This window comes from Escherichia sp. MOD1-EC5433 (assembly GCF_002966005.1).
Lineage (GTDB): Bacteria > Pseudomonadota > Gammaproteobacteria > Enterobacterales > Enterobacteriaceae > Escherichia > Escherichia ruysiae.
This window is the reverse complement of sequence record NZ_PTRL01000001.1, coordinates 748944-864286: the sequence shown is the minus strand read 5'-3', so window position 1 is coordinate 864286 and position 115343 is coordinate 748944. Positions and strand designations below refer to the sequence as shown.

At 51.6% G+C, this 115343-nt stretch carries 107 protein-coding genes, 5 tRNA genes, 4 pseudogenes and 1 CRISPR repeat array (2 of these 117 cut by a window edge); of the genes and pseudogenes, 50 read left to right on the top strand and 66 right to left on the bottom strand.

Annotated features, from left to right (window positions below; genetic code table 11):
• A protein-coding gene (gene csiR / locus C3D30_RS04330; RefSeq protein ID WP_000156830.1) for a DNA-binding transcriptional regulator CsiR crosses the window boundary here: on the top strand, positions 1 to 431 show its 3' portion. 232 nt of this gene lie to the left of the window's left edge; only the last 431 of its 663 coding nucleotides appear in the window; its start codon lies beyond the left edge, outside the window; it ends in the stop codon at positions 429 to 431.
• Here the strand turns inward: csiR and kbp are convergent, their stop codons facing one another.
• Positions 432 to 881: a potassium binding protein Kbp gene (gene kbp / locus C3D30_RS04325; RefSeq protein WP_000522418.1), complete on the bottom strand. Its 450-nt coding sequence runs from the start codon at positions 879 to 881 to the stop codon at positions 432 to 434. It abuts the gene before it with no gap.
• A gap of 82 nt (positions 882 to 963) precedes the next feature.
• Complete coding sequence (locus tag C3D30_RS04320) at positions 964 to 1122, bottom strand: YqaE/Pmp3 family membrane protein (protein ID WP_000508177.1); 159 nt, start codon at positions 1120 to 1122, stop codon at positions 964 to 966.
• 182 nt (positions 1123 to 1304) lie between these two features.
• On the opposite strand from C3D30_RS04320, the gene C3D30_RS04315 reads away from it, so the two are divergent.
• Positions 1305 to 1604 (top strand): ArsR/SmtB family transcription factor, encoded by a 300-nt coding sequence (locus C3D30_RS04315; RefSeq protein WP_105286513.1) that lies wholly within the window; start codon positions 1305 to 1307, stop codon positions 1602 to 1604.
• 9 nt (positions 1605 to 1613) lie between these two features.
• Positions 1614 to 2138 (top strand): rhodanese family protein, encoded by a 525-nt coding sequence (locus C3D30_RS04310; RefSeq protein WP_001229481.1) that lies wholly within the window; start codon positions 1614 to 1616, stop codon positions 2136 to 2138.
• Between the two features lie 46 nt (positions 2139 to 2184).
• On the opposite strand, the gene stpA is transcribed toward C3D30_RS04310, so the two are convergent.
• The gene (gene stpA / locus C3D30_RS04305) at positions 2185 to 2586 is read right to left on the bottom strand and encodes a DNA-binding protein StpA (protein WP_000115375.1); all 402 of its coding nucleotides are present in this window, start codon (positions 2584 to 2586) and stop codon (positions 2185 to 2187) included.
• 668 nt (positions 2587 to 3254) lie between these two features.
• Here stpA and alaE point away from each other — a divergent pair.
• Positions 3255 to 3704 (top strand): L-alanine exporter AlaE, encoded by a 450-nt coding sequence (alaE, locus tag C3D30_RS04300; RefSeq protein WP_000492675.1) that lies wholly within the window; start codon positions 3255 to 3257, stop codon positions 3702 to 3704.
• A 36-nt stretch (positions 3705 to 3740) separates the two neighbouring features.
• On the opposite strand, the gene C3D30_RS04295 is transcribed toward alaE, so the two are convergent.
• Positions 3741 to 4085, bottom strand: a complete 345-nt coding sequence (locus C3D30_RS04295) for a DUF2002 family protein (RefSeq protein WP_105286512.1) — start codon at positions 4083 to 4085, stop codon at positions 3741 to 3743.
• Between the two features lie 151 nt (positions 4086 to 4236).
• Here C3D30_RS04295 and C3D30_RS04290 point away from each other — a divergent pair, with 151 nt between their 5' ends.
• Entirely contained in the window at positions 4237 to 4566 is a 330-nt protein-coding gene (locus tag C3D30_RS04290) for an ElaB/YgaM/YqjD family protein (protein ID WP_010352475.1), read from the top strand.
• A 55-nt stretch (positions 4567 to 4621) separates the two neighbouring features.
• Here the strand turns inward: C3D30_RS04290 and pdxR are convergent, their stop codons facing one another.
• Positions 4622 to 5956 (bottom strand): MocR-like pyridoxine biosynthesis transcription factor PdxR, encoded by a 1335-nt coding sequence (gene pdxR / locus C3D30_RS04285; RefSeq protein WP_001138443.1) that lies wholly within the window; start codon positions 5954 to 5956, stop codon positions 4622 to 4624.
• Positions 5957 to 6043: 87 nt separating this feature from the next.
• Between pdxR and C3D30_RS04280 the strand changes: the two genes are divergently transcribed.
• From C3D30_RS04280 to C3D30_RS04190, 17 genes are all read left to right on the top strand, one after another.
• Positions 6044 to 6475: a carboxymuconolactone decarboxylase family protein gene (locus tag C3D30_RS04280; protein ID WP_000209799.1), complete on the top strand. Its 432-nt coding sequence runs from the start codon at positions 6044 to 6046 to the stop codon at positions 6473 to 6475.
• A 208-nt stretch (positions 6476 to 6683) separates the two neighbouring features.
• Positions 6684 to 6929, top strand: a complete 246-nt coding sequence (nrdH, locus tag C3D30_RS04270) for a glutaredoxin-like protein NrdH (protein ID WP_001223227.1) — start codon at positions 6684 to 6686, stop codon at positions 6927 to 6929.
• Positions 6926 to 7336, top strand: a complete 411-nt coding sequence (gene nrdI / locus C3D30_RS04265) for a class Ib ribonucleoside-diphosphate reductase assembly flavoprotein NrdI (RefSeq protein WP_000080953.1) — start codon at positions 6926 to 6928, stop codon at positions 7334 to 7336. The genes nrdH and nrdI overlap by 4 nt, the downstream gene beginning before the upstream one ends.
• Positions 7309 to 9453, top strand: coding sequence for a class 1b ribonucleoside-diphosphate reductase subunit alpha (nrdE, locus tag C3D30_RS04260; protein WP_105286511.1), 2145 nt, complete (start codon positions 7309 to 7311; stop codon positions 9451 to 9453). The genes nrdI and nrdE overlap by 28 nt, the downstream gene beginning before the upstream one ends.
• A gap of 9 nt (positions 9454 to 9462) precedes the next feature.
• Positions 9463 to 10422, top strand: coding sequence for a class 1b ribonucleoside-diphosphate reductase subunit beta (nrdF, locus tag C3D30_RS04255; protein WP_105286510.1), 960 nt, complete (start codon positions 9463 to 9465; stop codon positions 10420 to 10422).
• Positions 10423 to 10777: 355 nt separating this feature from the next.
• Positions 10778 to 11980: a glycine betaine/L-proline ABC transporter ATP-binding protein ProV gene (gene proV / locus C3D30_RS04245; protein ID WP_000985481.1), complete on the top strand. Its 1203-nt coding sequence runs from the start codon at positions 10778 to 10780 to the stop codon at positions 11978 to 11980.
• On the top strand, positions 11973 to 13037 hold the full coding sequence (gene proW / locus C3D30_RS04240) for a glycine betaine/L-proline ABC transporter permease ProW (protein ID WP_105286509.1): 1065 nt from the start codon (positions 11973 to 11975) through the stop codon (positions 13035 to 13037). Before proV ends, proW begins: the two co-directional genes overlap by 8 nt.
• A 57-nt stretch (positions 13038 to 13094) precedes the next feature.
• The gene (proX, locus tag C3D30_RS04235) at positions 13095 to 14087 is read left to right on the top strand and encodes a glycine betaine/L-proline ABC transporter substrate-binding protein ProX (protein ID WP_001216525.1); all 993 of its coding nucleotides are present in this window, start codon (positions 13095 to 13097) and stop codon (positions 14085 to 14087) included.
• A 191-nt stretch (positions 14088 to 14278) separates the two neighbouring features.
• Positions 14279 to 15463, top strand: coding sequence for an MFS transporter (locus C3D30_RS04230; protein ID WP_105286508.1), 1185 nt, complete (start codon positions 14279 to 14281; stop codon positions 15461 to 15463).
• 123 nt (positions 15464 to 15586) lie between these two features.
• Positions 15587 to 16324 carry an L-valine exporter subunit YgaZ gene (ygaZ, locus tag C3D30_RS04225; protein ID WP_105286507.1) on the top strand — a complete coding sequence of 246 codons (738 nt, stop codon included), beginning with the start codon at positions 15587 to 15589 and terminating at the stop codon, positions 16322 to 16324.
• Positions 16314 to 16649, top strand: coding sequence for an L-valine transporter subunit YgaH (ygaH, locus tag C3D30_RS04220; RefSeq protein ID WP_000119757.1), 336 nt, complete (start codon positions 16314 to 16316; stop codon positions 16647 to 16649). The genes ygaZ and ygaH overlap by 11 nt, the downstream gene beginning before the upstream one ends.
• Positions 16650 to 16739: 90 nt before the next feature.
• Complete coding sequence (gene emrR, locus C3D30_RS04215; RefSeq protein WP_105286506.1) at positions 16740 to 17270, top strand: multidrug efflux transporter EmrAB transcriptional repressor EmrR; 531 nt, start codon at positions 16740 to 16742, stop codon at positions 17268 to 17270.
• A 126-nt stretch (positions 17271 to 17396) separates the two neighbouring features.
• Entirely contained in the window at positions 17397 to 18569 is a 1173-nt protein-coding gene (gene emrA, locus C3D30_RS04210; RefSeq protein ID WP_010356273.1) for a multidrug efflux MFS transporter periplasmic adaptor subunit EmrA, read from the top strand.
• A 16-nt stretch (positions 18570 to 18585) separates the two neighbouring features.
• Positions 18586 to 20124: a multidrug efflux MFS transporter permease subunit EmrB gene (gene emrB / locus C3D30_RS04205; protein WP_010350384.1), complete on the top strand. Its 1539-nt coding sequence runs from the start codon at positions 18586 to 18588 to the stop codon at positions 20122 to 20124.
• 257 nt (positions 20125 to 20381) lie between these two features.
• Positions 20382 to 21089 carry an RNA ligase family protein gene (locus C3D30_RS04200; protein ID WP_105280766.1) on the top strand — a complete coding sequence of 236 codons (708 nt, stop codon included), beginning with the start codon at positions 20382 to 20384 and terminating at the stop codon, positions 21087 to 21089.
• Positions 21086 to 22198, top strand: a complete 1113-nt coding sequence (locus C3D30_RS04195) for an AAA family ATPase (protein WP_105286505.1) — start codon at positions 21086 to 21088, stop codon at positions 22196 to 22198. Before C3D30_RS04200 ends, C3D30_RS04195 begins: the two co-directional genes overlap by 4 nt.
• Before the next feature lie 559 nt (positions 22199 to 22757).
• Positions 22758 to 25349 (top strand): autotransporter outer membrane beta-barrel domain-containing protein, encoded by a 2592-nt coding sequence (locus C3D30_RS04190; protein WP_105286528.1) that lies wholly within the window; start codon positions 22758 to 22760, stop codon positions 25347 to 25349.
• Positions 25350 to 25467: 118 nt separating this feature from the next.
• Here C3D30_RS04190 and luxS read toward each other — a convergent pair whose 3' ends face one another.
• The 14 genes from luxS to pncC all read right to left on the bottom strand — a co-directional run bounded on the left by luxS (position 25468) and on the right by pncC (position 35495).
• On the bottom strand, positions 25468 to 25983 hold the full coding sequence (gene luxS / locus C3D30_RS04185) for an S-ribosylhomocysteine lyase (protein ID WP_105286504.1): 516 nt from the start codon (positions 25981 to 25983) through the stop codon (positions 25468 to 25470).
• A gap of 149 nt (positions 25984 to 26132) precedes the next feature.
• Positions 26133 to 27689, bottom strand: coding sequence for a glutamate--cysteine ligase (gene gshA / locus C3D30_RS04180; RefSeq protein WP_105285682.1), 1557 nt, complete (start codon positions 27687 to 27689; stop codon positions 26133 to 26135).
• Positions 27690 to 27761: 72 nt separating this feature from the next.
• Positions 27762 to 28190, bottom strand: a complete 429-nt coding sequence (locus tag C3D30_RS04175; RefSeq protein ID WP_105286503.1) for a YqaA family protein — start codon at positions 28188 to 28190, stop codon at positions 27762 to 27764.
• Positions 28187 to 28753, bottom strand: a complete 567-nt coding sequence (yqaB, locus tag C3D30_RS04170; RefSeq protein WP_000273322.1) for a fructose-1-phosphate/6-phosphogluconate phosphatase — start codon at positions 28751 to 28753, stop codon at positions 28187 to 28189. Before yqaB ends, C3D30_RS04175 begins: the two co-directional genes overlap by 4 nt.
• A 278-nt stretch (positions 28754 to 29031) precedes the next feature.
• Positions 29032 to 29108: transfer RNA gene (locus C3D30_RS04165), tRNA-Arg, on the bottom strand.
• Positions 29109 to 29171: 63 nt separating this feature from the next.
• Positions 29172 to 29248, bottom strand: a tRNA-Arg gene (locus tag C3D30_RS04160).
• 62 nt (positions 29249 to 29310) lie between these two features.
• Positions 29311 to 29387 (bottom strand) — tRNA-Arg (locus C3D30_RS04155).
• Between the two features lie 64 nt (positions 29388 to 29451).
• A tRNA-Arg gene (locus C3D30_RS04150) sits at positions 29452 to 29528 on the bottom strand.
• Positions 29529 to 29531: 3 nt separating this feature from the next.
• Positions 29532 to 29624: transfer RNA gene (locus C3D30_RS04145), tRNA-Ser, on the bottom strand.
• 315 nt (positions 29625 to 29939) lie between these two features.
• The gene (csrA, locus tag C3D30_RS04140) at positions 29940 to 30125 is read right to left on the bottom strand and encodes a carbon storage regulator CsrA (protein ID WP_000906486.1); all 186 of its coding nucleotides are present in this window, start codon (positions 30123 to 30125) and stop codon (positions 29940 to 29942) included.
• Between the two features lie 234 nt (positions 30126 to 30359).
• Entirely contained in the window at positions 30360 to 32990 is a 2631-nt protein-coding gene (gene alaS / locus C3D30_RS04135) for an alanine--tRNA ligase (RefSeq protein WP_016159593.1), read from the bottom strand.
• Between the two features lie 128 nt (positions 32991 to 33118).
• The gene (gene recX, locus C3D30_RS04130) at positions 33119 to 33619 is read right to left on the bottom strand and encodes a recombination regulator RecX (protein ID WP_000140512.1); all 501 of its coding nucleotides are present in this window, start codon (positions 33617 to 33619) and stop codon (positions 33119 to 33121) included.
• 237 nt (positions 33620 to 33856) lie between these two features.
• A complete protein-coding gene (gene recA / locus C3D30_RS04125) occupies positions 33857 to 34918 on the bottom strand; it encodes a recombinase RecA (RefSeq protein ID WP_000963153.1) in 1062 nt (353 codons plus the stop codon).
• 79 nt (positions 34919 to 34997) lie between these two features.
• Positions 34998 to 35495: a nicotinamide-nucleotide amidase gene (pncC, locus tag C3D30_RS04120; RefSeq protein WP_010352020.1), complete on the bottom strand. Its 498-nt coding sequence runs from the start codon at positions 35493 to 35495 to the stop codon at positions 34998 to 35000.
• A gap of 181 nt (positions 35496 to 35676) precedes the next feature.
• Between pncC and C3D30_RS04115 the strand changes: the two genes are divergently transcribed.
• Complete coding sequence (locus C3D30_RS04115) at positions 35677 to 35925, top strand: hypothetical protein (protein ID WP_000201681.1); 249 nt, start codon at positions 35677 to 35679, stop codon at positions 35923 to 35925.
• Between the two features lie 38 nt (positions 35926 to 35963).
• On the opposite strand, the gene mltB is transcribed toward C3D30_RS04115, so the two are convergent.
• Complete coding sequence (gene mltB / locus C3D30_RS04110) at positions 35964 to 37049, bottom strand: lytic murein transglycosylase B (protein WP_012311623.1); 1086 nt, start codon at positions 37047 to 37049, stop codon at positions 35964 to 35966.
• A 255-nt stretch (positions 37050 to 37304) separates the two neighbouring features.
• Between mltB and srlA the strand changes: the two genes are divergently transcribed.
• From srlA to gutQ, 7 genes are all read left to right on the top strand, one after another.
• On the top strand, positions 37305 to 37868 hold the full coding sequence (gene srlA / locus C3D30_RS04105) for a PTS glucitol/sorbitol transporter subunit IIC (protein ID WP_000573315.1): 564 nt from the start codon (positions 37305 to 37307) through the stop codon (positions 37866 to 37868).
• Positions 37865 to 38824 (top strand): PTS glucitol/sorbitol transporter subunit IIB, encoded by a 960-nt coding sequence (srlE, locus tag C3D30_RS04100; protein ID WP_000196923.1) that lies wholly within the window; start codon positions 37865 to 37867, stop codon positions 38822 to 38824. The genes srlA and srlE overlap by 4 nt, the downstream gene beginning before the upstream one ends.
• Positions 38825 to 38834: 10 nt before the next feature.
• Positions 38835 to 39206 (top strand): PTS glucitol/sorbitol transporter subunit IIA, encoded by a 372-nt coding sequence (gene srlB, locus C3D30_RS04095; RefSeq protein ID WP_000216197.1) that lies wholly within the window; start codon positions 38835 to 38837, stop codon positions 39204 to 39206.
• A 3-nt stretch (positions 39207 to 39209) separates the two neighbouring features.
• Complete coding sequence (gene srlD, locus C3D30_RS04090; protein ID WP_001077345.1) at positions 39210 to 39989, top strand: sorbitol-6-phosphate dehydrogenase; 780 nt, start codon at positions 39210 to 39212, stop codon at positions 39987 to 39989.
• Between the two features lie 118 nt (positions 39990 to 40107).
• Positions 40108 to 40467: a transcriptional regulator GutM gene (gene gutM / locus C3D30_RS04085; RefSeq protein ID WP_000252898.1), complete on the top strand. Its 360-nt coding sequence runs from the start codon at positions 40108 to 40110 to the stop codon at positions 40465 to 40467.
• A 66-nt stretch (positions 40468 to 40533) separates the two neighbouring features.
• A complete protein-coding gene (srlR, locus tag C3D30_RS04080) occupies positions 40534 to 41307 on the top strand; it encodes a glucitol operon DNA-binding transcriptional repressor SrlR (protein ID WP_000804555.1) in 774 nt (257 codons plus the stop codon).
• Positions 41300 to 42265 (top strand): arabinose-5-phosphate isomerase GutQ, encoded by a 966-nt coding sequence (gutQ, locus tag C3D30_RS04075; RefSeq protein WP_001287396.1) that lies wholly within the window; start codon positions 41300 to 41302, stop codon positions 42263 to 42265. Before srlR ends, gutQ begins: the two co-directional genes overlap by 8 nt.
• Here the strand turns inward: gutQ and norR are convergent.
• Complete coding sequence (gene norR, locus C3D30_RS04070; protein ID WP_000010718.1) at positions 42262 to 43776, bottom strand: nitric oxide reductase transcriptional regulator NorR; 1515 nt, start codon at positions 43774 to 43776, stop codon at positions 42262 to 42264. The two genes, gutQ and norR, sit on opposite strands and share 4 nt — an antisense overlap.
• Positions 43777 to 43962: 186 nt before the next feature.
• Between norR and norV the strand changes: the two genes are divergently transcribed.
• Positions 43963 to 45402: an anaerobic nitric oxide reductase flavorubredoxin gene (norV, locus tag C3D30_RS04065; protein WP_000029630.1), complete on the top strand. Its 1440-nt coding sequence runs from the start codon at positions 43963 to 43965 to the stop codon at positions 45400 to 45402.
• Positions 45399 to 46532: an NADH:flavorubredoxin reductase NorW gene (gene norW / locus C3D30_RS04060; RefSeq protein WP_105286502.1), complete on the top strand. Its 1134-nt coding sequence runs from the start codon at positions 45399 to 45401 to the stop codon at positions 46530 to 46532. Before norV ends, norW begins: the two co-directional genes overlap by 4 nt.
• Positions 46533 to 46660: 128 nt before the next feature.
• Here norW and hypF read toward each other — a convergent pair whose 3' ends face one another.
• The 3 genes from hypF to ascG all read right to left on the bottom strand — a co-directional run bounded on the left by hypF (position 46661) and on the right by ascG (position 50758).
• A complete protein-coding gene (gene hypF, locus C3D30_RS04055) occupies positions 46661 to 48919 on the bottom strand; it encodes a carbamoyltransferase HypF (RefSeq protein ID WP_105286501.1) in 2259 nt (752 codons plus the stop codon).
• A 152-nt stretch (positions 48920 to 49071) separates the two neighbouring features.
• Positions 49072 to 49599, bottom strand: a complete 528-nt coding sequence (hydN, locus tag C3D30_RS04050) for an electron transport protein HydN (protein WP_001078777.1) — start codon at positions 49597 to 49599, stop codon at positions 49072 to 49074.
• Positions 49600 to 49747: 148 nt separating this feature from the next.
• Complete coding sequence (gene ascG, locus C3D30_RS04045) at positions 49748 to 50758, bottom strand: DNA-binding transcriptional regulator AscG (protein ID WP_105286500.1); 1011 nt, start codon at positions 50756 to 50758, stop codon at positions 49748 to 49750.
• 259 nt (positions 50759 to 51017) lie between these two features.
• Here ascG and ascF point away from each other — a divergent pair, with 259 nt between their 5' ends.
• Positions 51018 to 52475, top strand: a complete 1458-nt coding sequence (gene ascF, locus C3D30_RS04040) for a PTS cellobiose/arbutin/salicin transporter subunit IIBC (protein ID WP_105286499.1) — start codon at positions 51018 to 51020, stop codon at positions 52473 to 52475.
• A gap of 8 nt (positions 52476 to 52483) precedes the next feature.
• A complete protein-coding gene (ascB, locus tag C3D30_RS04035) occupies positions 52484 to 53908 on the top strand; it encodes a 6-phospho-beta-glucosidase AscB (RefSeq protein ID WP_105286527.1) in 1425 nt (474 codons plus the stop codon).
• Positions 53909 to 54011: 103 nt separating this feature from the next.
• On the opposite strand, the pseudogene C3D30_RS04030 reads toward ascB, so the two are convergent.
• The 10 genes and pseudogenes from C3D30_RS04030 to hycA all read right to left on the bottom strand — a co-directional run bounded on the left by C3D30_RS04030 (position 54012) and on the right by hycA (position 62671).
• Positions 54012 to 54766, bottom strand: a pseudogene (locus tag C3D30_RS04030) (hypothetical protein).
• A gap of 42 nt (positions 54767 to 54808) precedes the next feature.
• Entirely contained in the window at positions 54809 to 55279 is a 471-nt protein-coding gene (gene hycI, locus C3D30_RS04025) for a hydrogenase maturation peptidase HycI (protein WP_000132961.1), read from the bottom strand.
• Positions 55272 to 55682: a formate hydrogenlyase assembly protein HycH gene (gene hycH, locus C3D30_RS04020; protein ID WP_021551280.1), complete on the bottom strand. Its 411-nt coding sequence runs from the start codon at positions 55680 to 55682 to the stop codon at positions 55272 to 55274. The genes hycI and hycH overlap by 8 nt, the downstream gene beginning before the upstream one ends.
• Positions 55679 to 56446: a formate hydrogenlyase subunit HycG gene (hycG, locus tag C3D30_RS04015; RefSeq protein ID WP_000067387.1), complete on the bottom strand. Its 768-nt coding sequence runs from the start codon at positions 56444 to 56446 to the stop codon at positions 55679 to 55681. Before hycG ends, hycH begins: the two co-directional genes overlap by 4 nt.
• Positions 56446 to 56988, bottom strand: coding sequence for a formate hydrogenlyase subunit HycF (hycF, locus tag C3D30_RS04010; protein ID WP_000493799.1), 543 nt, complete (start codon positions 56986 to 56988; stop codon positions 56446 to 56448). Before hycF ends, hycG begins: the two co-directional genes overlap by 1 nt.
• 9 nt (positions 56989 to 56997) lie before the next feature.
• The gene (hycE, locus tag C3D30_RS04005) at positions 56998 to 58707 is read right to left on the bottom strand and encodes a formate hydrogenlyase subunit HycE (protein WP_001288118.1); all 1710 of its coding nucleotides are present in this window, start codon (positions 58705 to 58707) and stop codon (positions 56998 to 57000) included.
• Positions 58708 to 58724: 17 nt separating this feature from the next.
• Complete coding sequence (hycD, locus tag C3D30_RS04000; RefSeq protein ID WP_105285688.1) at positions 58725 to 59648, bottom strand: formate hydrogenlyase subunit HycD; 924 nt, start codon at positions 59646 to 59648, stop codon at positions 58725 to 58727.
• 2 nt (positions 59649 to 59650) lie between these two features.
• Positions 59651 to 61477, bottom strand: coding sequence for a formate hydrogenlyase subunit 3 (gene hycC / locus C3D30_RS03995; protein ID WP_016159606.1), 1827 nt, complete (start codon positions 61475 to 61477; stop codon positions 59651 to 59653).
• Positions 61474 to 62085, bottom strand: a complete 612-nt coding sequence (gene hycB, locus C3D30_RS03990) for a formate hydrogenlyase subunit HycB (protein WP_105286497.1) — start codon at positions 62083 to 62085, stop codon at positions 61474 to 61476. The genes hycC and hycB overlap by 4 nt, the downstream gene beginning before the upstream one ends.
• 124 nt (positions 62086 to 62209) lie before the next feature.
• Positions 62210 to 62671, bottom strand: a complete 462-nt coding sequence (hycA, locus tag C3D30_RS03985) for a formate hydrogenlyase regulator HycA (RefSeq protein WP_000158052.1) — start codon at positions 62669 to 62671, stop codon at positions 62210 to 62212.
• 212 nt (positions 62672 to 62883) lie between these two features.
• Here hycA and hypA point away from each other — a divergent pair, with 212 nt between their 5' ends.
• The 6 genes from hypA (at position 62884) to flhA (ending at position 68653) form a co-directional block, all read left to right on the top strand.
• Complete coding sequence (gene hypA / locus C3D30_RS03980; RefSeq protein ID WP_001516945.1) at positions 62884 to 63234, top strand: hydrogenase maturation nickel metallochaperone HypA; 351 nt, start codon at positions 62884 to 62886, stop codon at positions 63232 to 63234.
• 3 nt (positions 63235 to 63237) lie between these two features.
• Positions 63238 to 64110: a hydrogenase nickel incorporation protein HypB gene (gene hypB / locus C3D30_RS03975; protein ID WP_000337678.1), complete on the top strand. Its 873-nt coding sequence runs from the start codon at positions 63238 to 63240 to the stop codon at positions 64108 to 64110.
• Positions 64101 to 64373, top strand: coding sequence for a hydrogenase 3 maturation protein HypC (gene hypC / locus C3D30_RS03970; RefSeq protein WP_000334881.1), 273 nt, complete (start codon positions 64101 to 64103; stop codon positions 64371 to 64373). Before hypB ends, hypC begins: the two co-directional genes overlap by 10 nt.
• On the top strand, positions 64373 to 65494 hold the full coding sequence (gene hypD, locus C3D30_RS03965) for a hydrogenase formation protein HypD (RefSeq protein ID WP_001212986.1): 1122 nt from the start codon (positions 64373 to 64375) through the stop codon (positions 65492 to 65494). The genes hypC and hypD overlap by 1 nt, the downstream gene beginning before the upstream one ends.
• Complete coding sequence (gene hypE, locus C3D30_RS03960) at positions 65491 to 66501, top strand: hydrogenase maturation carbamoyl dehydratase HypE (protein ID WP_021551282.1); 1011 nt, start codon at positions 65491 to 65493, stop codon at positions 66499 to 66501. The genes hypD and hypE overlap by 4 nt, the downstream gene beginning before the upstream one ends.
• Positions 66502 to 66574: 73 nt before the next feature.
• Complete coding sequence (gene flhA, locus C3D30_RS03955) at positions 66575 to 68653, top strand: formate hydrogenlyase transcriptional activator FlhA (protein WP_016159610.1); 2079 nt, start codon at positions 66575 to 66577, stop codon at positions 68651 to 68653.
• Positions 68654 to 68691: 38 nt separating this feature from the next.
• Here the strand turns inward: flhA and C3D30_RS03950 are convergent, their stop codons facing one another.
• The gene (locus tag C3D30_RS03950) at positions 68692 to 69045 is read right to left on the bottom strand and encodes a nitrous oxide-stimulated promoter family protein (protein WP_000015504.1); all 354 of its coding nucleotides are present in this window, start codon (positions 69043 to 69045) and stop codon (positions 68692 to 68694) included.
• Positions 69046 to 69330: 285 nt separating this feature from the next.
• Here C3D30_RS03950 and mutS point away from each other — a divergent pair, with 285 nt between their 5' ends.
• Positions 69331 to 71892 carry a DNA mismatch repair protein MutS gene (gene mutS, locus C3D30_RS03945; protein ID WP_000110912.1) on the top strand — a complete coding sequence of 854 codons (2562 nt, stop codon included), beginning with the start codon at positions 69331 to 69333 and terminating at the stop codon, positions 71890 to 71892.
• 105 nt (positions 71893 to 71997) lie between these two features.
• Positions 71998 to 72654, top strand: coding sequence for a protein-serine/threonine phosphatase (gene pphB / locus C3D30_RS03940; RefSeq protein ID WP_105286496.1), 657 nt, complete (start codon positions 71998 to 72000; stop codon positions 72652 to 72654).
• Positions 72655 to 72856: 202 nt separating this feature from the next.
• Here pphB and rpoS read toward each other — a convergent pair whose 3' ends face one another.
• The 12 genes from rpoS to cysD form a co-directional block, all read right to left on the bottom strand.
• Positions 72857 to 73753 carry an RNA polymerase sigma factor RpoS gene (rpoS, locus tag C3D30_RS03935; RefSeq protein ID WP_000081585.1) on the bottom strand — a complete coding sequence of 299 codons (897 nt, stop codon included), beginning with the start codon at positions 73751 to 73753 and terminating at the stop codon, positions 72857 to 72859.
• Between the two features lie 62 nt (positions 73754 to 73815).
• Entirely contained in the window at positions 73816 to 74955 is a 1140-nt protein-coding gene (gene nlpD / locus C3D30_RS03930; protein ID WP_001272603.1) for a murein hydrolase activator NlpD, read from the bottom strand.
• Between the two features lie 139 nt (positions 74956 to 75094).
• Positions 75095 to 75721 (bottom strand): protein-L-isoaspartate O-methyltransferase, encoded by a 627-nt coding sequence (gene pcm, locus C3D30_RS03925; protein WP_000254704.1) that lies wholly within the window; start codon positions 75719 to 75721, stop codon positions 75095 to 75097.
• A complete protein-coding gene (gene surE / locus C3D30_RS03920) occupies positions 75715 to 76476 on the bottom strand; it encodes a 5'/3'-nucleotidase SurE (protein ID WP_001295182.1) in 762 nt (253 codons plus the stop codon). Before surE ends, pcm begins: the two co-directional genes overlap by 7 nt.
• Positions 76457 to 77506, bottom strand: a complete 1050-nt coding sequence (gene truD, locus C3D30_RS03915; protein ID WP_000568938.1) for a tRNA pseudouridine(13) synthase TruD — start codon at positions 77504 to 77506, stop codon at positions 76457 to 76459. The genes surE and truD overlap by 20 nt, the downstream gene beginning before the upstream one ends.
• The gene (ispF, locus tag C3D30_RS03910) at positions 77503 to 77982 is read right to left on the bottom strand and encodes a 2-C-methyl-D-erythritol 2,4-cyclodiphosphate synthase (protein WP_001219242.1); all 480 of its coding nucleotides are present in this window, start codon (positions 77980 to 77982) and stop codon (positions 77503 to 77505) included. The genes truD and ispF overlap by 4 nt, the downstream gene beginning before the upstream one ends.
• The gene (ispD, locus tag C3D30_RS03905) at positions 77982 to 78692 is read right to left on the bottom strand and encodes a 2-C-methyl-D-erythritol 4-phosphate cytidylyltransferase (protein ID WP_021551285.1); all 711 of its coding nucleotides are present in this window, start codon (positions 78690 to 78692) and stop codon (positions 77982 to 77984) included. Before ispD ends, ispF begins: the two co-directional genes overlap by 1 nt.
• 18 nt (positions 78693 to 78710) lie before the next feature.
• Positions 78711 to 79022, bottom strand: a complete 312-nt coding sequence (ftsB, locus tag C3D30_RS03900; protein ID WP_000517479.1) for a cell division protein FtsB — start codon at positions 79020 to 79022, stop codon at positions 78711 to 78713.
• Positions 79023 to 79215: 193 nt separating this feature from the next.
• Positions 79216 to 79539, bottom strand: a complete 324-nt coding sequence (locus C3D30_RS03895; RefSeq protein ID WP_001246115.1) for a DUF3561 family protein — start codon at positions 79537 to 79539, stop codon at positions 79216 to 79218.
• A gap of 49 nt (positions 79540 to 79588) precedes the next feature.
• Positions 79589 to 80194, bottom strand: a complete 606-nt coding sequence (gene cysC / locus C3D30_RS03890; protein ID WP_105286495.1) for an adenylyl-sulfate kinase — start codon at positions 80192 to 80194, stop codon at positions 79589 to 79591.
• Entirely contained in the window at positions 80194 to 81621 is a 1428-nt protein-coding gene (gene cysN, locus C3D30_RS03885; protein WP_105286494.1) for a sulfate adenylyltransferase subunit CysN, read from the bottom strand. Before cysN ends, cysC begins: the two co-directional genes overlap by 1 nt.
• A gap of 1 nt (position 81622) precedes the next feature.
• On the bottom strand, positions 81623 to 82531 hold the full coding sequence (gene cysD / locus C3D30_RS03880; RefSeq protein ID WP_000372392.1) for a sulfate adenylyltransferase subunit CysD: 909 nt from the start codon (positions 82529 to 82531) through the stop codon (positions 81623 to 81625).
• A 251-nt stretch (positions 82532 to 82782) separates the two neighbouring features.
• Here cysD and iap point away from each other — a divergent pair, with 251 nt between their 5' ends.
• Positions 82783 to 83820, top strand: coding sequence for an alkaline phosphatase isozyme conversion aminopeptidase (gene iap, locus C3D30_RS03875; RefSeq protein WP_105286493.1), 1038 nt, complete (start codon positions 82783 to 82785; stop codon positions 83818 to 83820).
• Between the two features lie 79 nt (positions 83821 to 83899).
• Positions 83900 to 84173: direct repeats of the CRISPR family, unit length 30 nt; unit sequence ACGGTTTATCCCCGCTGACGCGGGGAACAC.
• Positions 84174 to 84269: 96 nt separating this feature from the next.
• Here iap and cas2e read toward each other — a convergent pair.
• From cas2e to cysJ, 12 genes and pseudogenes are all read right to left on the bottom strand, one after another.
• Complete coding sequence (gene cas2e, locus C3D30_RS03870) at positions 84270 to 84563, bottom strand: type I-E CRISPR-associated endoribonuclease Cas2e (protein ID WP_105286492.1); 294 nt, start codon at positions 84561 to 84563, stop codon at positions 84270 to 84272.
• Positions 84560 to 85483, bottom strand: a complete 924-nt coding sequence (gene cas1e / locus C3D30_RS03865) for a type I-E CRISPR-associated endonuclease Cas1e (RefSeq protein ID WP_089574349.1) — start codon at positions 85481 to 85483, stop codon at positions 84560 to 84562. Before cas1e ends, cas2e begins: the two co-directional genes overlap by 4 nt.
• Complete coding sequence (cas6e, locus tag C3D30_RS03860) at positions 85480 to 86130, bottom strand: type I-E CRISPR-associated protein Cas6/Cse3/CasE (RefSeq protein ID WP_105286491.1); 651 nt, start codon at positions 86128 to 86130, stop codon at positions 85480 to 85482. Before cas6e ends, cas1e begins: the two co-directional genes overlap by 4 nt.
• Positions 86112 to 86865: pseudogene (gene cas5e / locus C3D30_RS03855) on the bottom strand (type I-E CRISPR-associated protein Cas5/CasD). Before cas5e ends, cas6e begins: the two are co-directional and overlap by 19 nt.
• Before the next feature lie 10 nt (positions 86866 to 86875).
• Positions 86876 to 87931 carry a type I-E CRISPR-associated protein Cas7/Cse4/CasC gene (gene cas7e, locus C3D30_RS03850; protein ID WP_105286490.1) on the bottom strand — a complete coding sequence of 352 codons (1056 nt, stop codon included), beginning with the start codon at positions 87929 to 87931 and terminating at the stop codon, positions 86876 to 86878.
• Between the two features lie 11 nt (positions 87932 to 87942).
• Positions 87943 to 88482: a type I-E CRISPR-associated protein Cse2/CasB gene (casB, locus tag C3D30_RS03845; RefSeq protein ID WP_105286489.1), complete on the bottom strand. Its 540-nt coding sequence runs from the start codon at positions 88480 to 88482 to the stop codon at positions 87943 to 87945.
• A complete protein-coding gene (casA, locus tag C3D30_RS03840) occupies positions 88479 to 90041 on the bottom strand; it encodes a type I-E CRISPR-associated protein Cse1/CasA (protein WP_105286488.1) in 1563 nt (520 codons plus the stop codon). Before casA ends, casB begins: the two co-directional genes overlap by 4 nt.
• 97 nt (positions 90042 to 90138) lie before the next feature.
• On the bottom strand, positions 90139 to 92838 hold the full coding sequence (locus C3D30_RS03835; RefSeq protein WP_105286487.1) for a CRISPR-associated helicase/endonuclease Cas3: 2700 nt from the start codon (positions 92836 to 92838) through the stop codon (positions 90139 to 90141).
• Between the two features lie 193 nt (positions 92839 to 93031).
• Positions 93032 to 93184: a Hok/Gef family protein gene (locus tag C3D30_RS03830; RefSeq protein ID WP_000956460.1), complete on the bottom strand. Its 153-nt coding sequence runs from the start codon at positions 93182 to 93184 to the stop codon at positions 93032 to 93034.
• 264 nt (positions 93185 to 93448) lie between these two features.
• On the bottom strand, positions 93449 to 94183 hold the full coding sequence (gene cysH, locus C3D30_RS03820) for a phosphoadenosine phosphosulfate reductase (RefSeq protein WP_000088608.1): 735 nt from the start codon (positions 94181 to 94183) through the stop codon (positions 93449 to 93451).
• Between the two features lie 69 nt (positions 94184 to 94252).
• Complete coding sequence (cysI, locus tag C3D30_RS03815) at positions 94253 to 95965, bottom strand: assimilatory sulfite reductase (NADPH) hemoprotein subunit (RefSeq protein ID WP_105286486.1); 1713 nt, start codon at positions 95963 to 95965, stop codon at positions 94253 to 94255.
• Positions 95965 to 97764, bottom strand: coding sequence for an NADPH-dependent assimilatory sulfite reductase flavoprotein subunit (cysJ, locus tag C3D30_RS03810; protein ID WP_105286485.1), 1800 nt, complete (start codon positions 97762 to 97764; stop codon positions 95965 to 95967). Before cysJ ends, cysI begins: the two co-directional genes overlap by 1 nt.
• Before the next feature lie 315 nt (positions 97765 to 98079).
• On the opposite strand from cysJ, the gene queD reads away from it, so the two are divergent.
• Positions 98080 to 98445: a 6-carboxytetrahydropterin synthase QueD gene (queD, locus tag C3D30_RS03805; RefSeq protein WP_016159619.1), complete on the top strand. Its 366-nt coding sequence runs from the start codon at positions 98080 to 98082 to the stop codon at positions 98443 to 98445.
• 70 nt (positions 98446 to 98515) lie between these two features.
• Positions 98516 to 98800 (top strand): annotated as a pseudogene (locus C3D30_RS03800) (FGGY-family carbohydrate kinase); the annotation flags it as partial.
• Between the two features lie 535 nt (positions 98801 to 99335).
• Here C3D30_RS03800 and queE read toward each other — a convergent pair.
• A complete protein-coding gene (gene queE / locus C3D30_RS03795; RefSeq protein WP_001199968.1) occupies positions 99336 to 100007 on the bottom strand; it encodes a 7-carboxy-7-deazaguanine synthase QueE in 672 nt (223 codons plus the stop codon).
• Positions 100008 to 100180: 173 nt separating this feature from the next.
• Here queE and C3D30_RS03790 point away from each other — a divergent pair, with 173 nt between their 5' ends.
• From C3D30_RS03790 to C3D30_RS03775, 4 genes and pseudogenes are all read left to right on the top strand, one after another.
• On the top strand, positions 100181 to 100783 hold the full coding sequence (locus C3D30_RS03790) for a LemA family protein (RefSeq protein ID WP_000944220.1): 603 nt from the start codon (positions 100181 to 100183) through the stop codon (positions 100781 to 100783).
• A 13-nt stretch (positions 100784 to 100796) separates the two neighbouring features.
• A pseudogene (locus C3D30_RS03785) lies at positions 100797 to 101694 on the top strand (TPM domain-containing protein).
• 14 nt (positions 101695 to 101708) lie between these two features.
• Positions 101709 to 102857, top strand: coding sequence for a TPM domain-containing protein (locus tag C3D30_RS03780; protein ID WP_105286484.1), 1149 nt, complete (start codon positions 101709 to 101711; stop codon positions 102855 to 102857).
• Positions 102854 to 103756: a TPM domain-containing protein gene (locus tag C3D30_RS03775; RefSeq protein WP_123058513.1), complete on the top strand. Its 903-nt coding sequence runs from the start codon at positions 102854 to 102856 to the stop codon at positions 103754 to 103756. The genes C3D30_RS03780 and C3D30_RS03775 overlap by 4 nt, the downstream gene beginning before the upstream one ends.
• Before the next feature lie 59 nt (positions 103757 to 103815).
• Here the strand turns inward: C3D30_RS03775 and eno are convergent, their stop codons facing one another.
• From eno to rlmD, 5 genes are all read right to left on the bottom strand, one after another.
• A complete protein-coding gene (gene eno / locus C3D30_RS03770) occupies positions 103816 to 105114 on the bottom strand; it encodes a phosphopyruvate hydratase (RefSeq protein ID WP_000036723.1) in 1299 nt (432 codons plus the stop codon).
• An 87-nt stretch (positions 105115 to 105201) separates the two neighbouring features.
• Positions 105202 to 106839: a glutamine hydrolyzing CTP synthase gene (pyrG, locus tag C3D30_RS03765; protein ID WP_000210857.1), complete on the bottom strand. Its 1638-nt coding sequence runs from the start codon at positions 106837 to 106839 to the stop codon at positions 105202 to 105204.
• 227 nt (positions 106840 to 107066) lie between these two features.
• Positions 107067 to 107858, bottom strand: a complete 792-nt coding sequence (mazG, locus tag C3D30_RS03760) for a nucleoside triphosphate pyrophosphohydrolase (RefSeq protein WP_001071627.1) — start codon at positions 107856 to 107858, stop codon at positions 107067 to 107069.
• 95 nt (positions 107859 to 107953) lie between these two features.
• A complete protein-coding gene (relA, locus tag C3D30_RS03755; protein WP_105285700.1) occupies positions 107954 to 110188 on the bottom strand; it encodes a GTP diphosphokinase in 2235 nt (744 codons plus the stop codon).
• 47 nt (positions 110189 to 110235) lie between these two features.
• Entirely contained in the window at positions 110236 to 111537 is a 1302-nt protein-coding gene (rlmD, locus tag C3D30_RS03750) for a 23S rRNA (uracil(1939)-C(5))-methyltransferase RlmD (protein ID WP_016159624.1), read from the bottom strand.
• A 56-nt stretch (positions 111538 to 111593) separates the two neighbouring features.
• On the opposite strand from rlmD, the gene barA reads away from it, so the two are divergent.
• Complete coding sequence (gene barA / locus C3D30_RS03745) at positions 111594 to 114350, top strand: two-component sensor histidine kinase BarA (protein ID WP_000186460.1); 2757 nt, start codon at positions 111594 to 111596, stop codon at positions 114348 to 114350.
• 57 nt (positions 114351 to 114407) lie between these two features.
• Here the strand turns inward: barA and gudD are convergent, their stop codons facing one another.
• A protein-coding gene (gene gudD, locus C3D30_RS03740; protein ID WP_105286482.1) for a glucarate dehydratase crosses the window boundary here: on the bottom strand, positions 114408 to 115343 show its 3' portion. It continues 405 nt past the right edge of the window; the window shows 936 of its 1341 coding nt (coding positions 406-1341); its start codon lies off the right edge, out of view — the gene reads right to left on this strand; its stop codon occupies positions 114408 to 114410.

Sequence of the window (115343 nt, the reverse complement as noted above, 5' to 3'; positions counted from 1 at the left end):
TCGACGCCCGCGCCAATATGGAAGCGATGCTGGTGAGTCTGGCAATTGCCCGTGGCAGCGATGAGTGGGAGGCTGACGTTCTCGCGAAGGCACACTTGCTCGGTAAACTTGAAGCCTCTGACGCCAGCGAGAAAATGCTTGATGAGTGGGATCAGCGCCATCAGGCATTTCATACTGCGATTGTGGCGGGCTGCGGTTCCCACTATTTACTGCAAATGCGCGAGCGTTTGTTTGATCTGGCGGCGCGCTATCGGTTCATCTGGCTGCGGCAAACGGTGCTTTCTGTAGAAATGCTGGAAGATAAACACGATCAGCACCAGACCCTGACTGCGGCGGTGCTGGCGCGAGATACGGCGCGCGCCAGTGAGTTAATGCGCCAGCATTTACTGACGCCAATTCCGATTATCCAGCAGGCGATGGCTGGCAATTAACTACTCTTCAGGAATACGCAACACCTGCCCCGGATAAATTTTATCCGGGCTTTTCAGCATCGGTTTATTCGCTTCGAAGATTTTATTGTAGAGATTGGCGTTACCGTAGACCTGTTTGGAAATGGCACTCAGGGTGTCGCCAGACTTAACAGTATAAAACTGGCTGGCAGTGGCTGGCGTCGCCGTTTTTACCTGATCATCAACACTGGCAATACCGGAAATATTCCCCACTGCAACAAGGATTTTTTCCTTCGCTTCCTGACTTAAGCCGTCACCTGTAACCGTCGCTTTACCATCGACAATCTGAATATTCACTTTATCGGCATCAGGTATACCGGTTTTGTTCAGATGTTCCTGCACCTTCTTCGCCTGATCGTCTTTATCATGCTGACCAGTAACCGCGTCCCAGAGCTTTTCTCCGGCATCTTTCACAAAATTGAACAGACCCATAATTACCTCATTCGTTAACGGAAACACTCAGAAAGTGTAGCAGAGGAACGCGGCGCGTTAACGCCGCAGGATGAGCACAGGATCAATCGCGGGTTTGCACCCAGAAAGCGTGAATTAAACCAGGGATATAGCCAAGAAGTGTCAGCAAAATATTAATAATAAATGCCCAACCAAATCCTTTCCCCAGCAGCACGCCGAGCGGTGGCAAAATGATGGTGATGACGATTCTCCAGAACCCCATATTTCCTCCCTATAAGAAAATTAATCATTGTTTAAAAAGAGATTTTATCTCTTAAGCATAGTAATTTTAGCGGAGTCTGCCCGTTTCAGCCTATGCTTTTACCCTCATTTACGCTGCTGACGCTGGTATACGTTGCATTTTTAGTTTAGAGTTTACTTAATTTAGAAAACACTTAAATAAATATGACTGAACTAGCCCAACTACAGGCCAGCGCCGAACAGGCTGCGGCCTTACTGAAAGCAATGAGTCACCCCAAACGGTTGCTGATTCTGTGCATGATTTGCGGTTCCCCCGGCACCAGCGCCGGTGAACTGGCGCGTATTACCGGACTGAGTGCCTCTGCAACGTCACAGCATCTGGCACGGATGCGTGACGAAGGGCTTATCGACAGCCAACGGGATGCCCAACGCATTCTTTATTTCATTAAAAATGAGGCGGTAAATGCCATTATCGCCACCCTGAAAAACGTCTATTATCCGTAAGGAGTAGCAATGGCTTTAACAACAATTTCACCGCATGATGCACAAGAATTAATCTCACGCGGTGCAAAGTTAATCGATATTCGCGATGCCGATGAATATCTTCGTGAACATATTCCTGAAGCGGATCTGGCACCATTATCCGTGCTGGAACAGGCTGGTCTTCCGGAAAAATTACGTAGAGAACAAATTATATTCCACTGTCAGGCTGGAAAACGCACCAGTAATAATGCACAAAAATTAGCAGCGATTGCCGCCCCCGCAGAGATATTTTTACTGGAAGGCGGAATTGATAGCTGGAAAAAAGCGGGATTGCCGGTAGCCGAAAATAAATCACAGCCTTTACCATTAATGCGTCAGGTACAGATCACAGCTGGTGGCTTAATATTAATCGGCGTCGTATTGGGTTATGCCGTGAATAGCGCGTTCTTTTTATTAAGCGGCTTTGTCGGTGCGGGATTAATATTTGCGGGTATCAGCGGTTTTTGCGGGATGGCAAGGTTGTTAGATAAGATGCCGTGGAATCAGCGAACGTAAGAAGCGACGCCGGACGCGCCATAGTGGCGGCATCCGGCAGCAGTCATTAGATCAGGAAATCGTCGAGAGATTTACCTTCAGCCAGTGCCTGAGCGATCGGTTTCGGTGTACGACCCTGACCGGTCCAGGTTTTGACTTCACCATTAAAATCGGTGAATTGATATTTCGCCGGACGCGGCTGGCGTTTTTTACCTGCACGCGGTGCAGCAGAATTATTACCGAATAACTCTTCCGGGTTAATTCCGTCAGCCTTCATCAGCTCCAGCCAGGTGCTAATTTTCTCCTGGCGCTCTGCCAGTTCACGCTGCTGCTGTTCTTCTTCTTCACGTCTTTCTTTAGTGACAACCCTGAATTTTTCGAGCATTTCTTCAAGAACGTCAATGGAGAATTCGCGAGCCATCGCACGGAGGGTGCGAATGTTATTTAAACTTTGTAACATTACGGACATAATAAAGAAAACCTTTTAACGCCAAAACAAAAAAAGTATTTCGTCGCGTAGTGTAAGCGATCACTTATTATATTTCCACAAAATTTAATCTATTTACAGTCGCGTGCGATATTATTTCAACCGTTATTTCCAGACAAATTAATAATTATTTTCAGTTTATATATTAGCCATTTGGCTTATCATTCCAGACATTTGCGAATAATCGGGTGCTCTCTGCGCCATCATCACCGAATGTAGATTAAAGACAAGTGAATAAAAATGCATAAACAAAGAATAAAACAAATTTTCAGCAACTGAAGTTTTATGCTGACATTAGTGGCTTCAGGTCATTAAAAATGCTAAATGAGCTCAACCCCCTACTTAAGCCGGATTGTCTACGCTTTATAGCGTTAACATCTCTTAACCTCCCCACCAGCACAGTTCAAAATAACCACGTAATGATATGATTTTAAATAAAATTATTCATGGAGGCATTTAAAAATCCATAATGTATAAAAAATACGCCATTGCGGAACATTTTATCTACAAAAACAAAATAAATAAAAATTTTTCACTAATTGATTACTGACAACCAGCAATATACGCTATGCAAAAATGAAACAGGCAGTCTAAAGCACTGCTTCCATTTCCATTCATATCCGATTTCGCTTTTATTAAGGAGCATTAACATGTTCTCACCGCAGTCACGCTTGCGTCATGCAGTTGCAGACACGTTCGCGATGGTTGTTTATTGTACTGTCGTGAACATGTGTATTGAAGTTTTCCTCTCCGGGATGAGCTTCGAACAGTCTTTTTATTCCAGGCTGGTGGCCGTTCCGGTGAATATCTTAATTGCATGGCCATATGGCATGTACCGCGATCTGTTTATGCGCGCGGCACGCAAAATTAGCCACTCTGGTTGGACAAAAAATCTGGCTGATATTCTGGCTTATGTGACGTTCCAGTCACCGGTGTATATGGCGATCTTATTAGTGGTAGGCGCAGACTGGCACCAGATTATGGCTGCGGTCAGTTCAAACATCGTTGTTTCGATGCTGATGGGGGCGGTCTATGGCTACTTCCTTGATTACTGTCGCCGCTTGTTCAAAGTGAGCAGCTACCAGCAGGTAAAAGCCTGACCCTTCTTTTCGCGACTGGCATCGCCAGTCGCGTCTTTAACTGGCTTCGCCAAATAAGCCATGCAAATAACGTTCAAGCGCAACACGCGAACTAAAGCCATGCGGGATACCGTAATGCTCATGACGTTCACCCGCTAAATAGAGCGGAAATTGCTGGTAATGATCGCAAGTTTTAATATCGGAAGCAGGTTCAGCCAGTGTGGAACTACGTTCTTTTAATGTTGGATGAATTATCAGTGCGGTACGTCCCATTCTCGCTTCGCGGTTAACATAGACATAATGTTCCCCACGGAGGTAACCGTATGCTTTCTGGGTTACTACATCGACAGTAAAACCGACTTTCTCAAGTACGCGCGCCACCTCGTCTGGTCGTAAATACATATTTTATCCTCGTTATTATCTACTGCGCGCCTACCTTACCTGATTGCGCATTCCCAACGCTTTCAGAAAAGTCCATAAAGCCGCGATGAATCTCTGTTAAGAAAATTATGGTCTACACTGAAAATTACATCGAATTCTAATGGGGGATCATATGTTTAACAGACCGAACCGCAACGACGTCGATGATGGCGTGCAGGATATTCAGAATGATGTCAATCAATTAGCCGACAGTCTCGAATCTGTATTGAGGTCCTGGGGCAGCGACGCAAAAGGTGAAGCCGAAGCCGCACGCAGTAAAGCTCAGGCTCTACTGAAAGAAACCAGAGCGCGGATGCATGGTCGTACTCGCGTCCAGCAAGCCGCGCGCGATGCAGTTGGCTGCGCAGATTCTTTTGTTCGTGAAAGACCCTGGTGTAGCGTGGGTACAGCAGCTGCGGTAGGTATTTTTATCGGCGCGCTGTTAAGCATACGCAAATCGTAATGCAACAATGATAATAAATACGCGTCTTTGACCCCGAAGCCTGACTTCGGGGTTTTTAACTTAAGGCACCGCGTAATTGTTGTGCCACCTGCTGCGCCATGCTTTCGCTAACGATATTGGTAAACGAGAGAAGCAATCCTCCTTCCCCACTTGAGCAGATACGCCAGTCGCTAAGTGCCTGTACCGCAAGGCCAGCAGCATTGGCTTTACGCGCGTGGACAATATCGTCGCCCACCATGCTGATAACCATCTGGATGCCCCCTTTTTGTGGCACAACCTGGAATCCTTGTTGCGTAAGCGCCTGCTCAATCCACTGCCTACGCTGAGCATAGTGCTGACGCATTTTCTTCAGATGCCGCCAGAAATGCCCCTCGCGAAGAAAGTCTGCCAGTGTGTTCTGCCATAGAACAGGCACTGCACATGGCTCCCGTGACGCCTGTTGGCGGAATTGTGCAATCTGCTCCACCGGCACCACCAGCCACGCACAGCGCAATGCAGGAAATAGCGATTTGCTGAATGTTCCGGCATAAATCACCCGCTGCGGCGCGTCGAGGCTTTTCAGTGCCGGTAATGGCTTACCGTGATAACGGAATTCACTGTCGTAATCGTCTTCAATAATCCACGCCTGCGCACGCTCTGCCCACGCCAACACCTGATGCCTGCGCGCCAGAGAGAGCGCAACACCGAGCGGGCTTTGATGCGCAGGAGTTATCAGAGCAAAACGTGCATCAGGATAATTTTGCATTCCGCTTGCGACATCCAGTCCGTTGTCATCAACAGGCACAGGTAAAATTTCCACACCGTGGCGATTAACAATCGGGCGAATCAGCGGAAAACCAGGATCTTCCATCCACATCCCGTCTCCCGGTTTCGCCAGCGCGTACAGAATTAAGGCCATTGAGGCTGCATAACCGTGAGTGATAAAGATCTGTTCTGGCTGGCATTCAATCCCGCGTGAGACGCGTAAATAATCAACAATTGCCTCGCGCAACACCACTTCACCACAGACATCGCCTAACGCCAAATCAAAGCGCGTCTGGGTACGAAGGCGACGCCCCATCACCCGCGCCCACAGCTCACGCGGAAAGAGATCGAGTGCGGGTAATCCCATCTGGAATGGCAGCGGTTGCTGGCTTTCACCGGCAAAGGCAAGCACATCCACAGCGGATTGTTGGGGATGTATCTGCTCACTGACAAAGGTGCCTGCCTGCCCTCGTCGAACCAGCCATCCCTGCGCCACCAGCTCAGCATAAGCATTTTCGACAGTGGATCGGGACACGCCCAGCTCCTGTGACCAGGTACGACTGGAAGGTAGCCTTGCGCCGGGTTTCAGTTCCCCTTGCTCAATAGCCGTTTTTAACTGACGTGCGATATCCTGATAGCGCGGCATATGGTCTGCTTTTTTAGGTAATTTATGGCTCTCTTTAGCAGTCCATTATAGTGCTACATTGCGGGCGTTAATAAGAGGAGAAACTGTATGACTACATTACGTCAGCCTTACTACGAACTTAGCCCGGCAGTGTATAGCGCGCTGGTGCAGGCCAAAACGGCGCTGGAAAATAGTGCGCTGGATACCACACTGATGGAGTTAGTTTATTTGCGCGTCTCGCAAATCAACGGCTGCGCATTTTGTCTGGAGATGCACAGTAAAGCATTACGTAAATCCGGTGTGCCACAGCACAAGCTGGACGCTCTTGCAGGCTGGCGGGTGAGCCATCATTTTGACGATCGCGAGCGGGCGGCGCTGGCATGGGCGGAATCGGTGACCGATATTGCCCGAAGCCATGCAGAAGACGACGTTTATCAACCTTTGCTTGAATATTTCAGCGCAGCAGAAATCAGCGACCTGACTTTTGCCATCGGACTGATGAATTGCTTTAACCGCCTGGCCGTTTCCATGCGGATGTAATTTCCTGATGCCGGGTAATCACCCGGCTATAGAACACAAAACCCCCTACCCCGTTGAGCCACTCAACGGTGGTGAGATTTATCGAAATTTCCCATATCTTGTATGGTTGAATCTTTTTTCAACTACATCTAGTATCCCTGTATCAACAGAGAGACAACCCGACGCGTATCATCGCGCCGTATCTTCATTTTAAGCGGAAATACGAATCATGCGCATTACTATTTACACTCGTAACGATTGCGTTCAGTGCCACGCCACCAAACGGGCGATGGAAAACCGGGGCTTTGATTTTGAAATGATTAATGTCGATCGCGTTCCTGAAGCGGCGGAAGCGTTGCGTGCTCAGGGCTTTCGTCAGTTGCCGGTTGTGATTGCAGGCGATCTTAGCTGGTCTGGTTTTCGCCCGGACATGATCAATCGTCTGCATCCAGCGCCACACGCGGCCAGTGCATGAGCCAGCTCGTCTACTTCTCCAGCAGCTCCGAAAATACGCAGCGTTTTATCGAACGTTTAGGGCTGCCCGCCGTGCGCATTCCACTCAATGAGCGGGAACGGATTCAGGTAGACGAGCCTTACATCCTGATCGTGCCCTCTTACGGCGGTGGCGGTACGGCTGGCGCTGTGCCACGACAGGTGATTCGCTTTTTAAACGACGAGCATAACCGGGCGTTGCTTCGCGGCGTTATTGCTTCGGGTAATCGCAACTTTAGTGAGGCATATGGTCGCGCCGGAGATGTAATTGCCCGGAAATGCGGTGTGCCGTGGCTGTACCGCTTTGAACTCATGGGTACGCAAAGCGATATCGAAAACGTTCGTAAAGGAGTAACAGAATTTTGGCAACGACAACCGCAGAATGCCTGACGCAGGAAACGATGGATTACCACGCTCTGAATGCGATGCTTAACCTTTACGATAGCGCAGGCCGCATTCAGTTCGATAAAGACAGCCAGGCCGTTGACGCCTTTATAGCGACGCATGTGCGTCCGAACAGTGTGACCTTCAGTAGCCAGCAGCAGCGCCTGAACTGGCTGATCAACGAAGGTTACTATGATGAAAGCGTCCTTAATCGCTACTCTCGCGACTTTATCATTACGCTGTTTGCCCACGCGCACGCCAGCGGTTTTCGTTTCCAGACATTCCTCGGGGCATGGAAGTTTTACACCAGCTATACGTTGAAGACATTCGATGGCAAGCGTTATCTGGAAGATTTTGCCGATCGAGTAACGATGGTGGCGCTGACACTGGCACAAGGCGATGAAACACTGGCGACGCAACTGACTGATGAGATGCTGTCTGGACGTTTTCAGCCTGCCACGCCAACATTCCTCAACTGCGGTAAACAGCAGCGCGGCGAACTGGTTTCCTGTTTTCTGCTGCGTATTGAAGACAATATGGAGTCGATTGGTCGGGCGGTAAATTCCGCACTGCAACTGTCAAAACGCGGCGGCGGTGTGGCTTTTTTGCTGTCGAATCTGCGGGAAGCGGGCGCGCCAATTAAACGTATTGAAAATCAATCTTCTGGCGTGATTCCGGTGATGAAAATGCTGGAAGACGCATTTTCCTATGCCAATCAGCTCGGCGCTCGTCAGGGAGCTGGGGCTGTATATCTGCACGCGCATCATCCCGATATTCTGCGTTTTCTCGACACGAAACGGGAAAATGCCGACGAGAAAATCCGCATTAAAACGCTGTCGCTGGGCGTGGTGATCCCGGATATCACCTTCCATCTGGCGAAAGAGAATGCGCAGATGGCACTGTTTTCGCCTTATGACGTTGAGCGGGTTTACGGCAAGCCGTTTGCCGATATTGCCATCAGCGAACACTATGACGAACTGGTTGCCGACGAACGCATCCGCAAAAAATATATCAATGCGCGTGATTTCTTCCTGCGGCTGGCGGAGATCCAGTTTGAATCCGGCTATCCCTACATCATGTATGAAGACACGGTTAACCGTGCTAACCCTATTGCCGGACGCATAAATATGAGCAATCTTTGCTCAGAGATTTTGCAGGTTAACAGCGCCTCAGAGTATGACGAGAATCTCGACTATGCGCGCACAGGCCATGATATTTCCTGCAATTTAGGTTCGTTGAATATTGCCCACACCATGGATTCCCCCGACTTTGCCCGCACGGTAGAAACAGCCGTGCGCGGTCTGACGGCGGTGTCAGATATGAGTCATATCCGCAGCGTGCCGTCTATTGAGGCCGGAAATGCCGCCTCACACGCCATCGGGCTGGGGCAGATGAATTTACACGGTTATCTGGCGCGGGAAGGCATCGCCTATGGTTCACCGGAAGCTCTGGATTTCACCAATCTCTATTTCTACACCATCACCTGGCACGCCCTGCGTACTTCAATGTTGCTGGCGCGCGAACGCGGTGAAACCTTCGCCGGGTTCAAACAGTCACGCTATGCTAGTGGTGAATATTTTAGCCAATATCTGCAAGGGAACTGGCAGCCGAAAACGGCGAAAGTTGGCGAACTGTTTACCCGTAGCGGTATTACGCTACCTACCCGTGAGATGTGGGCGCAGCTGCGCGACGACGTGATGCGCTACGGCATCTACAACCAGAACCTCCAGGCGGTGCCACCAACCGGTTCTATCTCTTATATCAACCATGCCACATCGAGTATTCATCCGATTGTGGCGAAAGTAGAGATCCGCAAAGAGGGCAAAACAGGACGCGTTTACTACCCTGCCCCGTTTATGACTAACGAGAATCTGGCGCTGTATCAGGACGCTTACGAAATCGGCGCGGAAAAGATTATCGACACCTACGCCGAAGCGACACGCCATGTCGATCAGGGGCTGTCGCTGACGCTGTTTTTCCCCGATACCGCCACAACCCGCGATATCAACAAAGCGCAGATTTACGCCTGGCGTAAGGGAATCAAAACGCTCTATTACATTCGCCTGCGTCAGATGGCGCTGGAAGGTACTGAAATTGAAGGCTGCGTCTCCTGCGCGCTCTAAGGATTGCTTATGAAACTCTCACGTATCAGCGCCATCAACTGGAACAAGATTACTGATGATAAAGATCTGGAGGTGTGGAATCGCCTGACCAGTAATTTCTGGCTACCGGAAAAAGTGCCGCTGTCGAACGATATCCCCGCCTGGCAGACATTAAGCGCCGTAGAGCAACAACTGACGATGCGTGTTTTTACTGGCCTGACGCTGCTCGACACGCTGCAAAATGTTATCGGCGCACCCTCGCTGATGCCCGATGCGCTCACGCCCCATGAAGAGGCGGTATTATCGAATATCAGCTTTATGGAAGCGGTTCATGCCCGTTCTTACAGTTCGATTTTCTCGACGCTGTGCCAGACAAAAGATGTCGATGCCGCCTACGCCTGGAGTGAAGAAAACGCGCCGTTGCAGCGAAAAGCACAGATTATTCAGCAACATTATCGCGGCGATAATCCGCTGAAAAAGAAAATCGCCAGTGTCTTTCTGGAATCATTTTTGTTCTACTCCGGCTTCTGGCTGCCGATGTATTTTTCCAGTCGCGGTAAGCTGACCAATACCGCCGACCTGATCCGTCTGATTATCCGCGATGAAGCAGTGCACGGTTATTACATCGGTTATAAATATCAGAAAAGCCTGGAAAAGATCTCCCAGGCACAATGCGAAGAGTTAAAGAGTTTTGCCTTCGATTTGTTGCTGGAACTCTACGACAACGAACTGCAATACACCGATGAGCTGTACGCCGAAACCCCGTGGGCTGACGATGTAAAAGCGTTTCTCTGCTACAACGCTAATAAAGCATTAATGAATCTGGGGTACGAACCGCTTTTCCCGGCAGAAATGGCGGAAGTGAATCCGGCAATCCTCGCCGCGCTTTCGCCGAATGCCGATGAAAATCACGATTTCTTTTCCGGTTCTGGCTCCTCTTATGTGATGGGAAAAGCGGTCGAAACAGAAGACGAAGACTGGAATTTCTGACACGGTTATTTTAAAAAATATCATCAACCACAGCAGGGAAATAATTTCCATTAAGTAGCTTTTTATCACACAAATATTTTGTGGTGATCTACACTGAGACTCTGTTGCATTATTCGCCTGAAACTACAATATTCAGGCGTTTTTCCGCTATCTATAACAAAAAATATCAACTTTTCTCGATTTGCTCTCAGCCCTTATATCACGGGAAATTCCGGCAATTTGCTCACGTCAATATTCATGCCACATTTGCCCTCAGGGGTTGCCTCAGATTCTCAGTATGTTAGGGTAGAAAAAAGTGACTATTTCCATCGGGTAATATATCGACATAAACAAATAACAGGAATCTTTCTATTGCATGGCAATTAAATTAGAAATTAAAAATCTTTATAAAATATTTGGGGAGCATCCACAGAGAGCTTTCAAATATATCGAACAAGGACTTTCAAAAGAACAAATTCTGGAAAAAACAGGGCTATCGCTTGGCGTAAAAGACGCCAGTCTGGCCATTGAAGAAGGCGAGATATTTGTCATCATGGGATTATCCGGTTCGGGTAAATCCACAATGGTACGCCTTCTCAATCGCCTGATTGAACCCACCCGTGGACAAGTACTGATTGACGGTGTGGATATTGCCAAAATATCCGACGCCGAACTCCGTGAGGTGCGCAGAAAAAAGATTGCGATGGTCTTCCAGTCCTTTGCCTTAATGCCACATATGACCGTGCTGGACAATACTGCATTCGGTATGGAATTGGCCGGAATTAACGCCGAAGAACGCCGGGAAAAAGCCATTGATGCACTGCGTCAGGTCGGGCTGGAAAATTATGCCCACAGCTACCCGGACGAACTCTCTGGCGGGATGCGTCAACGTGTCGGATTAGCTCGCGCATTAGCCATCAATCCGGATATTTTATTAATGGACGAAGCCTTCTCGGCGCTCGACCCACTAATTCGCACCGAGATGCAGGATGAGCTGGTAAAATTACAGGCGAAACATCAGCGCACCATTGTATTTATTTCTCACGATCTCGACGAAGCTATGCGTATTGGCGACAGAATTGCCATTATGCAAAATGGTGAAGTCGTTCAGGTCGGAACACCGGATGAAATTCTCAATAATCCGGCGAATGATTATGTCCGTACCTTCTTCCGTGGTGTTGATATTAGCCAGGTGTTCAGCGCAAAAGATATTGCCCGCCGCAGCCCTAATGGCTTAATTCGTAAAACACCCGGCTTCGGCCCGCGTTCGGCACTGAAATTATTGCAGGATGAAGACCGCGAATATGGTTACGTCATCGAACGCGGTAATAAGTTTGTCGGCGCAGTGTCTATCGACTCGTTAAAAGCAGCATTAACACAGCAGCAAGGTCTTGATGCGGCGCTGATTGATGCGCCGTTAGCGGTCGATGCGCAAACGCCTCTTAGCGAATTGCTCTCTCATGTCGGACAGGCGCCCTGTGCGGTGCCCGTGGTCGACGAGGACCAACAGTATGTCGGCATCATTTCGAAAGGAATGTTGCTGCGCGCTTTAGATCGTGAGGGGGTAAATAATGGCTGATCAAAATAATCCGTGGGATACCACGCCAGCGGCAGACAGCGCCGCACAATCCGCAGATGCCTGGGGTACACCGGCTGCGGCACCGACTGACGGCGGCGGCGCTGACTGGCTGACCAGTACGCCTGCGCCAAACGTCGAGCATTTTAATATTCTCGATCCGTTCCATAAGACGCTGATCCCGCTCGACAGTTGGGTAACCGAAGGGATCGACTGGGTGGTTACCCATTTCCGTCCCCTTTTCCAGGGCGTGCGTGTTCCGGTGGATTACATCCTCAACGGTTTCCAGCAACTGCTGCTGGGTATGCCCGCACCTGTGGCGATTATCGTTTTCGCTCTCATCGCCTGGCAGATTTCCGGCGTCGGTATGGGCGTTGCGGCATTAGTTTCACTGATTGCTATCGGCGCGATTGGCGCATGGTCGCAAGCAATGGTCACCCTGGCGCTGGTATTAACTGCCCTGCTGTTCTGTATCGTCATTGGTCTGCCGCTGGGGATCTGGCTGGCGAGAAGTCCGCGAGCAGCGAAAATAATCCGTCCACTGCTTGATGCCATGCAGACCACGCCAGCGTTTGTTTATCTGGTGCCAATCGTCATGCTGTTTGGTATCGGTAACGTGCCGGGCGTGGTGGTGACGATCATCTTTGCTCTGCCGCCGATTATCCGTCTGACCATTCTGGGGATTAACCAGGTTCCGGCGGATCTGATTGAAGCCTCGCGCTCATTCGGTGCCAGCCCGCGCCAGATGCTGTTCAAAGTTCAGTTACCGCTGGCGATGCCGACCATTATGGCGGGCGTTAACCAGACGCTGATGCTGGCCCTTTCTATGGTGGTCATTGCCTCGATGATTGCCGTCGGCGGGCTGGGTCAGATGGTACTTCGCGGTATCGGTCGTCTGGATATGGGGCTTGCCACCGTTGGCGGCGTCGGGATTGTGATCCTCGCCATTATCCTCGATCGCCTGACGCAGGCCGTTGGGCGCGACTCACGCAGTCGCGGCAACCGACGCTGGTACACCACTGGCCCTGTTGGTCTGCTGACCCGCCCATTCATTAAGTAACTCTGCACTTGCCCGGTGACGCCGGGCATTATCACCCTGCCAAAAAAAGGAATAACAATGCGACATAGCGTACTTTTTGCGACAGCGTTTGCCACGCTTATCTCTACACAAACTTTTGCTGCCGATCTGCCGGGCAAAGGCATTACCGTTAATCCGGTTCAGAGCACCATCACAGAAGAAACTTTCCAGACGTTATTGGTCAGCCGTGCACTGGAGAAATTAGGTTATACCGTCAATAAACCCAGCGAAGTGGATTACAACGTTGGCTACACCTCGCTTGCTTCCGGCGATGCGACCTTTACCGCAGTGAACTGGACGCCGCTGCATGACAACATGTACGAAGCTGCCGGTGGCGATAAGAAATTTTATCGTGAAGGGGTATTTGTTAACGGCGCGGCGCAGGGTTACCTGATCGATAAGAAAACCGCCGACCAGTACAAAATCACCAACATCGCACAATTGAAAGATCCGAAGATCGCCAAACTGTTTGATACCAACGGCGATGGCAAAGCGGATTTAACCGGTTGTAACCCCGGCTGGGGCTGCGAAGGTGCCATTAATCACCAGCTTGCTGCGTATGAACTGACCAACACCGTAACGCATAATCAGGGTAACTATGCGGCGATGATGGCCGACACCATCAGTCGTTACAAAGAGGGCAAGCCGGTGTTTTACTACACCTGGACGCCGTACTGGGTGAGTAACGAACTGAAGCCGGGCAAAGATGTCGTCTGGTTGCAGGTGCCGTTCTCCGCACTGCCGGGCGATAAAAACGCCGATACCAAACTGCCGAATGGCGCGAATTACGGCTTCCCGGTCAGCACCATGCATATCGTTGCCAACAAAGCCTGGGCTGAGAAAAACCCGGCGGCAGCGAAACTGTTTGCCATTATGCAGTTACCGGTTGCGGACATTAACGCCCAGAACGCCATTATGCATGACGGCAAGGCCTCAGAAGGCGATATTCAGGGTCACGTTGATGGCTGGATCAAAGCCCACCAGCAGCAGTTCGATGGCTGGGTAAATGAGGCGCTGGCAGCGCAGAAGTAATTTTTATTCGGGCGGATAAGGCGTTTTCGCCGCATCCGCCTTCTGTGCACAATGCCTGATGCGACGCTGGCGTCGTCTTATCATGCCTACAAATCACACCGCACATTTCAACAATCAATCTTTCACCCCACATCCATAAACATCCGCTATTATTGCTTTTCAGACTAATCATCACCTGATAAACAACAATAATGACTAAACCCAATCACGAGCTTAGCCCGGCGCTGATCGTGCTGATGTCGATCGCCACCGGTCTGGCGGTCGCCAGCAACTATTACGCCCAGCCATTGCTCGACACCATCGCGCGTAACTTTTCCCTTTCTGCCAGTTTGGCGGGCTTTATTGTCACCGCCGCGCAGCTAGGTTATGCCGCCGGTCTGCTATTTCTAGTTCCACTGGGTGATATGTTTGAACGCCGCAGGCTGATCGTCTCAATGACCTTACTGGCAGCCGGTGGCATGTTAATCACTGCCAGCAGTCAGTCACTGGCGATGATGATCCTCGGTACGGCATTAACCGGTTTATTCTCGGTCGTGGCACAAATTCTGGTTCCGCTGGCGGCAACACTGGCCTCACCGGAAAAACGCGGCAAGGTGGTTGGCACTATTATGAGCGGCCTGCTACTGGGCATTTTGCTGGCGCGTACCGTTGCCGGGTTGCTGGCAAATCTCGGCGGCTGGCGCACCGTTTTCTGGGTCGCAGCAGTATTAATGGCGCTAATGGCGCTGGCGTTGTGGCGCGGCCTGCCGCAGATGAAATCTGAGACGCACCTCAACTACCCACAGTTGCTTGGTTCCGTTTTCAGCATGTTTATCAGCGATAAGATCCTGCGCACCCGCGCGGTGCTGGGCTGCCTGACCTTTGCTAACTTCAGCATTCTGTGGACATCAATGGCCTTTTTGCTTGCCGCACCGCCTTTTAACTACAGCGATGGAACGATTGGTCTGTTTGGCCTTGCAGGAGCCGCTGGGGCGCTGGGCGCACGTCCGGCAGGTGGTTTTGCCGATAAGGGTCAATCGCACCTGACAACAACTTTCGGCCTACTGCTGCTGTTGCTCTCATGGCTGGCGATCTGGTTTGGTCACACTTCCGTGCTGGCGCTGATTATCGGCATCCTGGTGCTGGATCTCACCGTACAGGGCGTGCATATCACCAATCAAACCGTGATTTATCGTATTTATCCTGATGCACGTAATCGTCTGACCGCAGGCTATATGACCAGTTACTTTATTGGCGGTGCCGCCGGTTCACTGATTTCGGCCTCTGCCTGGCAACATGCCGGTTGGGCTGGCGTTTGCCTGGCTGGTGCGACGATTGCCCTGGTTAATCTGTTAGTCTGGTGGCGAGGTTTTCATCGTCAGGAAGCCGCTATTTAGACAATCAGCAACCGTTTTCGTGGCTTTACACTTATAAGGGTGTTAAGAAGCCCATCAGTCTGATAAGGTTAAGATATTCATTCAGTCTATTTATAATTTTAACAGTCGTTAAGCGTACACTCTATGGTAAGCCCTACTCCTCTGCCTGCTTCTGGTTCGGCGACCTTCATGGAAGGATGCAAAGACAGTTTACCGATTGTTATTAGTTATATTCCGGTGGCCTTTGCTTTCGGTCTGAATGCGACCCGTCTGGGATTTTCTCCTCTCGAAAGCGTTTTTTTCTCCTGCATCATTTATGCAGGCGCGAGTCAGTTCGTCATTACCACGATGCTGGCAGCCGGGAGTAGTTTGTGGGTCGCGGCGCTGACCGTCATGGCAATGGATGTTCGCCATATCCTGTATGGTCCATTGTTGCGTAGCCGCATTGTTCAGCGTCTGCAAAAATCGAAAACTGCATTGTGGGCGTTTGGCCTGACGGATGAAGTTTTTGCCGCAGCAACGGCAAAGCTGGTACGCAATAATCGCCGCTGGAGCGAGAACTGGATGATTGGCATTGCCTTCAGTTCATGGTCATCGTGGGTATTTGGTACGGTTATAGGGGCATTCTCCGGCAGCGGTTTGCTGCAAGGTTATCCAGCCGTTGAAGCAGCATTAGGCTTTATGCTACCGGCGCTCTTTATGAGTTTTCTGCTCGCCTCTTTCCAGCGCAAACAATCCCTTTGCGTTACCGCAGCGTTAATCGGCGCCCTTGCGGGCGTAACGCTATTTTCTATCCCCGTCGCCATTCTGGCAGGCATTGTCTGTGGCTGCCTCACTGCGCTAATTCAGGCATTCTGGCAAGGAGCGCCCGATGAGCTATGAGGTTCTGCTGCTTGGGTTACTGGTTGGCGCGGTTAATTACTGCTTTCGCTATTTGCCGCTCCGCCTGCGTGTGGGTAATGCCCGCCCAACCAAACGTGGTGCGGTGGGTATTTTGCTCGACACCATTGGCATAGCCTCGATTTGTGCTCTGCTGGTTGTCTCTACCGCACCAGAAGTGATGCACGATACACGCCGTTTCGTGCCCACGCTGGTCGGCTTTGCGGTACTGGGTGCCAGTTTCTATAAAACACGCAGCATTATCGTCCCGACACTGCTAAGTGCGCTGGCCTACGGGCTCGCCTGGAAAGTGATGGCGATTATATAACCCACAAGAATCATTTTTCTAAAACAATACATTTACTTTATTTGTCACTGTCGTTACTATATCGGCTGAAATTAATGAGGTCATACCCAAATGGATAGTTCGTTTACGCCCATTGAACAAATGCTAAAATTTCGCGCCAGCCGCCACGAAGATTTTCCTTACCAGGAAATCCTTCTGACCCGTCTTTGTATGCATATGCAGAGCAAGCTGCTGGAGAACCGCAATAAAATGCTGAAGGCTCAGGGGATTAACGAGACGTTGTTTATGGCGTTGATTACGCTGGAGTCTCAGGAAAACCACAGTATTCAGCCTTCTGAATTAAGTTGTGCTCTTGGATCATCCCGTACCAATGCGACGCGTATTGCCGATGAACTGGAAAAACGCGGTTGGATCGAGCGTCGTGAAAGCGATAACGATCGCCGCTGTCTGCATCTGCAATTAACGGAAAAAGGTCACGAGTTTTTGCGCGAGGTTTTACCGCCGCAGCATAACTGCCTGCATCAACTCTGGTCCGCGCTCAGCACTAGCGAAAAAGATCAGCTTGAGCAAATCACCCGCAAGTTGCTCTCCCGTCTCGACCAGATGGAACAAGACGGCATGGTCCTCGAAGCGACGAGCTAACGCGTCATCTCGCTCAAAAATCCAGATTTATAAAAGAAAAACTGACCGGCCAGCATCGCAACGTGCTGGCCTTTTTGGCAAGCAGGTCGGCTCAGCCGATGAGTTAAGAAGATCGTGGAGAACAATATGAGCGCAAATGCGGAGACTCAAAACCCGCAGCAACCGGTAAAGAAGAGCGGCAAACGTAAGCGTCTGCTCCTCCTTCTCACCTTGCTCTTTATCATTATTGCCGTAGCGATAGGAATTTATTGGTTTTTGGTACTGCGTCATTTTGAAGAGACCGATGACGCATACGTGGCAGGGAATCAGATTCAAATTATGTCTCAGGTGTCAGGCAGCGTGACGAAAGTCTGGGCCGATAACACCGATTTTGTAAAAGAAGGCGATGTGCTGGTCACTCTCGACCCGACTGATGCTCGCCAGGCGTTTGAAAAAGCCAAAACTGCACTGGCTTCCAGCGTTCGTCAAACCCACCAGCTGATGATTAACAGCAAGCAGTTGCAGGCAAATATTGAGGTGCAGAAAATCGCCCTCGCTAAAGCACAGAGCGACTACAACCGCCGTGTGCCGCTGGGCAATGCCAACCTGATTGGTCGCGAAGAACTGCAACACGCCCGCGACGCCGTCACCAGCGCCCAGGCGCAACTGGATGTCGCCATTCAACAATACAATGCCAATCAGGCGATGATTCTGGGAACTAAACTGGAAGATCAGCCTGCCGTGCAACAGGCCGCAACTGAAGTACGTAATGCTTGGCTGGCGCTGGAACGTACCCGTATTGTCAGTCCGATGACCGGTTATGTCTCCCGCCGAGCCGTACAGCCTGGTGCGCAAATTAGCCCAACAACGCCGCTGATGGCGGTCGTTCCGGCGACCAATATGTGGGTGGATGCCAACTTTAAAGAGACGCAGATTGCCAATATGCGCATCGGTCAGCCGGTCACTATTACCACTGATATTTACGGCGATGATGTGAAATACACCGGTAAAGTGGTCGGTCTGGATATGGGTACGGGTAGCGCGTTCTCGCTGCTTCCGGCGCAAAACGCCACCGGTAACTGGATCAAAGTCGTTCAGCGTCTGCCTGTTCGTATTGAACTGGATCAGAAACAGCTGGAGCAATACCCGCTGCGTATCGGTTTGTCCACGCTGGTGAGCGTCAATACCACTAACCGTGACGGTCAGGTACTGGCAAACAAAGTACGTTCTACGCCGGTAGCGGTAAGCACTGCGCGTGAAATCAGCCTGGCACCTGTCAATAAACTGATCGACGACATCGTAAAAGCTAACGCTGGCTAATCCAGAGGTGCGTGTGATGCAACAGCAAAAACCGCTGGAAGGCGCGCAACTGGTCATTATGACCATTGCGCTGTCACTGGCGACATTCATGCAGGTGCTGGACTCCACCATTGCTAACGTGGCGATCCCTACTATCGCCGGAAACCTGGGCTCATCGCTCAGCCAGGGAACGTGGGTGATCACCTCCTTCGGGGTGGCAAACGCCATCTCGATCCCCCTTACCGGCTGGCTGGCAAAGCGCGTCGGGGAAGTGAAGCTGTTCCTCTGGTCAACCATCGCCTTTGCTATTGCTTCGTGGGCGTGTGGTGTCTCCAGCAGCCTGAATATGCTGATCTTCTTCCGCGTGATTCAGGGGATTGTCGCCGGGCCGTTAATCCCGCTTTCGCAAAGTCTATTACTGAATAACTACCCGCCTGCCAAACGCTCGATCGCGCTGGCGTTGTGGTCGATGACGGTAATTGTCGCGCCAATTTGCGGCCCAATCCTCGGCGGTTATATCAGTGACAATTACCACTGGGGCTGGATATTCTTCATCAACGTGCCAATTGGCGTGGCGGTGGTGTTGATGACACTGCAAACCCTGCGCGGACGCGAAACCCGCACAGAAAGGCGGCGAATTGATGCTGTGGGGCTGGCACTGCTGGTGATTGGTATCGGCAGTCTGCAGATTATGCTCGACCGGGGTAAAGAGCTGGACTGGTTCTCATCACAGGAAATTATCGTCCTCACCGTGGTGGCAGTGGTGGCTATCAGCTTCCTCATTGTCTGGGAGCTGACCGACGATAACCCGATAGTCGATCTCTCGCTGTTTAAGTCGCGCAACTTCACCATCGGCTGCTTGTGTATCAGCCTCGCGTATATGCTCTACTTCGGCGCTATTGTTCTGTTGCCGCAGTTGTTGCAGGAGGTATACGGCTACACGGCAACCTGGGCAGGGCTGGCGTCTGCGCCGGTAGGGATTATTCCGGTGATCCTGTCGCCGATTATTGGTCGTTTTGCGCATAAACTGGATATGCGTCGGCTGGTAACCTTCAGCTTTATTATGTATGCCGTTTGCTTTTACTGGCGTGCTTATACTTTTGAACCGGGTATGGATTTTGGTGCGTCGGCCTGGCCGCAGTTTATCCAGGGCTTCGCGGTGGCCTGCTTCTTTATGCCGCTGACCACCATTACGCTCTCTGGTTTGCCACCGGAACGACTGGCAGCGGCGTCGAGTCTCTCCAACTTTACGCGAACGCTGGCGGGTTCTATCGGCACGTCCATTACGACGACTATGTGGACTAACCGCGAGTCGCTGCACCATGCGCAGTTGACCGAATCAGTGAACCCATATAATCCGAACGCCCAGGCGATGTACCATCAACTGGAAGGACTGGGAATGACGCAACAGCAGGCTTCCGGCTGGATTGCCCAGCAGATCACTAATCAGGGGCTGATTATTTCCGCCAATGAGATCTTCTGGATGTCAGCCGGAATATTCCTCGTCCTGCTGGGGCTGGTGTGGTTTGCCAGGCCGCCATTTGGTGCAGGTGGTGGCGGAGGCGGTGCGCACTGATGTTGTCAAAGGGAGCTGCGGCTCCCTTTTTATTTGCTCATTCTGCAAACGGTTGTTTTATCCACTCAATCGGTGTATCTTCTCGCCGCCTCACACTCTTCCATTCACCATTAACCGGTTCTGAACATTCGTTCAGGTTGTTAATTCTCTTTTCCCTTCGCCCTCGCTTTCGCGGGTGATACTTACATTTTTCTTTTAACCCCAAAACTCGCACCCTCGCGGGCGTACATTTATTACACACCAAATAATGGATTATTATGAATACCCAACGTAAATACGGGAGAACCTGGCACTACCCTTTCTCCCCTGGCACCACCAGCGATGACCGCATTAACGCCAGTTACTGGCAAGATATGCAGGCAATTTCGCAACTGGTACATACTGAAAAACTCGACGGCGAAAATAACTGTCTTAATCGCTTCGGCGTGTTTGCCCGTTCCCATGCAGCCCCTACGGAATCGGCATGGAGCTATAAGATTCGCCAACGCTGGCAACTACTGAAAAACGATCTCGGCGATCTGGAGTTGTTTGGCGAAAATCTTTATGCCGTTCACTCCATTGAATACCGGGCACTGGAGCAGGATTTTTATCTGTTTGCCGTTCGCTGTCAGGACATGTGGTTAAGCTGGGAAGAAGTTCAGTTTTACGCCGCCTTGTTTGATTTTCCCTGCGTCCCGGAAATTTCCGGCCCGCAGCCGGGAAAAGATGAAAAAAGCTGGCAACATGATTTTCTGGCGCTGACCTGTGAGCGCGGCGCGTTCGATCCCTGGGATACGCAAACCGGGCAACCCTGTACGCTGGAAGGCATTGTCAGCCGAAATCGCGACGCATTTTCCGTTGCCGATTTTCCCCATAATGTATTCAAGTACGTGCGCAAAAATCATGTCAAAACCAGCGAACACTGGAAGCGCCACTGGCGTCGGGCGCGGATGGCCCATGAGTTCGCTTATGGAGAACAGTCATGATTTGGCGACTTACCGACGATAAACGCTGGTCGACACTTCGCCAGCGTTTTAGCTGGGTTGAGGAGATGCATCACACGCCGCAAGACCCGGAGCATCATGGCGAAGGTGACGTTGGCGTGCATACCGAAATGGTGCTTAACGCGCTCGTTGCTCTGCCAGAATTCCAGCAACTCCCCGCTCAACAGCAGGAAGTTTTATGGGCGGCGGCGTTATTGCATGATGTTGAAAAGCGCAGCACTACCGTTCAGGAAAACGGACGTATTCAGTCGCCTGGTCATGCTCGTCGGGGCGAACTGACGGCCCGACAAATTTTATGGCGCGATATCCCCACGCCATTTGTGCTGCGCGAGCAAATCGTTGCACTGGTGCGTCTGCATGGGTTACCGCTATGGTTACTGGAACGTCCGGAACCGGAGCGTTTACTGCTCACTGCTGCGATGCGCGTCGACACGCGTCTGCTCGCCCTGCTTGCCCGTGCCGATCTGCTTGGTCGTCATTGCCCTGATAAGCAGTCAATGCTGGAACGCATCGATCTGTTCGAGCTGTTTTGCCATGAGCAACAATGCTGGGGAAAAGCGCGCCCATTCGTTTCTGATTCCGCACGCTGGCATTACCTGACCCATGAACAAAGTTCTCCCGATTTTGTTCCCTGGGAGGCTGAACATTTTGAAGTTACTTTGCTGTGTGGCTTACCGGGAATGGGCAAAGATCGCTATATCAGTGAACAGTGCCAGGGAATGGATGTTATCAGCCTTGATGACATGCGGCGGCGAATCAATGCCAGCCCGGACGACAAAACCGCCACCGGGCGTATTGTGCAACAGGCAAAAGAAGAGGCGCGCGTTTTTTTACGCCAGAAAAAGCCGTTCATCTGGAATGCGACGAACATTACCCGCCAGCTGCGTAGCCAGCTTATCAGTCTGTTTACGGATTACGATGCGAGAGTCAGGATTGTCTATCTGGAAGTGCCGTGGTCGCAATGGAAGCAGCAAAATGCCAGACGCGAGTATGCCGTTCCTGAAGCGGTGGTGATGCGGATGGCCTCAAGGCTGGAAGTTCCACAACCTGATGAAGCGCATAGCGTGGAATATCGGGTGACTGACAGGTAGAAAGCCGGAGAATTAAACACCTGCCCGATACGTTTATCGTATCGGGCAGATTTACATTGCCTGAGAAGAGAATACTTTTGCACTTTTCTTAATGAGGAAATGTTTAATCTTATTATTTACGTGCATATAACCTATGCTTGGAAACCAGACTTACATTATTTTTTGATAATAATCCTGGTGTTTTTTATATCTAAAAAGATGTGCAAACAATAAACATGCAATTAATCAGTTACTGTTACTAACCCCGCAAAATTCCGAAAAAACATCTTATTGATTTCCTTTGCTTTTTCTTTGCTCATTTTTTATGCCTTAAGACATTTAAAAATTTCCGCTAAGTAAAATTATGCACCTTATTTTCACCCTAATGCCTAAACCATCAAAACAAATTAATATCAAATTAATCACAAATTAAACTGATTTATAATTATTGGCCTCACACACTACCCTTCATTTACAGAACAGCAACCTGATTCAGCGGCCTTAAAATCTAATTTTTTACGTAGTTACTGTGGATTCGCTATTTATCTTAAAATAAATCATAAGGATGAAAATTAACTTTATGAATATCAGACAGCATCCCTTGTCCACGCTGGCAATAGCTATTTCAACTGTGCTATCAATACCAATTTCTCAGGCATGGACACCACCAACCACTATCAACAGCGATGTGACAATCAATAATAATGATGTCGTAACCTTATCTTCATCAGAAAATAACTCACCAGTATGGGATCAATTTCGTTATCTTAATGTTGGAACAACAAGTGAAGGAACGTTGAATATAGATGGGCGGGATCTGACTACTTCTAAAATCGTCATAGGTAATGCGACGTCAGGGACAATAAAATTAGAAAATAACTCTCATCTGACACTTAGCCATGCGTCGCCTAACCAACGTGATATTTATTTAGGAACCAATGGCGGCTCAGGAACCTTAATGGTCCTTAGCGGCAGTACTATCACTGATTTAAATGAATTCAGAATTGGTGAATTTAATTACCAGGCGCAGGGACAGGTCGTTATTGACGGTGAGGGTTCATCCGTTGCCGCACGGTATGTGATGGTAGGCGATCAGGGGACGGGTAAACTCGAAATCACTCATGGCGGTCATCTTACCTCATCGGTTGATATGATCATTGGCTTTAATGGAAATATGGAGAATTTTCAGGGAACGGGATACGGCGAAACCCTGGTTGATGGTGACAATTCTTCATTAGCCGTGAATGAGTTTATCTCCCTTGGGGGATTGGGCTCATTGCTGAACGATGCAAAAGGTATTCTTACCGTTAGTAATAATGCCACGGTCAGCGCGAATCAATTTATCTGGCTTGGAATGGACGAAACCAGCACCGGTATTCTAAACATTGGTGGAGCGCAGGGAGAAGCCGAACAGAAAGCGGGAACAATCAAGACACCGATTATCCATATGGGAAGCGATGTCGGGGATAGTACCGCCCAGATTAATTTCAACCATTCCAGCGAAGATTTTATCCTGGCGGCAGATATCGTTGGCAAAGGCGAGGTTAACCAGGCGGGTTCCGGAGTCACTACTTTAACTGGCGCAAATACTTATTCTGGTCAAACAAATATTAGTAAAGGCACCCTGCGCGCCGGTATCAACGATACCTTTAGCCCGAACTCCAGTTATGCCGTCTCCAGTGGAGGAAATATCGATTTAGACGGTTTTTCACAAACCTTAAATGCGCTGGATTTGGCAGGTACGGCAACGCTATCGTCCTCAAAAAATGGCAACAATTTGACGCCTGCCACACTCACCATCAATGGCAATTACACCGCTAATAACGGTTTATTAGTTATGCGTACCGAACTCGGCGATGATAATTCCGCGACCGATAAATTAATTGTAAAAGGCAACACGTCTGGTCATACCCGTGTGAGTGTTCACAATGCCGGTGGTCAGGGCGCCGATACGCTTGAAGGTATCCGCATTGTTGAAATAACGGGGGCATCAGAGGGTACGTTTAGTAAAGAAGGCCGTATTGTTGCCGGAGCCTATGATTATAACGTGACGAAAAGTGACGATCAGAACTGGTACTTAACCAGTGAAACCCCACTTATACCACCTGTTGACCCTGTAATTCCCGATACACCTTCACCTTACACGCCTTCGCCTTACACACCCGCTTCACCTGAACCGCAGCCGGAAAGAAAGCATCAGTATCGCCCGGAGATTGGCAGCTATGTGGCCAATATTCAGGCGGCAAATACCCTGTTTAATACCCGACTGCATGACCGTCTGGGAGAAACACAATACACCGACCTGCTGACCGGCGAGCAGAAAGTGACCAGTCTGTGGTTACGTAACATTGGCGGACATAACCGCTTTAAAGATCGCTCGGATGAACTGAACACCCAGAGCAACCGTTATGTTCTGCAACTTGGCGGCGATATTGCGCAATGGAGCAGTAATGCTCTCGATCGCTGGCATCTCGGCCTGATGGCTGGCTATGCCAACAGTAAGAGTCACACACATTCCAACCTGACCGGGTACAACTCACGCGGGCAAATCGACGGCTACAGTGTTGGCGTGTATGGCACCTGGTACGCTAACGAAGCAGATAAAACAGGGACTTATGTTGATAGCTGGTTGCTCTATAACTGGTTTGATAACACCGTCTCCGGCGAGTATCTGCCCAGTGAAAAATATCACTCTGACGGTATCACCGCCGCTATTGAAGCGGGTTATACCTTCCGTCTTGGTGAAAGCGCAGATACCCGCACCAGCTACTGGTTGCAGCCCAAAATGCAACTGACGTGGATGGATGTGAAAGCAGACAATCATACTGAAGACAATGGCACTCTGGTTGAGGACAGCACCGAAGGTAACCTGCAAACGCGTCTGGGGGTGAAAGCGTACCTGCAAGGTCATAATGCTATTGATGATCATAAAGCGCGTTCCTTCCAGCCTTTCGTGGAAACCAACTGGATTTATAACTCCCGCAATTACAGCGTGAAGATGGATGGCATCAGCGATGAAATCATCGGCACGCGTAACATCGGCGAGTTAAAAGTTGGGGTGGAAGGTCAGCTTAATCCGCGTCTGCAACTGTGGGGCAACGTCGCCCAGCAGTTGGGGGACAATGGTTACAGCGATACCCAGGGAATGCTGGGCATGAAATATCTCTTTTAATGCCACTTTGCCGCCCGTCACGTACGGGTGGCGCACTCCCCGCATCAACCTGATAAGCGTAGCACATCAGGCAAGCCGGACAGTGATATCACCGCCCGGCTTCTTCTGCTTAAACGGACTAGATGTGCAGTTCCTGCAACTTCTCTTTCGGCAGCGCCAGCTCCTCGTTGCTGTTGATACGCACATCGCGTTCCAGAATTTTACGTGCAATATCTTGAGCTTCCTGCAACGAGTGCATCTGGAAAGTACCGCACTGGTAGACATTCAGTTCCGGGATCTGATTTTGATCCTTCACTTTCAGCACATCTTCCATTGCCGACTTCCAGGCATCAGCAACACGTTGCTCATCTGGCGTACCAATCAGACTCATATAGAAACCGGTGCGGCAACCCATTGGTGAGATATCAATAATCTCAACGCCGTTGCCGTTAAGATGGTTGCGCATAAAACCAGCAAACAGATGCTCCAGGGTATGGATACCTTTTTCCGGCATTACTTCTTTGTTCGGCACGCAGAAACGCAGATCGAACACGGTGATTGCATCGCCATGCGGGGTGTTCATTGTTTTCGCCACCCGAACTGCAGGCGCTTCCATCCGGGTATGATCGACTGTGAAGCTATCTAACAACGGCATTTAGCCACCTCCGGTAATTTTTTTTAAAATATTCTGAACTCTTTGTTCCCAGGCGAGTCTGAGTATATGAAAGACGCGCATTTGTTATCATCATCCCTGAATTCAGAGATGAAATTTTGGCCACTCACGAGTGGCCTTTTTCTTTTCTGTCAGCTGTGTTTTTCCAGCCACACCTTGAACGACTCGGTATCTGCGGCTTCCATTTCCTGCTGACGGCGTTTAGACGCTTCGCGCTCGGCAATAAAATCGTCTTCACGCAGAATTTCCAGCGGCTCTTCACGTAACAAATTGCGATAAGCCTCACCGAACGCTTTGCCAGTTCCGCCAATGCCAGTATCAATCATAGACCGTAAGATACGGGCGGAGAAAGTCAGATCGGGATTATCAAAGCAGGCCACCAGTTCATCACACACTTTCTGATACGCTTCGCCGCCGTTAATGCTGTCCAGCGTTTGCGCGACGCGCTTCAGATCGCGGAACAGATCTTTGCCCACCTGCGGCAACGGGAATTGCGCAGTTTCACAGCCAATTCCCAGCGTCAGCCCCGGCTTACGTCCTTCGAGGATCACCCGGTTCCAGTTGACGCGTGTACAGGCAAGTTCACTACTGCTCATTTCCGGCGCATCAGCCAGCGCACACCAGACCATAAACAGGTCGAGGAAACGCACCTGCTGTTCATCAACACCAATCGGCGAGAATGGGTTGATATCCAGCGAACGCACTTCGATATATTCAATGCCGCCGCGTAACAGCGCATCAGAAGGCGACTCGCCGCTGCGAGTAACGCGTTTCGGACGAATCGGCGCATACAGCTCGTTTTCAATCTGCAGCACGTTGCTGTTGATTTGCAGCCGCTTGCCGTCTTTCTCAAGACCAATCTTCGCGTACTCTTCCGACGGCGTTTTAATTGCCCGCTTCAGACCCGCTACATACTCGTAGAGATCATTAAAAGTAATACCAAGATTACTTTGCGATTTATTGGTATAGCCCAGATCGCTCAAGCGTAGCGATGTCGCATACGGCAGGTAATACATGCCGCATTCGGTTTTCTCAAACGGCAGCGACGTCGGTTTACCTTGCAGGAAAGAAGAACAAATTGCCGGAGAAGCACCAAACAGGTACGGGATCACCCAACCGAAGCGATAGTAGTTACGAATAGCGCGGAAGTAGCCCGCAGAGATTTTCTCTTTGGCGTCAGCGCCCGAGATATCACCACACTGCGCCTGCCAGAATGCCATTGGTAACGAGAAGTTGTAGTGTACGCCGGAGATGGTTTGCATCAGCGCGCCATAGCGATTTTTCAGCCCTTCACGGTACAGCGTTTTAAAGCGCCCTGTATTGGACGTTCCATACTGCGCCAGTTCGATATCCTGACCTTCCGCGATGTAACATGGCATACTTAACGGCCACATCCGCTCATCGCCAATATTACGCGCGGTATAGCGATGCAAATCGCGCATAAAGGTCAACATATGCTCAATATCGCCATCGACCGGCGTAATGAACTCCAGCAACGCTTCGGCAAAATCGGTGGTGATCCATTTATGCGTCAGTGCGGAACCTAATGCTTCAGGATGACCGGTTGTTGCCAGAGTGCCATCTGGGTTAACACGCAAAGTTTCGCGCTCAAGACCACGCTGTATCCCCTTTAATGCCTGAGGATGTTTTTCCAGCCAGGCCAGCGCCTGTGATACGTCCGGGATCAAATTGACCTCCCGCCTGTCAAAATCGTTTTAATTAGCATAACTGTAATGGTGGCCATGTGTGCAGGCCTACAATTAGTGCCACCACATCATGCCCTGAACGGTGGCTGCTGCAACCGCAACATAGCGCAACGCTTTACCAAGGCACAAAAAAAAGATTACTGGTCCCCACGAGATGCGCATCCATCCCGCTAACAGACACAGTAAGTCGCCAATCACTGGCATCCAGCTTAATAAGAGTGTGACTGCGCCATAGCGTTTCAGCCAGCCAATGGCTTTTTCTTGCCAGCGCGATGTTTTGCGCGATGGAAAGAAACGCCCAAGGATAACGTTAGTTAACCCTCCAAGGCTATTACCCATTGTTGCTGTTAATACTAAAACCCAGGGATGACTCACCCCAGAAAGTAACATTGCGACCAGCATAACTTCCGAATTGCCGGGTAATAGTGTAGCGCTGAGAAAACTACTGGCAAACAACGAGAAGAGCGACAGCGACTCACTCACAGCAAGCGAACATCCACGGCGTCCATCCCTGCGGCGCGAGCGGCCTGTATACCAAAATCGGCATCTTCAAAGACAACGCAATGCGTTGGTTGCACGCCCATACGCTGCGCACACAGCAAAAACGTGTCTGGTGCAGGTTTATGGTGTTTGACGTGATCGGCAGCAATGACTACATCGAAATAACGACGTAATCCGAGGTGCGTTAGCAGCGCCTCAGCGATGGCGCTTTCACTCCCCGTACCGACAGCCATTGGGCGACGACCGTGCCAGCTTTTCACCACTTCAACAAGGGGAAGCGGTTCGACGCTATCGAGCAACATGCTTCTTACGGCATCGGTTTTCTCGCGGGCTAATGCATGGGGATCGAGATCGGCCTGATTCAGCTCAATGATCGCCTGGGCTATACGCCAGGTGGGCGAGCCATTAAGCGCAATCATGGCCTGTACATCGTACTGAAGACCGTAGCGTCCTAATACTTCACGCCACGCTTTACGGTGCGTGGGTTCTGTATCCAGGATTGTGCCATCCATATCAAAAATTAAACCTGCATAACGCTCGTACATTGTCTTCTCGCAAGTCGAAAAATATGACGCTACTTTAGCGTAATTGCTTGATTTTGTCGCCGATGCGAAGGGGAAGATTATTCAGGATATGGATAAAATAGTTATTTAGAAATGAGATGTTTTTGGAGGAAATTTTTGGAGAAGATGGTGCATCCGGGAGGATGACTCACTGACGTTCGCCCTTCGGGCCGTTGCTGGCGCAACGTTATCCTCCCTGCTGCCTGCGGTTAATACCGCTATCTCTTCGATACCTTCATTGCTGAAGGTTACGGAGAATATGGTGCATCCGGGAGGATTCGAACCTCCGACCGCTCGGTTCGTAGCCGAGTACTCTATCCAGCTGAGCTACGGATGCATCGGGAAAATTTATTTTACTGCTGATATTGATACCGCTGCTAAAGCCATATCAAATAAGAAATGGTGCATCCGGGAGGATTCGAACCTCCGACCGCTCGGTTCGTAGCCGAGTACTCTATCCAGCTGAGCTACGGATGCATCGGGAAATTTATTTTACTGCTGATATTGATATCGCTACGAAAGCTATATCAAGTAAGAGATGGTGCATCCGGGAGGATTCGAACCTCCGACCGCTCGGTTCGTAGCCGAGTACTCTATCCAGCTGAGCTACGGATGCATCGGGAAACTTACTTTACTGCAGATTTTTTGATATCGCTACTAAAGCCATATCAAGTAAGAGATGGTGCATCCGGGAGGATTCGAACCTCCGACCGCTCGGTTCGTAGCCGAGTACTCTATCCAGCTGAGCTACGGATGCAAATGGCGGTGAGGCGGGGATTCGAACCCCGGATGCAGCTTTTGACCGCATACTCCCTTAGCAGGGGAGCGCCTTCAGCCTCTCGGCCACCTCACCACACGCCTCTTACGAGTGCTTCGAAGAACTTGTTTATCGCTCATCGTCGCTGCGTGGCGCACATATTACTTTCTGAGACTTATAAGTCAAACAATTTTTCCCACACTTTTATCGTTTGCACACTTCACGCTCAATTAGACTGTAAAAACGTCAAAAAGAGTGTTTTATCAACAGAAAAAATGGCCTATGACAGGCAGGCGTGATGCAGAAAAATGGATGTTAACGTTGAATGAACGGGAGTAACGCGAAAAGAAAATGAAGTGAAGGAGAGATTTTGAGGGTGCGTCTCACCGTTAAAGATGAGACGCGGAAAGATTAGTAACTGGACTGCTGGGATTTTTCAGCCTGGATACGCTGGTAGATCTCTTCACGGTGAACAGAAACTTCCTTCGGGGCATTTACGCCAATACGTACCTGGTTGCCCTTTACCCCTAAAACTGTCACGGTGACCTCATCCCCAATCATGAGGGTCTCACCAACTCGACGAGTCAGAATCAGCATTCTTTGCTCCTTGAAAGATTAAAAGAGTCGGGTCTCTCTGTATCCCGGCATTATCCATCATATAACGCCAAAAAGTAAGCAATGACAAACACATTACATGTAAGCAGTCATGGCATTACATTCTGTTAAACCTAAGTTTAGCCGATATACACAACTTCAACCTGACTTTATCGTTGTCGATAGCGTTGATGCGAATGCCGTGGAGCAAGTCCACGGCATTGCCTGACGCTAATATTATTGCAATTTCGCGCTGACCCAGCCTTTCACACTGGCTAACGCTGCAGGTAAGGCCGCAGCATCCGTACCACCGGCTTGCGCCATGTCAGGACGTCCACCACCCTTGCCGCCCACCTGCTGAGCGACCATACCAATCAGTTCCCCTGCTTTCACACGATCTGTGACGTCCTTAGATACGCCTGCAATCAGAGAAACCTTACCTTCGGCTATCGTTGCCAGCACGATAATTGTCGACCCCAGCTGATTTTTTAAATCGTCAACCATGGTACGCAACATCTTCGGCTCAACACCGTTAAGCTCGCTAACCAACAGCTTAACACCATTAACATCAATTGCCTTACTGGAAAGATTTGCACTCTCCTGCGCGGCAGCCTGTTCTTTAAGCTGTTGTAGCTCTTTTTCCAACTGACGCGTACGTTCCAGTACTGAACGAACTTTATCAGCCAGATTATTGCTATCGCCTTTCAGCAGATGCGCAACTTCGCTTAAGCGATCGCTGTCTGCATGAACGGTGGCAATAGCACCTTCTCCGGTTACAGCTTCGATACGACGAACGCCCGCAGCAGTACCCGATTCAGAGATAATACGGAACAGACCGATATCACCGGTGCGGCTGGCGTGAGTACCGCCACACAGCTCTGTGGAGAAATCGCCCATGCTCAGTACACGTACACGTTCATCATACTTCTCGCCAAATAGCGCCATCGCGCCTTTCGCTTTCGCAGCCTCGAGATCCATGATGTTGGTTTCGATCGGCAAGTTACGACGAATTTGTGCGTTAACCAGATCCTCAACGGCACGAATTTCCTCTGGTTTCATCGCTTCATTATGTGAGAAGTCGAAACGCAGCACTTTGTCGTTAACCAGAGAACCTTTCTGCGATACATGAGTACCCAGAATCTGGCGCAGCGCAGCATGCATCAAGTGCGTTGCGGAGTGATTCAGACGAATACGAGCACGGCGCGCTTCATCAACATCGGCCTGCACCGCGTCGCCCACTTTCAGAGAACCCGCAGCAAGTTTACCGATGTGGCCAATCGCCTGGCCGTATTTCTGCGTATCTTCTACCGCAAAGGAGAAGTTTGCGCCTTTCAGTTCGCCTTTATCGCCAACCTGACCGCCAGATTCTGCATAGAATGGCGTTTGATCCAGCACGACTACCGCTTCCTGGCCTGCATTGATGGCATCAACCGCTTTACCATCAACAAACAGCGCGGTCACTTTGCCGTTCAGTTCCAGATGGTCATAGCCTTTAAATTCAGATGCACTGTCAACACGGATCATTGCGTTGTAATCAGCACCAAAGCCGCTGGCTTCGCGCGCACGACGACGCTGCTCTTCCATTGCTGCTTCAAAGCCAGCTTCGTCAACTTTGATGTTGCGCTCACGACAAACGTCAGCCGTCAGGTCAACCGGGAAGCCGTAAGTGTCGTACAAACGGAAAGCGGTTTCGCCATCCAGCGTATCGCCAGAAAGTTTCGCCAGCTCTTCATCCAGCAGCGCCAGACCGCGCTCCAGAGTACGCGCAAACTGCTCTTCTTCAGTTTTCAGCACCTGCTCAACCTGAGCCTGTTGGCGTTTCAGGTCTTCACCCGCAGAGCCCATGACCTCGATCAGTGGCCCCACCAGCTTGTAGAAGAAGGTTTCTTTCGCGCCCAGCATATTGCCGTGACGCACCGCGCGACGAATGATACGACGCAGTACATAACCACGGTTTTCGTTGGACGGCATTACGCCATCCGCTATCAGGAACGCACAAGAACGAATGTGGTCAGCGATTACGCGCAGCGATTTATTGCTTAGATCGGTCGCGCCAGTGACTTTTGCTACCGCCTGGATCAGCGTGCGGAACAGGTCGATGTCATAGTTAGAGTTAACGTGTTGCAGTACCGCAGCAATACGCTCCAGACCCATACCGGTATCTACAGACGGCTTCGGCAGCGGTTCCATCGTGCCATCAGCCTGACGGTTGAACTGCATGAAGACGATGTTCCAGATCTCAATGTACCGGTCGCCGTCTTCTTCCGGACTTCCCGGAGGGCCACCCCAAATGTGATCACCGTGATCGTAGAAAATTTCTGTGCACGGGCCGCACGGGCCGGTGTCACCCATCTGCCAAAAGTTGTCAGACGCGTATGGCGCACCTTTGTTATCACCGATGCGAATAATACGTTCACGCGGGATACCAACTTCTTTTTCCCAGATTTCGTAGGCTTCGTCGTCGCTTTCATAGACGGTAACCCACAGACGCTCTTTCGGCAGAGCAAACCATTTTTCGCTGGTCAGTAATTCCCATGCAAACTGAATGGCATCGTGTTTGAAATAGTCGCCGAAGCTGAAGTTGCCCAGCATCTCGAAGAAGGTATGGTGACGCGCGGTGTAACCGACGTTTTCCAGGTCGTTGTGTTTACCCCCCGCACGCACGCAGCGTTGGGAGGTGGTAGCGCGGGAATAATTACGCTTGTCGAGCCCAAGGAACACATCCTTGAACTGGTTCATCCCGGCGTTGGTAAACAACAAAGTTGGGTCGTTATGGGGAACCAGGGAGCTGCTGGCAACTACCTGATGTCCCTTACTATGGAAAAAGTCGAGAAACGCCTGACGGATCTCAGCGGTGCTCTTGCTCATAATTATCCTGAAATCAAGCTAACGAAATATCGCCACCAGCAGCAGCAAGTTAATAACTGCTGGGCTGGTAACTGAAAAGTGGGAATAAGATAAGTTTTCTTGACTGGGAAGTAAAATACCGTATGCGTTCAGTCGGCAAAATTTCGCCAAATCTCCTGGATATCTTCCATCAGATAGCCACGATAGAGCAGAAAACGCTGGATCTTAACTTTTTCTGAAAAGACTGTTGGCAGTGGTTCGCCATATTTTCGCGTAGCCTGATCGCGCGCCAGTTCGCACCAGTCGATGTCACATTCACGCATCGCTTTTTCTGTGGCCTCTCGGGAGATACCTTTCTGGTTCAGTTCCTGACGAATACGCGCTGGTCCATAACCTTTACGGCTACGGCTGGCGATAAAGCGCGCAACAAATCGGCTGTCATCGAGATAGCCATGTTCATGGCACCAGGCAATAACACGTTCATAATCCTCTGCCGTGGCATCAATCTCTTCCGGGCCATTTTTGCCCATAATCGGTGCTGCGAGTTTACGTCGCAATTCTTGCTCGCTGTGATCGCGTACCGCCAGAATGCGTACCGCACGATCCAACAGGCGAGCATATGCCGGACGACGGGATGTTGATTCTGTCATGGCATATCCTTAAAACTTAAAAAGCAAAAGGGTCGCAAATGCGACCCTTTTGCTGACAAACAGGTTTAATAGTCAATGAGTGGCAGGATTTCCCCGCAGGCCCTGCTACTCAGAGGATCGAGGTGAGAGTAATTTTTCACGCCAGTGCTGGCCTGTTCCCCTCACCCTAACCCTCTCCCCAAAGGGGCGAGGGGACCGTCCGTGCACACATTATCTATTATCATCAATAACTAACGATTAAAAATCTTCGTTAGTTTCTGCTACGCCTTCGCTGTCATCAACAGAGAAATCCGGCGTTGAGTTCGGGTTGCTCAGCAGCAGCTCACGCACTTTCTTCTCGATCTCTTTCGCGGTTTCCGGGTTGTCTTTCAGCCATGCAGTTGCATTCGCTTTACCCTGGCCGATTTTCTCGCCTTTGTAGCTGTACCATGCACCCGCTTTCTCGATCAGCTTCTCTTTCACGCCCAGATCAACCAGCTCGCCGTAGAAGTTAATACCTTCGCCGTAGAGGATCTGGAATTCAGCCTGTTTAAATGGCGCAGCGATTTTGTTCTTCACCACTTTCACGCGGGTTTCGCTACCCACCACGTTTTCGCCCTCTTTCACCGCGCCGATACGACGGATATCAAGACGAACAGAGGCGTAGAATTTCAGCGCGTTACCACCGGTTGTGGTTTCCGGGTTACCGAACATCACACCAATTTTCATACGGATCTGGTTGATGAAGATCAGCAGCGTGTTGGACTGTTTCAGGTTACCCGCCAGCTTACGCATCGCCTGGCTCATCATACGTGCCGCAAGGCCCATATGAGAGTCGCCGATTTCGCCTTCGATTTCCGCTTTCGGCGTCAGTGCCGCAACGGAGTCAACGACGATAACGTCTACGGCGCCAGAACGCGCCAGGGCGTCACAGATTTCCAGTGCCTGCTCGCCGGTGTCCGGCTGAGAGCACAACAGGTTATCGATATCGACACCCAGTTTACGTGCGTAGACCGGGTCCAGCGCGTGTTCAGCATCGATAAACGCACAAGTTTTACCTTCGCGCTGCGCAGCGGCAATAACCTGCAGCGTCAGTGTCGTTTTACCGGAAGATTCCGGTCCGTAGATTTCGACAATACGCCCCATCGGCAGACCGCCTGCCCCGAGCGCGATATCCAGTGAAAGCGAACCGGTAGAGATGGTTTCCACATCCATAGAACGGTCTTCACCCAGGCGCATGATGGAGCCTTTACCAAATTGTTTCTCAATCTGGCCCAGTGCTGCCGCCAACGCTTTCTGTTTGTTTTCGTCGATAGCCATTTTTACTCCTGTCATGCCGGGTATTACCGGATAGTCAATATATTCTGTTGAAGCAATTATACTGTATGCTCATACAGTATCAAGTGTTTTGTAGAAATTGTTGCCACAACGTCTGCAATGCATAAGCCGTCGCCTTCCGACGCACCGCATCACGGTCACCGCTGAAGCATTCCCGGCGGGTAATACCTTCGCCGCTGGCTGAAGCAAAAGCAAACCAGACAGTGCCAACTGGCTTCTCTTCGCTGCCGCCATCCGGCCCGGCGATACCGCTGATAGAAACGGCATAATCGGCACGAGCCGCTTTCAGGGCGCCAATCGCCATTTCCACCACGACGGGTTCACTCACCGCGCCATGCTGCACCAGCGTCTCATCTCGCACGCCGATCATCTGCGATTTGGCCTCGTTACTGTAGGTGACAAATCCGCGTTCAAACCAGGCGGAACTGCCAGCAATATCAGTAATAACTTTCGCTACCCAGCCACCGGTACAAGACTCAGCGGTTGTTACGATTGCACCACGGGCTTTCAGCGCCTGCCCTACCTGTCCGCTTAATTGCATCAGTTCACTGTCAGTCATCACAACCTCTGTCAGTCAGATATTTATGCCGGACAAGATAGCACTTTCCCGTAAAAGATGGGGACGAGCGATTCATTTTACGAGTCGCATTCCGAAATAAGACTGTTACGACCAACCAGTAAAGAAAAAAGGCTACCATGCCGCGTTCGCATTGATATGTATTCACAGGGAGAGAAAAGTAATGGCAACAAAGAAAACGGATAACACCCCACAAAACGTACTCAAACAGACCACGCAAATGCGTATGTGGGTCACCATTGGCGGCGTCAGCGCCCTGGTTGCAGTGGTATGTAAGATTTTATCTTCCGGCTATCTTGAACCTTTCGATTTTGGTCAGGCTGCGTTAGGCGTTGTCTGCCTGGGATATACAGTGTCGCTGTCTAAGAAAATCAAACAATTACGTCAGCAATCTCTTTCGAATAAACAGTAAGATAGCAGAGGGAGGTTTAACCCCCCTCTTGCAAATAGTTACTGCACGCGCGCCAGCGCCACGGCTTGTCCTAACTGCCAGACCGCCATTGCGTAATGGGTGCTGTGGTTATAACGGGTAATGGTGTAGAAGTTCGGCAGACCGTACCAGTACTGATAACCTGTTCCAACATCCAGACGCAGCAAACTGGCCTGCTGATGATTGCCCAGTGGCTGCTGTGGCGTCAGCCCTGCCGCTGCAAGTTGTGAAATGCTGTACTTGGTTTTGAAGCCATTTGGCAACCCCGGAGCCTGACCATTTGCCATTACAGCGACCTGATCGCCTTTCACCCAGCCATGCGCTTTGAAATAGTTCGCCACGCTGCCAATGGCATCAACCGGGTCCCACAGGTTGATATGCCCGTCGCCGCTGAAATCCACGGCGTATTGTTTGTAAGACGATGGCATAAACTGACCGTAGCCCATTGCACCGGCAAAGGAACCTTTCAGATTGAGCGGATCGTCCTGCTCATCGCGCGCCATTAGCAGGAAGGTTTCCAGTTCACCTGAGAAATACTCCGCGCGGCGCGGGTAGTTAAATGACAGCGTCGCCAACGCATCGAGGATGCGAGTTTTACCCATCACGCGTCCCCAGCGGGTTTCAACGCCGATAATCCCGACGATAATTTCCGGCGGTACGCCATACACCTGCCACGCGCGATTCAGCGCATCTTCATACTGGTTCCAGAAAACCACGCCGTTCTGCACGTTATCCGGAGTAATAAATTTTTTGCGATAACGCAGCCATGCGCCGTTCGGGCCAGATGGCGGCTTCACCGATGTGGTTGGTGCCTGGTTATCCATCAGCCGCAGTACCGAATCCAGACGTTTCGCCTGGGAGAGGATTTCCTGCAACTGCTGACGATTGAAGCCGTGTTTGTTCACCATTTTGTCGATGAACTGCTGCGCATTCGGATTGTTAGCGAAGTCACCGCCCATCTGCATCACATTGTGCTGCGGCTCAAGCAGGAAGCCGCCGGACGGCGTTCCGGTGGTCGTTTCAGTCTCAGTAGGTTTTGGCTTGCTGCTACAGGCGGCAAGCAACACAAAAAGGGGAAGCAATGTTACATAACGACGCTTGAACATGAGGAGTCCATTTAACAGATTCAACCAGGGGCAAGTATGGTAAAGCATCCCGCCCCGCACAAGGAAGCGGTAGTCACTGCCCAATACGGACTTTACATAACACAAATCACCTTCCTCACCATCCTTTCAACTAAACTTTCAAATTAAAATATTTATCTTTCATTTTGCGATCAAAATAACACTTTTAAATCTTTCAATCTGATTAGATTGTGTTGCCGTTTGGTAATAAAACAATAAATTTCAAAGGAGAGAACAATGATAGAAACCATTACTCATGGCGCAGAGTGGTTCATCGGGCTGTTCCAGAAAGGTGGAGAGGTGTTTACCGGGATGGTGACCGGCATTCTTCCGCTGTTGATAAGCCTGCTGGTAATCATGAACGCACTGATTAATTTTATCGGGCAGCACCGCATTGAACGATTTGCTCAACGTTGCGCCGGCAATCCTGTTTCCCGTTACCTGCTATTACCGTGTATTGGCACGTTTGTTTTTTGTAACCCGATGACCTTAAGTCTGGGGCGTTTTATGCCGGAAAAGTTCAAACCCAGCTATTACGCGGCGGCTTCTTATAGCTGCCACTCAATGAACGGTCTCTTCCCTCATATCAACCCCGGCGAACTGTTTGTTTATCTGGGAATTGCCAGCGGTCTGACGACGCTGAATCTGCCACTTGGCCCACTGGCAGTGAGCTACCTGCTGGTTGGTCTGGTTACGAACTTCTTCCGTGGCTGGGTGACCGACCTGACCACCGCCATTTTCGAGAGAAAGATGGGCATTCAACTTGAACAGAAAGTTCACCTGGCTGGAGCAACATCATGACGCGTATTCAGATCGAAAAAGGCACTGGTGGCTGGGGTGGCCCGCTTGAACTGGAAGCCACGCCAGGTAAAAAAATCGTCTATATCACCGCCGGAACCCGGCCAGCAATTGTCGACAAACTGGCACAGCTTACTGGCTGGCAGGCTATCGACGGCTTTAAAGAAGGTGAACCAGCGGAAGCGGAAATCGGCGTTGCAGTAATCGACTGCGGCGGCACACTGCGCTGCGGCATCTATCCAAAACGGCGTATTCCCACCATTAATATCCACTCGACGGGCAAGTCCGGTCCGCTGGCGCAGTACATCGTGGAAGATATTTATGTCTCTGGCGTGAAAGAAGAAAATATTACTGTGGTCGGCGCTGAAACTCCGCAACCCTCTTCCGTAGGCCGTGACTACGATGCCAGCAAGAAAATCACCGAACAAAGCGATGGTTTACTGGCGAAAGTGGGAATGGGCATGGGGTCTGCCGTTGCCGTGCTGTTTCAGTCCGGGCGCGACACTATCGACACCGTATTAAAAACCATTCTGCCGTTTATGGCGTTCGTCTCGGCGCTCATCGGCATCATTATGGCCTCCGGCCTTGGAGACTGGATTGCCCACGGTCTTGCTCCGCTGGCGAGCCATCCACTGGGGCTGGTAATGCTGGCGCTCATCTGCTCCTTCCCGCTGCTTTCACCTTTCCTCGGCCCAGGCGCCGTTATTGCGCAGGTTATCGGCGTATTGATTGGTGTGCAGATTGGTCTCGGCAATATTCCGCCGCATCTGGCTTTACCGGCGCTGTTTGCCATCAACGCGCAGGCGGCCTGCGACTTTATCCCGGTCGGTTTATCGCTGGCGGAAGCCCGTCAGGACACGGTTCGCGTCGGGGTTCCTTCTGTACTGGTGAGCCGCTTTTTGACCGGCGCACCAACTGTACTGATCGCCTGGTTTGTCTCCGGTTTTATCTATCAATAGAGGCTGAAACATGACCGTTATTTATCAGACCACCATCACCCGTATCGGCGCGAGCGCCACTGACGCCTTCAGCGACCAGATGCTCATCACCTTTCGTGAAGGCGCACCTGCGGATCTCGAAGAGTATTGCTTCATCCATTGCCACGGCGAATTGAAAGGAGAACTCCATCCCGGTTTGCAATTTTCTCTCGGGCAGCATCGCTATCCGGTGACCGCCGTTGGCAGCGTGGCGGAGAACAATCTTCGCGAACTGGGTCATGTCACCCTGCGCTTCGATGGTTTAAGCGAAGCGGAATTTCCGGGCACTGTCCATGTGGCAGGCCCTGTACCCGACGATATCGCGCCGGGATCGGTTTTGAAGTTTGAATCTGTTAAGGAGTAAAAAATGAATCAGGTTGCCGTTGTCATCGGTGGTGGGCAAACTCTGGGCGCGTTCCTGTGCCATGGTCTGGCTGCCGAGGGGTATCGTGTGGCAGTTGTCGATATTCAGAGCGACAAAGCCGCAAATGTGGCGCAAGAAATTAACGCCGAATATGGTGAGGGAACGGCGTACGGTTTTGGTGCTGACGCCACCAGCGAGCAGAGCGTTCTGGCGCTCTCTCGTGGGATAGATGAAATCTTTGGTCGCGTCGATTTACTGGTCTACAGCGCCGGAATTGCAAAAGCAGCGTTTATCAGCGATTTCCAGCTCGGCGATTTTGACCGTTCGCTACAGGTGAATCTGGTGGGCTATTTCCTGTGCGCGCGTGAATTTTCGCGTTTGATGATCCGCGACGGCATTCAGGGACGCATTATTCAGATCAACTCGAAATCCGGCAAGGTGGGCAGTAAACATAACTCTGGCTACAGCGCCGCGAAATTTGGTGGCGTAGGGCTGACTCAATCACTGGCGCTGGATCTGGCAGAGTACGGCATTACGGTGCATTCGCTGATGCTCGGTAACCTGCTGAAATCGCCGATGTTCCAGTCACTGTTGCCGCAATACGCCACCAAGCTGGGTATCAAACCGGACGAAGTCGAGCACTATTACATCGATAAAGTACCGCTCAAACGCGGCTGCGATTATCAGGATGTGCTGAATATGCTGCTGTTCTACGCCAGCCCCAAAGCGTCGTACTGCACCGGACAGTCGATCAATGTCACTGGCGGTCAGGTGATGTTCTGATCAACAGCGGAGATCCTTTTAGGATTTCAGACTGATGACAATGTTCAAAAAGGGTTCGGACGATCCCCTCGCCTCTTTGGGGTGAGGGGGAAAACCGTACCCACATTTAGGAGAAGTTATGGTATCAGCTCTCATCACCGTCGCCGTTATCGCCTGGTGTGCGCAACTGGCCTTAGGCGGCTGGCAAATTTCTCGTTTTAATCGAGCCTTCGACGCGCTCTGCCAGCAAGGGCGCGTCGGTGTAGGCCGTTCCAGTGGGCGCTTTAAGCCACGGGTCGTGGTCGCCATCGCCCTGGACGATCAGCAGCGCGTCACCGACACCTTGTTTATGAAAGGACTGACCGTTTTCGCCCGACCACAAAAAATTCCCGCAATTAAGGGTATGTATTCTGGTGATTTAAAGCCCGATGTGATCTTTCCCCATGATCCACTATCACAGAATGCTCTATCATTGGCGCTTAAACTGAAACGTAGATAATTTCGTTGTGAATGTTACTAGCTTGCGAAGTTATCATTTTGAAACCTAAATCAGGTAATCACGCCCATGAAACCTCGTCAGCGTCAGGCCGCCATTCTGGAGTATCTGCAAAAGCAGGGGAAATGCTCGGTTGAAGAATTGGCGCAATACTTTGACACCACAGGCACCACCATTCGCAAAGATCTGGTTATTCTGGAACATGCCGGAACCGTCATCCGAACCTATGGCGGCGTGGTGTTAAATAAAGAGGAATCCGATCCGCCTATCGATCATAAAACGCTCATCAACACCCATAAGAAAGAGCTGATTGCAGAAGCTGCCGTTAGTTTTATTCATGATGGCGATTCGATCATTCTCGATGCTGGCAGTACCGTGTTGCAGATGGTCCCCATGTTATCGCGCTTTAATAACATCACGGTGATGACCAACAGCCTGCATATCGTCAACGCGCTATCCGAACTGGATAACGAACAAACCATCCTGATGCCAGGCGGAACATTTCGCAAAAAATCGGCCTCATTTCACGGGCAACTGGCAGAGAATGCCTTCGAGCATTTCACCTTCGATAAATTATTTATGGGCACCGACGGCATCGATCTCAATGCGGGCGTAACCACGTTCAACGAGGTTTATACCGTCAGTAAGGCGATGTGTAATGCCGCGCGCGAAGTGATTTTGATGGCTGACTCATCGAAGTTTGGTCGTAAAAGCCCCAACGTAGTTTGCAGTCTTGAAAGCGTCGATAAACTGATTACCGACGCAGGTATCGATCCGGCGTTTCGTCAGGCGCTGGAAGAGAAAGGGATCGACGTGATCATAACCGGAGAAAGCAATGAGTGAAGCACTACTGAACGCGGGACGTCAGACGTTAATACTGGAGTTGCAGGAAGCAAGCCGTTTACCGGAACGTCTGGGCGATGATTTTGTTCGCGCCGCCAATATCATCCTGCACTGCGAAGGCAAAGTGGTGGTTTCGGGAATTGGCAAATCGGGCCACATTGGTAAGAAAATCGCCGCAACGCTTGCCAGTACCGGCACACCGGCTTTTTTTGTCCATCCCGCAGAAGCACTGCACGGCGATCTGGGGATGATTGAAAGCCGCGATGTGATGCTGTTTATCTCTTACTCCGGTGGCGCGAAGGAACTGGATCTGATTATTCCGCGTCTGGAAGACAAATCTATCGCCCTGCTGGCGATGACTGGCAAACCGACATCACCGCTGGGTCTGGCGGCGAAAGCGGTGCTGGATATTTCCGTAGAACGCGAAGCCTGCCCGATGCACCTTGCGCCGACCTCCAGCACCGTCAATACCCTGATGATGGGCGATGCGCTGGCGATGGCGGTCATGCAGGCGCGCGGATTTAATGAAGAAGATTTTGCCCGCTCCCACCCTGCCGGCGCGCTGGGCGCTCGCTTGCTGAACAAAGTGCATCATCTGATGCGCCGTGATGACGCCATCCCTCAGGTAGCGTTAACCGCCAGCGTGATGGACGCGATGCTGGAACTCAGCCGCACCGGTCTGGGGCTGGTGGCAGTATGTGACGCTCAACAACAGGTACAAGGCGTCTTTACTGACGGCGATTTACGTCGCTGGCTGGTTGGCGGCGGCGCACTCACCACGCCGGTGAATGAAGCGATGACGGCAGGCGGCACCACATTACAGGCACAAAGTCGCGCTATCGACGCCAAAGAAATCCTGATGAAGCGCAAAATCACCGCCGCACCGGTGGTGGATGAAAACGGCAAACTCACCGGCGCGATTAACCTGCAGGATTTCTATCAGGCCGGGATTATTTAATCCTTCAACCCCAGACGTTTCGCCAGCCGATGCAGGTTGGCGACGTCAGTTTCCAGCATCCGTGCGCAGGCAGCCCAGTTGTGATGATTTTGCACCAGTGCCTGGCGAATAGTTTCACGCTGGAACACTTCTGTCGCTTCACGCAGGTTTTGCTTAACAACGGGCACCGCTGCCACTTCTGGCGGCGGCACCGTCACTTCTGGAAAAGCAAAATGTTGCGCCTCGAGAATCACTTCATCGCCGCTGCGGGTCGCTCTCGCCAGCACCACCGCCCGATGAATAGCATGTTCCAGTTCACGCACGTTCCCCGGAAAACTATAGTGTTGCAATAAATTCCGTGCTCCGGCGCTTAATACCACGCGAGAAAGCCCCAGTCGCAGGCGGCACTGCTCGCAGAAATACCCCGCCAGCAGAATGACGTCATCGCCCCGCTCACGCAGCGGCGGCACCGAAAGCGGAAACACGCTCAGGCGGTGGAACAAGTCAGCGCGAAATCGCCCTGCCAGCACCTCTTCGCGTAAGTCGCGGTTAGTCGCCGCCAGCACGCGCACATCGACCCGCAAACTACGGTCATCGCCAACGCGCTGAATATCGCCATACTGCAACACCCTCAGCAGCTTGGCCTGCAATGCCAACGACAACTCGCCGATCTCATCCAGAAACAGCGTGCCGTTATCCGCCATTTCAAACTTCCCGCTGCGGTTACTGATAGCGCCAGTAAACGCTCCTTTCACATGCCCGAACAATTCACTTTCCGCCACACTTTCCGGCAGTGCGGCACAGTTGAGATAGACCAGCGGATTCACCGCACGTGGCGAGGCTTCATGAATCGCTTTCGCCACCAGCTCCTTACCGGTTCCCGTCTCACCGCTGATCAGGACGTTGAGATCGGAGGCCGCCACAATCTCAATCTCTTTTTTCAGTTGCGTCATGCCTGGGGACAAGCCAATCATCTGCATCTGTTTCACCGCTTCAAACGGCGCGGCATCGCCCGGCAGCATATTCTGGCTTTCCAGTTGTTCAATCAGTAACGCATTGCTTAACGCCCCCGCCGCCAGCGCGGCAATCAGCCGTAACTCTTCATCGCTGAAAACATCGAACTGATCGGGCTGCATCCCGTCGAGCGTCAGTGCGCCGATCAGGTTTTGTCCGGCAAACAACGGCAGGCCAACGCAGGCGTGAACCTTCAGACTCTCCTGACCAGGAATCAAACCGTCATAGGGATCGGGCAATTCGCTGTCTGCGGGAAAACGCACCACATCACCCGCGCGGGCAATCGCTTCCAGCCGTGGATGCCCTTCCAGCGCAAAACGCCTGCCGAGTACATCCTTCGCCAGCCCGTCGATGGCAAGCGGAATAAACTGCCGCGAGTCGTAACGTAGCAACGCAGACGCATCGCACTCCAGCACCTGACGCAGCGTGGTGATCAGGCGCTGAAAACGATCCTGATGACCAATCCCACGCTGCAATTCGATGGCGATATTCGCCAGCACATCAACGGAAAAACTCATCTTTGCCTCACTGTCAATTTGACTATAGATATTGTCATATCGACCATTTTATTGATAGTCATTTTGACTACTCACTAATGAGCACAAATAAATTTATATAGTAAAAACAATAAGATAAAAAACTGGCACGCAATCTGCAATTAACAAAACATCTTTTTAGAACACGCTGAATAAATTGAGGTTGCTATGTCTATTGTGGTGAAAAATAACATTCATTGGGTGGGTCAACGTGACTGGGAAGTGCGTGATTTTCACGGCACGGAATATAAAACGCTGCGCGGCAGCAGTTACAACAGCTACCTCATCCGCGAAGAAAAAAACGTGCTGATCGACACCGTCGACCATAAATTCAGCCGCGAATTTGTGCAGAACCTGCGTAATGAAATCGATCTGGCGGATATCGATTACATCGTGATTAACCATGCAGAAGAGGACCACGCTGGGGCGCTGACCGAACTGATGGCGCAAATTCCCGATACGCCGATCTACTGTACTGCCAACGCTATCGACTCGATAAATGGTCATCACCATCATCCGGAGTGGAATTTTAATGTGGTGAAAACTGGCGACACGCTGGATATCGGCAACGGCAAACAGCTCATTTTTGTCGAAACGCCAATGCTGCACTGGCCGGACAGCATGATGACTTACCTGACAGGCGACGCGGTGCTGTTCAGTAACGATGCTTTCGGTCAGCACTACTGCGACGAGCATCTGTTCAACGATGAAGTGGATCAGACCGAGCTTTTCGAGCAGTGCCAGCGTTACTACGCCAATATCCTGACGCCGTTCAGCCGCCTGGTAACGCCGAAAATCACCGAGATCCTCGGCTTTAACTTGCCGGTCGATATGATTGCTACCTCTCACGGTGTGGTGTGGCGCGATAACCCAACGCAGATTGTCGAGCTGTACCTGAAATGGGCGGCGGATTATCAGGAAGACAGAATAACCATTTTCTACGACACCATGTCGAATAACACCCGCATGATGGCTGACGCTATCGCCCAGGGGATCGCGGAAACCGACCCGCGCGTAGCGGTGAAAATTTTCAACGTCGCCCGTAGCGATAAAAACGAAATCCTGACCAATGTCTTCCGCTCAAAAGGTGTGCTGGTCGGTACTTCGACGATGAATAACGTGATGATGCCGAAAATCGCCGGGCTGGTGGAGGAGATGACCGGATTGCGCTTTCGTAATAAACGCGCCAGTGCTTTCGGCTCTCACGGCTGGAGCGGCGGTGCAGTGGATCGTCTTTCCACTCGCCTGCAGGATGCAGGTTTCGAAATGTCGCTTAGCCTGAAAGCCAAATGGCGACCGGATCAGGACGCTCTGGAGTTATGCCGTGAACACGGTCGTGAAATTGCCCGTCAATGGGCGCTTTCGCCGCTGCCGCAGAACACGGTGAATACGGTGGTTAAAGAAGAAACCTGTGCCACCACGACGGCTGACCTCGGCCCACGGATGCAGTGCAGCGTCTGCCAGTGGATTTACGATCCGGCAAAAGGCGAGCCAATGCAGGACGTTGCGCCAGGAACGCCGTGGAGTGAAGTCCCGGACAACTTCCTGTGCCCGGAATGTTCACTCGGCAAAGACGTCTTTGACGAACTGGCATCGGAGGCAAAATGAGCAACGGCATTGTGATCATTGGTTCGGGCTTCGCAGCCCGCCAACTGGTGAAAAATATTCGCAAACAGGACGCCAGTATTCCATTAACCCTGATTGCCGCCGACAGCATGGATGAGTACAACAAACCTGACCTCAGCCATGTGATCAGTCAGGGGCAACGTGCCGACGACCTTACCCGCCAGACGGCAGGTGAATTTGCCGAGCAGTTTAATCTGCGCCTGTTTCCGCAAACCTGGGTGACGGATATCGATGCCGAAGCCCATGTGGTGAAAAGCCAGAATAATCAGTGGCAATATGACAAGTTAGTGCTGGCAACCGGTGCCAGCGCCTTTGTCCCGCCGGTGCCCGGGCGTGAGTTAATGCTGACGTTAAATAGTCAGCAAGAGTATCGCGCCTGTGAAACACAACTGCGGGATGCCCGACGCGTGTTGATTGTTGGCGGTGGCTTGATTGGTAGCGAACTGGCGATGGATTTTTGTCGTGCAGGCAAAGCGGTCACGCTAATCGACAACGCTGCCAGTATTCTGGCATCGTTAATGCCACCGGAAGTAAGCAGCCGCTTGCAGCATCGGTTGACGGAGATGGGCGTTCATCTGCTGTTGAAATCTCAGTTGCAGGGGCTGGAAAAAACGGATTCTGGCATTCAGGCATCGCTGGACCGCCAGCGCAGCATCGAAGTGGATGCGGTAATTGCCGCCACCGGACTGCGCCCGGAAACCGCACTGGCACGACGCGCCGGGCTGACGATTAATCGCGGCGTTTGCGTCGATAGTTATCTGCAAACCAGTAATGCCGATATTTACGCGCTGGGCGATTGCGCGGAGATTAACGGTCAGGTATTGCCGTTCCTCCAGCCGATTCAACTTAGCGCGATGGTGCTGGCAAAAAATCTTCTCGGCAATAACACGCCGCTGAAACTACCGGCGATGTTGGTGAAAATCAAAACGCCGGAATTACCGCTGCATCTGGCAGGCGAAACCCAGCGTCAGGATTTACGCTGGCAGATTAATACCGAACGCCAGGGAATGGTGGCGCGCGGCGTTGACGATGCTGACCAGCTTCGCGCCTTTGTGGTCAGTGAGGATCGGATGAAAGAGGCATTTGGATTGTTGAAAACGTTGCCGGTGTAGGCATGGTTCTCTCCCTCGTCCTGGAAGGGCGAGAAAGTCATTGTGCGCACCAGTGTCAGCAGTTCCCCTCACCCTAACCCTCTCCCCAGTGGGGCGAGGGGACTGTTCGTGCTTTTTTTAAAATTCAGTTACGCCACATCCGCCACTATACCGCATTGCAGGATGTGCGCCGCAGCAATAACCCCCTGCCCCAGAGACAATCCGCCATCACCCGCCGGTAAACTCTGCGGAAAGAGCAACCTGAAATCAGCGAGATAATGCGCCAGACGTGCACGCAGCAAACGGTTATGAATAACCCCGCCGCTAAATACCAGCGTAGTGATACCACGCATCGTGGCCTGCTCACGCATCAACGCGGCAAAACCCTGCGCCAGCGCATCATGAAACGCCCACGCGCGTTGATTAACCGGTGCCTGCCAGTTCAGCCACTGCTGCCAGAAAGTGGCGAGATCCAGTTGATTGTCCACCAGCGGCATCGTCACCGGATGCGTCACTCCGTGGCACGAAGCCGCCAGCGCCTCCAGCGCACAAGCCGCTTCACCTTCATAACTTAACGTGACTGGCGCACAGCCCAGCGCCGCCGCTATAGCATCGAACAAACGCCCACACGATGACGCCAGCGGCGCATTGATTCCACGCTCAATGGCCCGCGCCAGCACGCTCCAGTTTTGCTGTTGCACACTTGCTGTTTCGGGATAATTCTGCCACTGCGGCACAAAGCGCAGGCACTGCGCCAGCAGGTTACGCCACGGCTGCTTTGCAGCCAAATCGCCCCCCGGAAGCGCCACCGCAGGCAAGCCGCCCAGGTGCTCACATTCGCGATAGTTCACCCGCAAGCACTCGCCGCCCCACAAAGCGCCGTTCTCCCCCATACCGATACCGTCGAGCGTCAAAGCAATGACATCACCGCTCTCCAGCGGCCAGTGATGTTCTGCCAGACACGCCGCCGCGTGAGCATGATGATGCAGCACCGTTTGCGTCGGCAGGTTCATCTCACGCGCCCACTGGCTGGAGACATAGCCCGGATGCGCGTCATGCACAACGTATTGCGGGGTGAAATCGTAGATGTTTTGCATCAGACGTAACGCTTCGCGCCATTGCATCTGGATGCCATCGTCACTTAAATCACCCAAATGTTGACTCAACACCGCTTGTTCACCACGCACCAGGCTGAAGGTATTTTTCAGATCCGCACCAAGACACAGTACAGGCGGAACATTTTTAAAGCCCGGAGGCAAAGCCAACGCGTCCGGCACATACCCCCGCGACCGGCGCAGCATTTCGCCGCTTTCGCGCACCACCGAATCATCCATCCGCTGCACGATATCGCGGTTATGTATCAAGAATCCGTCGGCAATGCCCTGCAAATCCGCCAGCGCCTGTTCATTGCTGATAGCCGGTGGTTTACCGCTCAGGTTGCCGGAGGTCATCACCAGCGGGCATTGCAGTTCCTGTAACAGCAAATGCTGGAGCGGGTTCGCAGGCAACATTACCCCGACTTCGTTAAGGCCTGGGGCGATATCATCACAAAGCTCAGGTACGTATTTTTTATCCACCAGCACAATCGGCGCGGCGGGCGTGGTAAGCAACTGGCGTGCAGCGTCTGGTAAGCCTTCTGCTGTTGGCAACATAACCGCCAGCGGTTTCGCCGGGCGATGTTTGCGCGCCCGCAGTGTCGCCACCGCGTTACTGTTACGTGCATCGCAGGCGAGATGAAATCCGCCAATCCCTTTGATGGCGACAATCTTGCCCGCTTTTAACTGTGCGATAGCCGCCTGTAACGCGGCCTCTTGTTCGGTATGTTCGCCATGACTTACCCATTCAAGATGCGGGCCACACTCCGGGCAGGCCACCGGCTGGGCGTGAAAGCGGCGATCGAGCGGATCGCGATATTCTTTGTCACAGGCCGGACACAGCGGAAACGCCGCCATCACGGTAAACGGGCGGTCATAGGGCATCGCGCGAATAATAGTGAAACGCGGGCCACAGTGAGTACAGTTGATAAACGGATAACGATAACGCCGCTCGTCCGTCGTATTCATTTCAGCAAGACACGCTGGGCAAGTGGCGGCATCGGGAACTATTTGCGTATTCATAGCGCCGCCTGTGCTCTGGCGGATAGTGAACTCAGTGGGCAGTTGTGACCAGATAAACGGCTCACGCTCGACGCTATCAATACGCGCCAGCGGCGGACAATGCAGATGCAATTGCGCAAGAAACGTTTCCGGGTCTTCCAGCAGTCGGACTTCTACGCCATCGCCGTCATTACAGACATCGCCGTGAAGATTTAATTGCTGCGCCAGCTGCCAGACAAACGGACGAAAACCGACGCCCTGCACTTTGCCACGAATACGCAGTTGGACACCGCAAGATGTGTTTTTTGCCATTGAGTTATTCCCGCCATCATGAATTGCGTAACCCGCCCTGCCGGACACGAGCGCGTCGCATCCGGCAGTCACAGGTCGGCGATATCGCCCGCCCCGTATTCTACGAATATTTTCGGGAATTCCTTTGATGCCAGAACAGTTCTGTAAGATTTTTAGAACATCAGCGCCGTGCGGCGACGTTTTTCTGCGCTCAGTTGTTCAAGTTTATTCCGATCGACACAAATCAGCGCATGGGTCGGGCAAGCCGCCATACACGCCGGGCCGTCTTCACGATGGTTGCACAGGTCGCATTTATTGGCTTCGGCTTTGTCTGCACGTACATTCAGCCCCGCACCGCTGTTGCGAATCACCGGACGTACCACCACTTCCATCGCGCCATACGGGCAAGCCACAACGCAGGTTTTGCAACCAATGCAACGTTCCTGCATCACATGAACAAACCCTTTATCACGGCTGATAGCACCATTCGGGCAGACGTTAGCGCACGGTGCATCTTCACACTGACGGCAAACCGTAGCAGTGGAAATGTTCACACCTTTAATGACATGGATTCGCGGTAAAAAAGTTTCCGGGGTCAGCGATGCACAGTCCTGATTTTCCTGATGAGAAACCACACACGCCACTTCACAGGTACGGCAACCAATACATTTACTCGCGTCAGCAATGATGAAACGGTTCATCAAATTCTCCAGCAATGACAGTTAATGCGCCGATACATTCACAAATCATGCCAGTTTTTAATTTACTGTTATTTAAGGAAATTAAATTCTGTAATGCAGAGAAAACGATGTCATCGACACAAGTGACGATGACATGTGATGACAATGTTTATCGCAAAAGAGCAATGAGGGAGTCGCGGCGGATCAGTTTTCCACTGAAAGTTTTCGGCGGTGAGAAATCCCCGCCATCGAGCATAAAAATAAGCCGTCCAATAATTTCCTGAATCATCTCAGTTACCGGAATTTTTACGCTGGAGAGCGCCGGAACGGTGTAGGGGGCAATAGCGATATCATCGAATCCGATAACTGACACCTGCTCTGGCACCGCTACGCCGCGCTCGTGTAACGCTTTCATCGCCCCTATCGCCATATCATCATTACTGGCGACTAACGCGCTAAATTTAGCCCCACGTTCGAGCAACGTTTCTACCCCTTCGGCTCCGCTGGCGGGCGTCCATTTACCGTTAGCGATAAGTTTTTCATTGAGCGCAATACCATGCTGCGCCAGCGCGTCTTTATATCCGGCAAGACGCTCAATGCTGGTGGGGGAATCCATCGAGCCGGTAAGGAAAGCAATCTCCTGATGTCCGGCGTTTATCAACTCTGCCACGGCGTTAAAGCTGGTCTGTTTATGATCGCACCAGACGCTATGGCTGCTGTTTTTGCGCAGGCGGCGATTGAGCACCATTATCGGCTGACTGTGGGCGTCAATGATGTCATCAATCTCATCCACGCTTAAAAAACGCGGGTAAATCATAATAGCGTCGCAGCGCAGATCCAGCAGATACTGAATCGCCTGGCGCTCTTCTTCGGCGCTGTGTTTACCATCAGCCAACAACAGTTGCCGCCCTTTCTCTTCCGCCATCCGCGCGGCATGAAACAGTAATTCACTAAAATAAATGCCGTGGTAAAGCGTGTTGGTCACTACCAGCCCCAGCGTCTGAGTACTCTTCGCCGACAGATTGCGCGCCAGCAAATTTGGGCGGTAACCGCTCTCTTCTACCGCCTGAAACACGCGATCTTTAGTCTCCTGGCTGACGTAGCCATTACCTGAAAGCACGCGGGAAACGGTCGCTTTTGAAACCCCGGCGCGCTTCGCCACTTCCAGCATTGTCGTCATTGTTTTCATCCCTTTACACGCAGTCATCGCAGTTTACTGCACCGTTGGCTGGTTGTCCTTGCGCAATCAGCGGGAAAAATATTCAGGTGACCGGTTTCACAAATATAAAAAATGAACAATCAACTCTCTTGCTTATTAAATGACAACTATTCATGATTTTGTGAAACCGGTTTCTTATTTCCGTTTCAGCATCGGCATTTTCCCGTCACGTCGACTGATAACAACTACCTCTACCCTACTGATAACAGGATAAAATCCGATGGCCAAAAATTATGCGGCGCTGGCGCGCTCGGTGATAGCGGCACTGGGCGGCGTTGATAACATCTCGGCGGTCACGCACTGTATGACGCGTTTGCGCTTTGTTATCAAAGACGACAAGCTTATCGACAGCCCGACGTTAAAAACCATCTCCGGCGTGCTCGGCGTGGTACGTAGTGACAACCAGTGCCAGGTGATTATCGGCAATACGGTTTCGCAGGCCTTTCAGGAAGTCGTCAGCTTGTTACCTGGAAATATGCAGCCCCCGCAGCCCGTGGGTAAACCAAAGCTCACGCTACGTCGCATTGGTGCCGGGATCCTCGATGCGCTGATCGGCACCATGTCACCGCTGATCCCGGCGATTATCGGCGGATCGATGGTCAAACTGCTGGCGATGATCCTCGAAATGAGCGGCGTGCTGACTAAAGGATCGCCGACCTTAACCATCCTGAATGTGATTGGTGACGGTGCTTTCTTCTTCCTGCCGCTGATGGTCGCGGCTTCTGCCGCCATCAAATTTAAAACCAATATGTCGCTGGCGATTGCCATCGCGGGTGTACTGGTACATCCGAGTTTCATTGAACTGATGGCGAAAGCGGCCCAGGGTGAACATGTCGAATTTGCCCTGATTCCGGTTACAGCGGTGAAATACACCTACACGGTGATCCCGGCGCTGGTGATGACCTGGTGCCTGTCATATATCGAACGCTGGGTGGACAGCATTACGCCGGCGGTGACGAAAAACTTCCTCAAGCCGATGCTGATTGTGTTGATTGCCGCACCGCTGGCAATCCTGCTGATTGGCCCGATTGGTATCTGGATCGGTAGCGCCATTTCGGCGCTGGTTTACACCATTCATGGTTATCTGGGCTGGCTTTCAGTCGCCATTATGGGCGCGCTGTGGCCGCTGCTGGTAATGACCGGGATGCACCGCGTCTTTACACCAACCATCATTCAGACCATTGCCGAAACCGGAAAAGAAGGGATGGTCATGCCGTCAGAAATCGGCGCTAACCTGTCGCTGGGCGGTTCATCGCTGGCGGTGGCGTGGAAAACGAAAAACCCGGAACTACGCCAGACGGCGCTGGCTGCGGCGGCATCAGCCATTATGGCGGGGATTTCCGAACCGGCGTTATACGGCGTGGCGATCCGTCTGAAACGTCCGCTTATCGCCAGTCTTATCAGCGGTTTTATTTGCGGCGCGGTTGCCGGTATGGCGGGGCTTGCCAGCCACTCAATGGCAGCGCCGGGGTTATTTACCAGCGTACAGTTCTTCGATCCGGCAAATCCAATGAGCATCGTCTGGGTGTTCGCCGTCATGGCACTGGCGGTCGTGCTGTCGTTTATCCTCACACTGTTGCTCGGCTTTGAGGATATCCCTGTTGAGGAAGCGGCTGCCGAGGCGCGAAAGCATCAGGGCGTACAACCGACCGTCGCCAAAGAAGTAAGTCTTAATTGAGGATGAAAATGTCTGTATTTCCGCAAGGTTTTTTATGGGGCGGCGCGCTTGCCGCCAACCAGTCTGAAGGCGCGTACCGTGAAGGCGGCAAAGGGCTGACCACGGTCGATATGATCCCGCACGGCGAGCATCGAATGGCGGTGAAACTGGGGCTGGAAAAACGTTTTCAGTTGCGCGATGACGAGTTTTATCCCAGCCATGAGGCGACGGATTTTTATCATCGTTATAAAGAAGATATCGCCCTGATGGCAGAGATGGGATTCAAGGTTTTCCGTACCTCAATAGCCTGGAGCCGCCTCTTTCCGCAGGGCGATGAGCTGACGCCCAACCAGCAAGGCATTGCTTTTTATCGTTCTGTCTTTGAAGAGTGTAAAAAGTACGGAATCGAACCGCTGGTCACGTTGTGTCACTTCGATGTGCCGATGCATCTGGTGACGGAATATGGCTCCTGGCGTAACCGTAAGCTGGTGAAGTTTTTCACTCGCTACGCCCGAACCTGTTTTGAAGCATTTGATGGCCTGGTGAAATACTGGCTAACCTTCAATGAAATCAACATTATGTTGCATAGCCCGTTCTCCGGCGCGGGTCTGGTGTTTGAAGAAGGGGAAAATCAGGATCAGGTGAAATATCAGGCTGCGCACCACCAGCTGGTTGCCAGTGCGTTAGCCACCAAAATCGCCCATGAGGTTAACCCGCAAAATCAGGTGGGCTGTATGCTGGCGGGCGGTAACTTCTACCCTTACAGTTGCAAGCCGGAAGATGTCTGGGCGGCGCTGGAGAAAGATCGGGAAAACCTGTTTTTTATCGATGTGCAGGCGCGGGGCGCGTATCCGGCTTACTCTGCCCGCGTATTCCGCGAAAAAGGGGTAACCATCGACAAAGCGCCTGGCGATGATGAGATCCTGAAAAATACCGTCGATTTTGTCTCCTTCAGCTATTACGCCTCGCGCTGCGCCTCGGCGGAGATGAACACCAACAACAGCAGTGCGGCGAACGTGGTGAAATCGCTGCGTAACCCGTATCTGCAAGTGAGCGACTGGGGCTGGGGTATTGATCCACTCGGTCTGCGCATCACCATGAACATGATGTACGACCGTTATCAGAAGCCGCTGTTTCTGGTGGAAAACGGCCTCGGCGCAAAAGATGAATTTGCTGCCAATGGTGAGATTAACGATGACTATCGCATCAGCTATCTACGCGAGCACATCCGCGCAATGGGCGAAGCGATTGCAGACGGCATTCCGCTGATGGGCTACACCACCTGGGGCTGTATTGATTTGGTTTCTGCCTCAACGGGTGAAATGAGCAAACGCTACGGTTTTGTCTATGTAGACCGTGACGATGCAGGTAACGGCACACTGGCGCGCACGCGTAAGAAATCGTTCTGGTGGTATAAAAAAGTGATTGCCAGTAACGGCGAAGATTTAGAGTAAGCAACCGTGCCGGATGCGGCGTGAACGCCTTATCCGGCCTACTCGTCGCACGAACTTTGTAGGCTCGATAAGCGCAGCGCATCGGGCAATTTAGCGTTTGCCATCAGTTCTGATTCATCCCATCAAGCACATCCCCCGTTATCAACAACGCTGCGTTAGCGCCAAATCTTCCGTTTGCGGGTCGCGTCCAGCGATGGGTTTGAGAACGAGTTTACGGTTGGGAGTATAAGTAAAACGCGTGAGTGCAGGATAGCTTAACTTGCCAAACCAGCCATGAACACGCTGCCATTTGGCCTCTTTTACCTGATACAAACTGGTTAGCCAGTAACCGGAATCAAACTGCATATCCAGCAGCTGCGTGTGACCATTGCCTTGCAAATCCAGCAAATCATCAACGCCAGTTTTGCTTGCGGTGTAGAATCCCCAGGGTTCAAAGACACAGGGACGACCTTCGCGTGTGAACGTCAACAGGATTAAATGTGCATAAGGAGCCAGACCATTACCGGCACTGGGTAACCAGATAACCAGATCCTGAATGCCGTTACGATCAAGATCGGCGCGATAGAGTTGCCCTTTGCCCGCTATGTTTGCCAGCATACCCACAGGCACTGTCCAGGATTTACCGGCGCGGTCTTTTGCGGTTAATTGCCAGTCATCCTCTTCATTTGGCATCTTCTCAAGCGTTACGCCAGCAACGCCCACTTTTCTAAAATGCCAGTTTTGCTCGGTATAATAAGGCATGGTCAGGAGAGGTTTCAGCGCCCGCTTTTGTGCGTATTCGCTGTCACTCATCGGCAGATACTCGGTAAAGCTGGTGGCCTGCGCAGGAAGCACTAAGCTCAATAAAAAAGCGCACATCCCTGTCCTGGTTTTCAATTCCCTGAATTCCTTAATGAAGAACTACTCTTCTTCCACCGCTAACTGCGCGAATCCGCCGTTCCCTTCCCAACCTTCCAGCCGTTGATAAACGGTTTCCACCGCGTCTTTAATCGGCTGGGTCATCGGGTAGTAAAAGCCGACGATATCCGGCTGGATGCCGAGGAAAATCACCTCACCAATGTCTTCTTTCAACTGATCGATAAGGTAGTTCAGCGGCATGTTATGGGTAGTCATCATAAACATCTCGGCGATATCATCCGGGTCGATGATGCGGATTTCGCCGGGGTTTAGCCCCATATCCGTGGCATCGACAATAAGCAGTCGTGTCGGGCGCAGTTCGCGGATAGCGACGATATCGTTTTCCGGTGCACTACCGCCGTCAATCACCACCCAGTTACCTTTCGGCGCGGCGGCGCACTTTTCCGCCAGCAGCGGACCTGCGCCATCATCGCCCATCATGCTATTGCCAACACAGAGTAAAACGTCAGTCACGCAGTCTCCTCACCATCAAATAGATGGCGTTTTCCTGATGAATATCATGCAGCATACTTAACAGCATTGTACTCCATTCCTTCTGCTGCGAAGTTTGCACAGCCCGGGCTTTATCGAATGCGTTGGCCAGCATCGGCACATGGTTAATGTCGATGACGATCTCACCATATTTCGGCACGCCCTCCATTTTGCGACGGGCTTCGCTGCCCGCCTCCAGAGTGGCAATCCATGCCAGATAGTCATCCCACGGGCAGGTGAGCGCCGCTTCCAGGCAATCGATAACCCCAAGGTGGTGACCAATCGCCAGGCTGTAATAGACCACCTGCTGCGCCTCGGCGGGCGTGGCATCGTTCTCATCAATAAATTTACGGCTCAGTTGACTGAACACCACCTTTTCACTCATCGGATACGCGCCTCTTCAACAACATGATTCAGATGGCTGACAATCTCGTTCAGACGCGGATCGTTTTCCGCTTCCAGCCAGCGTGCAACCTGCTCTTCACCCTGCCCTAATTGCGTCAGGAAATCATCGGCAATCTGGCGACCGTAACGGTAACCCGCCAGGCGGCGCGCTTCGCGATCCACTTTCACACGCAGCGGCTGAACCATATCCGGATGCAGAATCTCTGCCGGTTGCTCATCCAGTTCGCCTGGCTCACGGGCGTGGATTTTCTGCTCCAGCAGGCCGAGCGCCATTGCAAAACCGTACAGCGTGGCGGCTGGCGTTGGCGGGCAGCCAGGGATATAAACATCCACCGGGACGATTTTATCCGTACCGCCCCACACGCAGTAGAGGTCGTGGAAAATGCCGCCGCTGTTACCGCAGGCACCGTAGGAGATACAGATTTTAGGGTCCGGCGCGGACTGCCACGCACGCAGCGCAGGGGATCGCATTGCACGGGTGACCGCGCCGGTAAACAGTAAAATATCCGCATGACGCGGGGACGGAACGACTTTAATACCGAAGCGTTCTGCATCGAACAGCGGCGAAAGCGTGGCGAAAATTTCGATTTCGCAGCCGTTGCAGCCGCCGCAGTCCACGCGGTAAACGTAGGCAGAACGTTTGATTTTTTTCAGTAACGACGCCTTCATGCTGGCGATGGATTCATCCACCGTCATTGGGACCGGAATGCCGTTGGCGTCACGGGGGCCTAATAAATTGCTCATCAGATGGCCTCTTTCATATGGCGAGTCAGTTCAATACGGTCGGACGGCACCAGGCATTTCTGGCGCTTACATTCCGGGCAAGTCTCAAAGCTTTCGCGGTGGTTTTCCGCGCGGCTGTCACCGTTGTGCTTAAGCAGCGCAATGGCGTAGTCGATCTCTTTCTGTACGGCGAAAGGACGATTGCAGACGCGGCAGTTGCACAACGCGAAGCGGGACTGTTGCAGGAAGTCTTCTTTCTTCCACACCGCCAGTTCGTACTCTTGCGACAGTTTGATCGCCGCCGTCGGGCAAACTTCTTCGCAGCGTCCACAGAAGATGCAGCGCCCGAGATTGAACTGCCACGCCAGCTCACCGGTGGCGAGGTCAGTTTCAACCGTTAAGGCGTTTGACGGGCAGGCATTGACGCAGGCCGCACAGCCGATGCACTGCTGCGGGTTCTGCTCTGGCTTACCACGGAAGTTTTTATCAACCGCAATCGGCTCCAGCGGATAAGACGAGGTCGCCGTGCCGGTTTTGATGACTTTTTTGATAAAGGTAAACATGGCGATTCCTTATTTCAGCGGCGAGTTTTTACGCTCAATGCTGTAACGCTCGAGTTCTTTATACGGCACCACTTTGCTCTTCTTCTTACGCACATCGACCACGGTCATGCGGTCGGTACAGGAGTAGCAAGGGTCGAGGCTACCGATAATCAGCGGCGCATCAGAAACGGTGTTGCCGCGCAGCATGTAGCGCAGGGTCGGCCAGTTCGCGTAGGTCGCGGCACGGCAGCGCCAGCGGTACAGCTTCTGGTTGTCGCCGGTCATGCTCCAGTGGATATCATCGCCACGCGGCGCTTCGGCAAAGCCCAGCGCAAAACGGTGTGGAATGTAGGTGAATCCTTCCACCGCCAGCGGACCGCCTGGCAGGTTGTCCAGGCCGTAGTCAATCATATTGAGCGAGGTAAAGACTTCGTTGATACGCACTTTCAGGCGGGAAATAACGTCGCAGCCCTGCTCGCTGTGAACTTCCATCGGCAGCAGGCCATAACCAACAAACGGGTGATCGGCACGGGTATCACGAGCGTGGCCGCTGGCGCGAACCATCGGGCCAACGTTACTGAAATCGCGGGCGATTTCCGGGTCGAGGCGACCAATGCCGACGGTGCGCTGTTCCATGTTCGGTGTACTCAGCAGCACATCCACCAGCTCCTGTACTTCACGACGCATTTGCTGCGCCAGTTGACGGGTCTGGATCATGTCATCTTTCAGCAGATCGCGACGAATCCCGCCGATCAAGTTCAGACCGTAAGTTTTACGCGCCCCGGTGAGGATCTCCGCCATTTTCATGGAGGATTCGCGCACGCGGAAGAACTGCATAAAGCCGGAGTCAAAGCCGGTAAAGTGACAGGCGAGGCCGAGGTTGAGCAGATGCGAATGCAGGCGTTCCACCTCCAGCAGAATGGCGCGGATCATCTGCGCACGTTCTGGCACCTGAATACCCATCGCGTTTTCCACCGACGTGGTGTAGGCAGTGCTGTGAGCAAAGCCGCAGATCCCGCACACACGGTCAGAGAGGAAGGTCACTTCGTTGTAACCCATACGGGTTTCCGCCAGTTTTTCCATGCCGCGATGGACGTAGAACAGGCGGTAGTCGGCGTCGATAATATTTTCGCCATCGACGAACAGACGGAAGTGACCCGGTTCGTCAGAAGTGACATGCAGTGGACCAATCGGCACAACGTTGTTTTTCTTGTCGCCCAGTTCGTTGATGAACTCGTAGGTTTCAGCATCGGTGGTCGGTGCCGGACGCTGACGATAATCCATGCTGTCTTTACGCAGCGGATAAAGTTCATCCGGCCAGTCATCCGGCAGCACCAGACGACGCTCATCCGGCAGACCAACCGGAATCAAACCGTACATATCGCGCACTTCGCGCTCGCCCCACACCGCCGCCGGAACGCGCGGCGTCACGGACGGATACTCCGGTTTGTTGGCGTCAACTTCGACGCGAACCGTGATCCAACACTTGGTGCCCTTCTCCATCGACAGCACGTAGTAAACAGCGTAATGACCATTCAGTTTGCGTTCGTCGTTACCAAACAGTACCGACAGCCAGCCACCCTGCTTGTAGTAGAGGAACTCCACCACTTCCGGTAGATAGTTCACCTTTACGGTCACGGTCAGCTGATCTTTGGTCTGCCAGGCGTGATCCAGCACGACGCCCGGAAACGCCTCATTCAGCGCGGCGAGATAATGTTGACCTAATTTTTCTTCAGACATGCTCATACTCTCTTTAATCACGCCGCCAGCAAGGAGACGAACGCTAAAAATGCAAAGCCAAACCCAGCCCAGGTAATCCGCGGAGTAATATCAAGACGCAGACGGGCCATACTGTTTTCGAACAGCGCGATAACCAGGACGCCGACCACCAGTTTGACGATGGCAATCACCAGCGCCAGCACCAGCCCACCGACGGTGAAGGTTTCCATTTGTCCCCACGGAATAAACACCCCGACGAACATCTGCAACACCACCAGCTGTTTCAGGCTGATACCCCATTTCATGACGCCAAAGCCGCTGCCGCTATACTCAGAGAGCGGACCTTCCTGCAACTCCTGCTCGGCTTCCGCAAGGTCGAACGGCAGTTTGCCCATTTCGATAAAGGTGGCGAATGCGCAGGCACAGAGTGCCAGCACCAGCGGGATGCTCTGGCTCAGAGGCCAGTGATAAACGGTGTCGGTGATGTTGCTGATGTTGGTGGAACCGGCAACCTGCGCCGCAACCCACAGACCAAGCAGCAGCATCGGTTCGACCAGCACGCCAAGCATCGCTTCACGACTCGCGCCGATAGCGGTAAACGGGCTACCGGTATCCAGACCGGAAATGGCAAAGAAGAAACGCGCAATGGCGAAGAGATACAGCAAGGTGATCAAATCGCCCAGTTGCGGCAGCGGAGAACCGACGGTCACCACCGGCAGCGCAGTAGCGATAGTCAACATTACGCCCACCATCACATACGGCGTCAGGCGGAACACCCAGCCGGAGGCATCCGGGCCAACGCTCTGGCGACCCAGCAGTTTGATAATGTCGCGATACTCCTGCAACACGCCCGGCCCGCGACGGTTATGCAGACGGGCGCGCGCCACGCGGGTAATACCGGAGAGCAGCGGCGCAACGGCAAATAACACCAGCGCCTGAATTAACGGATATAAAACACTCATTCTCAGGCTCCTCGTGAAACAATAATCACCACCAGTACCGCCAGTTCAACCAGCGCCATCCGGCGGAACAGCAACGCACTCCCCTCGCACTGCCAGCCCGGCACCAGCGACACCGGATTCAGCACTTTGCGCAGTTTCAGCACCGGCGCAAACGCCTGTTTAACCGGCATGGCAAAACCGTGAGCGGTAATCACCATTGATTTTTCGTGGTCGTAGCCGCACACCCAGGCCGCGCCACGGGAACGTGACGGCAGACGGTCGCCTTTGCAAATCGCCATAATGATGAATGGCAGCAGCGGGCAGGCAATCAGCAGCAGGGTGATCATTGGTTGAGAAACGGTGGTGTTAGCAGGCTCCAGCGGCAGAGGCACCGCAGCAGACAGCATCGGCAGCAGCCACGGCGCAGCAACACCGCCAATTACGCAGCAAATCGCCAGTGCCACTACGCTTACGCTCATCAGGAGCGGCGCACAGGTGGCGTTTTCGGCTTCTTTGGTACGCGGCGCGCCAAGGAACGTAACGCCATAGACTTTCGCCATACACATCACCGCCAGCGCACCGGTAATGGCCAGCCCCACGGCGAGCAGCGGTCCCAGCAGACGGGCAACGAAGGTGCCGCTATTGCTCAGTTTGAAGAAGGATTGATAAATAACCCATTCCCCGGCAAACCCGTTCAGCGGCGGCAGCGCAGCCATTGCCATCAGCCCGACTAACATGGCGATGGAGATAACCGGCATTTTCTTGCCAATGCCGCCGAGTTTTTCGATATCGCGATGACCAGTACGGAACCAGACGCTACCCGCACCGAGGAACAGTACGCTTTTGAACAGGCTATGGTTAAGCAGATGGTACAGACCACCGACCAGGCCAAGAGCAATCAGCGCCGGTTGTTCGAGCGCGATACCCGTTACGCCAGCGCCCAGCCCCAGCAGGATGATGCCGATATTTTCCAGGGTGTGGTAAGCCAGCAGACGCTGGATGTTGTGTTCCATCAGCGCATACAGACCACCGACGAACGCGGTGATCATGCCGAGCACCAGCAGCGCAATTCCCCACCACAGCGGCGCATTACCGCCCAGCAGCGACAGGGTTAAAATGCCCAGCAGGCCAATTTTCATCACCACCGTGGAAAACAGCGCCGCAGCAGGCGCTGAGGCGTTAGCATGAGCCTGCGGCACCCAGCCGTGCAGCGGGATAATCCCGGCCAGCAGGCCAAAACCAATCACACCGAGCAGCCAGATATCGGAACCGAGCGGCAGTTGTTGTACGCGCATATCCAGCAGGCGCAGATCCAGCGTGCCGTAACGCTGCCAGACCAGCCAGCAGGCTATCGCCAGCAGCAAAGTACCGAGGCGCCCCAGCACAAACCACAGTTTGCCCTCTTTGCTGTTGCTAGTGAGAAACACCGCGCACAGAGCCATGATTTCTGCCATTACCACTAACATGCCCAGATTGCTGGCGATAACGGCGCACACGGCGGCAGCCATCAGCATATTGATCTGCAAGCCGTTGCATTTCACCTGCGCGTGGCGATGCCAGTCAATGTTGTAGAGGCTGACAAACAGGCCGCACAGGCCGAGGGTAATCAACCAAATCGCGTTAAGCGGGGAGATTTGGATATCAAAACTCACCAGTGACAGCGTACCGCTCACGCCGACCGCCCCTGTCAGCACGGTGAAACCTGCTGCTGCCGTGTACACGCTACCAACCGCGCCGCCAATCCCGGCGACCCAGCCGCTTAGCGCCTTATGAAAAGAAAAGAGAAATGCCAGAACAGCGGCGGCGACAAACCACGCAACGCCGCTATTGATCAGGGAAATTGCGCTCATTTAGCCTCTCCACTTTGAGCCTGCTGAAACAAGGTGAGATCGCCAAAATCGGTGTTAAAAGTCAGCTCACGCTTACGTTTGCTGACGCGGGCGATATCGGTGTTATCCACCAGATGCAGGGCTTTGGTTGGGCACATCCGCACGCAGGCCGGACCTTGTTCATCAAAACTGCAAAGGTCACATTTGACGGCGATCGCGCGAATACCTGGCACCCAGTCAAGCAGCGTACTGATACGCGCCGGAGCAGGCGGTGCCGGTGGTGCTTTCGGGGTATTGGCGTTTGCCGGAATATCCAGCGGACGGCTGCCGGAAAATTCAATTGCGCCAAACGGGCAGGCGATGCCGCACAGTTTGCAGCTTACGCACAAGCTTTCATTCAACTGCACGGCACCATCAACGCGCTCGATGGCGTTAACCGGGCAGACCACCGCACAGGGCGCATCTTCACAGTGGTGACAGAGCTGCGGTGCAGATTCTTTTTCATTTAGCATCACTCGCAGGCGCGGCATGGATTGCAGGCCGTGCTGCCGATGCGTCTCTGAACAGGCGGCCTCACAGGTGTGACAGCCGATACAGAGCGTGGAGTCAGCAATTACAAAACGATTCACCAGGCATTCCTCAGGTGATTGTCATTTTTGACGAAAACATGCCGATGAAATGTCATTTTCGACACTCATCGACACGCCCATCCCCAAACAGGCATGACGCCTGCAAAACGGGCAAAGCCTCAGCTCATGCTGCCGAGCTTTGTCCCTCTACCAGTTGGCTTAAATTCACCGGGGTATTGTTTTCAATGGCGGTGTATAAGCTGTCGTAAACGCCGGCGATTTTTTCGAGATAGTGTTCCAGCACTTGTTCGCGATTACGGATGTTGACCTTGCCATCAATCATGCCGTCACTGCTCAACTGAGCCAGTGCAATCCGCTGCTTATCTTCGCCGTCTTTCGTTTCGACGTAGTACTCGATGGTATGGCTGTTAAAACCATCCGCCAGGGTGACGTAAATTCGAAAATGTTCAAAAAGAACGAAACAGAGCTCTTTATCTGGCGCGCAGCTCATCGCGTGATGCAAACGCGCTTTTGATAACGTGATCCCCTGAACCAGCGAATTGCAATAGATATGCCACTGGTCCTGTAGGCGACGATGCCGCTGTGCGATGTAATCGGCTTTCTCGCTTATTTCCCAAATAGTCATTGTCAGGTTACCCGTTTAACAGAGATGCCTGCCCTTAAGCATTTTCTGTGCCAATTTTTAATTCATTGTTATTTAGGTGATTTTTATGATTTCACTGAATTTCGACGCCGTGTCGACGTGTCATTTCGACATCATCGACATTATTCACCGCAGGGATAATCAACACTGGCACAATTATTGCTTATAGCTGGCAATAGTTAATGGGAGGCGATATGCACGAAATAACCCTCTGCCAACGGGCACTGGAATTGATCGAACAACAGGCCGCAAAGCACGGCGCAAAACGCGTAACTGGGGTCTGGCTCAAAATTGGCGCATTTTCTTGTGTCGAAACCAGCTCTCTTGCCTTTTGTTTTGATCTGGTTTGCCGTGGCAGCGTGGCGGAAGGTTGTAAACTGCACCTCGAAGAACAAGAGGCCGAATGCTGGTGTGAAACATGCCAACAGTATGTGACGCTACTGACCCAGCGCGTCCGCCGCTGCCCACAGTGTCATGGCGACATGCTGCGCATTGTGGCAGACGACGGTTTACAGATTCGGCGGATAGAAATAGACCAGGAGTGAGCGATGTGTACAACATGCGGTTGCGGTGAAGGCAACCTGTATATCGAGGGTGATGAACATAACCCTCATTCCGCGTTTCGTAGCGCGCCTTTTGCCCCGGCAGCACGCCCGAAGATGAAAATCACCGGCATTAAAGCGCCTGAATTTACCCCCAGCCAGACCGAAGAAGGCGACCTGCATTACGGTCATGGTGAAGCAGGCACACACGCGCCGGGCATGAGCCAGCGCCGGATGCTGGAAGTCGAAATTGACGTACTGGACAAAAATAATCGCCTGGCTGAACGTAACCGCGCGCGTTTTGCTGCCCGTAATCAACTGGTGCTCAACCTGGTATCCAGCCCCGGTTCCGGTAAAACCACGCTGCTGACTGAAACCTTAATGCGCCTGAAAGACAGCGTTCCATGCGCGGTAATTGAAGGCGATCAGCAAACCGTAAACGATGCCGCACGTATTCGCGCTACCGGTACGCCAGCAATTCAGGTGAACACCGGTAAAGGCTGCCATCTCGATGCACAGATGATCGCCGACGCCGCGCCGCGCCTGCCACTGGACGATAACGGTATTCTGTTTATCGAAAACGTTGGCAACCTGGTGTGCCCGGCCAGCTTCGATCTGGGTGAGAAACATAAAGTGGCGGTGCTTTCCGTTACCGAAGGCGAAGACAAGCCGCTGAAATATCCGCATATGTTTGCCGCCGCCTCGCTGATGCTACTCAACAAAGTTGACCTGCTGCCGTATCTCAATTTCGACGTTGAGAAATGCATCGCCTGCGCCCGCGAAGTCAATCCAGAAATTGAAATCATCCTCATTTCTGCCACCAGCGGCGAAGGGATGGATCAGTGGCTGAACTGGCTGGAGACACAGCGATGTGCATAGGCGTTCCCGGCCAGATTCGCACCATTGACGGCAACCAGGCGAAAGTCGACGTCTGCGGCATTCAGCGCGATGTCGATTTAACGTTAGTCGGCAGCTGTGATGAAAACGGTCAGCCGCGCGTGGGTCAGTGGGTACTGGTTCACGTTGGCTTTGCCATGAGCGTAATTAATGAAGCCGAAGCGCGCGACACCCTCGACGCCTTACAAAATATGTTTGACGTTGAGCCGGATGTCGGTGCGCTGTTGTATGGCGAGGAAAAATAATGCGTTTTGTTGATGAATATCGCGCGCCGGAACAGGTGATGCAGTTAATTGAGCATCTGCGCGAACGTGCTTCACACCTCTCTTACACCGCCGAACGCCCTCTGCGTATTATGGAAGTGTGCGGCGGTCATACCCACGCCATTTTTAAATTCGGCCTCGATCAGTTACTGCCAGAAAACGTTGAGTTTATCCACGGTCCGGGCTGCCCGGTGTGCGTACTGCCGATGGGCAGAATCGACACCTGCGTGGAAATTGCCAGCCATCCGGAAGTGATTTTCTGTACCTTTGGCGACGCCATGCGCGTACCAGGAAAACAGGGGTCACTGTTGCAGGCAAAAGCACGCGGTGCCGATGTGCGCATCGTCTACTCGCCAATGGATGCGTTGAAACTGGCGCAGGAGAACCCAACCCGCAAAGTGGTGTTCTTCGGCTTAGGGTTTGAAACCACCATGCCGACCACCGCCATCACCCTGCAACAGGCGAAAGCCCGCGATGTGCAGAACTTTTACTTCTTCTGCCAGCACATTACGCTTATCCCCACGCTGCGCAGTTTGCTGGAACAACCGGACAATGGCATTGATGCGTTCCTCGCGCCGGGCCACGTCAGTATGGTTATCGGCACCGACGCCTATAATTTTATCGCCAGCGATTTTAATCGTCCGCTGGTGGTCGCTGGTTTCGAACCACTTGATCTACTACAAGGCGTGGTGATGCTGGTAGAGCAGAAAATAGCGGCCCACAGCAAAGTAGAGAATCAGTACCGTAGGGTGGTGCCTGACGCAGGTAACCTGCTGGCGCAACAGGCGATAGCCGACGTGTTCTGTGTTAACGGCGATAGCGAATGGCGTGGCCTTGGGGTGATCGAATCATCTGGCGTGCATCTGACGCCGGATTATCAGCGATTTGACGCTGAAGCGCATTTCCGCCCGGCACCGCAGCAGGTTTGCGATGATCCACGCGCGCGCTGTGGCGAAGTATTGACGGGCAAATGTAAGCCGCATCAATGCCCGCTGTTTGGTAACACCTGTAATCCTCAAACCGCATTCGGCGCGCTGATGGTCTCCTCTGAAGGAGCGTGCGCTGCGTGGTATCAGTATCGTCAGCAGGAGAGTGAAGCGTGAATAATATCCAACTCGCCCACGGCAGCGGCGGCCAGGCGATGCAGCAATTAATCAACAGCCTGTTTATGGAAGCCTTTGCGAATCCGTGGCTGGCTGAGCAGGAAGATCAAGCGCGTCTTGATCTGGCGCAACTGGTGGCGGAAGGCGACCGTCTGGCCTTTTCCACCGACAGCTACGTCATTGACCCGCTATTCTTTCCTGGTGGCAATATTGGCAAGCTGGCGATTTGCGGCACGGCGAATGACGTGGCGGTCAGCGGTGCAATTCCACGCTATCTCTCCTGTGGATTTATCCTTGAAGAAGGATTGCCGATGGAGACGCTGAAAGCAGTGGTCACCAGCATGGCTGAAACTGCCCGTGCGGCTGGCATCGCCATCGTTACTGGCGATACAAAAGTGGTGCAGCGTGGAGCGGCAGATAAACTGTTTATCAACACCGCAGGCATGGGCGCGATCCCGACAAATATTCACTGGGGCGCACAAACCCTGACCGCAGGCGATGTATTGCTGGTTAGCGGTACACTCGGCGACCACGGTGCGACTATCCTTAACTTGCGCGAACAACTGGGGCTGGATGGCGAACTGGTCAGCGACTGCGCGGTGCTGACGCCGCTGATTCAGACGCTGCGAGACATTCCCGGCGTGAAGGCGCTGCGCGATGCCACGCGCGGTGGGGTGAACGCGGTGGTTCATGAGTTCGCGGCAGCCTGCGGTTGCGGTATTGAGCTTTCAGAAGCTGCGCTACCGGTTAAACCTGCTGTGCGCGGCGTTTGTGAGCTGCTGGGGCTGGACGCCCTCAACTTTGCCAATGAAGGTAAGCTGGTGATTGCCGTAGAGCGTAATGCGGCTGAGCAAGTGTTGGCGGCGCTGCATTCCCATCCACTAGGACAGGATGCAGCGTTAATTGGCGAAGTGGTGGAGCGTAAAGGTGTTCGTCTCGCAGGGCTTTATGGCGTGAAACGAACTCTCGATCTACCTCACGCCGAACCGCTGCCTCGTATATGCTAATAAAAATCTAAAGCTCCTATAATTTGTCATTTACCTTTTGCACCGCTTAGCGGTGCTTTCCTGGAAGAACAACATGTCGTATACACCGATGAGTGATCTCGGGCAACAAGGGTTGTTCGACATCACTCGGACACTATTGCAGCAGCCCGATCTGGCCTCGCTGTGTGAGGCTCTTTCGCAACTGGTAAAGCGTTCTGCGCTCGCCGACAACGCGGCGATTGTGTTGTGGCAAGCGCAGACTCAACGTGCGACTTATTACGCGTCGCGTGACAAAGATACCCCCATAAAATACGAAGACGAAACCGTTCTGGCGCATGGGCCGGTGCGTAGCATTTTGTCGCGTCCTGATACGCTGCATTGCAGCTACGAAGAATTTTGTGAAACCTGGCCGCAACTGGCCACAAGCGGGCTATACCCTAAATTTGGTCACTATTGCCTGATGCCACAGGCAGCGGAAGGACATATTTTTGGCGGCTGTGAATTTATTCGTTATGACGATCGCCCGTGGAGCGAAAAAGAGTTCAATCGCCTGCAAACCTTTACGCAGATTGTTTCTGTTGTCACCGAGCAAATTCAGAGCCGCATCATCAACAATGTCGACTACGAACTGTTATGTCGGGAACGGGATAACTTCCGCATTCTGGTCGCCATCACCAATGCGGTACTCTCCCGCCTGGATATGGACGAACTGGTCAGCGAAGTGGCGAAAGAGATCCACTACTACTTCGATATCGACGATATCAGTATCGTTTTACGTAGTCACCGCAAAAACAAACTCAACGTCTACTCCACTCACTATCTCGATAAACAGCATCCCACTCACGAACAGAGTGAAGTTGATGAGGCCGGAACCCTCACCGAGCGCGTATTTAAAAGCAAAGAGATGCTGCTGATTAATCTCCACGAGCGGGATGATTTAGCCCCCTACGAACGCATGTTGTTTGATACCTGGGGCAACCAGATCCAGACGCTGTGCCTGCTGCCGTTGATGTCTGGCAATACCATGCTGGGAGTGCTGAAACTGGCACAGTGCGAAGAGAAAACGTTTACCACCACCAACCTGAGTTTGCTGCGCCAGATTGCCGAACGAGTGGCAATCGCCGTCGATAATGCCCTCGCCTACCAGGAAATCCACCGTCTGAAAGAGCGGCTGGTTGATGAAAACCTCGCCCTGACTGAACAACTCAACAATGTGGATAGTGAGTTTGGCGAGATTATTGGTCGCAGCGAAAGCATGTACAGCGTGCTCAAACAGGTTGAGATGGTGGCGCAAAGCGACAGTACCGTACTCATTCTTGGTGAAACTGGCACAGGAAAAGAGCTAATCGCCCGCGCAATTCACAATCTGAGTGGGCGTAACAATCGTCGCATGGTGAAAATGAACTGCGCGGCGATGCCTGCAGGATTACTGGAAAGCGATCTGTTTGGTCATGAACGTGGTGCCTTTACTGGTGCCAGCGCACAGCGCATCGGTCGTTTTGAACTGGCGGATAAAAGCTCGCTGTTCCTCGATGAAGTGGGTGATATGCCACTGGAGTTACAGCCGAAGTTGCTGCGCGTATTGCAGGAGCAGGAGTTTGAACGCCTCGGCAGCAACAAAATCATTCAGACAGACGTGCGTTTAATCGCCGCAACTAATCGCGATCTGAAAAAAATGGTCGCCGACCGCGAGTTCCGTAGCGATCTCTATTACCGCCTGAACGTCTTCCCGATCCACCTGCCGCCGTTACGCGAGCGCCCGGAAGATATTCCGCTGCTGGCGAAAGCCTTTACCTTCAAAATTGCCCGCCGACTGGGGCGCAATATCGACAGCATTCCTGCCGAGACGCTGCGCATATTGAGCAACATGGAATGGCCGGGTAACGTGCGCGAACTGGAAAATGTTATTGAGCGTGCGGTACTGCTAACTCGCGGTAATGTTCTACAACTCTCTTTACCCGATATCTCACTGCCAGAACCTGAAACGCCGCCTGCTGCAACGGTCGTCGCTCAGGAAGGCGAAGATGAATATCAACTGATTGTTCGCGTATTAAAAGAGACGAACGGCGTAGTCGCGGGTCCGAAAGGCGCTGCGCAACGTCTGGGGCTAAAACGCACGACCCTGCTGTCACGGATGAAACGGCTGGGAATTGATAAAGCAGCGTTGGTTTAATTGTCTGGAGTGCCGGACAGGAAGATCTATCCGGCACGCTATTCACGTGGTTTCTTCGGACGATATTTTTCCGGCAATTCCGGCACCGGACGCTTATCATCAATCAGATGACGCACGGTTAAGATCGGATGACGCCACAGCATTCGCGGCCCTGCCCAACGCATAATCTGCTTCATCTCCTCACGCTTCGCAGGCTGATAACAGTGCACCGGACACTGCTTACAGGCCGGTTTCTCTTCGCCAAACACACATTTATCCAGCCGCTTTTGCGCGTAAGCAAACAGCGCATCGTAATGCCCCGGCTCCGCTGACGCCTGCGGGCATTGCGCTTGATAAAGATCGATCATTCTTTTAATCGTCAGTTTTTCACGAGAGATACGCTTGCCGGACATGCTGCCTCCATACTCTTAAGGTGCATTTATATTACAACTTAAATTTAAAGGGGACTATGGCTCTGAAGGAAGAGATTTCTTCAACCAGGCAATGTTGCGCCCCTTCTTCACAGTCAACAAGCAAACGCTGCAAAACAGCATTTTTACCGGAACCGACATCAAGAACTCACCTTTCGCGTCTTCCCCTGAAATGATTAACTCCGGTATCATGTGCGCCTTATGTGATTACAACGAAAATAAAAACCATCACACTACATTTAACATCAGGGAACCGGATCTAACTCCATGAGTGTAATAGAAAATTTCGACGCCCATACTCCGATGATGCAGCAGTACCTCAAGCTGAAAGCCCAGCATCCTGAGATCCTGCTGTTCTACCGGATGGGTGACTTTTACGAGCTGTTTTATGACGACGCAAAACGAGCGTCGCAGCTGCTGGATATTTCACTGACTAAACGCGGCGCATCTGCGGGCGAGCCGATCCCGATGGCGGGTATTCCCTACCATGCAGTGGAAAACTATCTCGCCAAACTGGTGAATCAAGGTGAGTCGGTTGCGATTTGTGAACAAATCGGCGATCCGGCTACCAGCAAAGGGCCGGTTGAGCGCAAAGTTGTCCGTATCGTCACGCCGGGCACGATCAGCGATGAAGCCCTGCTACAGGAGCGTCAGGACAATCTGCTGGCGGCTATCTGGCAGGACAGCAAAGGTTTCGGTTACGCGACGCTGGATATCAGCTCCGGCCGTTTTCGTCTGAGCGAACCGGCTGACCGCGAAACGATGGCGGCAGAACTGCAACGCACCAATCCGGCGGAACTGCTTTATGCAGAAGATTTCGCCGAGATGTCGTTAATTGAAGGTCGTCGCGGCCTGCGCCGTCGTCCGCTGTGGGAGTTTGAAATCGACACCGCGCGCCAGCAGTTGAACCTGCAATTTGGCACCCGCGATCTTGTCGGTTTTGGCGTCGAGAACGCGCCTCGCGGGCTTTGTGCTGCCGGTTGCCTGTTACAGTATGCGAAAGATACCCAACGCACGACCCTGCCGCATATTCGTTCTATCACTATGGAACGTGAGCAGGACAGCATCATTATGGATGCTGCGACACGTCGTAACCTGGAAATTACCCAGAATCTGGCGGGCGGTGCGGAAAATACATTGGCTTCCGTGCTCGATTGCACCGTCACACCGATGGGTAGCCGTATGCTGAAACGCTGGCTGCATATGCCGGTGCGCGACACCCGTGTGTTGCTTGAGCGTCAGCAAACTATTGGCGCATTGCAGGATTTCACCGCCGAGTTACAGCCGGTACTACGGCAGGTCGGCGATCTGGAGCGTATTCTGGCACGCCTGGCGTTACGCACTGCTCGCCCGCGCGATCTGGCTCGTATGCGCCATGCCTTCCAGCAACTGCCGGAACTGCGCGCACAGTTAGAAAATATCGATAGTGCACCAGTACAGGCACTGCGTGAGAAAATGGGCGAGTTTGCCGAGCTGCGTGACCTGCTGGAGCGGGCAATTATCGAGACACCGCCAGTGCTGGTACGCGACGGTGGCGTCATCGCTCCAGGCTATAACGAAGAACTGGATGAGTGGCGTGCGCTGGCTGACGGTGCGACCGATTATCTGGAGCGTCTGGAAATCCGCGAGCGTGAACGTACCGGTCTGGACACGCTGAAAGTCGGCTTTAATGCGGTGCACGGCTACTACATTCAAATCAGCCGTGGGCAAAGCCATCTGGCGCCAATCAACTATATGCGCCGCCAGACGCTGAAAAACGCCGAACGTTACATTATTCCGGAGCTGAAAGAGTACGAAGACAAAGTACTGACTTCAAAAGGTAAAGCACTGACGCTGGAAAAACAGCTTTATGAAGAGCTGTTCGACCTGCTGTTGCCGCATCTGGAAGCGTTACAACAGAGTGCGAGCGCGCTGGCAGAACTGGACGTACTGGTAAATCTGGCGGAACGCGCATATACCCTGAACTACACCTGCCCGACCTTTATCGATAAACCCGGCATTCGCATTACCGAAGGTCGCCATCCGGTGGTTGAACAGGTGCTGAATGAGCCGTTTATCGCTAACCCGCTAAATCTGTCGCCTCAGCGTCGCATGTTGATCATCACCGGTCCGAACATGGGTGGTAAAAGTACCTATATGCGCCAGACCGCGTTGATTGCGCTGATGGCGTATATTGGCAGTTACGTACCGGCACAAAAAGTCGAGATTGGACCGATCGATCGCATATTCACCCGTGTTGGCGCAGCGGATGATCTGGCTTCCGGACGTTCAACCTTTATGGTGGAGATGACCGAAACCGCTAATATTCTGCATAACGCCACCGAGTACAGTCTGGTGTTGATGGATGAGATTGGGCGCGGGACGTCCACTTACGATGGCCTGTCGCTGGCGTGGGCATGTGCGGAAAATCTGGCGAATAAAATTAAAGCGTTGACGCTGTTTGCTACCCATTACTTCGAGCTGACTCAACTGCCGGAGAAAATGGAAGGCGTCGCCAACGTGCATCTCGATGCGCTGGAGCACGGAGACACTATCGCCTTTATGCACAGCGTACAGGACGGCGCGGCGAGTAAGAGTTACGGTCTGGCGGTTGCTGCGCTGGCAGGTGTACCGAAAGAGGTGATCAAACGTGCGCGACAGAAACTGCGTGAGCTGGAAAGCATTTCGCCGAATGCTGCCGCTACACAGGTAGATGGTACGCAAATGTCGCTACTTTCTGTGCCGGAAGAAACCTCGCCAGCGGTCGAAGCACTGGAAAATCTCGATCCAGATTCTCTGACTCCGCGTCAGGCGCTGGAGTGGATTTATCGGTTGAAGAGTCTGGTGTAAAAATAATTCCCGATAGTCTTTTACTATCGGGAATATTAATGACAACTGGCGAATCTAATAAAAATACCCTGTATAATAGTAGAGATTATTTTACAGGGTAAAATCATGCCATCAACACGCTATCAAAAAATTGATGCTCATCACTACCGCCATATATGGGCTGTTGGTGATATTCATGGTGACCATCAATTATTAAAATCCCGTTTGCATGAATTATCTTTTTGTCACGAAACAGACTTACTTATTTCCACAGGCGATAATATTGATCGTGGGTCGGAAAGTCTTAACGTGCTACGCCTGTTAAACCAGCCCTGGTTTACCTCCGTGAAAGGCAACCACGAAGCGATGGCGCTTAATGCATTCGCAACCGGTGATGGCAATATGTGGTTAGCCAGCGGCGGCGACTGGTTTTTTGATTTAAATGATTCAGAGCAAAAAGAAGCAATAGATCTGTTGCTGAGATTTCATCATCTCCCGCATATTATCGAATTGAGTAACGATATTATAAAATATGTCATCGCACATGCAGATTATCCGGGTAATGAATATCAATTTGGCAAAGAAATCGCGGAAAGCGAATTACTCTGGCCTGTTGATCGCGTGCAGAAGTCGCTTAATGGCGAGTTACAAAAAATAAACGGTGCTGATTATTTTATATTTGGACATATGATGTTTGATAACATTCAGACATTCGCTAACCAGATTTATATTGATACCGGATCGCCGAAAAGCGGACGGTTATCGTTTTATAAAATTAAATAGTTAATCCAGTCAGGATAAGGATCAGCTCTGGTTCAGATCCGCTATTGCCAATATCGGTCATGAATTTCTTCATAAAGACATCGGGGTTCGCACACCAGTTTACTGTCAGAAGTCGGCGTCACCATCAACGCTATTCAGGACGGATCATACAAAAGAAAAAGGCCAGCCTCACTTGAGACTGGCCTTTCTGACAGATGCTTGCTTATTCGCGGAACAGCGCCTCGATATTCAGCCCCTGAGTCTGCAAAATCTCACGCAGACGGCGCAGGCCTTCAACCTGAATCTGGCGAACACGTTCACGAGTGAGGCCAATTTCACGACCTACATCTTCCAGTGTTGCCGCTTCGTACCCCAGCAAACCGAATCGACGTGCCAGCACTTCACGCTGTTTGGCGTTCAGCTCGAACAGCCATTTGACGATGCTCTGTTTCATATCGTCATCTTGCGTGGTGTCTTCCGGACCGTTCTCTTTTTCATCGGCCAGAATGTCCAGCAACGCTTTTTCGGAATCACCGCCCAGAGGGGTGTCTACCGAGGTAATGCGCTCGTTAAGACGAAGCATACGGCTGACGTCATCAACTGGCTTATCCAGTTGCTCTGCGATCTCTTCCGCACTCGGTTCGTGATCCAGCTTATGGGACAACTCACGTGCGGTTCGCAGGTAAACGTTCAGCTCCTTTACGATGTGAATCGGCAAACGAATAGTACGGGTTTGGTTCATAATCGCCCGTTCGATCGTCTGACGAATCCACCATGTTGCGTATGTTGAGAAGCGGAAACCACGTTCCGGGTCAAACTTCTCAACCGCGCGGATCAGCCCCAGGTTGCCCTCTTCGATAAGATCCAGCAAAGCCAGACCACGATTGCCATAACGGCGGGCAATTTTTACCACCAGACGTAAGTTACTCTCAATCATCCGGCGGCGGGAGGCAACATCTCCACGCAGTGCGCGACGCGCAAAATAAACTTCTTCTTCGGCCAAATCGTTATCACTGGGTTCCTCTTCTACTAAGGCCTTTTCGTCAAAAACCTCAACTCCGTTCTCATCAAATTCCGCATCTTCATTTAAATCATGAACTTTCAGCGTATTCTGACTCATAAGGTGGCTCCTACCCGTGATCCCTTGACGGAACGCTCAAGCAACAGCCTGGTTCCGCCGAATTATCGCTGCGGTAAATAACGCAGCGGGTTTACGGATTTCCCCTTGTAACGAATTTCAAAATGCAATCGTGTTGAACTGGTTCCGGTGCTACCCATGGTTGCTATTTTTTGCCCCGCCTTCACTTCTTGTTGTTCCCGGACCAGCATTGTGTCGTTATGGGCGTAGGCACTCAGGTAATCATCATTATGTTTGATGATAATCAGATTACCGTAACCGCGCAGCGCATTACCGGCATAAACAACGCGGCCATCTGCGGTCGCGGTAATTGCCTGTCCTTTGCTACCTGCGATATCAATCCCCTTGTTGCCCCCCTCAGAAGCGCCAAAGGTTTCAATCACTTTGCCCTCAGTTGGCCAGCGCCAGGTGGAGATAGGCGTACTGGTCGATGTACTGCTGACAGTCGGCTCGGTTGTGCTTGCTGTTGGCACCGTTACAGGCGCTGTGACCGTGGTCGCAGTTGGCTTGTTGTTCGGCAACATTTTGTTAGCACTCTGTTCACCCGAAGACTCAGAATACGTAATTGTCGGTTTCGACGCAACAGCAACGGTGGAATTTTGTGCAGGCTTGATCACAACTCCTTGCTCTGCTGCATCCGCCTGGGTAATAGCATTTCCGCCAGTAATTGGCGTACCGGAGGCGTTGCCAACCTGTAAGGTCTGACCGACGTTCAACGCGTATGGTGCCTGAATATTATTGCGTTGGGCGAGATCGCGGAAATCGTTGCCAGTGATCCAGGCAATATAGAAAAGTGTGTCGCCTTTTTTCACGGTATAGGTACTACCGCTATAACTGCCTTTCGGAATATTCCCGTACTGACGGTTGTAGACGATACGCCCATTTTCCATTTGCACCGGTTGCTGAGCGACAGGCTGTACCGGCTGGATTTGTGGTTGTTGCGTAGATTGAATTTGTGGCTGCTGTACCGGCTGAATTTGCGGTTGCTGCGCTGTAGATGTCGTTCCCATTTTCGGCGGCGGCGTAATCAGCATACCTGAATTGGTATTTGCCGGCGCATTGCCATTAACGGAACTAACTGGTGCCGGTGGATTCGATGTGTCAGAACAGCCAGCCAGCCATAGCGAAACCAGTGACAAAGCCGCAATACGGCGAACGGTGAATTTTGGGCTTCCCGCGCTCATTTATCCCCCAGGAAAAATTGATTAATAACCAGTGACATAATTACCGTGCAAGGCACCCTACTGAACACTGGAAAAGATGTTCACGATACGCTGACTTGCTGCAAAATAACCAGGAAAATTCCAGGTATTCTCTCGCACTTTAAGCCAGCTCCCCCTTCACTAAAGGGACAAAGCGCACGGCCTCTACGGTATCGATAATAAATTCGCCCCCACGGCGACGCACCCGTTTCAAATACTGGTGCTCTTCCCCGACCGGCAAGACGAGAATCCCGCCTTCATCCAGTTGCGTCATTAGCGCAGTAGGAATTTCAGGCGGTGCTGCCGTTACAATGATAGCGTCAAACGGCGCACGTGCTTGCCAACCTTGCCATCCATCGCCGTGACGGGTTGAAACATTATGTAAATCAAGATTTTTCAGGCGACGACGCGCCTGCCACTGCAAGCTTTTAATCCGTTCGACCGAACATACATGCTGGACAAGATGCGCCAGGATTGCCGTTTGATATCCCGAACCGGTGCCGATTTCCAGCACCCGCGACTGCGGCGTCAGTTCAAGTAATTCGGTCATTCGCGCCACCATATACGGCTGCGAAATTGTCTGCCCCTGACCTATCGGCAACGCGATATTGTCCCAGGCCTTTTGTTCAAACGCTTCATCAATGAATTTTTCACGCGGCACGGCGGCGAGTGCATTCAGCACCTGCTCATCCTGAATACCTTGCGCACGTAACTGATCCAGAAGTGCTTGTACGCGTCTGCTTACCATTGCGTGCCAACTCCCACGCTGTTTAACCAGTCTGAAACCACATCTTGCGCGCTATGCGCCGTTAAATCCACATGCAGCGGCGTGATGGAGACATATCCCTCATCTACCGCAGCAAAATCTGTTCCCGGACCAGCATCGCACTTACCGCCCGGTGGGCCAATCCAGTACAGCGTATTGCCGCGTGGATCTTGCTGCGGGATCACCTGATCTGCCGGATGTCGCGTACCGCAGCGCGTCACGCGAATACCTTTGATTTGATCCAGTGGTAAATCTGGAACATTAATATTGAGAATGCGCCCGGTGCGCAGCGGCTCTTTACACAGTGCGCGCAAAATGGAACAAGTTACCGCCGCCGCAGTGTCATAATGTTTATGACCGTCAAGCGAAACAGCCAGCGCCGGAAAACCTAAATGACGGCCTTCCATCGCAGCGGCTACCGTACCGGAATAGATAACATCATCCCCCAGATTGGGCCCGGCGTTAATGCCCGAAACTACAATATCCGGACGTGGACGCATCAGTGCGTTCACGCCAAGATAGACGCAGTCAGTCGGGGTTCCCATTTGCACAGCGATATCACCATTTTCAAAGGTAAACGTACGCAGGGAGGATTCCAGCGTCAGGGAATTTGAAGCGCCGCTGCGGTTACGATCCGGGGCGACCACCTGAACATCAGCAAACTCACGCAAGGCTTTCGCCAGCGTTTGTATACCGGGTGCATGTACCCCGTCATCATTACTCAGCAATATGCGCATAATCACCTGTTGTGTTGATAAGTTCCCTGACAACGCTGGTCGCAAAACTTCCCGCCGGAAGCCAGAAACGGATTTCTACGGTGACGTCATCCCACCAGTTCCAGCTTAATTGTTGCGGATATAACAGCATCGCTCTGCGCGCGGCTTCAACTTTTTCGCGCAGCAGTAAAGCTTGTAATTCAGTTTCTTCGGCCACGGCTGCTTGTTCGAATGCCAGCGCCTCACGTTGGGTTCCCCACTCGCCGCTACCGGGCAACGCAGCGGTAATCATCAGCTCTTTATCGTTGACGCGACGCTGTAATTCCGCCAGTTCTTCGTTAGTTGCAACAAACCAACTGCCGCGCCCGGCTAATTGTAGCGCATCGCCGTCAACAACTTGATTAACTTCTGCTTTTTTGAGGCGCTCAGCAACAATCTGATTAAACAACGCACTACGTGCTGCCGACAACCAAAAACTGCGTTTATTGCGATCGCGTACCGGAGTATTGGTTTGCGCCCAGCGCAGCGCGCCCTGCAGGTTACTACCGCCAATACCGAAACGCTGCGCGCCAAAGTAGTTCGGTACACCTTTCACGCAAATATCGATCAGTCGCTGTTCAACGTCATCGCGATTGCTCACTTCTCGCAGCACCAGGGTAAAGGCGTTGCCTTTCAGCGCCCCTAAACGCAGTTTACGCTTGTGGCGCGCATACTCCAGCACCTGGCAACCTTCCAGTTGAAAGGCGCTCAGATCGGGCATCTCTTTGCCCGGAACGCGAGCGCATAACCACTGTTCCGTCACTGCATGTTTGTCTTTCTGCCCGGCGAAGCTGACTTCACGCGCATGGATTTTCAGGAATTTCGCCAGCGCGTCAGCCACAAAACGGGTATTGCAGCCGTTTTTAAGAATGCGCACCAGAATATGCTCACCTTCACCATCAGGCTCAAAGCCTAAATCTTCCACCACCACAAAATCTTCCGGGTTGGCTTTCAGCAGCCCGGTGCCTTGCGGTTTACCGTGGAGGTAAGTGAGATTATCAAACTCAATCATTTTGTTGCCTTAATGAGTAGCGCCACCGCTTCACAGGCAATCCCTTCCCCACGGCCGGTAAATCCGAGTTTTTCCGTAGTAGTGGCTTTCACGTTAACATCATCCATATGGCAGCCGAGATCTTCAGCAATAAACACGCGCATTTGTGGAATGTGCGGCAGCATTTTCGGTGCCTGAGCGATGATAGTGACATCGACGTTTCCGAGGGTATACCCCTTCGCCTGAATGCGTCGCCAGGCTTCACGCAGCAGCTCGCGGCTGTCTGCTCCTTTAAATGCCGGATCGGTATCCGGGAACAGCTTGCCGATATCCCCCAGCGCCGCTGCACCAAGCAATGCATCGGTAAGCGCATGGAGCGCCACGTCGCCATCAGAATGCGCCAGCAGCCCTTTTTCGTAAGGAATGCGCACGCCACCAATGATAATTGGGCCTTCGCCGCCAAAGGCATGTACGTCAAAACCGTGTCCAATTCGCATTATGTATTCTCCTGATGGATGGTTCGGGTGAGGTAAAATTCGGCAAGCGCCAAATCTTCCGGACGCGTGACTTTAATGTTATCCGCACGGCCTTCGACCAGCTGTGGATGAAAACCGCAGTATTCCAGCGCCGAGGCTTCATCGGTAATGGTAGCGCCGTCATTTAAAGCACGCGTCAGGCAGTCATGTAACAGCTCACGAGGGAAAAATTGCGGCGTCAGCGCGTGCCATAAACCGTTGCGATCAACGGTATGAGCAATCGCATTTTTGCCCGGTTCGGCGCGTTTCATGGTATCGCGTACCGGCGCAGCGAGAATGCCCCCCGTGCGGCTGGTTTCGCTCAGAGTTAACAGACGCGCAAGGTCATCCTGATGCAGACAAGGGCGTGCGGCGTCATGCACCAACACCCACTGCGCGTCGCCAGCGGCTTTCAGACCCGCCAGCACGGAATTAGCACGCTCTTCACCACCGTCCACAACGGTGATTTGCGGATGATTTGCCAGAGGAAGTTGTGCAAAACGACTATCGCCAGGGCTTATAGCAATGACGACACGCGACACCCGGGGATGCGCCAGCAGCGCATGTACCGAGTGTTCAAGAATGGTTTGATTACCGATTGAGAGATATTGCTTAGGACATTCCGTTTGCATTCGGCGGCCAAATCCGGCCGCCGGAACCACGGCGCAAACATCCAAATGAGTGGTTGCCATGTTAATTCCTGGGCTGATTTATCGATTGTTTTGCCCCGCAGACTGTGCGCGTTTCGACGCGTCAGGCACCAGACGATAAAAAGTTTCGCCCGGCCTGGTCATGCTGAGTTCATTACGCGCTCGCTCTTCGAGCGCCTCCTGACCGCCATTGAGATCGTCAATTTCGGCAAAAAGCTGATCGTTTCGCGCTTTAAGTTTTGCGTTTGTAGCTTGCTGTGCCGCCACATCATTATTGACGCGGGTATAGTCATGTATACCGTTCTTACCGAACCACAGCGAATACTGTAGCCAGACCAGAATAGCCAGCAACAGCAGCGTTAGTTTACCCATCCTGCCCCCTGAAAAACGGCATCTTCATCCCATGCATCCGAAGACGACTCTACATCCTCTGTTGGGGATACCGCGACAACGCGGGCAAATGTACCACATTTGTCCATTGTTACGTATACCCAGGGCGTGCAGAACATAATCTCATTATTGGTTACGGTTTGAATTATGAACAGAGTAGACGGGAAAGAACAAATTAGCCCAGCAACCACATAAACAGAGCACCAAACATAATGCCGACAGTCACCAGGGTGAAAACAATACTGTAGCGTAGCTTTCCGTCCATCAATGAATGCAGCGCAATACCCACCACCACCGCGACGGGCATCAGCGCCAGAAAGAAAGGCCAGGTATAGATAAAGAAGAACAGCGTGTTAGAGCCATAAATCAACATCGGTATCGCCAGCGCACACAGCCAGGAGACAAAACCGACCACAGCACCTGGCAGCGACCATGTGGTTTCTTCATCCTCAGTAAGGCTTTCACTATTTGTTAGTGTAATGTTATGGCTATTACGCATATCTGATCCTGTTACTTTGACGAACCGGGCATGGAAACCCGGTGGTGTCTCAGGATCTGATAATATCGTTCTGTCTCAGTAGATCTAATAATTGCTGAACCAAATTTGTTACTAATTGTTCACCATTGAGATGAATTTCTGCCGATTCAGGCGCTTCGTAAACGGAGTCTATTCCGGTAAAGTTACGCAGTTCACCAGTGCGCGCTTTTTTATACAAGCCTTTTGGATCGCGAGCTTCGCAAATCGCCAGCGGAGTATCGACAAACACTTCGATAAATCGACCTGCTCCTACACGTTCACGAACCATCTGGCGCTCAGTGCGATGTGGGGAAATAAACGCAGTCAGCACCACCAGTCCGGCTTCAACCATTAAATTTGCTACTTCACCGACGCGGCGGATATTTTCTTTACGATCGGCATCGCTAAAACCGAGATCGCTGCATAAACCGTGGCGAACGTTGTCGCCGTCCAGCAAATACGTACTGACACCAATTTTATGTAACGCCTCCTCCAGCGCCCCGGCAACTGTCGATTTCCCTGAACCGGAGAGGCCGGTAAACCACAGCACAACACCACGATGACCGTGGTGTTGCTCGCGTTGTTGCGGTGTAACTGGATGGCTATGCCAGACGACGTTTTCGTCATGCAGCGCCATTATTTACCTCCCAGCAAATCGCGCGCGCCCCAGTGCGGGAAGTGGCGACGTACCAACGCATTCAGTTCCAGCTCAAATGCGCTAAATTCCGACGGCGCAACGGCAGCCTCGTTTTTCGGCTCATGCACCATACCGGCGCCCACAGTCACGTTGCTCAGGCGATCGATAAAAATCAGCCCGCCGGTAACCGGGTTTTGCTGATAACGATCTAACACCAACGGCTCATCGAAGGTGAGATCCACCAGGCCGATGCCGTTCAGCGGCAGGTTTTCAACTTCGCGTTGGGTAAGGTTATTAATATCAACCTGATAGCGAATGCCATCAACACGAGCGCGCGTCTTCTTACCGGCAATTTTGATGTCGTAACTCTGGCCCGGGGAAAGCGGCTGTTCCGCCATCCATACCACATCCACCGACGCGCTCTGCACTGCCGGTAACGCTTCGTCTGCCGCCAGCAGCAGATCGCCACGGCTGATGTCGATCTCATCCGTCAGCACCAGAGTGATCGCTTCTCCGGCAAAGGCATCTTCGCGATCGCCATCAAAAGTAACGATCCGCGCAATGTTTGACTCCACGCCAGAGGGGAGCACTTTGACACGTTGCCCGACTTTCACGCTGCCAGAGGCCAGCGTTCCGGCGTAGCCACGAAAATCAAGATTCGGGCGGTTAACGTACTGCACCGGGAAGCGCATTGGCTGGGCATCCACCACTCGTTGGATCTCTACGGTTTCCAGCATTTCGAGCAGTGTCGGACCGCTGTACCACGGCATACTTTCACTTTGCGAAGCCACATTATCGCCTTCCAGCGCGGAGAGTGGCACAAAGCGGATATCCAGATTGCCCGGTAATTGTTCCGCGAAAGTCAGGTAGTCTTCACGAATGCGGGTGAACGTCTCTTCGCTGTAATCCACCAGATCCATTTTGTTGATCGCCACGACCAGATGTTTGATCCCCAACAGCGTGGAGATAAAACTGTGGCGTCGGGTTTGATCGAGCACGCCTTTACGGGCATCGATCAGCAAGATCGCCAGCTCACATGTTGACGCGCCGGTCGCCATATTGCGGGTATACTGTTCGTGCCCAGGAGTGTCGGCGATAATAAATTTACGCTTCTCGGTAGAAAAATAGCGGTATGCCACATCAATGGTGATGCCCTGCTCGCGCTCAGCTTGCAGGCCATCCACCAGCAATGCCAGATCCAGTTTTTCGCCCTGGGTGCCGTGACGCTTACTGTCGTTATGCAGTGATGAAAGCTGATCTTCATAGATTTGGCGAGTATCGTGCAGCAGGCGACCAATCAGGGTACTTTTGCCATCATCGACGCTGCCGCAGGTCAGAAAACGCAGCAGGCTTTTATGCTGTTGCGCGATCATCCAGGCTTCGACGCCACCTTCATTGGCGATTTGTTGTGCAAGTGCGGTGTTCATCTTAAAAATACCCCTGACGTTTTTTCAGCTCCATAGACCCTGCCTGGTCGCGGTCAATCACGCGGCCCTGACGTTCACTGGTGGTGGAAACCAGCATCTCTTCGATGATCTCCGGCAGTGTTTGCGCATTTGACTCCACCGCGCCGGTCAGCGGCCAGCAGCCCAGCGTGCGGAAACGCACCATCCGTTTTTTAATCACTTCGCCGGGTTGCAGGTCGATACGGTTGTCATCAATCATCATCAACATACCGTCGCGTTCCAGAACCGGACGTTCAGCGGCGAGATACAGCGGAACAATGTCGATATTTTCCAGCCAGATGTACTGCCAGATATCCTGTTCGGTCCAGTTGGAAAGCGGGAAGACGCGGATACTTTCGCCTTTGTTAATTTGCCCGTTGTAGTTGTGCCACAGCTCCGGGCGCTGATTTTTTGGATCCCAACGATGAAAGCGGTCACGGAAAGAGTAGATACGCTCTTTAGCGCGGGATTTTTCTTCGTCACGGCGTGCACCACCGAAGGCGGCATCAAAACCGTATTTGTTCAGTGCCTGCTTCAGACCTTCAGTTTTCATGATGTCGGTATGTTTGGCGCTGCCGTGCACGAATGGATTAATCCCCATTGCCACGCCTTCCGGATTTTTATGCACCAGCAACTCGCAGCCGTAGGCTTTAGCCGTGCGATCGCGGAACTCATACATCTCGCGGAATTTCCAGCCAGTATCAACATGCAGCAATGGGAAAGGCAACGTACCTGGATAAAACGCCTTGCGCGCCAGATGCAGCATGACGCTGGAATCTTTACCGATAGAGTAGAGCATCACCGGATTTGAGAATTCTGCAGCCACCTCGCGAATAATGTGGATGCTTTCCGCCTCCAGTTGCCGCAGGTGAGTAAGTCGTTTTTGATCCATAACCGTTCCTTTGCAATACCGCTATTTTCTTGCCATCAGATGTTTCGACTATAGGGAGCGAAAGAGAACGAATGAAATTACCAATTAGAATGAGTAGTTCCTTAACGGAATAACGATTTGGCAAAGCTAATATCAAAAAGTGCTTAAGGCTCCGGATTTCGGGCATTTAGGAAGATTTGAAATTGTTTTAGCGCAGCGGCAGTTTCATACTATGGCGGTAAAAAAATTTGCATGGTATTTAAGGACTCACTATGTTTTCCGCATTGCGCCACCGTACCGCTGCCCTGGCGCTCGGCGTATGCTTTATTCTCCCCGTACACGCCTCGTCACCTAAACCTGGTGATTTTGCCAATACACAGGCGCGACATATTGCCACTTTCTTTCCGGGACGCATGACCGGAACACCCGCAGAAATGTTATCTGCCGATTATATTCGCCAACAGTTTCAGCAAATGGGTTATCGCAGTGATATTCGGACATTTAATAGCCGATATATTTATACCGCCCGCGATAATCGCAAGAACTGGCATAACGTGACGGGAAGTACGGTGATTGCCGCCCATGAAGGCAAAGCGCCGCAGCAGATCATTATTATGGCGCATCTGGATACCTACGCCCCGCAGAGCGATGCTGACGCCGATGCCAATCTCGGCGGGCTGACATTACAAGGAATGGATGATAACGCCGCAGGTTTAGGCGTCATGCTGGAGCTGGCAGAACGCCTGAAAAATACGCCAACCGAATATGGTATTCGTTTTGTGGCGACCAGTGGCGAAGAGGAAGGGAAATTAGGCGCTGAGAATTTACTCAAGCGGATGAGTGATACCGAAAGGAAAAATACGCTGCTGGTGATTAATCTCGATAACTTAATTGTCGGCGATAAATTGTATTTCAACAGTGGCGTAAAAACCCCTGAAGCAGTAAGGACATTAACGCGCGACAGGGCGCTGGCAATTGCCCGCAGTCATGGAATTGCCGCTACGACCAATCCGGGTTTGAATAAAAATTATCCGAAAGGCACCGGATGTTGTAATGACGCCGAAGTTTTCGACAAAGCCGGTATTGCCGTACTTTCGGTGGAAGCGACAAACTGGAATCTGGGAAATAAAGACGGTTATCAGCAACGCGCAAAAACAGCCGCATTCCCTGAGGGAACCAGCTGGCATGATGTAAGACTGGATAATCAACAGCATATTGATAAGGCACTTCCTGGAAGAATAGAACGCCGCTGCCGTGATGTAATGCGGATAATGCTACCGCTGGTGAAGGAGCTGGCGAAGGCGTCCTGAGGAGTTTGAAAATAGAAGCTGGGTGTTCCCCGCTGACGCAGGGTACACTGAACCAACAAGAAAACGTTAGTTTAATATTACGGTTTATCCCCGCTGGCGCGGGGAACACGATAATTCGGCCTTTATCATCTACCGGCGCGTCGGTTTATCCCCGCTGGCGCGGGGAACACGTTATCAAACGGGCTATCTGGCACGCATGGGACGGTTTATCCCCGCTGACGCGGGGAACACTCCGGGAACGGACTATAGGAACAGAGATATTACGGTTTATCCCCGCTGACGCGGGGAACACATTATTGGCTTCTAGTGACTTATTCATAACATCGGTTTATCCCCGCTGACGCGGGGAACACACTAAGCATATATATCTGTTTTTAAACCGATTTATTCCACATCAACAATCTACCAACCAAATTCAAACATTTCCTCATTTTTAAAGAACAGACAACCTATTGATTTTCAACAGGAAGAAAAGAAACCAACCGTAACCCATCCAAATCCACCGGAATACGTCTGTTTTCGCCCCAGGTCTGAAACTCAAAACCAGACTCAGTATTTGTCGCCCAGGCCATTACCACATTTCCGCAACCTGCCAGTTGGCTAATTTGCTGCCAGATCATCTCCCGAATACGTTTGGATGTATCACCGACATAAACGCCAGCACGGACTTCCAGTAGCCAGATAGCGAGCCGTCCGCGTAAACGTGGGGGAACATTCTCCGTTACAACTACGATCATACTCATCCGCCGCGCCCCCGGTGACCGCTATCGCCCAACGTTTCAGGTTCGGGGATGGCTGGCGGTAACATATCCGGCGCAGGTTGTGGCGGTTCAATTTCACCGGCAGCAAGTACTTCCTCTATTAACGGAATTAATTTGCCCGTTAATTTACTGCTACGGAAAATATCACGGCAGGCCAGTCTCACTTCTTTATCAGGTTCTGCCGGGTGTCTTGCCGCTATTTCAAATGCCTTTGGCACAACCAAATCAAATTTAATGATATCGGCTATGTCATAAACAAATGAAAGCGGTTTTCCACTATGGATAAAACCAATAGCGGGCGCATATCCCGCAGCTAATACTGCCGCTTCAGAAATACCGTACAGACATGATGTGGCAGCACTGATGCAGCGATTCACTACATCGCCTTTTTCCCAGTCTTTAGGATCGTATTTGCGACCATTCCATTTCACACCATATTGTTTCGCCAGTAATGCATAGGTCTGGCGAACACGGGATCCCTCAATTCCCCGTAGCTGTTCCACTGAACGGCGAGCTGGCGGTGGCTCACGAAAACGTAATTCATACATTTTGCGCACCACCTTCAACCGTAAATCTTCCGTTAAAGCCAGCTTTGCCTGGTAGAGTAATTTATCTGCCCGCGCCCCACCGGGTTGTCCGGAGGAGTAAACGCGGACACCCGCTTCACCTACCCAGACCAGTAGTGTTCCCACCGTGGCGGCCAGATGTACTGCCGCGTGGGAAACTCTTGTTCCCGGTTCGAGCATAATGCAGGCGACCGATCCCACCGGAATATGCGTGCGGATCCCTGTTTTATCAATCAGCACGAAAGCTCCGTCCAGTACGTCGATCTGACCGTACTGGAGGAAGATCATGGAGGTGCGATCTTTTAACGGGATCGGACTCAGCGGTACAAACGTCACACCTCTGCTCCGGGTTTGATCAGCATCAGTCCACAGCCGAACGCCCGGCTTTTGCCATACCCCAGACTGAGACGTTGCAGAAACAACTCAGGGTCAGTGACTTTAAGCATCCCCGCATAATCCACACTACTGAACTGGATCAGTTGCCGGGAGTTTTCCCGCCGGAGTTGTTGTTGTCGGTAGGCATCGACCGAGGTATCCAGCAGTGTAAAACCACTTCTCTCCCCCTGCGCTGCCAGCCAGTCCAGCGCCGCCTGTTGTTGATGCAACCAGACATCCCGCCCTTCCGCCTGCCCCCTCACCTGCCGTTTCGCCTCCATAAGCAGATCGTGGCGCTTGCCTGCTTTACAGATTGTTGGATTCGCCCGCAGGTTGAAACAAAGTTGTTGTCCGGTATGCAGCTCCGGCGCAAATGAACGGCATTCGATGGTGAACGTTTCACTTTCCGCCGGACGTTCCAGCGAGAGGACAAAAAAGCGAAACGCTCCCTGGAGTTCTTCCCGACGATAAAGAAATTGCCTTTCTTTGCCGCCAGGGAAAAGATCCCACAGCCACTGATGCATCACATATTCACCGCGATCAACCAGATGCAGCAACTGAGCTGGCGAAAGCTGGCCGGTATGTAAGGTTATTCTTGAGAGGTACATGGTTCCTCCTTGCTGAGCCACGGCCCCTGATTGATGGTGCGTTCCCCAAACAGCCACTGCTGACGATTTAAAGGAACATCCCGACGGCGTAATATTTTGCTTGCGACCAAACCATCGTGCTCCCCTTCCCACCAGCATTCATCCTGAAGTTTCGGGAGTGAGATTTTCAGTTCGTGGAAATGCTCCTGATACTGGTGATATGCATTACGTAAGACATCAGACGCGTTGCCATCGAGCAGTAATGGCGCAAGTGGTAATGCCAGCGGATGACTTTTTCGCCCCAGATAAAGCGGAAAAACCGGATGACGTAGACCGTCCTGCAACTGTTCGAGGCTGTATGGCGCATCGGGGGTTCTTGCCACAGCCACCATCCACCATCCACCAGGTATCAGTGTAGTAGTCGCGCCGGGAGATAATCGCGCTTAGCAGTTCAGGATTGCTCAGCTCTTCGCGACGGCTGAAATAACGCGTTTTACGCACCTCTTTTGGCATCTGGACCGTGTGATAATCCCGTGCCCAACGCGGGTTACAGCTGGCGCAAACTACCAGTGAATAGTGGCGATTAAATGCATTTAACCGTTCGGTATCATCACGCCGGATCCCTACTCCGGCAGCCAGTAGCCCCAGCAGCGCAGATCGCGAAGGTAGCTCATGGGTATGACGCACTTCTCCAGGAGCATCAACGCCCCAGGACGCCATAGGCCCATGAAGCTGAAAAATCAGATATTGGCTCATAAGCCGCCCCTTACGCGCAGATAAAGTCCAGCACGTCCTTCATGCTTCCCTGTTTGTTCATCACGTCAAAACTTACGAAATCAGTCTTCTGTTCGTAAACCTTATTCATGTTTTCCCGAAGCGTTGTAATGCGCTGTACCGCCACGTCTAACTGACGGGTGCCATTAATGGGTTCATAGAAGGCCGCAGCCAGAGAACGCGGTTGATCGGTGCCTTTTTCCGCCAGCGCCCAAGAAGCATAGGCACGGCTGGCAAAGCTGTTTTGTTTACCGGTTGGGGAGACTTTAAGCGCGGCTTCCGTAAAAGCACGTATGGTCTGATTAGCTAACGCTTCGTCTCCGCCAAGGTTCTCTACCAGCAGATCTTTATCGATGCAGATATAGGTGTAGAACAGCGCAGAACCGAATCCGGTTTCTCCCAGATGCCCGGCACCGGCATCTTCAGAAGCCTGGCGTAAATCATCAACGGCGGTGAAAAAATCATCTTCGACAATCGTTTCACTGACACCAAATGCATGTGCTACCTGGCAGGCTGCTTCAACATTAAACTCGGGTTTATTCGCCAGCATACGACCAAACATGGCGATATCCACTGCCATACGGTCTTTTCGTAGCAATAAGAGTTCTTCATCTTTTGGCGCGCGCTTTTCTTCTGCCAGTTGATGAGCCAGCGTTTTTACGGCTTCAAATTCTGCCGGGCTGATATGGACTAATTGTTCGGTTTCGGCGTTAGTGAGCGGATCTTTTGGTTTTTTATCGTTTTTAGCTTTACCAAGATAATCGGCAATTTTTGCTGCCCATTCGATGGCTTTTTTCTCTTCGATTCCTTTCTCAATCAGGATAGTTACCGCCTCACGCGCAATACGCCCACTGCGAATACCAATATGGCCCGCCAGTGCCTGTTCAAAAAGTGCAGAAGTGCGCCACGCGCGCTTCAGACTTTGCGAGGAAACGCGCAGACGCGTTGCGCCACCCAATACCACGGTTTTCGGCGCGCCGGTGTCATCACGGTTAAGGTTGGCAGCAGGGTAAGCGGTTAACAAATGAAGCTGAATAAATGTCGTCATGGAATAGTCCTTTATTGATTTTGTTCGTTATCGGCGTCGCCGGCCTGGTAATATTCCAGCGCCCAGCGGATACGGATAAATTCGGTTGGCCGCTGCTGGCGGCGGTGATGATTGAGCAGGTCATCGCTCTCCTGGCACCAGCGGAAAATATCGTCTGCCAAAGAGCTAAGATTGACGGAACCGTTTAATAATTTGACTGCGCGGCGTAACTGACGCAGTAAATCATCCGGCGTTTTGACTGCCGAAAGGCGAGTAAAACGCCCCTCTGACATGACCGCCGCCAGCTGCGCGGCAAAATGTTGCCGTTCATCAATGGCTTTTACATTAGCGGCAACGGCGGCGACCAGCGCCAGTGCGGTAAAACGCCACTCTTGTGCTTCAATTTTCCACAAAGTGTGGGTCTGCATCAGCAGAGAACGAAACCCTTCTGACAGACAAACATCATTAACCGTTGTGCTACGCCGCAGACTGGCACGATTGCCGCGTTTGGCCTGCAACTCTTCATGCCATTTACGCAGCGTGGCTTTGTGCTCCTCTTTTACAATATTCATTCAGCAGCCTCCTGCTTTTTCTCCCTGGCGGCCTTAGCATTTTGCTTCTCCGCCGATGTTGTAAAATATTTCTTGCGTGCGGTCATAACGCGTTTCAAATCGACGGCTTCATAAGGATTGGTAAAAACGCGATCGTCAAAATCCTGACGCGCGAATAACCAAATCTCCTTTTGCCATTTGCTGAGTAATTCATCCGGATCCTGACCTTCTTCAATTTTGCGCACTAATCGAAGGAAGCGATGCTGAGTTTTGTTCCAGAAGTCGATATCCACAAAACTGAAATCACCCCGAGCACCTTTCGGATCGGAGAACCATGCTTCTTTCAGTGCACTGCGTAACAGACTTAGAATCCGTGAAGCCGTTTGCGCAGCTAGCCGCAGCTTCGGTATCTGGCCTTCTTTTTTATTGAGCAATAGCGGGAAATGGTGTTCGTACCAACAGCGGGCTTTCATGTTGTCGAAATCATAACCAAATCCCCATAAGCCCACTTTTGCCTGCTTCAGATTGCTTGCATTAAAGAGTTTCACCACCAGCGCCGGAAATTCTTTATTATTTTCTGACTTACCCGTTTCGATAAGGCCTAACCAGTCGCGCCAGATTAAACCGCCAGGTTGTGGTTTGACCGAGTAAAACTCGCCCCCCTCTTTAAGCGGTACACGATAGGGCGTTAAGGGGTGCTGCCACATGGCATAATTCGCACCGTAATTTTTGGTCGTCATCAAGCTCAGAAGCGCGTCGTTCTGCTCACCGCAAATATCGCAGTTGCCGACTGTCGTGGTATTAAAATCAATACGAATACGCCGCGGCATTCCCCAGTACGCCTGGAGTTTATTGACCTGATCATGGGTTACCACCGCTCCTGCCAGTTCGCTGGTACGCGTCGGGCCAAGCCAGGGGAAAATCAGATCGTCAAATTTTTTGGGTAGCGGTAAGTCGGCTTCATCCTGCGGCATCACATTGAGCCACAGTTTGCGCCACAAGGGAGTTTGCTGATTGCCCTGATATTCCTGTAACTCAATCAGAGTGGTCATCGGCCCACCGCCGCGCAAACCGGTGCGATAGCCTTTGCCGCCAGACGGTGCATTTAACTGTAGGGAGAACAGAGCTAACGCGGAACAATGTGGGCATACATGTTCAGTCACGCCACGCTTGATAAAGTGATCTTTGTTAAACTTCGTTGTTTGAGCACCGGGAATCTCAGGCAGTAGCGAAGCGACCGGAACTTTATCACCCGTGAGCGCCTCAAAATCCTGCATAAATGAAGGGGATTCAGGGCCAAACTGGAAAGCGTGCTCTAATGACAGCAATGCTTCCCGTAGCTTTTCGACTTCCAGCCCGTCTTCCCAGATATCATCCCAACGACGATGATCTTTTGGCGCGAAACTGCTTTGTAGTAGCCCCAGTAAAAACTGCCACGCCGCACCTTGTAAATCTGCTCGCGGCGCGGCGATATCGACAACATTTTCATCAGCCAGATCGACTGGTGCCAGCTTGCCTGTCGTTCCGTCTTTATAACGAACGGGCAACCACGGGGTTGTCAGAAGTGAAAACGAGTTCATACGCATCCTCTCGTAAAAAAGACCATCCCAGGTCGGTTGTCCATCATTCCATCCTTTTCGGTGTATCAACTATTCAAAGAGTCCTGTCGCAGACATCTCAAGCAACCTTGCCAATCAATCCCTCCGTAGCCGAATACCCGCAACTTTCGTCATCGGTGACTAAAATCACGTTTGCCATCTCCGGATCTTGCCGCTGTTCAACGCACCACTGCCTGAATGCATCCCCTTCCAGTAAAGAAAACTCATCGCAATGTTTTTTCCACCAGCTTCGACGCACTCGGACAACGCTCATTTCCCATGCGTGAGCGCCGGTGGCATAAGGCTTCACCACACCGTCAATACAGGTAGTCAGCCACAGGGAAACAGACTCCTCAGCCAGACGTGTTGACAGTTTTTCCGGGAGGTAATCGTTGATATTGGCGGCATAGCCGGGTCTGAAGTTCAGCACAAACTTTTTAGCCATTGCGCGATCGCAGTAATATTTGCCCACTTGCTCCTGCTCGCTGCGGGCAAACCCTTCCGGCATTACCACGTCCTCACCGTAGACGGATTCAATAAGAAGTCGGGCTGAGTGAGGCATCTGAATAGCGCCTTGCTCACGCAGTACGCGCTGCGTCAGCCAGATTCGCCCATGATCGGGATAGACAAATGCACTGTTACGCATGGCACTGCCAAACCATTCGTCACCCGGAGAGTCGTCCCAGACGGGTGCCAGAATCAGCAGTTCAGGAGATGAACGCTCATCTTTTCCGTCACGCTTTAACTGACCGTTAATATCGCGAATATGCCGCTGTAATCGCCCCGCTCGCTGGATCAGCAAATCAATGGGGGCAAGGTCGGAAATCATTTCGTCCAGATCGCAATCGACGCTCTGCTCTAATACCTGAGTACAAATAAGGACTTTTCCGGTACGTTGTGAGCTGTCGTCTTTGCCAAAGCGCGACAGCGTCTCCGTTTCAATTCGCTGGCGATCGCTAAAAGCAAAGCGGCTATGAAAAAGTGAAAGGCTGGAAGCAGGAATGACGCTGCGAGCAATTAACTGACGATAAACCTGAATAGCGTCATCAACAGAATTCCGAATCCAGGCGATACATTTCCCCTGGCTTACCGCCGATTCGATACGCGCAATACACGCTTGTTCGCTATGGAACCAACCCACGCTCACGCGACGCTCAACGTCTTTGCGCGTCGCGACCCGATGCGAATTCACATCCGATTTCGTGACATGCGTCAGCCAGGGGTAATCATCTTTTTCCAGCAACGGAGCTTCTTGCTGGCCCTCTGCGCCACGCGCAAAGGCGGCGACGAGTTTGTCGCGCTGTTGTTGAGATAGCGTGGCAGAAAGCAAAATAATGCTGTTTCCGCCACGCGCCTGCCGCTCGATCAGCCCTTCAAGAATGCACGACATGTAAGCGTCACAGGCGTGGATCTCATCAGCCAGCAGGATTTTGTTACTTAACCCAAGAAGCCGCAGATTATTATGTTTGAACGGCATCACCGCCATCATCGCCTGATCCAGCGTGCCGACGCCAATTTCAGCCAGTAAAGCCTTCTTATTACTGTCGGCAAACCAGGCCGCACATCCCTGACTGAACGCTTGTTCGTCCGGTTCCTCTGACCCGACTAAATCACCGGACCAGAGTGATTCATTAAAGCGGTCCATTAATGTGCGGGCACTGTGTGCCAGCACCAGGCTGGGGCGGGATTCTGGCGAATAGAAAGCAAGCCAGGTTTTGACCAGCCGATCGTACATGGCATTAGCCGTTGCCATTGTTGGCAGGCCAAAAAACAGCCCCTGAGCTTTACCCGCAGCCATCAATCTGTGCGCCAGGATAAGCGCCGCTTCTGTTTTGCCTGCACCTGTTACATCTTCCAGAATAAATAACTGCGGTCCAGGCTGGCTGATATCCAGATCCAGTACCTTTTGCTGTAACGGTGTCAGGTGCTCAATAAAAGGAAATAGTGTTTTTATCCCGGTAAAAGGCGCGGTTTCAGATTGTGTCGGAAAGACGGTTAATGCGCTTTGAGCTTGATTCTGCGCCCGTTGCCAGTACTCCGCGATAGGCATTGCGTGTGCGACGCGTGGAAAAAACTGCGTTGACGATCCCGTCCAGTCTGCAAGTACGACGGTTGCAGAAATATACCAGGAAAGTCCTTTAAAAAGTTCAACACCCTCGTCATCATCCCAGAATACGGGGATCTCAATGAGCGGAAACAATAATTTGATTGCAAGGAGAAAATCTCGCGCGGCAGCTTTGTCTTCAGGCAGAAAATTATCCAGTTCATCAATACGGTCTGGCGGTCGACCATGATGCCCTGTCGTCACGGGCATCCACATTTCTATCACTCGCCTAAGTTTGCGCAGAGAGAGCGAAGATGAAGGAAGTAACTCCTCACATTCACTTAAATAATGATTCCACAGCCAGTAACCCAGCGTTGAATGAGAGATCTTTTCGTAATTCTTTCTGGAACCTTCCGGAATCTTGAGTTCAGGGTGCAGGTAAAGTTGCTGAAAGGAGCGAGCAAATTTTCCAGTATCGTGCCAGCACAACAACCAGGCGAAAAATTGTGCGGCCTGTTCCTTATCTAAAATACCTAATTGACGAAAATAGCCAGCCAGCCCGAAGCAATTTCTTTTAACCATTAAATAGCCCATCGCGGCTACATCCAGCGAATGCCAGCAAAGAAGGTGATAGTCGTCACCCCCGTCTTTCTCGCCGCGTCGGGTTTTTCCCCAGAAATCAAAGAAAGTCACAATATTTTTATCCTTCAGTAAACTTAAAGGATATTTACGCATATATTAAAAATTATCTGTGATATATATCAGCCAATAAAACATTCATATTATGAATAAATTGATGATTTTCATTTGAAATTCATAATAATAAACAGAGACAATATATTCACATAAAAAATATAAATTTTAAAAAAGGGTGCAGGAGACCAAACCATCACAATTCAATACGCGGGGTTTTACCCCCGCGTGGTGGCTACTTCTTCGATTCGTAAGCGAGAACTGCCTTAAACTCCATACCACGCTCTCTGATACTTAACTCACACAACGAGTCACCTACCATCAGCGTGAATCCCAATACTGTAAAACACAGCACTATGATTGCCACAAGGGCATATTTTGTCAGCATGTCTTGCCTCCCTGCAAAGAAGAGACTAACATCCGAATTGCTTAGGTTCGAACGCTGGCCTCAGGTTGATAGAAATATCGCCTGGGGCTTTTGTCCATCTGGAACCTCGCGAATACTTAACGCCAGACAGCCTCAAGCACCCGACACCATTCTATACCTGTTGATTCTCCCTGCGACGTTCACGTTTAAATGCCGGAATGCTGCTCGCAAAATAAAAACGCCCCATCATTTCTGACAGAGGCGTTTAATTTATCCGGATAACGTTTACCCTTCGTGTAATCCACATTCCCTTTTTAAGCCAAAGAAACGCGTTTCTTCTTCCGCCATGCCGGGTTCCCATTTACGGGTTGTATGAGTATCACCGACCGATAAATATCCTTCGTCCCATAATGGGTGATATTTCAGGCCATGTTTTTGCAGATACTGATAAATAGTTCGGTTATCCCAGTCTATAATCGGCAGCACTTTAAATACGCCACGCTGGATAGCCAGCACCGGTAAATTGGCGCGGCTGCCAGATTGTTCACGGCGTAATCCTGCAAACCAGGTTTGCGCATTCAGCTCTTTCAGCGCCCGGTTCATGGGTTCGACTTTGTTGATCTCATTGTATTTTTCAATGCCATCAACACCCTGTTCCCACAGTTTACCGTAGCGCGCTTCCTGCCAGGCGGCGCTTTCTTTTGCCCTGTAGACCTTCAGGTTCAGTTTGAGTTTGTCCGTTAACTCATCAATAAAGCGGTAGGTTTCCGGGAACAGATAACCAGTATCGGTGAGGATCACCGGAATATCCGGGCGAATCTGGTTCACCAGATGCAGGCTCACCGCTGCCTGAATGCCGAAACTGGAAGAGAGCACATATTCACCGGGCAGATTTTCCAGCGCCCAGGCAACGCGGCCTTCAGCGTCCAGTTTTTCCAGTTGGGCGTTAGTTTCCGCCAGCGCCAGAATACGCTCTACCTTCGGCAGGTCATTCAGGGCGTTTAGATCGAGTCTGGACATAATTACCTCTGCACTTTTCCCCTCACCCTACCCCTCTCCCAAAAGGAGAGGGAATAGTCAGGAGATGCGTTAATCCCACAAATCACGCGCCGGATCGAGCACCGGGCGAATGATGCCCGCACGCACCGTAAAGTCGCCGAAGCCTTCACCCGCTTCGCGCTCTTTCGCCCAGCGCCCTATCAGTTCATCAAGCGACGCCAGGATTTCCGGCTCGGTGATGTTTTCTTTATACATCCGTGGGATACGTGTCCCAATGCGGTTGCCGCCAAGATGCAGGTTGTAGCGACCCGGCGCTTTACCCACCAGGCCCACTTCCGCCAGCATCGCGCGACCACAACCGTTCGGGCAGCCTGTTACACGCATCACGATATGCTCATCGCTGACGCCATGTTTCGCCATTAAATTATCGATGTTATCGATAAACGATGGCAGGAATCGTTCAGCTTCCGCCATCGCCAGTGGGCAGGTCGGGAAAGAGACACAGGCCATTGAGTTTTCACGCTGCGGCGTGACGGCATTCATCAACCCACTCTCTTTGGCGATCTTCTCAATCTTCGCTTTCTCACTTTCCGGTACACCGGCGATGATCAGATTCTGGTTCGCCGTAATGCGGAAATCGCCTTTGTGGATCTTCGCGATCTCCAGCAAGCCGGTTTTCAGCGGACGCCCCGGATAATCGAGAATACGACCATTTTCGATAAACAGCGTCAGGTGCCATTTGTCGTCAATACCTTTAATCCAGCCGATGCGATCGCCGCGTCCGGTGAACTCATACGGACGGATCGGTTCGAACTTGATCCCCGCACGACGTTCCACTTCCGCTTTAAACGTCTCGACCCCCACACGTTCCAGCGTGTATTTGGTTTTGGCATTTTTACGATCGGTTCGATTACCCCAGTCACGCTGAGTCGTCACGACGGCTTCCGCCACCGCCAGCGTATGCTCCAGCGGCAGATAGCCAAACTCGCTCGCGGTGCGGGCGTAGGTTTTTTTGTTACCGTGTTCGATAGACAGCCCACCGCCCACCAGCAAATTGAAGCCTACCAGCTTGCCGTTTTCTGCTATTGCCACAAAGTTCATGTCATTGGCGTGCAGATCAATGTCGTTCTGCGGCGGAATAACAACCGTCGTTTTAAACTTACGCGGTAAATAGGTCTGACCGAGGATCGGTTCTTCATCAGTGGTGGCGACTTTCTCCTGATCGAGCCAAATCTCCGCATATGCACGAGTACGTGGCAGCAGATGTTCAGAAATTTTCTTCGCCCATTCATACGCTTCCGCGTGCAGCTGCGATTCAAACGGGTTCGAGGTGCAAAGCACGTTACGGTTCATGTCGTTGGCGGTTGCCAGCGCATCAAGCCCGACCGAGTGCAGCATCTGGTGTGCCGGCTTAACGTTCTTTTTCAGAATGCCGTGAAACTGGAACGTCTGGCGGTTGGTCAGACGAATGCTGCCGTAAATCGTGTTGTCTTCAGCAAATTTATCAATCGCCTGCCATTGTCTGGTGGTGATCACCCCACCAGGCAGACGGCAACGCAGCATCATCGCATGACGCGGTTCCAGCTTCTGCTCGGCACGCTCAGAGCGGATATCGCGGTCATCCTGCTGATACATACCGTGGAAACGGATCAGCAGAAAGTTGTCGCCTTTAAAGCCGCCGGTCAGGCCGTCGTTTAAATCTTCAGCAATCGTGCCGCGCAGGTAGTTGCTCTCAAGCTTCATGCGCTCCGCATCTGCCAGTTTACCTTCGACCACTAAAGGCCCTGGATGTTTTTCGCTCATTAGTAGACATCTCGCTGATAACGGCGCTCAACGCGCAGCTCACTTAAAAATTCATCCGCCGCTTCGGTGTCCATGCCACCAAATTCGGCAATCACTTCCAGAAGTGCCTGTTCAACGTCTTTCGCCATGCGATTGGCGTCGCCGCAGACATAAATGTGGGCACCGTCATTGATCCAGCGCCACAGCTCTGCGCCCTGTTCGCGCAGTTTGTCTTGTACGTAAATTTTTTCTTTTTGATCGCGCGACCAGGCGAGATCGATACGCGTCAGCACGCCTTCTTTGACGTAACGCTGCCATTCCACCTGATAGAGGAAATCTTCCGTAAAATGCGGATTACCAAAGAACAGCCAGTTTTTACCCGGCGCTTCGTCGGCGGCGCGCTGCTGCATAAAGGCGCGGAACGGCGCGATGCCCGTACCGGGGCCAATCATAATCACCGGAGTTTCGGGGTTAGCAGGCAAACGGAAGTTTTCGTTATGTTCGATAAAGACGCGGACTTCGCCCTCTTCTTCCACGCGATCGGCGAGGAAGCTGGAGGCACCACCCGCACGGGCACGGCCTTCCACGTCATAACGCACAACGCCGACGGTGACGTGCACTTCGCTCTCGACTTCCGCCTGCGATGAGGCGATGGAATACAGGCGCGGCGTCAGTGGGCGCAAAATACCGATGAATGCATCAGCGTCCAGTTGTGCCGGAGAGAAACGCAACATATCGACAATTGGCGTGGTTGCCGCGTAATGCTGCAACTTCGCTTTATCGCCCACCAGCGGCAGCAGCGTTTCACTGCGCGTTAAAGTGGCGTAGTTCTCAACAATATTCGCTGTGTTGACGGTCAGTTCGAAGTGCCACTGTAAGGCTTCTGCCAGCGGTAGCGTTTTGCCGTCAACGGTGACGGGTTCATCGCCTTTCAACCACAGCAGTTCAACAATCTCTTTTACCAGTGCTGGATCGTTCTGATACCAGACGCCCAGCGCGTCGCCCGGCTGATAGCGCAGGCCTGAATCACCTAAATCGATCTCGATATGGCGAACGTCTTTTTCAGAATTGCGTCCGGTAATTTTCTGGTTAACCGAAAGGCTCGCCACCAGCGGCGCCTCTTTGCTATACGGGCTGGTGTGAATTTCATTTACCGCGCCAGTAGCGACGGATTGCGAAGGTGCCGCAACAGGCGCGCGGGACTTCAGAACATCAACCACGCGGGCGCGCCATTCGCTGGCGGCTGCCTGATATTCAACGTCAGCATCAACACGGTCGAGCAGGCGTTCACCGCCCAGTTCCGCCAGCTTGCTGTCAAAATCTTTACCGGACTGGCAGAAAAACTCATAAGAGGTGTCACCAAGGCTAAACACGGCAAAAGCGGTATTTTCCAGCTTCGGCGCTTTTTTGGAGAACAGGAACTTATGCAGCGCGACGGCTTCTTCCGGCGGTTCCCCTTCCCCTTGTGTTGAAGTCACCACGATAAGCAGTTTTTCACTGGCGATTTGTTTGAATTTATAGTCGCCTGCGTTCACCAGCTTAACGTTCAGTTTTGCCGTTAATAAGTCGTCACGTAACGCTTCAGCTACCCGGCGAGCATTACCCGTTTGCGAAGCGGAGATGATGGTGATACCCGGCATTTCTGCGCCAGGCGCAGGTGTAGCTGCAAGTGTACCTGGCTGCTGGTTAAGTATTCCCCAGAAATAGCCGGATACCCACGCAAGCTGGGTAGGAGTCAAATCAGTAGTGGCTGCCTGGAGGCGAGCCAGTTGCTCCGGGTTCAGCGGAAGCAAAGCGGAAGGTGGGGCCTGTGTCGTCATTCGTCGTTATGTTCCAGTAAGCAAAGCTGTTTCTGCGCCCTGTCTGCGCCCATAAAACAAAAGAGAAGGTAAGGTTAACGGGGCGAACGGTGTGGATTAAAGACGGGATAGCGATAACTAATAACCAAATCGACTAACCTGTTTTAGCAATAGTCTTTAACAACAAAATAGATTTATTAACCCAATGAAAAATAAATAAATATTGAACATCATTAAGATAATTAGGCTATTTTGCGCAACAAACCCATTTTAGATAATGCGAAAAAACAGGCTTTCCGGTACTCTACGCCCGTTTTGTCGTCCTGTAGAGAAATTATGATGTCCACCACGTTATTTAAAGATTTCACCTTCGAAGCCGCTCACCGCTTACCACACGTCCCACAAGGGCATAAATGTGGTCGCCTTCACGGGCACTCTTTTATGGTGCGCCTGGAAATTACCGGGGAAGTCGATCCGCATACGGGCTGGATTATCGATTTCGCTGAACTGAAAGCGGCATTTAAACCAACCTATGATCGCCTCGATCACTATTATCTCAATGATATTCCAGGTCTGGAAAACCCGACCAGCGAAGTTTTAGCAAAATGGATTTGGGATCAGGTTAAACCTGTTGTTCCGCTATTAAGTGCGGTTATGGTGAAAGAAACCTGCACCGCAGGTTGCATCTATCGCGGCGAATGATAAGAGTGTGTCGGCGGTCAATTTCCCTTAAGTAACGCTATGTTAGGGTGTTGCGCTCTGGATATGTGGGGCACGGCGTAACGCCATTAACGGCTGTGCAAGTTTGGGGGCGGCGATTAATACCGCGGTAGGTCTGGGTCTGTATCCGGATTACGCAACGGCGATCGACAAAATGGTTCGCGTGAAAGATATCTTTATGCCTGTTGAGTGCAATGCCAAACGCTACGACGCGATGAATAAAGGTATTTTCAAAGACCTAACCAAACACACCGATGTGATTTTGAAAAAATCGTATGAAGTGATGCATGGTGAGCTGGGGAGTGCGGATTCGATCCAGAGCTGGTCGAATGCGTAAGTAAGGAAGACCGGGCGGGAAACTGCCCGGGCTGAACCCTACTGAAAGGTTTATCCCCGCTGACGCGGGGAACTCTTGATCTCGAGAGCAATCGCCGCACCGTTGCGCGGTTTATCCCCGCTGACGCGGGGAACTCTACGAAAAAGCCATTGAATATGGCCTCGTCCACGGTTTATCCCCGCTGACGCGGGGAACTCTCTAAACATAACCTATTATTAATTAATGATTTTTTAAGCCAGTCACAATCTACCAACTTTACAGGATCACACAAACAACACATCTACTATGTTAAAGAGCACTTAATCCATTGACTGAAAAGGTAAATATTTAAAATAAATCTATAAAAACTAAAATCTACCAAACTTCACCGCAATAATTTTCACTCCAGCGAAAAATTAACGCCACAGAATTTGTAGTGAATGGTAATGATTAGTCCAGGATGGGCAAAATGGAGGAGTTTCAGAGGCGACAAAGAATATAAATGAGTGGAGTTATTTACAGGTTCCACTCATTTTCAACGCTTATAAATGTTTAATCAGGCAATATTCAAATATTTATGCGTTTGCATCGACAAACGCCAGTTCCGCGCAATGCAGGTTTCAATACACAAACGCGTGGCATCATCCTTCTGGCTAATCGGCTGAAGGGCAATTACTCGCGGTTTATCATCGGTCAGCGTCGCCAACAATTCATCCAGTGCTTCAATATCCCGTACGCGTCCAACAGGATGTTTAATTTCATTGGCTCGTTCCAGTGCCTGAGACAACACTTCATAGCCGCCACGCATATTTATTTTTGGCGACACAGTAACCCAGGTATTCGGTGTGCAACGCACTTCATGAGTGCCGCTGGTTTCGATCTGGCAGCTAAAACCATTCTTTTCGAGCAGGTCGGTCAATGGCAGCAAATCATGAATACAAGGCTCACCACCAGTAATCACCACGTGACGCGCGGTGTATCCCTGACGACCGATGACTGCGAGCAAGTCTTCACTGCTCGCTGCCCCCCACTTATCACTCTCTTTGGTTTTCGCCAAAATGCTGAAAAGAGAAACTTCCCGATCCTCAAGTTTTTCCCACGTGTGTTTGGTATCACACCAGGCACAGCCGACCGGGCATCCCTGTAAACGAATAAAAATGGCGGGGACACCGGTAAAGTAACCCTCACCTTGCAGGGTCTGGAACATCTCGTTAATCGGGTACTGCATAGCATTCTCTGTAAAGTGGATAATTGTTAATTATTGCAGATCCTACCGCAATATTCATGCTTTATTAACATTCTGTTACATGCGGGTTTAAGATAAAAAGGTGAATCAGATCATTAAGGAAATAATGAAACGACGTATTATGTCCTGGGGAATTAAACTAAAGGGATTTAAACATGCTCAGAATATTCATCGTAATTATATTTATTTTCAATTTATCAGGTTGTGGATATAACGATATTCAAACTTATGACGAGCAGATTAATTCATCCTGGTCAGAAGTTCTGAATCAGTATCAACGTCGCGCCGACCTTATTCCTAATCTCGTCGCCAGTATTAAAGGTTATTCCAGCCATGAAAAAGAAGTGTTGGAAGCCGTAACATTGGCGCGTAGCCAGGCTAATCGCGCCAGCAGCGATCTTCAGCAAGCTCCGGGAGATGCGCAAAAATTACAAACCTGGCAGCAAGCTCAGTCGCAGCTGACACGTACACTCGGCCAGCTAACGATTATTAGTGAGCGTTATCCTGAATTAAAGGCTCAGGAACTCTATCAAAATTTGATGGTACAACTTGAAGGAAGTGAAAACCGAATTGCCGTTGCGCGAGGAAGATATATTAAAGCCATTGAACAATATAATGTTACCATCCGCAAATTCCCCGCTGTATTAACCGCAAAGGTAATGGATTACACACCGAAGAAAAATTATTTGCCAGATGATGTCGCCGCAGTAAGTAAAGCCCCAACAATAGATTTTAGCCAGAATACTCATGCTCATTAAGCGGAGAAGCCCTATGCGAAATTTTATCTTTCTTATGGCTTTCTTCTGTTCATCTGCGTTTGCCACGCAAATTCCAGTACCTGAAATACCCAAGTATGTAAATGATTTAACTGACACATTGACGAACAACGAAGTAAACACCCTGACCAACCAGATTAAAGCCCTGACGCAAAAAAAATCAGGCGCAGCTGGTCGTGTTAGTGGTTGAAACAACAGGCGATGAAACCATCGAACAGTACGCAACGCGGGTATTCGATAGCTGGAAGCCAGGTGATAAAGACCGCGATGATGGCATTCTGCTGTTAGTCGCCTGGCAGGATCATACCGTGCGTATTGAAATCGGTTACGGGCTGGAAGGCGTTATTACGGATGCACAGTCCGGACAAATTATTCGCAACAGTATTATTCCAGCATTTAAAAATGGCGACCTGGCTGGCGGCTTGCAAGAGGGAATCAGCGATATTGAAAGTCGTCTGACAGGGGATAATTTAGCAACGATAACACCGACCGATCACCCTTTACCCTTTAGCGGTTGGTGGGCTTTGTTGGCCTGGGCGATAGTACTGACCTTTATTTCCGCCAGGGGATATATCAAAACGCTGGGATTGATTTGCTTCGCAGCTGTTGTACTGGCCTTTGTTTTACCTATTGCCGGTTTCAGCGGAAGCTGGGGAGTGCTCGCAACATTACTCTGCTTCGCCACACCATTTCTGGCTGTCGCCATCGCCTTTACCCCTTTCGGCAGAAAAGTGCGTGATTCAATGCGTAAGGCCAACCAGCCATCACGTCATACCAGAAGCAATTCTAACTACAGAGATTCGTCGTCATCATCATCCTCTTCTTTCGACAATGACAATTTCAGCGGTGGCGGCGGTTCATCTGGTGGCGGTGGCGCTTCCGGGCGCTGGTAACGAAAGGAATTGCTATGCGTATTTTTATCCTGATTCTGGCGCTATTCGGTTTTCCTGTATTCGCTGAACAAGTGCCATATGTAACGGACTTGACCGGGACGTTAACGTCAGAAGAACAAATTGCTTTAACTCAACAATTACAGACTCTCGAGCAGCAAAACCACTTCCAGGTGGCAGTGTTGGTTGTGCCGACCACAGGGGGCAAAAACATTAAACTTGCAGCCTCGCAGAGCTACGGGGTATATCACTGGAAACCCGTTGGAGAGAAGCGGTACGGCGAAGGTATCTTAATTCTCGTCGTTTGGCCGGAAGGGCGGGCGTCAATGAAGATTGGACATGGACTGGAAGAAATGTTGCCACCAGAACAAGCTTCGCAAATTGTTCGTTACCGTATGCAATCAGAGTTTGAAAAAAACAATCTCTTCGCCGGGTTAACGCAGGGAGTTGAAGGCATAGCTCTGTTTACCCATACCAAAGCGAACCTTAGTCCACTGGATGCTTTAGCCAATCATCTGTTTGCTAATCCGCAACGCTCACTGCCATGTCTTGCCTGGACATTGCTGATGATCGCCATTATTGCCGCCGTCTGGCGCTTCATCGATAATCCCGGACCTGTAATATGGCTTATTTCACTGGCAACCCCCGTCGTTTGGTTTTGCTTCTTTCGTGATGATGTCATCATTCGGCGAATATCTTTCGTATGCATAAGTTTATTGTTTACTGCCAAATGCTGGCGGCGCCTGATGGTGTTTTTTCATATGAGCCGCGCATTCTCCATGATGCTGGCACCAAAGAATAAAAACACCAAAGCAATAAAACAAAATACGCCTCTGCAACATCCTAAGTCAGGACGAAATTCATTGTTTGTCGTGCTGCTGATAATTGTTGTGGGATGGTGCCTGGTTTTCGCCAGTAATAAAGATATGGCATTGATATCAACAATTATCGGGCTGACTGATTATTTTATCGGGCCAATAACCATTGCTGGCATCGTTCTGCTGATCATTGTGGCTATATTTACCGGCAATCTTAAACTGGGTTCCAGTGCAAAAAATAACAAAAAAACGGGGAGTCGTGCTGCTCATTCTCGCTCTTCGTCGAGAAATTCTTTTCGTGGCGGGGGCGGATCTTCAGGAGGCGGCGGTTCATCCGGACGCAGGTGATCAATATGCGCTTAATCTTTTTTCTACTCATATTGTGGTGCGTTCCTGTGTTTGCCCAGCAAATTGCTGTACCGGAACTACACCAACAGGTGACCGATCTTACTGATACATTAAGTTCACCTGAGCAACAATCTCTGACACTGCAGTTACAGAAGATTGCACAGAATACGCGGGCGCAGGTCGCTATATTAGTGGTGCCATCCACTGGGGAAGATTCCATTGAACAATATGCAACACGCGTTTTTGATAGCTGGAAATTGGGCGATGCACAGCGTAACGATGGTATTTTACTCCTGGTCGCCTGGGAAGATCATACCGTCCGTATTGAAGTTGGCTATGGACTGGAGGGCGTTGTTACCGACCTGCAAGCGGCAAAGATTATCAGTGATATATTGATCCCCGCGTTCAAAAACGATGATCTTATGGGAGGGTTAACACTGGCCAGCGAAAATATCGGCGCGCTTCTGTTGAATGGTGAATTGCCAGAAAGCAGCGGAAATCATTACAGTATCAAAACTCCAATTCCATTATCGATTGCTGTCATTATTTTACTGGCTGTACTTTCGTATTTTATTATTTTTACCGATCCATCAAATCTACCGTGGATTGCCCTCACTGCCGCAATTTACGGGATGGTATTCCTCTATGTTGCCGAGCCAGGACCATGGACGAATTTAATCGTTGCCTGCGGTATGTTAACGCCTTTTGCGATCGTACCGCTGCTTATCTTCTGGCTTCTGGTGAATAAAAAGTTACGCGCCAAATACAAGAAGCTCGGTAAAGAAAGAGCTTCAAGAAAAGGTTCTTCTTCATCCTCTTCCGGTGGAGGTTCAAGTGGCGGCGGATTTAGCGGAGGTGGCGGTTCTTCTGGCGGTGGCGGCGCGTCCGGCCGCTGGTAACTCAACCATAAAAAATGCCAGCCCGGAGGCTGGCATTTTTAAATCAGATAAAGTCAGACTTATGCCTGGCCTTTGATCTCTTTACGACCGTTGTACGGTGCTTTTTCGCCCAGAGCTTCTTCAATACGAATCAGCTGGTTGTATTTAGCAACACGGTCAGAACGGCTCATAGAACCGGTTTTGATCTGGCCTGCAGCAGTACCAACAGCCAGGTCAGCGATGGTAGCGTCTTCAGTTTCACCAGAACGGTGAGAGATTACTGCAGTGTAGCCAGCGTCTTTCGCCATCTTGATTGCAGCCAGAGTTTCGGTCAGAGAACCGATCTGGTTGAATTTGATCAGGATGGAGTTAGCGATGCCTTTTTCGATACCTTCTTTCAGGATCTTGGTGTTGGTTACGAACAGGTCGTCACCAACCAGCTGGATTTTGTCGCCCAGAACTTTGGTCTGGTATGCGAAACCGTCCCAGTCAGATTCGTCCAGACCGTCTTCGATAGAAACGATCGGGTACTGTTTGGTCAGTTCTTCCAGGAAGTGAGTAAATTCTTCAGAGGTGAACGCTTTGTTGCCTTCGCCAGCCAGAACGTATTTACCGTCTTTGTAGAATTCAGAAGCTGCGCAGTCCATCGCCAGAGTGATGTCTTTGCCCAGTTCATAACCAGCAGCTTTAACAGCTTCAGCGATTACAGCCAGAGCTTCAGCATTGGAACCCAGGTTCGGCGCATAGCCACCTTCGTCACCAACAGCAGTGTTCATGCCTTTCGCTTTCAGAACTTTTGCCAGGTGATGGAAAACTTCAGAACCCATACGGATGGCTTCTTTCACAGTTTTCGCGCCAACCGGCTGAATCATGAATTCCTGGATATCAACGTTGTTGTCAGCGTGCTCACCACCGTTGATGATGTTCATCATCGGAACCGGCATGGAGTATTTGCCCGGAGTACCGTTCAGTTCAGCGATATGCTCGTACAGCGGCATACCTTTAGCAGCTGCAGCAGCTTTGGCGTTAGCCAGAGATACAGCCAGGATTGCGTTCGCGCCGAATTTGGATTTGTTTTCGGTGCCGTCCAGGTCGATCATGATCTTGTCAATGCCAGCCTGATCTTTGGCATCTTTGCCAATCAGCGCCTGAGCGATCGGGCCGTTAACCGCAGCAACAGCTTTGGTTACGCCTTTGCCCAGGAAACGGGATTTGTCGCCATCGCGCAGTTCCAGTGCTTCACGGGAACCAGTAGAAGCACCTGACGGAGCAGCTGCCATACCGACGAAACCACCCTCCAGGTGTACTTCGGCTTCAACAGTCGGGTTACCACGGGAGTCGATGATTTCACGACCGATGATTTTTACGATTTTGGACATTAGGGTTTCCTCAAGTCACTAGTTAAACTAAAACTCCAGACAAACAACGCGTACCCTGGGTACGCGTTGCCGTTCTAACTTTTTTACTTACTTCGCCTGACGTTTCTGGAACTCGCTGGCGGCTTTCACAAAGCCGGCAAACAGCGGGTGCCCATCACGTGGAGTAGAAGTAAACTCCGGATGGAACTGACAAGCCACGAACCACGGGTGATTCGGAACTTCGATGATCTCGACCAACTGATCATCCCCGGAACGGCCCGCAACACGCAGACCTGCATCTTCAATCTGTTTCAACAGCATGTTGTTGACTTCGTAACGGTGACGATGACGCTCAACAATTGTCGGCGCATTGTACAGCTGGCGAACCAGGCTATCGTCAACCAACTGGCACTGCTGTGCGCCGAGACGCATGGTGCCGCCGAGATCGCTCTTCTCGCTACGAACTTCAACGTTGCCGTTTTCATCACGCCACTCGGTAATCAGCGCCACAACCGGGTACTTACAGTCTGGCACAAATTCCGTAGAGTTGGCGTTCTCCATATTGGCAACATGGCGAGCGTAATCAATTAACGCCACCTGCATACCCAGGCAAATGCCCAGATAAGGAATATTGTTCTCACGCGCAAAGCGCGCGGTAGTAATCATGCCTTCTACGCCACGATAGCCGAAACCACCAGGTACGAGGATCGCGTCCAGACCTTTAAGGATTTCAACACCGCGCGTTTCAACATCTTGTGAATCGATCAGTTTAATGTTGACGCTGACACGATTTTTCAGCCCACCGTGTTTCAGTGCTTCAATCACGGATTTATAAGCGTCCGGCAGTTCAATGTACTTACCGACCATACCGATGGTAACTTCGCTCACCGGATTCGCTTCTTCAAAGATAACCTGTTCCCATTCGGACAGATCCGCTTCCGGGCAGTTCAAGCTGAATCGTTTACAAATATAATCGTCCAGCCCCTGAGATTTCAACAGGCCCGGAATTTTATAGATGGAATCGACGTCTTTCAGAGAAATAACCGCTTTTTCCGGAACATTACAGAACAATGCAATCTTCGCACGTTCGTTTGCCGGTACGGCGCGATCTGAACGACAAATCAGGATGTCAGGCTGGATACCGATAGAGAGCAGCTCTTTTACAGAGTGCTGAGTCGGTTTAGTTTTGACTTCACCAGACGCTGCCATGTACGGCACCAGCGTCAAGTGCATAAACAGAGTATGTTCGCGGCCAATTTCAACAGCCAACTGGCGAATCGCTTCGAGGAACGGCAGGGATTCAATATCACCTACAGTACCGCCGATTTCTACCAGAACCACGTCGTGGCCTTCGCCACCAGCAAGAACGCGTTCTTTGATAGCGTTAGTAATGTGCGGGATAACCTGTACGGTTGCGCCCAGATAGTCGCCACGGCGTTCTTTACGCAGAACGTCAGAGTAGATACGACCCGTGGTAAAGTTGTTACGGCGGCTCATTTTAGTACGAATGAAACGCTCGTAGTGCCCCAGGTCCAGGTCGGTTTCAGCGCCGTCTTCAGTAACGAACACTTCCCCGTGTTGGATTGGGCTCATAGTACCTGGATCGACGTTGATGTACGGATCCAGTTTCATGATGGTCACATTGAGGCCACGGGCTTCAAGAATGGCTGCGAGGGAGGCTGCGGCAATGCCTTTACCCAGAGAGGATACGACCCCGCCGGTCACAAAAATATAGTTCGTTGTCATGCTGAACCTGAGAAGTTAGGTTGAAAAGACGATGGAATAACCAGGACGGGAAAGCAGTATACCCGAACATGACCTGTGCCACAAACTTTCATTATCCCTCCTCTTCGCCAGCGCACTATTGAAATCAGGAGTGAGAAAATAGCCCCTTTGGGGTAAATGTTTTTGACGCAAATCAATCGCTTGTCATTTAAAAAATGACACAAATCGCGCTTGACCGCGTAATTCCCTTAGAGATCAATTTCCTGCCGTTTTACCTGTTGCCAGACTTCTTCCATTGTTTCGAGGTCAACACCTGTCATTTCCAGTCCACGCGCGGCAACAATACGCTCCACTTCGCGAAAACGACGCTCGAATTTTTCGTTCGCTTTTTGCAATGCAATTTCCGCTTTTGTCCCTAAATGGCGAGCCAGATTGACCGTGGCAAACAACAGGTCACCCATTTCCTCCTCCAGTTTAGCCTGGTCGACAACAGCCTGCCGCGCCTCGTACATCACCTCGTCGATCTCTTCATAAACTTTATCGACCACCGGGCCAAGCGTCGTCCAGTCAAAGCCAACGTTGGCGCAACGTTTCTGAATTTTTTGCGCACGCATTAAGGCCGGTAAACTACGAGGAATATCGTCCAGCGCCGAATGCTGCGCTTTCTGCGCGCGTTCTTCGGTTTTGATTTGCTCCCAACGGACGAGCACTTCACTGCTGTTTTCGGCAGAACTGTCAGCAAAAACATGTGGATGTCGACGCTCTAATTTATCGCTGATTGCAGCGCAAATATCATTAAAGTCAAAGCGCCCTTCTTCCTGAGCCATTTGCGCGTAAAACACCACCTGGAACAATAGATCGCCAAGTTCACCGCGCAGATCGTCAAAGTCTTCGCGGGCAATGGCATCCAGCACTTCGTAGGTTTCTTCAAGGGTATAAGGTGCAATAGAGGCGAAAGTCTGCTCTTTATCCCACGGGCAGCCGTTTTCCGGGTCGCGAAGACGCTGCATAATAGTGAGCAAACGGTCGATTTGATTCATTGGAATGTCCTGAAAATTGCGGGTCTGTCAGGTGTAATACCTTCGAGTAAAAGATATCGCTGGATACGGCTGACGCCATATCCAGCTATGTAAGATTAATTCCCGTGCAACCGACGCGCATCGATAACATCCGGCACCTGATTGAGTTTACCCAGCACGCGCCCCAGCACCTGCAAGTTGTAAATTTCAATGGTCATGTCGATGGTCGCCAGTTGCTGTTTGGTATCGCTACGGCTGGCAACGCCAAGCACGTTCACCTTCTCGTTGGCGAGAATGGTCGTGATATCACGTAACAACCCGCTACGATCATTCGCCAGCACACGAACCACCAGCGAATACCCGGCGGAGTAGCTCTCGCCCCATACAGCGTCAACAATGCGTTCCGGCGCATGGGAGCGCAGTTCCGCCAGTTGTTCGCAATCGGCGCGGTGTACTGAGATACCACGTCCCTGGGTAATGAAGCCGACAATCTCATCGCCAGGAATCGGCTGGCAGCAGCGCGCGATATGGTGCATCAGGTTGCCGACACCTTCGACTACCACGCGACCGTTATCTTTACTGCGGTTTTGCGGTATGTAGCTTTTTTGCTGAAGCTGCTTCAGCGCGGCGGCGTCCTGCTCTTCGGCACTCGGCTTATTAAATTGCGATTGCAGGAAGTTGACCATCTGATTGAGACGGATATCCCCGCCACCAATCGCCGCCAGCAACTCGTCGACATCATTGAAGTTGTAACGCGGCAGCAGATGTTTTTCTGCTTCTTTCAGGCTGATCCCCAGATGTTCCAGCTCGTCGTCAAGGATTTGCCGTCCTGCCAGAATGTTTTTGTCACGATCCTGTTTACGGAACCAGGCGTGAATTTTCGAACGCCCACGGCTGGTTGTGACGTAGCCGAGGTTTGGGTTTAACCAGTCACGGCTGGGGTTCGGCTGTTTCTGGGTGATAATTTCGATCTGGTCGCCCATCTGCAACTGGTAGGTGAACGGCACGATACGCCCGCCAATTTTTGCCCCGATGCAGCGGTGCCCGACATCACTGTGGATGTGGTACGCGAAGTCCAGCGGCGTTGAGCCCGCAGGTAAATCAACCACATCACCTTTCGGCGTAAAGACGTACACCCGGTCGTCAAAGACCTGGCTGCGTACTTCATCGAGCATTTCGCCGGAATCGGCCATCTCTTCCTGCCACGCAATCAGTTTACGCAGCCAGGCAATCCGGTCTTCATGTCCCGAACGCGCGCCGCCAGCAGCCGCGCCCTCTTTATATTTCCAGTGCGCAGCAACGCCCAACTCTGCATCTTCATGCATCTGTTTGGTGCGGATTTGGATCTCAACGGTTTTGCCGCCCGGCCCAAGCACCACGGTATGAATAGACTGGTAGCCGTTTGGTTTCGGGTTAGCGACGTAATCGTCGAACTCATCCGGCAGGTGGCGATAGTGAGTGTGCACTATCCCCAACGCGGCGTAGCAGTCCTGTAAACGCTCGGCGACGATACGTACTGCACGGACATCAAACAGCTCGTCAAAGGCAAGGTTCTTTTTCTGCATTTTGCGCCAGATGCTGTAGATGTGTTTCGGGCGGCCATAGACTTCAGCTTTAACGCCTTCAGCTTTCATCTCAGCGCGCAGATGCCCGACAAACTCTTCAATGTAGTGTTCGCGGTCGAGACGGCGCTCATGCAGCAGTTTTGCAATGCGTTTGTATTCGGTCGGGTGGAGATAACGGAAGCAGTAATCTTCCAGTTCCCATTTCAGTTGCCCGATCCCGAGACGGTTCGCCAGCGGCGCATAGATATTGGTGCACTCTTTTGCTGCCAGTACGCGTTCATCTTCCGGCGCGTCTTTCACTTCGCGCAGATGAGCAATACGCTCAGCCAGTTTGATGACCACACAGCGGAAATCATCGACCATCGCCAATAACATCCGGCGAACGTTATCGACCTGTTCAGAGGAAACAGAATCGGTGTGCGTCGCTTTCAGCTGGCGGATCGCCGCCATATCTCGCACGCCGTGAATAAGGTTGACGACCGACTTACCGACGCTCTCACGCAGCACATCTTCGCTGACTACGTTGGCATCCGCCAGAGGGAACAGCAGCGCCGCCCGCAGCGTGTCAATGTCCATACTTAATGTCGAGAGGATCTCCACCATCTCAACACCACGCCACAATAGCAGACTGGCATCCGGATGCCCCTGCGTCTGCTGCAGACAATACGCCCAGGTTTCGGCTAAGCACTCACACGACTTCTGGCTGGTAATACCCAGACTTGCGATCCATTTTTGCGGATCAAATTCACCAGCCTTATTGATATGTGCACTTCTTACCGCAACCATCGTCCTCTCCTTTAGGGACCAGACCTGCCGAAATCAGCAAATCGTAACTATTTTACGCGCGAGAAAAGTACCATCGATTCCAGATGCCCCGTGTGTGGGAACATATCCAGCATCGCCAGTCGCGCAATGGTATATCCTGCTTTTAATAACGCTTCGCTATCCCGAGCCAGCGTTGCAGGGTTACAGGATACATAAACTATACGAATGGGTTCCAGTTTTATAATTTGTTGCATAACACCTGCGGCACCTGCTCGCGCTGGGTCCAGCAACACTTTATCGAAGCCGCTTTTCGCCCACGGCTGCTTTGTGACATCTTCTTCAAGATTTTCGTGATAAAACGTCACATTTTGTAAGCCATTAAGACGCGCATTCTGCTGGCCTTTTTCCACCAGTGCCGGAACACCTTCTACACCCACTACGTTTGCCGCACGAGTGGCTAACGGCAGCGTAAAATTGCCCATGCCGCAGAACAGATCCAGCACGCGCTCGTCAGGTTGCACATCCAGCCACTCCAGCGCGCGCGCCACCATTTTCTGGTTCACGCCCGCGTTGACCTGAATAAAATCACGCGGGCTAAAAGTTAAGCGCAACCCGTTTGAGTCATACCAGGGCATCTCACCAGAGACCGTTTCGAGTATCTCACTATCGGGGGCGAGATACAGATCCAGGCCTTCAGAATGCGAAAAGCATTCCAGTTTTTCGCGATCTGCCGAACTTAGCGGTGCGGTATGGCGCAAAATCATCAGCGTGCCGCTGGTTGCCTGCACCAGTTCAACATGCCCAAGGTGGCGCATTCCCTGTAAGCTCGTCAGACATGCTCTGACTTTGGGCAGCAATGCTTCAAGTTGGGGCACTAAAACAGGGCATTGTTTAACATCAACAATGTCACTGGAACCCGCTTTGCGAAATCCCATCTGGAGCTGTTGTGTTTTCGGCTGAAAGTTCAGACTTAAACGCGCACGGCGCCGATAGCCCCAGGGGACGTCGGCGATCACTTCAGAGACGTCGTGTTTCATTAACCGGGCGAGCGCCGCACTTTTGCTGCGCTGCTGTAAATCCACGCTGGCGTGTTGTTGCTGACAGCCACCGCATACGCCAAAATGAGGGCAGCGTGGCGTTTCGCGTTCCGGGCTGTCGCTTAACCGCCGTACGACTTTAGCGCGGGCATACTGTTTTTTATCTTCAGTAACAGTCACTTCCGCGTTTTCCTGCGGCAATAGCCCGGGGATAAATAACGTTTTGCCGTTATGTCGCGCCACGCCCTGACCAAAAGAGTCGAGGTCGTTGACTGAAACGGTTATGATCTGACGCGTCGTCGTGCGTCGTTTTGCAGAGTAGAATTGCGCCATTGGCGAGACTTTCTCAATTTAACAGTGTGACCTTAATTGTCCCATAACGGAACTCCATGACCAACTACAGCCTGCGCGCACGCATGATGATTCTGATCCTGGCACCGACCGTCCTTATTGGTTTATTGCTGAGTATCTTTTTCGTCGTACACCGCTATAACGACTTGCAGCGTCAACTGGAAGATGCCGGTGCCAGCATTATTGAGCCACTTGCCGTTTCTACTGAATATGGCATGAGCCTGCAAAATCGCGAATCTATCGGTCAGTTAATAAGCGTACTGCATCGTCGCCATTCCGATATTGTTCGCGCGATTTCGGTTTATGATGAAAATAACCGACTTTTTGTCACCTCCAATTTTCATCTTGATCCTTCATCAATGCAGCTCGGCAGCAACGTGCCGTTTCCTCGCCAGCTCACTGTCACACGTGACGGCGATATTATGATCCTGCGCACACCGATTATTTCCGAGAGTTATTCCCCCGACGAATCGCCCAGTAGCGATGCCAAAAATAGCCAGAATATGCTGGGATATATTGCGCTTGAGCTGGATCTTAAATCGGTTCGCTTGCAGCAATATAAAGAGATCTTTATTTCCAGCGTGATGATGCTGTTTTGTATCGGTATTGCGCTTATTTTTGGCTGGCGCTTAATGCGCGATGTAACCGGCCCGATTCGTAACATGGTTAATACCGTCGACCGCATCCGTCGTGGGCAACTCGACAGCCGGGTGGAAGGATTTATGCTCGGCGAGCTGGATATGCTGAAAAACGGTATCAACTCGATGGCAATGTCGCTGGCAGCTTATCACGAAGAGATGCAGCACAATATCGACCAGGCGACCTCCGATCTGCGGGAAACGCTGGAGCAGATGGAAATTCAGAACGTTGAGTTGGATCTGGCGAAAAAGCGCGCCCAGGAAGCGGCACGTATTAAATCCGAGTTTCTGGCAAATATGTCACATGAGCTGCGTACACCACTGAATGGTGTTATTGGCTTTACCCGCCTGACGCTGAAAACAGAATTAACACCAACGCAGCGCGATCACCTGAATACCATTGAACGTTCGGCAAATAATTTGCTGGCAATTATTAATGATGTTCTCGACTTCTCGAAACTGGAAGCGGGCAAGCTGATTCTGGAAAGTATTCCGTTCCCATTGCGTAGCACGCTGGATGAAGTCGTTACCCTGCTGGCACATTCTTCTCACGATAAAGGGCTGGAATTAACGCTCAATATTAAGAGCGACGTGCCCGATAACGTAATTGGCGACCCACTGCGTTTACAGCAAATCATCACTAACCTGGTGGGTAATGCGATTAAATTCACCGAGAATGGCAACATTGATATTCTGGTAGAAAAACGTGCGCTGAGTAATACCAAAGTGCAGATTGAAGTGCAGATTCGAGATACCGGCATTGGTATTCCTGAACGCGATCAATCGCGCTTATTCCAGGCCTTCAGACAGGCTGATGCCAGTATTTCCCGCCGCCATGGTGGCACCGGGTTGGGGCTGGTGATTACACAGAAACTGGTTAATGAAATGGGCGGCGATATTTCGTTCCATAGCCAGCCGAATCGCGGTTCTACCTTCTGGTTCCACATTAATCTCGATCTGAACCCGAATATTATCATCGAAGGGCCATCCACCCAGTGCCTCGCCGGTAAGCGTCTGGCCTATGTCGAACCGAACTCCGCAGCAGCGCAATGTACGCTGGATATTTTAAGTGAAACACCGCTGGAAGTGGTTTATAGCCCAACCTTCTCCGCGCTGCCTCCCGCGCATTACGACATGATGTTGTTAGGGATTGCGGTGACCTTCCGCGAGCCGCTGACGATGCAACATGAGCGGTTGGCGCAAGCGGTGTCGATGACCGATTTCCTGATGCTGGCGCTTCCTTGCCATGCACAGGTCAATGCCGAAAAACTCAAGCAAGATGGTATCGGCGCGTGTCTGCTGAAACCCTTAACACCTACGCGCCTGTTGCCTGCCCTGACGGAATTTTGTCATCAAAAACAAAACACACTTTTGCCTGTTACCGATGAAAGTAAGCTGGCAATGACAGTCATGGCGGTTGATGATAACCCCGCGAACCTGAAACTTATCGGCGCGTTGCTGGAAGATATGGTGCAACATGTGGAGCTTTGCGATAGCGGGCATCAGGCGGTTGAACGCGCGAAACAGATGCCGTTCGATTTGATCTTAATGGATATTCAAATGCCGGACATGGACGGCATTCGGGCGTGCGAACTCATCCACCAGCTCCCACATCAGCAGCAAACGCCGGTTATCGCGGTAACGGCACATGCGATGGCAGGGCAAAAAGAGAAACTGCTTGGCGCGGGAATGAGCGATTATCTGGCGAAACCGATTGAGGAAGAGCGATTGCATAATTTGCTGTTGCGCTACAAGCCTGGCAGCGGTATTTCCTCTCGCGTCGTAACGCCAGAAGTGAACGAAATTGTGGTGAACCAGAATGCGACTCTCGACTGGCAACTGGCACTGCGACAGGCCGCAGGAAAAACCGATCTGGCGCGCGATATGCTGCAAATGTTGCTCGATTTCCTGCCAGAAGTTCGCAACAAAGTTGAGGAACAACTGGTTGGAGAAAACCCGGAAGGTCTGGTTGATTTGATTCATAAACTACATGGCAGTTGTGGCTATAGCGGCGTACCACGTATGAAGAATCTCTGCCAGCTCATCGAACAACAGCTACGCAGCGGTACTAAAGAAGAAGATCTGGAGCCGGAGCTACTGGAACTGTTAGACGAGATGGATAATGTGGCGCGCGAAGCCAGCAAAATTCTCGGATAATTAATATTTTATCGAGTAAAAACCGGCTCCAGACAGAGCCGGTTTTTGTTATCTGTCTTAACGCACCATGCAAGGACGCTTGTTATCGAACGTCCAGCCTGGGATCAGGTACTGCATTCCCATTGCATCGTCACGCGCGCCAAGCCCGTGTTTCTGATACAGCTCGTGGGCTTTCATCACCTGATCCATATCGATTTCTACGCCCAATCCTGGTTTTTGCGGCACCTGTACCAGCCCGCCTTTGATCTCAAACGGTTCTTTGGTCAGGCGCTGATTACCTTCCTGCCAGATCCAGTGTGTATCAATCGCAGTGATTTTACCCGGTGCGGCGGCTGCAACATGGGTAAACATCGCAAGGGAAATATCGAAGTGGTTGTTGGAGTGTGAACCCCAGGTCAGGCCAAATTCATGGCACATCTGCGCCACTCGCACTGAACCTTGCATCGTCCAGAAATGCGGGTCTGCCAGCGGGATATCGACTGATTGCAGGGAGAGCGTATGGCTCATCTGCCGCCAGTCGGTGGCGATCATGTTGGTTGCGGTTGGCAGGCCAGTTGCGCGACGGAACTCCGCCATCACTTCACGCCCGGAGAAACCTTGCTCCGCACCGCACGGATCTTCTGCATAAGCCAGCGAACCTTTCAGATATTTACCAATTTTAATCGCTTCGTTCAGCGACCAGGCACCGTTAGGATCGAGGGTAATACGCGCCTGCGGGAAGCGTTTCGCCAGTGCCAAGATAGATTCGGCTTCTTCTTCCCCGGCCAGTACACCGCCCTTCAGTTTGAAATCATTAAAGCCATATTTTTCATATGCTGCCTCCGCCAGGCGCACCACCGCATCCGGCGTCATCGCTTCTTCGTGACGCAGGCGATACCAGTCGCATGAGTCATCCGGCTGGCTTTGATACGGCAGCGGTGTAGCGTTGCGATTACCCACAAAGAACAGATAGCCCAGCATTTCGACTTCGCTACGCTGTTGACCATCGCCCAG

Excerpts from the sequence above, each read along its gene's own strand:
- truD (WP_000568938.1), bottom strand. The coding sequence starts at position 77,506 with ATGATTGAGTTTGATAATCTCACTTACCTCCACGGTAAACCGCAAGGC.
- kbp (WP_000522418.1), bottom strand. The coding sequence starts at position 881 with ATGGGTCTGTTCAATTTTGTGAAAGATGCCGGAGAAAAGCTCTGGGAC.
- cas7e (WP_105286490.1), bottom strand. The coding sequence starts at position 87,931 with ATGACGACATTTATTCAGCTTCATTTGTTAACCGCTTACCCTGCTGCC.
- C3D30_RS04310 (WP_001229481.1), top strand. The coding sequence starts at position 1,614 with ATGGCTTTAACAACAATTTCACCGCATGATGCACAAGAATTAATCTCA.
- cysH (WP_000088608.1), bottom strand. The coding sequence starts at position 94,183 with ATGTCCAGACTCGATCTAAACGCCCTGAATGACCTGCCGAAGGTAGAG.
- ispF (WP_001219242.1), bottom strand. The coding sequence starts at position 77,982 with ATGCGAATTGGACACGGTTTTGACGTACATGCCTTTGGCGGCGAAGGC.
- hycA (WP_000158052.1), bottom strand. The coding sequence starts at position 62,671 with ATGACTATTTGGGAAATAAGCGAGAAAGCCGATTACATCGCACAGCGG.
- pyrG (WP_000210857.1), bottom strand. The coding sequence starts at position 106,839 with ATGACAACGAACTATATTTTTGTGACCGGCGGGGTCGTATCCTCTCTG.
- C3D30_RS04190 (WP_105286528.1), top strand. The coding sequence starts at position 22,758 with ATGAATATCAGACAGCATCCCTTGTCCACGCTGGCAATAGCTATTTCA.
- ygaH (WP_000119757.1), top strand. The coding sequence starts at position 16,314 with ATGAGCTATGAGGTTCTGCTGCTTGGGTTACTGGTTGGCGCGGTTAAT.
- C3D30_RS04290 (WP_010352475.1), top strand. The coding sequence starts at position 4,237 with ATGTTTAACAGACCGAACCGCAACGACGTCGATGATGGCGTGCAGGAT.
- casA (WP_105286488.1), bottom strand. The coding sequence starts at position 90,041 with ATGAACTCGTTTTCACTTCTGACAACCCCGTGGTTGCCCGTTCGTTAT.
- ascG (WP_105286500.1), bottom strand. The coding sequence starts at position 50,758 with ATGACGACAATGCTGGAAGTGGCGAAGCGCGCCGGGGTTTCAAAAGCG.
- pdxR (WP_001138443.1), bottom strand. The coding sequence starts at position 5,956 with ATGCCGCGCTATCAGGATATCGCACGTCAGTTAAAAACGGCTATTGAG.
- cysN (WP_105286494.1), bottom strand. The coding sequence starts at position 81,621 with ATGAACACCGCACTTGCACAACAAATCGCCAATGAAGGTGGCGTCGAA.
- rlmD (WP_016159624.1), bottom strand. The coding sequence starts at position 111,537 with ATGGCGCAATTCTACTCTGCAAAACGACGCACGACGACGCGTCAGATC.
- C3D30_RS04320 (WP_000508177.1), bottom strand. The coding sequence starts at position 1,122 with ATGGGGTTCTGGAGAATCGTCATCACCATCATTTTGCCACCGCTCGGC.
- gutQ (WP_001287396.1), top strand. The coding sequence starts at position 41,300 with ATGAGTGAAGCACTACTGAACGCGGGACGTCAGACGTTAATACTGGAG.
- eno (WP_000036723.1), bottom strand. The coding sequence starts at position 105,114 with ATGTCCAAAATCGTAAAAATCATCGGTCGTGAAATCATCGACTCCCGT.
- gutM (WP_000252898.1), top strand. The coding sequence starts at position 40,108 with ATGGTATCAGCTCTCATCACCGTCGCCGTTATCGCCTGGTGTGCGCAA.
- hydN (WP_001078777.1), bottom strand. The coding sequence starts at position 49,599 with ATGAACCGTTTCATCATTGCTGACGCGAGTAAATGTATTGGTTGCCGT.
- csrA (WP_000906486.1), bottom strand. The coding sequence starts at position 30,125 with ATGCTGATTCTGACTCGTCGAGTTGGTGAGACCCTCATGATTGGGGAT.
- pphB (WP_105286496.1), top strand. The coding sequence starts at position 71,998 with ATGCCATCAACACGCTATCAAAAAATTGATGCTCATCACTACCGCCAT.
- C3D30_RS04280 (WP_000209799.1), top strand. The coding sequence starts at position 6,044 with ATGACTACATTACGTCAGCCTTACTACGAACTTAGCCCGGCAGTGTAT.
- cysD (WP_000372392.1), bottom strand. The coding sequence starts at position 82,531 with ATGGATCAAAAACGACTTACTCACCTGCGGCAACTGGAGGCGGAAAGC.
- emrR (WP_105286506.1), top strand. The coding sequence starts at position 16,740 with ATGGATAGTTCGTTTACGCCCATTGAACAAATGCTAAAATTTCGCGCC.
- cysI (WP_105286486.1), bottom strand. The coding sequence starts at position 95,965 with ATGAGCGAAAAACATCCAGGGCCTTTAGTGGTCGAAGGTAAACTGGCA.
- norW (WP_105286502.1), top strand. The coding sequence starts at position 45,399 with ATGAGCAACGGCATTGTGATCATTGGTTCGGGCTTCGCAGCCCGCCAA.
- hycD (WP_105285688.1), bottom strand. The coding sequence starts at position 59,648 with ATGAGTGTTTTATATCCGTTAATTCAGGCGCTGGTGTTATTTGCCGTT.
- queD (WP_016159619.1), top strand. The coding sequence starts at position 98,080 with ATGATGTCCACCACGTTATTTAAAGATTTCACCTTCGAAGCCGCTCAC.
- casB (WP_105286489.1), bottom strand. The coding sequence starts at position 88,482 with ATGAATATTGTAAAAGAGGAGCACAAAGCCACGCTGCGTAAATGGCAT.
- proV (WP_000985481.1), top strand. The coding sequence starts at position 10,778 with ATGGCAATTAAATTAGAAATTAAAAATCTTTATAAAATATTTGGGGAG.
- alaE (WP_000492675.1), top strand. The coding sequence starts at position 3,255 with ATGTTCTCACCGCAGTCACGCTTGCGTCATGCAGTTGCAGACACGTTC.
- srlA (WP_000573315.1), top strand. The coding sequence starts at position 37,305 with ATGATAGAAACCATTACTCATGGCGCAGAGTGGTTCATCGGGCTGTTC.
- emrA (WP_010356273.1), top strand. The coding sequence starts at position 17,397 with ATGAGCGCAAATGCGGAGACTCAAAACCCGCAGCAACCGGTAAAGAAG.
- C3D30_RS03830 (WP_000956460.1), bottom strand. The coding sequence starts at position 93,184 with ATGCTGACAAAATATGCCCTTGTGGCAATCATAGTGCTGTGTTTTACA.
- hypA (WP_001516945.1), top strand. The coding sequence starts at position 62,884 with ATGCACGAAATAACCCTCTGCCAACGGGCACTGGAATTGATCGAACAA.
- nrdH (WP_001223227.1), top strand. The coding sequence starts at position 6,684 with ATGCGCATTACTATTTACACTCGTAACGATTGCGTTCAGTGCCACGCC.
- luxS (WP_105286504.1), bottom strand. The coding sequence starts at position 25,983 with ATGCCGTTGTTAGATAGCTTCACAGTCGATCATACCCGGATGGAAGCG.
- yqaB (WP_000273322.1), bottom strand. The coding sequence starts at position 28,753 with ATGTACGAGCGTTATGCAGGTTTAATTTTTGATATGGATGGCACAATC.
- surE (WP_001295182.1), bottom strand. The coding sequence starts at position 76,476 with ATGCGCATATTGCTGAGTAATGATGACGGGGTACATGCACCCGGTATA.
- rpoS (WP_000081585.1), bottom strand. The coding sequence starts at position 73,753 with ATGAGTCAGAATACGCTGAAAGTTCATGATTTAAATGAAGATGCGGAA.
- C3D30_RS04315 (WP_105286513.1), top strand. The coding sequence starts at position 1,305 with ATGACTGAACTAGCCCAACTACAGGCCAGCGCCGAACAGGCTGCGGCC.
- relA (WP_105285700.1), bottom strand. The coding sequence starts at position 110,188 with ATGGTTGCGGTAAGAAGTGCACATATCAATAAGGCTGGTGAATTTGAT.
- stpA (WP_000115375.1), bottom strand. The coding sequence starts at position 2,586 with ATGTCCGTAATGTTACAAAGTTTAAATAACATTCGCACCCTCCGTGCG.
- ftsB (WP_000517479.1), bottom strand. The coding sequence starts at position 79,022 with ATGGGTAAACTAACGCTGCTGTTGCTGGCTATTCTGGTCTGGCTACAG.
- mutS (WP_000110912.1), top strand. The coding sequence starts at position 69,331 with ATGAGTGTAATAGAAAATTTCGACGCCCATACTCCGATGATGCAGCAG.
- srlB (WP_000216197.1), top strand. The coding sequence starts at position 38,835 with ATGACCGTTATTTATCAGACCACCATCACCCGTATCGGCGCGAGCGCC.
- emrB (WP_010350384.1), top strand. The coding sequence starts at position 18,586 with ATGCAACAGCAAAAACCGCTGGAAGGCGCGCAACTGGTCATTATGACC.
- srlR (WP_000804555.1), top strand. The coding sequence starts at position 40,534 with ATGAAACCTCGTCAGCGTCAGGCCGCCATTCTGGAGTATCTGCAAAAG.
- cysJ (WP_105286485.1), bottom strand. The coding sequence starts at position 97,764 with ATGACGACACAGGCCCCACCTTCCGCTTTGCTTCCGCTGAACCCGGAG.
- C3D30_RS03780 (WP_105286484.1), top strand. The coding sequence starts at position 101,709 with ATGCGTATTTTTATCCTGATTCTGGCGCTATTCGGTTTTCCTGTATTC.
- hypC (WP_000334881.1), top strand. The coding sequence starts at position 64,101 with ATGTGCATAGGCGTTCCCGGCCAGATTCGCACCATTGACGGCAACCAG.
- srlD (WP_001077345.1), top strand. The coding sequence starts at position 39,210 with ATGAATCAGGTTGCCGTTGTCATCGGTGGTGGGCAAACTCTGGGCGCG.
- nrdI (WP_000080953.1), top strand. The coding sequence starts at position 6,926 with ATGAGCCAGCTCGTCTACTTCTCCAGCAGCTCCGAAAATACGCAGCGT.
- ascB (WP_105286527.1), top strand. The coding sequence starts at position 52,484 with ATGTCTGTATTTCCGCAAGGTTTTTTATGGGGCGGCGCGCTTGCCGCC.
- hycH (WP_021551280.1), bottom strand. The coding sequence starts at position 55,682 with ATGAGTGAAAAGGTGGTGTTCAGTCAACTGAGCCGTAAATTTATTGAT.
- srlE (WP_000196923.1), top strand. The coding sequence starts at position 37,865 with ATGACGCGTATTCAGATCGAAAAAGGCACTGGTGGCTGGGGTGGCCCG.
- nlpD (WP_001272603.1), bottom strand. The coding sequence starts at position 74,955 with ATGAGCGCGGGAAGCCCAAAATTCACCGTTCGCCGTATTGCGGCTTTG.
- hycE (WP_001288118.1), bottom strand. The coding sequence starts at position 58,707 with ATGTCTGAAGAAAAATTAGGTCAACATTATCTCGCCGCGCTGAATGAG.
- C3D30_RS04200 (WP_105280766.1), top strand. The coding sequence starts at position 20,382 with ATGAATACCCAACGTAAATACGGGAGAACCTGGCACTACCCTTTCTCC.
- pncC (WP_010352020.1), bottom strand. The coding sequence starts at position 35,495 with ATGACTGACAGTGAACTGATGCAATTAAGCGGACAGGTAGGGCAGGCG.
- hycC (WP_016159606.1), bottom strand. The coding sequence starts at position 61,477 with ATGAGCGCAATTTCCCTGATCAATAGCGGCGTTGCGTGGTTTGTCGCC.
- barA (WP_000186460.1), top strand. The coding sequence starts at position 111,594 with ATGACCAACTACAGCCTGCGCGCACGCATGATGATTCTGATCCTGGCA.
- C3D30_RS04230 (WP_105286508.1), top strand. The coding sequence starts at position 14,279 with ATGACTAAACCCAATCACGAGCTTAGCCCGGCGCTGATCGTGCTGATG.
- C3D30_RS03950 (WP_000015504.1), bottom strand. The coding sequence starts at position 69,045 with ATGTCCGGCAAGCGTATCTCTCGTGAAAAACTGACGATTAAAAGAATG.
- proX (WP_001216525.1), top strand. The coding sequence starts at position 13,095 with ATGCGACATAGCGTACTTTTTGCGACAGCGTTTGCCACGCTTATCTCT.
- C3D30_RS03790 (WP_000944220.1), top strand. The coding sequence starts at position 100,181 with ATGCTCAGAATATTCATCGTAATTATATTTATTTTCAATTTATCAGGT.
- ascF (WP_105286499.1), top strand. The coding sequence starts at position 51,018 with ATGGCCAAAAATTATGCGGCGCTGGCGCGCTCGGTGATAGCGGCACTG.
- nrdF (WP_105286510.1), top strand. The coding sequence starts at position 9,463 with ATGAAACTCTCACGTATCAGCGCCATCAACTGGAACAAGATTACTGAT.
- C3D30_RS03895 (WP_001246115.1), bottom strand. The coding sequence starts at position 79,539 with ATGCGTAATAGCCATAACATTACACTAACAAATAGTGAAAGCCTTACT.
- proW (WP_105286509.1), top strand. The coding sequence starts at position 11,973 with ATGGCTGATCAAAATAATCCGTGGGATACCACGCCAGCGGCAGACAGC.
- recA (WP_000963153.1), bottom strand. The coding sequence starts at position 34,918 with ATGGCTATCGACGAAAACAAACAGAAAGCGTTGGCGGCAGCACTGGGC.
- hypD (WP_001212986.1), top strand. The coding sequence starts at position 64,373 with ATGCGTTTTGTTGATGAATATCGCGCGCCGGAACAGGTGATGCAGTTA.
- hycG (WP_000067387.1), bottom strand. The coding sequence starts at position 56,446 with ATGAGCAATTTATTAGGCCCCCGTGACGCCAACGGCATTCCGGTCCCA.
- cas2e (WP_105286492.1), bottom strand. The coding sequence starts at position 84,563 with ATGAGTATGATCGTAGTTGTAACGGAGAATGTTCCCCCACGTTTACGC.
- C3D30_RS04195 (WP_105286505.1), top strand. The coding sequence starts at position 21,086 with ATGATTTGGCGACTTACCGACGATAAACGCTGGTCGACACTTCGCCAG.
- queE (WP_001199968.1), bottom strand. The coding sequence starts at position 100,007 with ATGCAGTACCCGATTAACGAGATGTTCCAGACCCTGCAAGGTGAGGGT.
- hypB (WP_000337678.1), top strand. The coding sequence starts at position 63,238 with ATGTGTACAACATGCGGTTGCGGTGAAGGCAACCTGTATATCGAGGGT.
- ispD (WP_021551285.1), bottom strand. The coding sequence starts at position 78,692 with ATGGCAACCACTCATTTGGATGTTTGCGCCGTGGTTCCGGCGGCCGGA.
- iap (WP_105286493.1), top strand. The coding sequence starts at position 82,783 with ATGTTTTCCGCATTGCGCCACCGTACCGCTGCCCTGGCGCTCGGCGTA.
- mazG (WP_001071627.1), bottom strand. The coding sequence starts at position 107,858 with ATGAATCAAATCGACCGTTTGCTCACTATTATGCAGCGTCTTCGCGAC.
- hycF (WP_000493799.1), bottom strand. The coding sequence starts at position 56,988 with ATGTTTACCTTTATCAAAAAAGTCATCAAAACCGGCACGGCGACCTCG.
- alaS (WP_016159593.1), bottom strand. The coding sequence starts at position 32,990 with ATGAGCAAGAGCACCGCTGAGATCCGTCAGGCGTTTCTCGACTTTTTC.
- C3D30_RS04115 (WP_000201681.1), top strand. The coding sequence starts at position 35,677 with ATGGCAACAAAGAAAACGGATAACACCCCACAAAACGTACTCAAACAG.
- flhA (WP_016159610.1), top strand. The coding sequence starts at position 66,575 with ATGTCGTATACACCGATGAGTGATCTCGGGCAACAAGGGTTGTTCGAC.
- cas6e (WP_105286491.1), bottom strand. The coding sequence starts at position 86,130 with ATGTACCTCTCAAGAATAACCTTACATACCGGCCAGCTTTCGCCAGCT.
- ygaZ (WP_105286507.1), top strand. The coding sequence starts at position 15,587 with ATGGTAAGCCCTACTCCTCTGCCTGCTTCTGGTTCGGCGACCTTCATG.
- recX (WP_000140512.1), bottom strand. The coding sequence starts at position 33,619 with ATGACAGAATCAACATCCCGTCGTCCGGCATATGCTCGCCTGTTGGAT.
- mltB (WP_012311623.1), bottom strand. The coding sequence starts at position 37,049 with ATGTTCAAGCGTCGTTATGTAACATTGCTTCCCCTTTTTGTGTTGCTT.
- norV (WP_000029630.1), top strand. The coding sequence starts at position 43,963 with ATGTCTATTGTGGTGAAAAATAACATTCATTGGGTGGGTCAACGTGAC.
- hypF (WP_105286501.1), bottom strand. The coding sequence starts at position 48,919 with ATGGCAAAAAACACATCTTGCGGTGTCCAACTGCGTATTCGTGGCAAA.
- norR (WP_000010718.1), bottom strand. The coding sequence starts at position 43,776 with ATGAGTTTTTCCGTTGATGTGCTGGCGAATATCGCCATCGAATTGCAG.
- C3D30_RS04295 (WP_105286512.1), bottom strand. The coding sequence starts at position 4,085 with ATGTATTTACGACCAGACGAGGTGGCGCGCGTACTTGAGAAAGTCGGT.
- cysC (WP_105286495.1), bottom strand. The coding sequence starts at position 80,194 with ATGGCGCTGCATGACGAAAACGTCGTCTGGCATAGCCATCCAGTTACA.
- pcm (WP_000254704.1), bottom strand. The coding sequence starts at position 75,721 with ATGGTAAGCAGACGCGTACAAGCACTTCTGGATCAGTTACGTGCGCAA.
- C3D30_RS03835 (WP_105286487.1), bottom strand. The coding sequence starts at position 92,838 with ATGCGTAAATATCCTTTAAGTTTACTGAAGGATAAAAATATTGTGACT.